Below are 90,406 nucleotides of genomic sequence, written 5' to 3' on the forward strand. Positions count from 1 at the left end.
GAATTCCGTCCATGTAGTCATCACCTTATGTGCGGTCTTCCCGTCGCCGCAGTTCTGTCCCGATGGTATCTTGGGCGTGGTCCAGTTCGATTCGAGCATCGTTGAACTCCTGAAGTGCCAAGTCCAGCTCGCCACGCCCCGCGTGGAATATCACGTCTTCCATCTCTTTGATGATCCGATGCGCTCTGTGTTTCACCTTCCACTGCAACTGATCAATGTCTTCTATGTCGCTCACAGCATCCCACCTCTGATGTGTTTTACCGGCTCAGTATCGAATGTCTGCACTGCGTTACACTTCTCAATCTGCTGTTTCACGTTCAGGTGCTTCTCGGGGCGTACCGCTAGTTCCACGACTGGGTGTCCGTCTTCTGTACGGAACTCATGGTCTTCGATTCCGTCTATCTTGATTAGTAGATCTGTTAATTCGTCCTGCTGTCGATCGTCGTAGTTAATAAGGATTCGACTAGATTCAGCCATTCTACCCACCGTTCTCCTGAGATTCTTGAAGAAGTTCTACGCGGAACGTTTCTCCGCGGAATCGTTTTGGAACCAAGATGTGGGCGCTGTTGCCGCATTCCTTGGCTTCCCGTGTTTCATGCCACACCTCATTTCCGTCTACCAGTTCTGTCTGGAACTGTTTGCCGCGGAAGCGTTTCGGCACCCGGATGTGAGCGCTGTTCCCGCATCGGTCTGCGTCCCGGGTCTCCACCCACTGCTCCGTCGCCATGAGTACATACTATGTAATAACATTTAAATAAATGGTCCAGCCACTAATACCTTCGAACTTTCGAAGAAACGTCTCCAAATTTCGGGACTGACTTCCGACCTCCTATTTCAGTAGGGCGGATCATCGCGATCCCCCTCCCAGTCAAGAGGGAAACAGTCAATGGTTTCAAAATCTGCCACATCTCCTGAATCACCTACGCTTACGAAATGAAGACGCAGTGATTCTCCTTCCCACTGATTTTCCTCTTCACCATCTTCGTCCGCAGCTTCATCTGGTGTATCCATGAATACCGGGATGCACTGGTCATACTCTTCATGATCCGCAAGTGCTCTTTTCAGCGCACGAGAGAGATTAAATCGGATCTGCTTAGAGAGATTCCGCCTAACACGGACCTCATCTGATTCCGAAATTGCACCCTCAAAAATACTCCGTGAAAGAGACACTAGATCTTCCAATTCAAATTCCTCTCGAGTAAGCACTTCTTCCACAGAAATTTCCTCTATATCTGGATAACACACAGTTTGATCACGGAAGTCCGCAATAAGCTGTGACTCATCAACCTCGTCCTCAAGCACTGACAGTAGATATGAGCGAATGGCGTCTCGATAACTTTCAGTCGTGAAGTTTCGATTGCTCCCGATAATCGCCACTTCACCCTCTCGGTACCGAAGATCACGGTGACCATTCCCTTCTGGGCAAAGAAACCCAAGCCAATCTACGTCAAGCAGATATGCATAACTAAATATCTGCTCCCGGTCCGGCCGAATCATACTCGGATCACGGGTTTCCGGGTAGTACTTGCTATCTAACACAGCAACCGGCTCATCCCCCTTGTAGAGCACATGATCCGGCTGATGCCACGCCTGATTTGTATCTACATACGGCCGCAGCTGTGGCTCCCCCTCAACCCGTGCATCGTCAAACCCATCATACAGCGGATTCGATTCGAGTTTGCTTAGTTCCTCATCAAGGACAATCTGCGAGAACTCCTCAAACAGATTCGCCATATTAAACAGATAGTCCATTGTCAATTCTTCATCCCCTGATTCAAGCGACTGACCAGTCGTCGAGGAGAGAATCATCTTCGACACCTCAATCGCCCGCTTATAGTATCCACGATGGCGCGGTAGCTGTCCACTTGTCACCTGCTGATAGGTTGACAGATTGTACCCATCTCCATTGATTCCCATCGATTCAAGCTCATGGACAGCATCGTTGAGGTCAGAGAAGATTCGGAAGTATTCCTCGTGGTTATGCCGGCGGGCACTCTTCTGAAATAGCTGGAGGAGACTCTTTCCGGCGCAGTGGATCAAGGCGTTGATCGGCGTATTATAATCGACTACCTTCTGAACGTAGTGTTGTTTTGGAATACCTGTCTCAAGGTTCAATAGGCTACGTTCAACATCAATTCGGCCTCGAGCATCAACGGCATCAGTTCGCTGTGTCTCAAACTGGCGGATGAACCCATGTCGGTGAAGTGGATCTAAGCTATTCAGAAAGTTGACTGCAATTACGATAAAAACATCCTCTATCTGAACATCTTCTGAGAGAAAATCCCGGATCGGAATCCCCTGATAGTCAAGCGAACGATTGTAGCGACTGACCGTCAAAAACATATCCAAGATCTCACTCCACCCGATTCTTGGCCTGATTTGAAGTCGGGAAGTCGGAGTAAGATCGACAATACCTACAATATCCTCAGCCGAGATCGTGAGTTCGTCGCCATCAAGCCGTGCCTCTACAACTTTGTATTCGCTCTCTCCGTCCCATGACCGCCGTCGTTTGACGAAGACGTTGGTCTCTACTTGCTCGAAGGCTGCCTGCTTAAGCTGCTCTTCGATGCCCTGCGGACACTGTATGACACGCTCTTCGCGCTCCGTGATGGAAACCTCGGTCGGGAGCTGGGCTGTACTCATCGCGGATTAGTTCTGCATTCCCATACGCTGTTGTTGCGCACGCTTCTCGCTCTTTGCTAGTTCAATTGCTGGCGATAAGTCGAACTCGTCGTACATTTCGTCAAGTTCTGTATAGTGATTGACGAGCTCATCCATCTGCGAATACGTGGCTGAATTCAACAGGCGAGGGAGAATGTAGGTGCGGAACGCCTCTCCAACGGCTCGATCACCCTCATCGTGATACACTCCGTCTGGTGACGTGGTCGACTCAAGGAAGACAGCAACGTCCCGGTAGTGCATCGGTCCGAACTCCATGATACCACTATCATCTGCATCTTTCCCTGAGTTGAGTCGGCGATAGTCTTCTTGGAAGAGATCTTTCAGCGCCCCGCCGTTGATAACTGTATTAGCGAGTTGGTCGCTGGTCCAACGAGAGAATAAGTTGTCAAGGCTACCATCGTCATAATCGCTGACCTTGATCATCGCGAACCGACGTGTGATAGCGTTGTCAAGCTGATTTACTGTACGGTCAGACATATTCATCGTACAGATGATATTTACGTCGGGAATGAGTTCAATAGTCTCGTCATCGTCAGTCCGGAAAATGGTCTGATGAGGGTTTTCGATTGCCGTATAGAGCTGGCCAAAGATTTGCGAAATATCTGCTCGAGTAAGTTCGTCGATGATCACTGCGTACTTTTCGCCGTACTCTCGGGCTCGCACAACAGCTTTTGAGACACAACCGAGTTCCTTCTGATAGCTGACAGAGTCTTTCGAATAGTCCGGGGCAACACGTCCAACAATATCTTGACTAGTCCACGAGGGAGAGGCAGTATCTAGTGTATACCCTACACAGGTCTCTAGGGCTAATTGTTTCGCGAACGTCGTTTTCCCGGTACCAGTTGGGCCGTAAAGTACCACTGGTTTTCCGGCGTCAAGAGCACCTAGCGCTGACTTTTTAACCGACTCTGGAACGAGTACATCAAGATCAGTAGTGTAGTCGCCGCGCGTTGCAACCCGTTTCTTCAAATCGAAAGATGCGTGGTCAGAACCAAGGATGGCTTGACGGACTTCCCCTAACCCCTGTTTCCCTTCATGATGGACATCAATAGAAAGATCGTCTACGAGGTAGTTCAGAACTTCCGGCCCTGCGGCTTTCTCGATGACCCGCTGGGCAAATTCGGCGTCGTCCTTAATCGTATCAGTTAGTCCTTCAACACGGTCAAGAGAATACTCCTGCTCCGAGGAACTCATTACTCCGAAAGAATCACTGTAGAACAATAAGGTTTGTTCTAGCTATGCTTTCTAACACGGGGAAGACGGCGACTTTTCACTAAGCCATCTTAGGAACGGTACCGTTCAGGCCAGCCCTACGGGGGATTACCACACTGTCGGACAGAACCCAAGGGAGACAGCATGCCCCTCTGCCTTACAGCTATGGTGCTGGGAGCAGATCTGATCCAATAAGAGGGTGAAGAGATTTAGGACCAGTTCTGTTCAATGTATTGGACAGCCTCTGGCGTATCAAGCGGGACAGACGAACTCCCATTTCTCACGTATAGAGTCTCGTCACAGTAGACCGGCTCAGGAGCGCGGTCAACGCGGACAACACAAACTTCCTCCTCATCAATTTCTTTAAACTGAATACGGGTGAATAAGGAGGCGAACGGGCTGCCGATCTGACTGGAGATCTCCTGATTGATTTGCCGTTCTAACTCGTCTTTTCCCTCTGGCATCAATTTTAAGTCTCGCTCTAACCCCGTGATTTCCTTGCTATCATCTTCAACACCAATTACTAAAAATCCGCCTTCCGTATTCGCAAAAGCACATACCTCTTGGACAGCCTCTTCTTTTAATTCAGCATTCGGTTGGTCCTGATAAACATCATATAAGAATGTCTCTTTGTACTCCAGTTTGATGTCTTCTTCTTGGCCGATCAACTCCTCAATATCGATTTGTTCCCCTGTTTTAGAATCACTCTCATCCCCCGACGCTGACTCCGCAGTTGCCTGTTGTGGCTCCGACTGCGTTTTGTATCGATCTAACTCCTGACGCCCCAACGGTTCTATTTGTAATGCGGTATATGGCGGTGACCCCATCACCAACGATGCATCCACCCATTCCTTCTTTATCATATACCACATATTCAGGTCGACGACATCATCATTGAGATCAAGCTTATCCCGGAAGTCTTCACCATCAAACCGCGCTCCGGGATTGTCTCGTTCCAGATCCTCCAATTCAGCTAAGATATAATATCGATCATCATCCTCCAAGAAGGTGCCACCAGTCGCCCGTTGCAACTCGTCGACACCCCGTGGAGTGAGACTAATCGAACCCCGTGAATTCAACGCAGGACTGTAATTAACCAGATACTCCTCATCCAATCGATTAAGCGCATAATCCAGATCCGACTCCTCTACATCAAAAGCAACCGTATCAACCACTTCTTCCACAACCGAATCAGTCACATTCGACGTAAAGGGGCTCTCAGCCTGTATATCGTACAAAGTGGCTAATATTTCCCTCTTGATATCTTCCGTATTAGTCTCGGGCATTACCCTCTATTAGCTACCATCCGACAAAAAACACTCAGTCCTTCCCAAAACTAGCCCGTGAAATATCAGTTACGTAACTATGCTTGATCAGGCGTGAACAATCTGTCTGAAATGCGCCGAAAACTGGCCTATGACCTGCTGCACAAGTGAAATCGTGCCGTTTGGGCCTGCAAGCCTGCAGCGCCCATACATTTGATACGCGATAATCGCCCGATAGCGCAACGCTAATCGGTCGAACGGGCACAATTTTGCTTTCGTTCGATGGCTGACCAATCGAGTGACTATCACCGGGATTCGCGTACATCAAAACCAGTCCGTAGAGAGAAAATCAATCGCCGATTGCCTCCCAGTCATCGCTTCTGCCAGCGAAACTGCTTTGATCCAGTTTCGCAGTCAGCGCTCACTCACCTGGAATGGACGCTCAAGTGTCAGCGTCTGCTGTTGCATCGTCACCGCCTAATTCTGCGACAAGGACGCCCACCTGATCGTGCACACGCTCAACCGCCGTCAGCACGAATCCGGCGTCGGTGAGTGCGTCCACGAGCATGCCGACGGTTGCTGCGTCAACCCCGTGGCCGAACAATGGTTCCTCGGGGTCAGACGAGTTGAAGAACATCGCGTCGCCAAGTCGAAATCTTTCTTGGACAGTTCCATATTCACGGTCGTGCCGACTGCGTATCCATCGGCGAAGGCCGGTTCGGTTAGGAGGAGTCGAGCTGTTCGGTGAGTTCGACGATCAGACCCTCTGGACCGCGGACATAGCAGAGTCGGTAGATGTCCTCGTAATCACGAACCTCGCCGACTGGGTCAAAGCCTTTGCCTCGTAGTCTATCAACGATCGTATCGAGGCCATTGACCTCAATGGCGATGTGCCGGAAGCCCATTCGGTTCGCAGGAAAGTGGTGTGCGCCCTCATCGTCGATTGGCGCGTGGTACTTGACGAGTTCGAGCTTGCCACTGCCGTCCGGCGCTCGTACCATCACCACCTCCGCCCGGACGCCGTCGAGTCCGTTGATCTTATCGACCGTCTCGCCCTCGACCGACGCCCCGCCCTCGCGCTCGAATCCGAGGTCGAGGAAGAACGCGGCCACGGCGTCGAGGTCATCGACGACAACACCCACATGATCGAAACGTAGCGTCTCCATCTCATGCACTCTAGACGTTCGACTCTATTGAACCAACCTGCTACTGAAACGCTGAAGTTGCGAGGACGACCGGGTCGGGAGTAATCCGTTTCCGGCGGTTGATTGGAGGAAACCCCAACGATATCTATACGTCCTATATCTTGCACAGGTGGGTGAAAGTATCAATCCTCTGTCTGAAATAACGGTTTTGAGACGGTCAAATTCGGATGTCTTACGCCTGAAAGGTCGATTCGTTCGACAGTCGAACCGGAACCTGCAGCGCCCATAGATTCTAAATCGCAATACAGCGTTGCGATTCGTTGTTCTCTCAAACCACTAATCGTTCGATAGTCGAACGACCACTTCGTCGTCTCCGAATTCAGATTCAGGAGCAGTTCAGAGGCCCGCGTCCTGAAGACGGAAAAACGCGCGACGCAGCCCCCAATTTCTTTCGTGAATCACTGAGCGAACTAGCTGATAGGAAGATTTGCATATCTACCGAGCGCTGACTCCAAACGGTGGGAGTACGAGGGCGGATCACCCACGTACAGATGAAGACCACATTTAACCGTGCCACCCAACTACCGGTTGCTAATGAGTCAGCAGGGCGAACGCAGTGACCAACCGGGGACGCCGGATCTTGAAAGCGGCCTCGAGGCATTGCGTCAGAGTCCTGAGTTTCGCGGCCCCGGCGAATCCCTCGATGGCCACGACCACGCCACCGACCATTTCGCACTCATATATACGAACCGAGACGAGCAGTTCGCGGCCGCCATCCCGTTCATCCGCCAAGGGCTCGAGCAGGGCGAGCGATGCCTGTACGTCGCGGATGACAACTCGAAAGCAGAAGTACTGGAAGCGATGCGGGCCCGCGGCGTCGACGTGGACGGTGCCCTCGACTCGGGTGCGCTCTCCATCCACACGGAGGCTGACACGTATCGCAGGACCAGCACGTTCGATCAGGATGCGATACTGGAGTTCTGGGAGGACTCCCTAACGGAGGCAACAGACGAGGACGGCTACACGGGAATCAGGGCAGCCACCGAGATGACGTGGGCGCTGGATGAGGATACGAGCCCCGATCAACTGGTCGAGTACGAAGCGGCCCTCAACTCTCTGTTCCAGAACGAGGACTACACCGTCATGTGTCAGTACAATCGCGAGCGGTTCCCACCCGAGGTGCTCGAAGACGTCATCGAGACCCACCCGCACCTCATCCACGACAACGTAGTCTCTCACAACGTCTACTACACCCCACCCGAGGAGTTCTTCGGCCCCGAGCAGCCAGCCGACAGGGTTGATCGGATGATGGGGACGTTGCGCGAGCAGACCGAGGCGAAGACGGAACTCCAGCAATCGAAAGAACACTTCGAGCAAGTCTTTGAGAGCAGCCACGACGCTGTCCTCATCGTTGACCCCGACGCGGACGAAATCCTCGACGCAAATCCGGCCGCATCTAAGACGCTTGGATACGGACGAGACGAGTTGCTGTCGCGCGGCCCCTCCGACTTGTATCACGGCGAACTCGACAGATTCAGTACGTTCGTCGACGAGGTGTTCGAAGATGGTTTCGGTTGGACAGACGAACTTACCTGCCGCAGCAGGGATCGGGGCCGGATTCCGACTGAGATCTCGGCGTCCCAAATCGAGGTCGATGACCGCCCGGTCATGCTCGCGACGATCCGCGACATCACCGAGCGCAAGGAACACGAGCAAGCCCAACAGAGATTGTACGAGATCGTGGCCGATTCCGACAGGCCATTCGACGACAAACTCCAAGCGGTACTCGAACTCGGCTGCGAGCGGTTCGACCTCGAATACGGCGGGATCGCCCGCGTCGATCCGACGGCCGATCTGTTCGAGGTGGAGACCATACGTGGGGACCACGACCACCTCGTCCCGGGCGAGCAGTATCCGCTCTCCGAAACCTACTGCCGATCGGTGGCGGACGACGGAGAAACCACGGCCATCACTGACCCTGTAAGCGAGGGGTTCGAGGGGAAATTGTGCTACGAGCGCTTCGGCGTTCAGGCATACCTCGGAACCCAACTCGAAGTCGATGGTGACGTCGATCGGACGTTCTTCTTCGTCTCGAACGAACCACGGAAGGAGGAGTTCTCGGGGGCCGAACACACGTTCCTCCACCTGATGGGGCAGTGGGTGGAGTATGAACTCGAACGCAGGCAGGCCGCGGAGGCGCTGCGCGAACAAACCCACACCCTCGAAACGATCAACCAGGTGGGCAACTCATTGGCCGCCGAACTCGACCTCGAGAATCTGGTGCAGGAGGTTACAGACGCCGGGACGGAAATAACCGGCGCGGAGTTTGGTGCTTTCTTCTATAACGTCATCGATGACCAGGGCGAATCCTACACGCTCTATACCCTCTCAGGGGTTCCCGATGAGGAATTCGAAGACTTCCCGATGCCGCGCAATACGGAGGTCTTCGGCCCGACCTTTCACGGCGAGGGGGTCGTCCGTTCGGACGACATCACCAAAGATCCGCGCTACGGTAACAACGCGCCCTACGATGGGATGCCCGAAGGCCATCTGCCCGTATGCAGTTACCTGGCGGTTCCTGTAATCTCGAACTCCGGTGAAGTACACGGCGGCCTTTTCTTCGGCCATTCGGAGCGGGGCATCTTCACCGAGAAGGATGAGAACATCATCACCGGGATTGCTGCCCAAGCGGCCGTAGCCATTGATAACGCTCGTCTGTATGAAACGGCGCGCGAAAGCGAGGAGCGATTCCGAGCGTTGGTCACCGCGAGTTCGGAAGCCGTGTTTCGCATGAGCTCCGATTGGAACGAAATGCGACACCTCGAAGCCCAGGGCTTCCTCTCCGACACAAACGAACCGACCAGCGACTGGCTCGACAAATACATTCACCCGGACGACCAGGGGCGCGTCATGGAGGCCGTCAACGAAGCCGTCCGGGCCAAGAGCACGTTCGAACTCGAACACCGGGTGGAGCAGGTCGATGGCAGCCTGGGCTGGTCATTCACGCGGGCGGTACCAATGCTGAATGAGGACGGTGACATCGACGAATGGATTGGTATGGCGAGCGACATCACCGAGCGCAAGCATCGCCAGCAGGAACTCGAACAAACTAACGCACAACTGGAACGCTCGAACGCCGAATTGAAGCGGTTCGCCTACGCCGCCTCCCACGACCTCCAGGAGCCGTTACGGATGGTGTCGAGTTATGTCCAACTGCTCGAACAACGATACGCCGACGATCTCGATGCCGACGCACGGGAGTACATCGAGTTCGCCGTCGATGGTGCCGACCGGATGCGCGAGATGATCGATGCGTTGCTGCAGTATTCACGGCTCAACACGAGTGACAACAAGTTCGAACCCGTGGACTGTAATGACGTGCTCGCCCAGGCGACGGATAATCTTCAAATCGCCATCGAAGAGAGCAGCGCCGAGATTACCTCGGATTCACTGCCCACGGTCATGGGCGACGAGCAGCAACTGGTGCAGCTGTTCCAAAATCTGCTCGATAACGCTATTACGTACGCTGGTGACGAGCCACCGCGTATTCACGTCACCGCTGAGAAGCGAAACGATGAATGGGTGCTGTCGGTCCAGGATAACGGAATCGGGATCGATTCGGAAAAGGCTGAGGAGATCTTTGAGGTATTCAACCGCCTCCACACCACTGACGAGTACGCCGGCACTGGTATCGGCCTCGCACTCTGCCAACGGATCGTTGATATTCACAATGGCCGCATTTGGGTTGAGTCAGAACTCGGTGAGGGGTCGACGTTCTCATTCACAGTTCCCGAGAAGAAAGCGAGCAAATCCGCATAGGGAGTGGTTCGTAGATGAGTGACCAGAAATAATAGTGGAATCAATCGCCAGTCGTTAGGTCTCTTCACGGATGAATGCAAGTATCTCTTCGATGAAGCGGTCCGGTCCGGTGAGCATCGCTTCGTGTGCGTGGCCATCGAAGGTAACGATCCGGCTGTTCGGGAGCGCGTCGTTGACTGGGGCCGTCGCATCTTTCAAGAATTGAGGGCTCTCGCTGCCGGACAACAGTAACGTCGGTGTCGTCATATCGGCGAACCGGGCTGAATCGAACTCGTACTCGCCGACCGCAGATAAGCTGCGGGGCCAGACGTGTGCCGCATCCACGAGGTCTCGCCAGTCCGGGGCTGAGCGTTGCGCGTCGATTTCTTCCGGCGTGGATTGGGCGATTTCTCGGAGGAACAGGACAAGCACCTGCTCGTTTTCACCGTCGTCGAGCAGCCGTTTCATTTCCGCGAGCACCTCGTCGGAGTAGAGGTCTTGATCGTCGAACGCAATGGGTGGCTCGTACAGGATGAGTTTGTGTAGGGTATCGGTTCGTAGGGCCGCCTCGAGCGATAAGAGTGCTCCCGATGAGTGCCCGAGGAGGGTTACAGGCTCGTCGATCGTCTCGACGACCGCAGCCACGTCCTCGAACTCCCGTTCCAAGTTGTACTCGTCGGCATCGCCACTCTCACCGACACCACGGCAATCGATCGCGTAGACCGTGAAATGGTCCGCGAAGGTGGTGCGAACATCGGATAACTCCCAGAACCTGTGGTCACAGACGCCTCCGTGGACGAGCACGAGCGGTGGCCCGCTTCCCGTCCGTTCGAAGGCGATCTCGGTCCCGTCTGCAGACGGGACTGTTTCCATGTCTCCACTCGTGTCTGGTGGTGTTGCTTCTGCCATGGGTGGTTCACCCCCGTCCTCTATGCGACGAAATCACATAGAGTCATCTCGTGAAAAATATCCACGGCCTGAACGGGAAGCACGACCCGCCTCGAGTCGAGCAGCTGGAGAACCCTATGCGCCCTAAATACAGGAATTAGCCATAGAACGGTAGTCACGTTATCTACCTCGCATATATGCATCAAATCACGTCTCTGGGTGTAGGAATTTCAGAGCGGTCGCGGTGATGTGACGGAGATGTTCGTCAAGTGTTTTCGTCACATCGAATGCGTATCACCGACGTAGATCAGGCTTCGCGTTGAGTGGGGTGGAGTCGGCTCTCACTGACGCGTAGACGCGCTCGGCCCACTCACACGCGATCGGGGCGTCCGTATCGACGAACACCTGCATCAGGCCCGTCTGATCGTCGTAGCCGCCGATTCCGACGCGGTCGTCGAAGAGCGCGAGACCGTAGGGGAGTTCGTCGCGTGTCCGGAGGGTTAAGTGCCCGCGATCGATCGCTTCCCGGGCACGTTCGGGGTACGTCTCGAAGAATTTCTCGACGATGTGTGGCAGGTAGATGATCTCGGTATCGGTTTCCTCGAACACCTGCTGGTGGAACTCGCCGAGGACCAGCGGCGCCATGTGAGTCGTGTTAAATCCCCGGAACGAGTCGGATTCACTGACGAGTTCGATGAACCGCTCGACCGGTTTGTAGGGATCGTCCGGTTGGGCGACGGTGATCGTCGCGTCCACGAACGGTTCGAGGATGAAGTCTCGATGATCCTCACAGACCGCATCCAGCAGCGGCGTCATTCTGTGTGCGGTCCGCACGTTCGCCTCGAACCGGAGGACCTCCTCGGCGATGACCGCGCCGCGCCAGGTCAACTGGAATCGACCATCGACCTTCTCGACGAAGTCCTGTTCGTCGAGCCACTGCGTGTAGCGGTGGCTCGTCGCCCGCGAAACCTCGAGGCGCGCTTCGATCTCTCGGCGATCGAGCGGTTCTTCCAGCAGGACTTCGAGGACCGGGCCGTGTCTGACGATGTCGCCGAGCAGGTCCGTATCGACGCGGTCGCCAGCGTCGTCCAGACGCTGGCCCAGATAGCGACGGTTCCGTTCGTTTTCCAGGATCGCCTCGAGGATCGGCGACCCCGGTGGCGGACGGCCATCCTCCTCCGGTCGTTCGTCTCGATCAGGACCCATGTTATCCACTCACTAGACAAAGGCTATCACTGGTAGTAACTCTATCCCGTGCACGCTCCGGAACTCGTCTCACCGTCTGAAACGGTGCGCTCGAGGCCGAATCCTGTTCGATAGGTGAGGCCAACACCCGCGCTGTCGTCCACTTCTGTATGGCACAACAAACTATTCCCACTGAACAGATCGAACGGTTCGAGGCGGAATTCCACGGCGATCTGATTCGCGTCGATGATGCTGACTACGACGACGCGCGCTCGGTGTGGAACGGGATGATCGACAAGCGTCCGTCCCTGATCGCTCGCTGTCGAGGCGTCGGTGACGTCATCAGCGCGGTGACCTTCGCCCGCGACCACGACCTGTTGGTGGCGGTCCGTGGCGGCGGGCACAACGTCGCCGGGACCGCCGTTTGCGACGACGGGCTCGTTATCGATCTCTCCGAGATGAGGGGCGTGTGGGTAGACCCCGATACGCGGACGGCACGGGTCCAGGCCGGTGCCACGTGGGCGGACGTGGACCACGAAACCCAGGCCTTCGGGCTGGCGACGCCCGGTGGGGCCGTCTCGGAGACGGGCGTCGCGGGGCTGACGCTCGGTGGCGGCATCGGTCATCTCCGCTGCAAGCACGGCTTGACCTGTGACAACCTCGTATCCGCGAATCTGGTCACGGCGGACGGCGAGTACCTGACCGCCAGCGAGGACGAGAACCCGGACCTCTTCTGGGGACTCCGCGGCGGCGGCGGCAACTTCGGGGTGGTCACCGGCTTCGAGTTCGACCTCCACCCTGTCGGCCCAGACGTGGCGATCTGTCTCGTGTTCTATTCGGGTGACCGGACGGTCGAGGTACTGAAAGCCTACCGCGACTACGTCGCGGATGCGCCCCCGGAAGTCAGCTTGCTCACCTTGTCTGGTGTGATGCCCGACGAGGACCTCTTCCCGGCGGACGCGGTGTACGAATCCAAAATAGCAATCGCGGGCTGTTACGCGGGCTCTGTCGCGGACGGCGAACGCGCGCTGGCACCCTTGCGAGAGATCGACGAGCCGATCGCCGACTTCAGCGGGCCGATGCCGTACGTCGAGCTTCAGCAACTCTTCGATGAGGACTACCCCGACGGGATGCGCTACTACTGGAAGTCGCTGTACCTCGACGGGCTGCCGGAGTCCGCCGTCGATCGAATCGCCTACTGGTCCGACGTGGCACCGTCACCGCTCTCGACGGTCGACGTCTGGCAGTTAGGAGGCGCGATCACCCAAGTTGGCGTCGAGGACAGCGCGTTCGCGGGGCGACACGCTCCCTTCCTGCTGGGCGTCGAAGCGAACTGGGAGCGTCCGGCGGACGACGACGCGAACGTCGAGTGGGTGCGCGACTGTCTCGAGGACATGCGCCAGTTCTCGGACGGGTCGGTGTACCTGAACTTCCCGGGGTTCCTCGAAGAGGGCGACGAGATGATGCGGACCACGTTCGGGCCGACGTACGAGCGGCTGGTCGCGCTAAAGGACGAGTACGATCCGACGAACCTGTTCAGCCTCAACCAGAACGTCGCGCCGTCCGAAAGCGCTCGAGCCGACGGTGGAGGGTGCCATGAGTGACCGGGACGCCGAATTCCCGGCCTTCGCGCGGCGGTCAGTGACAGACCGGATCGTACTGGTGAGCATACTGGTGGGAGTGCTGAGCGTTCTGCTCGTCGCTCCAGCAGTCGGTGAGTCCGGCGAGGCCGCTGCCACGGTCGGGTACATTCTGGCAGAAGCGCTCGTGCTCTACGTCGGATACGGGGTACTGATGCGCGTTGCTAGTCCGACCGCCCGCGAAATACTCGAGAGTGCCTGACCGTGGTGCTCCTCGGCCTCGATCTCGTGCTGATCGGTTTCTTCGTCGGGTTCGGCCTGCTCATCGGCGTTCTCTTCGGGTTCTTCGGGATGGGCGGGTCGTTCCTCGTGACGCCGGCGCTGTTGGTGGTCGGGTATCCGGCACCGGTGGCCGTCGGGAGCGGGCTCGCGTTCGTCTTCGGCACCAGCGTCATCGGTGCGCTCAGACACCGCGATCACGGCCAGGTCAGCTACACGCTGGCGACGGTGATGAGTCTCGGACTGCTGTTCGGTATCGAGATCGGCACTCGGATCGTGTTCCTACTCGCGGGTCTCGGCAGCGCTGACGTCGTCATCAGCGCGGTGTACGTCGGACTTCTCGGTGCGGTCGGGCTCTTCGTCCTTCGAGACGCTCGCACTGCCGATTCGGATGTGGAAACGGGCCGCGTCGCTACCGGTGTTCTGGCCATCGACCTCCCACCGATGATGTCGCTGTCGGGCGGTGGGACCGTTTCGGTGTGGGTTATCTTCGTCGTCGGGTCGGGCATCGGCGTTCTCTCCGGCTGTCTCGGCGTCGGTGGGGGGTTCCTCCTGCTCCCCGTCATGGTCTACGGATTCGGCGTTCCCACTGCGGTCGCTGCTGGGACCAGCATCCTTCAGATTCTGGTTTCGGGCGCGTTCGGGACGTTCGTCTACGCCCAGTCGAACGCGGTCGAGGTCCCCGTCGTCGCCGCGTTGCTCGTCGGGAGCGCGTTCGGTGCCCGCATCGGTGTAAGTGCCACGCGTCTCGTAAACGAAGCGGATATGAAAGGATACTTCGCCGGGATGCTGCTCGCCGGGGGCGTCGCCACCGCGTGTAAGCTGGTGAGCGACGTATACGGGGTCGAGCCGCTCGAGACGGGGAGTGTCGTCCTCATCTTCGGCACTGCAGTGCTGGTCAGTGGTGCGATCGTCCGGACGTCGATCGCTGCGCTCAGGACGAATCAGCAGTCCGGGTCGCCACGGACCCACTAGCTACTCGCGTGGCTTCGACTGGGACGATCAGGGAGTCCGAGCGGTGGGCCGGCCGCTGGCCCGCTGTGATTTCTGGGGGCATCGCTGGGTGCGTTCAGCCGAACTGTCACAACTACGCCCTTCACGGTAACAGATAACACGGCTCGCGTCGTACTCGGCGAATAGCGTCTGCTCCGACGACCCTGGACCGAAGAGGAATCCGTCGTGCTGGGCGCAACGACCAGAGGGGGTACGATGGCAACACCAGTAGCGATCGAGACGGGAGCGGTACAGCGCGATTACAGCGTCGAATACGGGGGACGAGATGGCTGACTTCATCGTGTACATCGACCGATCTACCGTCCGCGACGGGAAGTTGGACGTACTCGAACGGGCGATGACGGAGCTAGTGGACTTCGTCGAGGCCAACGAGCCGCAGATACTGGCCTACGACGTCTACTTCGATACCGACGAGGATCGAATGACTGTGATGCACATGCACGCTGATCAGGCGTCGTTGGAATTCCACATGGAGGTCGCGGGCCCGAAGTTCCCGCCGATCGGCGAGTTCATCGACCTCGAGTCCATCGACGTGTACGGCCACCTGAGCGAGGATCTCGTCCGGCGGCTGAGGGACAAAGCGACGGAGTTGGGAAGCGGACGTGTCTCAGTTCACGATCATCACCGAGGCATCGGCCGCGTTCCGGACAGTTGAGTCGAAGGGGAGTAGACGGTCGGTGAGAGACGGCCGAACGGGCGGGGGAGTGATCGGTGCGACCCTCACAGGCCGTTCAGCGCGAACCCCCTATTGTCACCGCTATTTTGAGACAGTCGAATTCGGACACATCACGCCCCAACGGTCGATTCGTCCGACGGGACGGAGTCGTCATCACGGCCTGGCCTCGAGCACGAGGTTGAACGGCGTCTCAGCCGCTCGACGGACCCGCGTGAACCCACCCTCGGTGATTACCTCGCGGAGACGCGCTTCGCCGGCCTGGGCTCCCAGTACGGGGTCGCCGCCCTGGGCGAGCGAGTTCGGGACGCAGGCCAGCGTCGAGGCGCAGTAGAACGCCCTACCAATCGGGTTCAGGTTGTCCTCGACTCGATCGTTGGCGAACGGCTCGACCAACATCCACGCTCCGTCGTCGGCGAGCGTCTCCCGAACGTGTGACGCCACGCCGACCGGATCGCCCATGTCGTGATACGCGTCGAACATCATCACGAGGTCGTAGTCGGTCCCATCGAACTCCGTCGCGGTCGCCACCTCGAAGTCGATACGGTCCGCGACGCCGGCGTCTTCGGCTCGCTCGCGGGCCACTTCGATCGAGCGGTCGTGGTAATCGACGGCGACGAACGCCGAATCGGGGTAGGCCTCGGCCATGATAATCGTCGACGCACCGTGACCGCAGCCCACGTCGGCGACGCGCGCTCCGTCCCTGAGCCTCGCGCTCATTCCATCGAGCGCGGGAATCCACTCGTCGACGAGATTCGTCTCGTAGCCGGGGCGGTAGAAGCGTTCGGTGCCGTGACACACGTCCGCGTCGTGCTCGTGCCAGCCAACGCCCGCGCCGGTTCGGAAGTCGGCTTCGAGCTCCGAGAGGCTCCGCTGGTACCCCATCAGCCCCTGGAACCCGCCGGCGAGGAACGCGGGGCTGTCCTCGTCGGCCAGCAGCGCCGCCTGTTCGGGTGTGAGGCCGTAGCGCCCCGTCTCGGAATCGTAGGTGACGTAGCCGCCGGCCGCTCCCGCGGCGAGCCACTCGGCGACGTACGGCTCCACGGTGTCGGTCCGTTCGGCCAGTTCGGCGGGCGTGAACGGTCCGCCGTCGGCCAACGCCTCGTAGAGGCCGAGCCTGTCGCCGATGACGATCAGCGGCGCGTAGTAGGCAGCCCCTAGTTCGTTGACGGCCATTCCGAGGAGTTCGTTCAACTGTGCTTCGTCGACCGGTTCGTCGGCGGTAGTCGGTAGTGCCATACCCGGACGATGGACGGCGAACCTGTTGGCCTCATTCACGGAGGTTCCGTTCCACGGAGTGAATCGCGTTTCAGCACGTGAGAGGGGTTCTCGCGTCGTGTGCGGGATAGAACTACTACTCGTGCCATCCTATCTCTAGCTAGTGACTAACATGGACGTTCCCGAAGACGACCGACTCACGTTCACTCCACCGGCATCGCCGATCGTGGAGGCGGTCATGCAGAACGCGCGGAACCAGCAATACCTCGGCAAGCGCCTCGACGCGGCGGGCACCCGCGCCGACCCGGACCATCTCGGCGACATCGTCCGGCACGGGCCGGTTCTCGAAGCGCTCCGAGCGGAGCCCCTGGACCGCCGCGAGATCGAGGATCGCCTCGAGGTTTCGCGGGCGACGAGCCACCGCCTGACGAGGTGGCTCGACGAACAGGGGTTCGTCGAGAAGACGGACGGTCGGTTCCGGTTGACCGGCCGCGGCGAGGCGGTCACCGACGAAGTCCTCCGGTTCGAGGCGAACGTGAGCACCGTCCACCGGATGGGACCGCTGTTGGACGTAATCTGTCCGCACCACGCGGAGTTCGCCATCGAACCGATGATCGATTCGACCGTGACGATCGCTGAACCGACTGTTCCGGACCGGCCCGCCGAGCGGTTTATCGAACTCGTCGGCGAGTCGGAGACGTTCCGCGGGTTCAACACGACGCATCTGGCACCGCTGATGATCGGCGAGTTCTACCAGCGAGTGTTCGACGGCACCGAAACCGAACTCATTTACCCGCCGGACATCACCGAGCGGCTGCGTGAAACGTATCCGACCCGCGTAACCGAGGCAATCGATCGCGGACGGTTGACCCTCCGGACTCGCGAGAAACTTCCGTACGGACTCGCGCTCTTCGACGAGCGCGTCGGCCTCGGCGGCTACGACGACGACACGGGGCTGATGCAGGTGCTCGTCGACACGGACTCGCCCATGGCCCGCGAGTGGGCCGAACGGGTCTACGCGTCGATTGCGGCGGACGCTATGCGACTCGATAGTCAAACAGAACAGTGACATCCTGCCCGCAAGAGCGGACGGATCCCGGTACAATCTATCACGCATCTTCCACCCAACCCTCTAAATTCGGGCGTTTTACGCCCGAAATGTCGATTCGTTCGTCCGTCGAACGAGAGCCTGTCGCGCCCCTTGTCAGAGCGAGCAAGACCGAACGCTCGAGCACGCTCGAGAGCGAGCGGCGACCGTCTTGCTCTCCGCCAATACCGGTGAAGAGAGTGACACGAACCCGCGGTTAACGACGGCTTGACGAGCCCCACCGTGCAGACGCACGCCCCGAGCATTTACCCGCTAATCCGGTACCCGGCGGTGATGGTCCGAACCGACGCTAACAGAAACCGCTGGTTGATCGCGCTCTCGGCGATCGCGATCCACCTCTCCATCGGATCGATTTACGCGTACAGCGTCTATCAGAATCCGCTTCGCGACGAGCTAGGGTGGGCAATATCAGACGTCTCGCTGGCCTTTACCGTCGCGATCGTCTTCCTCGCGCTCTCGGCGGCGTTCCTCGGGGGGTTCGTCGAAAACCGCGGCCCGCGGACCTCGGGATTGATCGCCGCCGGAACGTTCGGCCTCGGAATCATCGGCGCCGGCGTGAGCGTTCAAATAGAGAGCTACGCCGCGTTCGTCCTGACGTTCGGCGTGATCAGCGGGATCGGTATCGGACTCGGATACATCACGCCGATTTCGACGCTCGTCCAGTGGTTCCCCGACCGCCGGGGGATGGCCACCGGGATGGCCGTGATGGGCTTCGGCGCCGGCGCGCTCGTGACCGGCCCGGTCGCGAACTACGTCATGGAGACTGCCAGTATCCCCGTCACCTTCTACGGCCTCGGCGTGGCCTACTTCCTCCTGATGGCCGCCGGCGCGAGCTATCTGAAGAAGCCGCCGGTCGACTGGGTTCCGGACGGAATCGACGAAAGTGAACTCGACACTGCCAACAACGAGAAGGGCGTCTCCGTCAACACCGACCTCGCGGAACTCACCGGCAGCGAGGCCCTGCGGACGCCGCGGTTCTACCTCGTCTGGCTGGTCATGTTCATCAACATCTCGGCCGGGATCATGCTGCTGTCGGTCGCGTCGCCGATGACGCAGGTCATCGCGCAGGTCGACGCGGCGACCGCGGCCTCGGTCGTCGGCCTCATCGGCATCTTCAACGGCGGCGGCCGGATCTTCTGGGCGACCGCCTCCGACTACATCGGCCGGACGAGCACGTACGGCGTGTTCTTCGGCCTCCAGATCGCCGCGTTCCTGTTGATGCCCCAGATCACCCACATCTGGCTGTTCGCGGGACTGCTGTTCCTCATCATCAGCGCGTACGGCGGCGGGTTCGCCTGTCTGCCGGCGTATCTGGGCGACCTGTTCGGGACGAAGGAACTCAGTGCTATCCACGGCTACACCCTGACGGCGTGGGGAGCCGCGGGCGTCGCGGGTCCGATGCTCATCTCCGAGATCGTCGAACGGACCGGTAGCTACGTCATGGCCTTCTACATCATCACCGGCGCGCTGGTCGTCGGGCTGACCGCCGTGGGCGTCCTGTACTACCGGATCGAGGACGTCCGGGAGTCATCCCCCAGAGCCGACCCGCAGGCGACCTGATCGCCTCGAGTCGCGCCGGCGCGACTACTCGAGCGACTTCGCTCCGAGACCGGACGAACGCTCGCGTCGGTGCGCAACCGCACTACTGCGAAACCTGTCGGCTCCCACTGCGGGACCTGTCGATTCCCGTGACAGTGAGAAACGCTATCCGTGCCGTCCGCAAACGGTGGGGTATGTTCGGCGATCGAACGCCGTCGGAAGCGACCGAAACGGAACGCGAAAGCGGGCGACGCGTCGGGGCAGTGGCGCTGTTGCTCGTCGCGATACTCGGAGCCCTCGCGGTAGCGCTCGGAGCGCGCCGCAGGGAGCGAGCGACGCTGGAACCCCCGTTCTGATCCGACACCACGTACGGATCCCCGGACTGATCGCTGCAAGCCAGTAGCGCGATTGACACGCCGGAGATCTGCGCGTCCCGTTCAGGGTGTGCTTTTTCGTATCCCGGGACCGGAGACGGAGGCGATGGATGAACGGACCGAGTCGACGGACGAAGCGGCCATCGTTCGCGTCGCCGGCGGGTCGGAGAGCGAACGACGAAAACAGCGCGCGCTGGACGAGCTCCGCTCGGCGGCCGAGGAAACCCGCGTCCTCGAGACCGGGCCGACCGGCGTTCGGGAGCTAGAGCCGCTCGTTTGTCTCACCGACGGCGGTCGGACGGCCTTCTATTCCGCGCCGGTCGTCGGCCGGCTCGAATCGCTCGTCGAGACGGTAGAGCGCGGCGAACTCCCGACCGACGACCCCGTGACGGTCGTCGACCACGAGCCGGCGCCGTCGTCGCTTCCGACGCCCGAGGACGGGCCGCTCGCGGTGGGTCGGCGCCGCGTCCTCGGCCGCTGCGGCTGGGTCGATCCCGCGTCGGTTCCCGACGAGTCGGCGGCCGAACTGGCCGGCGACGACCCCGACGAAGCGCTCTCGCGGGTCCGCGACGTGGGACTGCTCGGCCGCGGTCGCGGCGACTGGAGCGTCGACGATCCCGTCACCGAGGAGTGGGAGCTAGCCCGCGAGGCGGCCGCGGATGGGTCTGACGAGCCCGACTCCGAGGCCGACGAACCGGTCGTCGTCGTCAACGCCAACGAGAGCGACGACCGCAACGCGACCGACCGGACGCTGCTCGAGGCCGCGCCGGGCGAGGTGCTCGACGGGGCCCTCGCGGTCGCCGAACTGGTCGGCGCCGACGACGTCGTCGTCTACTGCAACGAGAACGACGATCGAGCCCGCGAGCGCGTCCACGAGGCCGCCCGCAACGCCGAGGAGCGGTTCGCCGAACGCCTCGATCGAGAGAGCGGGCCAGAGGTCGTCGTCGGGCCGGATCGGTTCATCGCCGGCGAGCCGACGATGGCCCTCGAGGCCATGGAGGGCAACGACCGCCTCGAGGCGCGCCTCCGACCGCCGTCGCCGGCCGAACACGGGCTCTACGGGCGGCCGACCGTCGTCCACACGCCGCGGACGATGGCACAGGTCCGCCGCGCGATGCTCCACCCCGAGGAGTTCGACGCGGACGACGCGGATCCCGGCACCCGGCTGGTCACCGTGACGGGCGACGTCGACGCGGCGGCGACCGTGGAGCTCCCGACCGGCGGGAACCTGGCCGACGCTCGAGAGGCCGTCTCCCTCGAGGGACAGTTCAAGATGGCCTGCGTCGGCGGCCAGTTCGGCGGGCTCACGCGGTCGCTCTCGCAGTCGCCGTCGGCGCCCGCCCTTGCCGGCGCGGGGCTCGGAACTGAGGGCGTGGTCGAACTATTAAACGAGGACAACTGCGTGCTCGCGACGGCCGGGCGGCGAGCGAACTTCGCGATGGAGTCGAACTGCGGGCGCTGCGTCACCTGTCGCGAGGGGAGTCAGGAACTCACCAACATGCTTCGAGACATCTACGACGGCCATTACCGAGACGCGAAGATACGCGAACTGACCCGCGTGATGGGCGAGACGAGTATTTGCCACTTCGGCCGCACGGCGATCCGCCCGGCCGTCACGGGGATGCGCGAGTTCGAGCGGGAGGTGGCCGCTCACACCGAGGGCCGCTGTCCCAGCGGCGAGTGCGAGGGCGCGATGACGCAGACCGCCGGACACCAGATGGAGGGGAACCGATGAGCAGCGAGGACCCGGCGAGCCACGTCGACGACGTGGAAACCGAACGGCGACCGACCGCCGTCGAGAAGCTCCCTTCGGTGCCGAACGTCGCCGATCCGCGGCCGAGTACGCCGCTGACCGAACAGTTCGAGACCGGGACCGCCAACGACCCGGACGTCCGCTCTGGAGACGGCGAGGACGGAATGACCCACCTCACGGTCGACGGGACGCCCGTCTCGGTGCCGCCGGGCTCGACGATCATCGACGCGGTCGAGTCCGTCGAACCGGCCGACGAGCTGGCCGCGCTCTGTTACTACGACCGCGACACCGAACAGGCCGACGCGATCGGGCCGCGCGGCGAGTGTCGGACCTGCACCGTCCACACGGAAGAACACGGACTCGTGACGTCCTGCTCGCATCCCGTCGAGGAGGGGATGACGGTCCGAACCGACGAGGACGACGCGGCCGAGGCGCGCGAGGTCAACCTCGACCTCCAGCTCTCCGACCACAACCTCCGCTGTACGACCTGCGGCCAGAACGGCCGCTGCGAACTGCAGGACACCTCCATCGAGCAGGGCGTCGAGGAACCGCGGTGGGGCGTCTTCGAGGACCGGGACCAGTACGAACCGCTCGACGACACCTCGCCGGCCATCCAGATCGACCGCAACAAGTGCATCCTCTGTAACCGCTGCGTCGAGGCCTGCAACGACGTGCAGGTCGAGGGGGTCCTCCGGATGGAGGGTTCGGGTCAGGACACCCGCATTGCCTTCCAGAACGGCGAGGAGACCTTCGACGAGTCCACCTGCGTCTCCTGTGGCCACTGCGCGACCGTCTGCCCGACCGGCGCCCTGGTCGAGCAGGGGCTGACCGACGCCGCGACGATCCCACTGCCCGGCTTCACCCAAGAGAACTCGATCGGCAAGGTCTTAGAGAGCCCGAAGGCCGAAACGGCCGACCAGACGGAGGCGCCGAACCGCGATCTCCCATACGACGTCGAGGGCCGAGCGAAGCCCGAGGAGGAACTCTCCGGCGTCGCCCGCTTCATGTCGATCGCGAGAGCGCGCGCCGGGGACTCGAAGCGGCAGATGAGCCACACCTTGAAGGAGGTCGGCGACCGCGCCCTCAAGGAGTTCGAACACGTCTCCGAGGGGATCGCCAGCGAGGCGATGCCGGCCGGCCAGCTGTTCAACGTCGCGACGACCATCGGCGACGCGCGCCTCTCGCGGATCGAGAAGGCCGAGACCACCTGTAACTACTGCGCCGTCGGCTGTCGGTTCGAACTCTACGGCAAGGACGGCGAAGTGCTCGGCGTCCGACCAGCGGATCCGGACTCGACGCCGGCGAACGACTTCTCGACCTGCGTGAAGGGGAAGTTCGGCTACGACTACGTCGACGCCGACGACCGACTCGAGAAACCCCTCGTTCGTAAAGAAAACGCGCCGGACGGCCCGGTCGGCCGCGAGGGCTTCCGCGAGGCGTCCTGGAAGGAAGCCCTCGAGCGCGTCTACGAGGGGCTCTCGGGGATCCGCGACGAGCACGGCAGCGAGAGCCTCTCGGTCATCTCCTCGTCGAAGACGACCAACGAGGAGAACTTCTTGAACCAGAAGTTCGCCCGGCAGGTCCTGGGGACGCCCCACGTCGACAACTGCGCGCGGCTCTGTCACTCCTCGACCGTCGCCGCACTGCAGCAGACGGTCGGCTACGGCGCGATGACCAACCGGATCAACGAGGACATCGGGGAGACCGACTGCTATCTCATCACCGGCTCGAACACGACCGAGTCCCACCCCGTCCTCGCGACGCGGATCAAACAGAACGTCCGCGACGGAGCGGATCTCATCGTCATCGATCCCCGGGAGATGGGGCTGGCCGAGCACGCCGACCAGTACATCCGGACGACCCCCGGCGAGGACGTGGCCTGGATGAACGGGATGATCCGGTACATCATCGAGAACGACCTCCACGACGAGGAATTCATCGAGGAGCGGACCAAACACTTCGACGAACTAAAGGAGAAGGTCGATCCGTTCACGCCCGAGCAGGTCGAGGAGCTCACGGCCGTTCCCGCCGAGGAACTGAAGAAGGCCGCCGAGACGATCGCCACCGCCGACACCTGCATCTTCGGCTGGGCGATGGGGTTGACCCAGCACACGACCGGGACGCGCAACGTCCTGGCCATCGCCGACCTCGCGCTGGTGACGGGCAACCTCGGCAAGCCCCGCGCCGGGCTCTCGGCGTTTCGCGGGCAGAACAACGTCCAGGGCGGCGGGGGTGACATGGGACCGGCTCCGCACACGCTTCCGGGGTATCAGGACCTCGGCGACGAGGCGGTCCTCCAGAAGTTCGAGGACGAGTGGGGCGAGCGCCCGCCGAACGACGTCGGGCTCCGCCTGCCGGAGCAGTTCCACGCCGTCAACGACGGCGACCTCCGGGGCATGTTCATCATGGGCGAAAACCCCGTCCTCTCGGAGCCGGACCTCGACAACGCCGAGCAAGCGTTGACGAAGCTCGACTTCCTCGCCGTCCAGGACATCTTCCTGACCGAGTCGGCCGAGTACGCCGACGTGGTGCTCCCGGCCGCTTCCGCCGCCGAGAAGAGTGGGACGTTCACGAACACCGAGCGGCGCATCCAGCGAGTCCGACCGGCCGTCGACTCGCCGGGGAAGGCGAAACCGGACCAGGAGATCCTCATCCAACTCGCGCGGCGGTTCGGCTACGACTGGGACTACGATGGCCCGGCCGACGTGATGGACGAGATCAACGACCTCGTCCCGATCTACGGCGGCGTCACCTACGATCGACTCGAGGAAGAGACCAAGGGCATCCAGTGGCCCTGCTTCGACGAGGACGATCCCGGCACGCCGTACCTCTACGAGGACGAGTTCAACTTCGAGGACGGGAAGGCCCGCTTCGTCCCCGCCGACTACGCCAAGCCGCCGGACATGCCCGACGAGGAGTACCCGATCACGCTCTCCTCGGGGCGGGTCCTGTACCACTGGCACACCGGCACGATGACCCGCCGAGTCGGGACGCTCATGAACCACGTCCCGGAGAGCTTCGTGACGATCCACCCAGAGATGGCCGACCAGTTGGGCATCGACGACCAGGAGTACGTCCGCGTCCAGTCCCGGCAGGGCGAGATCGTCGTGAAGGCCAACGTCGAGGACACCTCCGATCCAGGCGTCGTCTTCATCCCGATGCACTTCCCGCAGGGGGCGATCAACAAGCTCACCCAGCACGAACTCGACCCGACGTCGTTCATCCCGCAGTACAAGGTGACGAGCGTCCGGATCACGCCACTCGACGTTCCCCCCGAGGAGGCGGCCAACGTCGTCTCACCGACGCCCGGCCAACTCGAGGGGCAGGGCGGCGATCCAGAGGACGTCGGCGGTCGTAGCGCGGACGACTGACGCCGACGACGTCGCGTGCGCTCTCGAACTCGCCTTTGCTCTTCCTCCCGCGCTCAGTTCGAGTCGGCCAGTCCCAGCCGTTCGTCGCCCATCCGTCGCCCGCGGGCGACGAGCCGATCCCCGTACTCGGTGCGGGAGTCGTTCCACGTCGACAGCGCCGCATCAAGCGCGTCGTGTCGCTCGAGGGCTCGCTCGAGCGCGACGGCGTCGCCGGCGGCCTTCGCCGTGCCCGCTGCGGTGTGGGTCCGAGCGACGAACGCGGCGTCGCCGAGCAGGCAGACGCGGTCGACGACCATCTCGGGGATCGTCAGGTCGTAAATCGCCTGCACGAACGGGGTCGGGGTCTCGGCGACGATTCTCGAGAAGACGGGCGGCAGCACGTCGCTCGCGCGCTCGAGTTGCCGAGTTCGGACCGGCTCGCGGAGCGCGCCGGGCGGGACGGTGATCTCTCGCTCGGCGTCCGTCGCGTCGGTGAAGACGGCGGACCGATCACGGTTCTCGAGCGTGTCGTACCAGACCCAGTTGAGCCGTCGCTCGCCCGGTGCAGTCCCGCCGTCGTCGCCGGGAATGAAGTACGCCAGGACGAGTAGATCCTGTCCCTGGTAGAAGACGAAGGCATCGTCGAAACGGTCGGCGACCGCCGGAGCCAGGTCGGACTCGTCGACGACGCCGCGCCAAGCGACGTAGTCGGCGAACTCGGGACCGACCGCGGGGAAGAGCTGGCGGCGCGTCGACGACTGGCCGCCCTCGGCCGCGATCACCAGGTCGGCCTCGCGTTCGTCGCCGGCCGCGAATTCGGCGGTCGCCGTCGCGGGATCGACGCCGACTATCTCGCGTCCCGTTCGATAGCGGTCGTCCGGGAACGCCTCGCGCAGTCGTCGGTAGACGGCGTCCCACGACGTGAACGCCATCGAATCGGGACGCGACATTTCGACGTCGCCGTCCCGCGCGAGAAAGCGGCGCTCGCTCGAGGTCGTCGCGATCGCGTCGGGGTCGACGACGTCGCGACGCTCGAGGAACCGGCGCACGTTCTCCTGGGCGACGATTCCGGCTCCGCGACCGTGGAGGTCGCCCGTCGACTGCTCGTAGATCGTCGGCTCGTGGCCCGCGTCCTCGAGGGCGAGCCCGGCGAAGAGGCCGCCCATCGAGCCGCCGGAGACGGTCACCGACAGCGCGTCCGTCGATCGCCGGCTGCGTCGCCGAGACACGCCGGTGTCTCGCGGACCGACGGCTGAAAGGGCTTCGGCTGCGACGGACGGGGCCGGGACGGACGGTACTCTCGACGCGTGCTCGACACCTGAGCCGTCGACTCAGAAAATCAGTCGCTACGGACGATCCGCTGTCTTCGCGAGCCATTCACGGCGCCGCCGACCGTCTCAGTCCGACGGCGGAGCCGCCGTCGGCGCGGTGTCTTCCGACGGAGCGATCCGGCGGAAGTCGCCGTCACCGCAGGTGCACTCCTCCGAGACACCGATCGGTCTGATCGTGCCGTCCGGTTGCTGTTCGGAGACGAACACCGATTCACAGGAGCGACACACTGCGACGATCCTCGTCCCGGATTCTGACCTGCTCATCGAGTACGAAAACGGGCCGACGGGGCATCATCATTGCTCCAAGCTATTTTGGCTCGTTTCGACATCGAAGACGCGAGACGATCGAAACCAGGGTCAGGACGACCTCTCGAGGGAGGGTTGGAAAATCAGCTGCGTGGGAGGACGGCGGATCGATCTCGGCCGACTGCTCGAGGGCTGTCGTCCCTGTCGCTGCTAATTAGAAGCGTCACTACTAGTACTAGTAGCAAGTGTCGCTACCGGAGTCTCGAACGAGCGCCAGCGTCGGGCCGCGCGGCGCCGTCGTTCCCGCAGCGATTCCGTGGGACGGACGAGTCGAACGGGAGAACGGCTCAGGAGTCGGGCTGTTCGTCGATGACCACGACCGCCTCGCCGTCGATGACTGTCGTTCCGTCGGCGTTCTCGACGGTCGTGTGCAGGCGGTAGCGGGTGTCGCCCAGTCCCTCGACGATCTCGCAGGCGGCGGTGACGGTCTCGCCGATCTCGACGGGCGCCTGAAACTCGAGGTCCTGCGAGAGGTAGATCGTCAGTCCGGGGAACCGGGCCAGGGCGGCGCTGATCGTTCCGGCGACGAGCGTGCCATGGGCGATCCGGCCGCCGAACTGGGTGTCGGTGGCGAACTCGTCGGACAGGTGCAGGCGGTTCGTGTCTCCCGAGACCTGCGCGAACGCGGAGACGTCGGTCTCCTCGATCGGTTTCGTGAATCGGACGTAGTCGCCGACGCCGAGGTCGTCGTAGCTGTCGGTCGAACGCTCCATGATCCACGCCTCGTCGCTGTACGCGACTTCGACGACCGGTGTCTCGACGGTCTCCGGCTCGCCGTCCGCCGTCGGGCCCTCGGCGCCCGACGACGTGGTCAGGCCCATCGCGGCGAGGACGGCGTTGTTCGCTTCCACGTAGCTGTTGACGACGTGTTTCGAAACGCTCGACCACTGCTGGTTCGGCGTCATCGTGCTGTCGGTGGCGTCGGAGTCCGGACAGTTACTGCTCATAGGTTCTCGAGTGTGTGTGTGTGTGTGTGGGTCCAGTCGGCGTCTCGGCTCGGCCCGGGCCGTTTTTCGGACGGCTAACTCTTTGTAGCATCGCCAAAACACGTTGGTAGTGTCGAGCGCACTGTAATCGGGTGCTGACAGTCGCGGGTCAAGTCGGGTCCGCGGCCGACCGCCGACCTCGCAGCCGGGTGCGGGTCCGTGGGTGGTCGACTCGGATTCGCACATCGGAGATGGATCTTCGTCACCGCGCGGATAGAAAAACTTAGGACTGTGCTGTGAAGTGACTGATCACATGAAATCCCGTCGAGCCGCGGTCGTTCTCGCTGTGCTCGTGGTCGTCCTCACGAGCGGCTGCGTCGCCGTCGCACCGCCCACGAACGAACCCGAGCCGGAGTCGCTCTTCGAGTCGGCGTTCGTCCACAGCGACGACCTCGAGGACGTCTCCGGCGAGGTAACGGTAACAGTCAACGGCAGCAACGGCACGAGTACCGAGACGCTTCGCGTCGCCGAACGACCCTACGTCGACTACCGAGACGAGGTACTCGAGTCGACGGCCCCCGGCCGAGTGGGCGACCAGTACGTCTCGAACGCGTCGGAGACGTGGTGGTACTATCCCCAGTCGGGGATGGCACAGCGGTTCGAACCGGACGAGCCCTTCGACAACGACGCGGTGCGGGCCGACCGCGCCGAGCAGGCCGCCGAGTACAGCCAGTGGTACGACCTCGAGTACGAGGGAACGGAGGAGATCGTCGACCGCGAGGCCCACGTGCTCGACGTCGAGGCGAAGGAGGAAGCCGTCGAGCGCGGTATCTCGGTGCTCGTCGGCGATACAGAGTACGTCTACGCGGTCGAGACGGTCGAGGCACCCGAGGATCTCACCATCGTCGAACAGCAGCTCTGGATCGACGCCGAGTACGACTATCCGCTGAAGGAACGGCTGGTCTACGAGGGGCCGAACGGCGAGCGCCACGAGCTGGTCCACGAGTTCGAGACGGTCTCGTTCAACGAGGGGCTCGACGACGAGACGTTCGCGTTCGAGCCGCCCGAAGACGCCGTCGTCCAGGAACTCCCGTCGGAGTAGTGTCCGTCCGAGCCGGTTCCCGACCGCCGATCGCGGTTATTCGGCCGGCTGGCCGATGTGTCGCCCTTCCTCGAGTTGGAATCCGCCCTCGAGCGTGCGGACCGGGTAGGGGATGTCGATCCCCTCCTCATCGAAGCGCCGTTTGACCGCGGTGACGTACTCGCCGCGCGTTCGGACGAAGTCGGCTCGAGACGGGTTCGCGATCCAGAACCGCGACTGGAGGCCGACGTCGGAGTCCCCGAGTTCCGTCAGTCGGACGGAGGGCGCGGGGTCGTCCATGATGTCGGGGTGGCGCTCGGCTTCGTCGACGATGATCTCGGTGGCCCGTTCGATGTCGTCGTCGTAGCCGATCCCGAAGACGAACTTCAGTCGGAGTTTGTCGGCGTCGACCGGGTTCTTGAGTACGTTGTCGGTGAGCGCCGAGTTCGGCACCGTGAGCAACTCGTTGTCGAACGTCCGGACGCGAGTCACGCGGAGGCTGATGTCCTCGACGACGCCGGCGTAGTCGCCGTTGTCCCACTCGATCCAGTCGCCGATCCGGAACGGCTTGTCGGTGTAGATGAACACGCCCGCGACGAAGTTCGAGATCACGTTCTGCATGGCGAGACCGATCGCCAGCGCTCCGGCCGCCGCGATGCCGGCCATCGACACGAGGAAGTTTCCGAAGCCGGCGAAGCCGAAGGCGACGGCGATGCCGAAAAAGAGCACGCCGAACCGCGACAACATCAACAGCGGGTTCTTGGCGTGTTCGTCGAGGCCCCGTCTGTCGAGCGCCCGTCGGATCAGCGGCAAGACGACCGTCCGACCGACGAACCAGACAGCGACGACGGCGACCGCGAACCGGAGCACGCTCGCGGCGCTCGCGGCCAGCGCGCCGTCAGCGATTCCCGCCTCCTCGAGCGTGTGACCGATCGGGCCCAGTCCGTTCGCCTGTGCGAGAACGCGGGCGGGATCGGCCGCGGGGCTCATCGATAGAAGACGGCAGTGTGTCCGCGCGTCTCGATCAGTTCGGCGTCGACGCGGTCGGCGAGATCGGCCGCCTTCTCCTCGGTCGAACCGCCGGCCCGCGCCGCGCGCAGGAGTTTGACCTTCACGAGATCGCGGTCGTCGAGCTGGTCGTCGAGTTCGTCGACGACCGCGTCGATACCGCTCTTGCCTACCCAGACGGTGACGTCGAGGTCGTGTGCCTGCTGTTTGAGGGCTTGCGTATCCATAGCCACCTCTACCCGTCCGAGCCGTTTGAATCTTCTCGAATCGGAACGGCAGGGAAACGGACACTCTCGAGGCCCTGACCGGGCCCCGCGCGTCGGCGTTTCGAACCCTACTGATCTCCGTACGGATACCGCGTGTGGGCCCCGCAGTCGCAGGTGATCACGACGTGGCCGTCCTGCAGTCGAACGCGGGCGTTTCGTCCGGGCCGAAGGTACGCGTCGCAGCGGTCGCAGATGAAGCGTCGAAACGTCCGCGGCAGCGTGAGCCGGTTTCGCTCCGCCACGCGGCGCGCGAGGCGAACGTAGTAGCGGGCCCGATCGTGCTCGTCGTCGGCAGCCGCCGCTCGAGCCAGGTCGTGGAGGCGCTCGATCCGTTCGGCGGCGACGTCCATACCCTCCCTTTCGGCGGTTCGCCTATTGATGTTGTGTTCTCGCAGTCGACGATCGAGTCCGATCGCCGACGAACGCGGTCGCGGCGTCGTCGAGATCCGGCCGTCCGTTCTGCCCTGCGTCATCGATTGCCATACATTGCATCGTTCAGCCGGAAATACGGCCGATTGGAAAAGTTTTTGAGCGTGCCCCATAGCCGATTGTAGTACGCAATATTGTTATATATCAACAGCAAAGAGGTGTAATAGACTGAATGAATTGTAACCCAACCGATCCTGTTGATGGCGTCGATCGACGCTCCGTCCTGGCTGCGGGCGCAGCCGGGCTCTCGCTCTCTCTGAGCGGCTGCGTCGATACGGTCAGACGCGTCGTCGATCAGGACGGTACCGACCAATTGTCGCTCTCCATCGTGACGGTCCCCGCGGACGCCGACCGAGAAAGCATCCGGATCGCCTATCACCTCGAGTCCCACCTCGAGTCGATCGGCGTAGACGTGACCCTCAAGGCGCGCTCTCGTACCGACTTCCTCAAGGCGGTGCTGATCGACCACGACTTCGATATCTACGTCGGTCAGCATCCCGCCGATTACGATCCGGACTTCCTCTATGAAGCCCTCCACTCCACGTACGCCAACGAGGCCGGCTGGCAGAACCCCTTCGGGTTCGACAGCATGGCCTTCGACACCCTCCTGGAGGACCAACGCCGGGCCGACGGTGAGCAACGGAAGCAACGCTTAGCCAACGTACTCCGCGGCGTCGCGGACGAGAAACCGTTCGATCCGATCTGTCGCCCTGACGAGATCCGGGTCGCCAACACCACCCGCTTCGACGGCTGGGGCCAAGGCCATCTCGCGACGCGACGCGGCTATCTCGGCCTCAAGCCGGACGCCGGCGTCGACCGGTTGAACGCGCTCGTGACCGACGCCCGACCGTCGGTCAACGTCAACCCGATCTCGGCGACGGTCCGGGAGCGGGGGACGGTCGTCGACCTGCTGTACGACTCGCTCGGCACCGTCGTCGACGGCGAGGTCCTGCCGTGGCTCGCCGACTCCTGGGAGTGGGTCACGGGCTCCGAGGCGAACGAGGCTGACGCCGAGGAGACGACCGAGCCGACCCGACCGACGACGACCGCGCGGGTTTCGCTCCGCGAGGATTGTCGGTTCCACGACGGCAAACCGGTTACCGCGGCGGACGTCGAGTTCACCTACCAGTTCTTCCAGGATACCGTGCTCGGCCGCGCGTCGCCGTCGCCGCCGCCCCGCTATCGCGGTCACGCGAGCGCGATCGACGATATCGAGATCGAGGACGAGTACACGCTGCGGATCACCGCTGCCGCCGGCACGGACGTCTGTAAACGCGCGTTCACCGTCCCGATCCTCCCGAAACACGTCTGGCAATCGGAACTCGAGGACCGGCTCGGCAACTCTCAGGAGTTTTCGGCGCCGCAAGGATCCTGGAGTCTAGTCACCAGCGACTCGATTGATCCGACCGGGAGCGGTCCCTTCCAGTTCAAGAACAACGCCGAACGGGACCACCTCACGCTCGAGCGGTTCGACGATCACTTCACGCTGCGCGAGGACGTCGAGGGCGACCACCTTCTCGCGCCGCTCGTCGACGAGCTCCGATTTACCGTCGATCCCGGCAGCCCGTCTTCCATCTCGCGGGTCGCCAGCGGCAACGCCGACGTCACGTCGTCGATGCTCGCGGCGTACTCGCTCGGCGACATTCCCGAGGACGACCCCGACGTCGAACGGCTCGAGTCGCCCTCGTGGACGTTCTACCACATCGGGTTCAACGCGCGGACGCCGCCGTGTAGCAACCTCCACTTCCGACGCGCGATCTGTCGGCTGATCGACAAGGAGTGGATCGCGAGCGAAGTCTTCGGCGGTCACGCGGAGCCGCTCGCAGCGCCGGTGACTGAGGAGTGGACTCCTGATGACCTCGCGTGGGACGGCGCGGACCCCGAGACGCCGTTCGCCGGCACCGACGGGACGCTCAACGTCAACGCGGCGCACGACGCGTTTCAGGCGGCCGGCTACTACACCGACGACGAGAATCGACTGCAGGGGCGATACTGATGTTAGCCGAGGTACTGACGCAAGTGGCGATCGTCATCGGGTTCGTCCTCCCGGTTGCGGCCGGAGTGTTCATCGGCCGCGAGCGACTGTCGCAGACGGTTTCGGAGCTTCGTCCGCGGCTACGGACGTCCGCACCGGCGCTCCTTCTTCTGGGCTGCGTACTGGTTCTCAACCGGTATATGCGCCAAAATGAGCCGAACGTCGGGTTCTACATGACCGAGACGATCCGCTCGATCGAGGGCGAGTTCGTCCTGATCTTCCAGGACATCGCGACCCCGCTGCTCACCGAATACTTCACGGCGAGCTACATCTACGGCTACACGTTCCTGTTGCTCTTTACGCCGCTAGCGTACTTCGCGCTCTCGGATACCACGATGTTCCGCCGTCTGCTGACGGCCTACTCGTTGAACTACGCGCTCGGCGTCGTCCTGTACGTGCTGGTCATCGCGTACGGGCCGCGGAACATCCTCCCCGAGTTCGTCGCCGAGACGATGCTGTATGACAACAATCCGAAGTACCAGTACCTCACTGGGGAGGTCAACCGCAACACCAACGTCTTCCCGTCGCTTCACACCTCGCTCTCCGCGACGGTCGGCATCTTCGCCTACTACACGCGCGATGAGTATCCGAAGTGGTTCCCCGTCGCCGTCTTCATCGCGATCAGCGTCATCATCTCGACGATGTATCTGGCGATCCATTGGGGGACGGACGTCTTCTTCGGGTTAATCCTCGCGAGCGTCTGCGTCGCCCTCTCCAACATGCTCGTCGGCCGCTGGTCGCTTACCGACCTCTTCGATCGGCTGGACGACGACTCGCTCGACGCCGTCCGCGACCGGCTGGGACGCTAATTTTGGGGCCGACCACGGTCGCGGGCCGGCACTCGTTCCGATTCGTCGCCGACGGCTGTACTTCGAGAGACCGCCCCGAAAGCTGCTGTAGCCGCTGATATCGGACTCGTGGCCGCGAGCGGACGCGTCGCTGGCCGGTGCAGAACGGAGCGATCGGCGCCGGCGCCGATCGACGGCAGAAACGACGTCGTTCGTTGTAGTTGCAGTCGACAGTCGGCAGTCGGCTCAGTTGTCCTCGAGCGCGTCGGCGATCCGCTTGAGTGCGCGGGTCTGGTCGCGCATCTCGTCGCGGAGCTGGCGGACTTCGCGGACGAGTTCCTCGTTGCCGACGCTCTCCTCCTCGCGACCACCAGGGCCGCCGCCCATGCCGCCGGGGCCGCCCGGGCCGCCGCCCATCATTCCGCCCATCATCTGCGCGAAGGGGTTGCCGCCGCCGCCCATGCCGCCGGGGCCACCGCCGCCGAACGGGCTCTCGGGCGCCTCGCCCTCACCTTCGCCCTCTTCGGCGCGTTTCTCGCGGATTTCCTCGACTCGCTCCCGGAAGGACTTCTCCTCGCCCTCGTCGCCGTTGGCGTCGGATTCGTTTTCGTCGGACATACCCTCGGATTCAGGGCCGTCGCGGAAAAGGATTGCCATGTTTTCGACTTCGAGCGCCGCCGGCCGATCGACCGCGTTCGGCCGGTGCGCGCACAAGAGGGAACTGATAGCGCGTGGTACGGTCCCCATGGCTCCGGACGACGCCACCGCCGACCGGGATCCGATCGTCAGCGAGGGACGGTACGCGGTCGTCGCCGCCAACGACACCGAGTCGGTCGACTACTGGTTCGTCACCGACGACGGCGGCCACGCCGTTCCGCTCGAGGACGCGACGCTCCATGACGCCGCGACCGTCCTCTCGCGGGTTCGAAACATGCGGACCGATCCCGAGGGAACGGGGACGGAAACGGCGTCGGGCGACGGCACGGAACTGACCTGCCACGACTGCGGCGAGACGTGGACCTACACCGGGGACGACGAGCACGCGGCCTGTCCGAACTGCGAGACGGAGGTGGCGGTGGAGGGGATCGGTCCCTGACCACGAGCACCAAGGCCGAACGCTTGTAGCGGGTGTGGCCCAACGGACCGTCGTGAGTTCGAAACCGCTGGACGGAATCGCGGTCGTCGACGCCGCCACCGTCGGTGACCGACCGTGACGCCGGAACTGACCAGACGCGAAGCGATCGCCGGACTCGGAAGCGCGGTCGCCGTCGGGAGCGCGGCCGGCCCCGCGAGCGCGTCTGATTCTCCCGCCGACGCGGTCGTCGATCTCGAGCGCGACGGCGAGACCGACTACCCGCGCTGTCTCTACAAGCCCGACAGCGACGACGAGTGGAACCCCGTGTTGCCGATCAACATCCACGCGCGGGACTCGAGCGGCGGGGCGGCGCTGTCGACGGTCGAAGACGGCTTTACCGGACTCGGGAACCTCGAGTGGACGCGGGTCTTCCCCGACGCGACCGCACGGGCGTGGGACGGCGAGCGAGAGGAACTCGTCCCGCCGGATCACTCGTTTCGGCGGCCGCGACTGGGCGACGAGTGGAACCACGTCCACGTCTGGGCGGTCGACGAGGATCGGGTCGCGATCCACGCCCATCTAGACGTCATCGATCTCACGTCCTCACACTTCCACCGCGGCGACCGGTACGGCGACGCGGCCGCGGAAGCCGCCGCTCACCTCGCCGACGAGGGCTGGGAGACAGAGACACCCTACAGCATCGAGTACGGCGTCGAGGACGATCGACTCGAGCGCTGGGGCGACACCGGCGACGTGAAACTCGTCTACTGACCGGGGCATGACCGCGCTGTCGCCGAATCCAAACACCTACGGCGGAGCCATCGGAACGCTCTCCAAGATCGATGTCCCTTCCGGAACGGGAGTACACCACTGGCATAGACGTTCTCGACCGATTCATCGGCGGCGGCCTCAAGGCGGGTGTACTCGCGGCGTTACGCGCGCCGGCGAGTTCCCAGAGCGAACGACTCCTCGCGGAACTCGTGGCCCAGCACCGGACGGTGTTCGTCTCGATCACGCGATCCGAACGCGAAGTCCGCGACTGGATCGAACGGACGGTCGATATGCACCACGAACTGACGGTTCGGACGCCGACCGTCGACGACGTGCTGGCCGATCCCGACGACGCGATCGGCCCGATCCCGCCGGAGTCGATCCTCGTCGTCGACCCGATGGACCTCCTCGAGAGCGAACCCCGGGACCGGTACCTCGCGGTGCTCGACGCGATCAAAGAACAGTTGCGAACGGCCGACAGCGTCGGACTCGTCCACTGTCTCGAGGCCGATCGGTCGCCCGCGAACCGGGAACTGACGCTGAAGCGGGCGGATCAGGTCTGGCGGCTCGAGACGACGGTCCGGTCTCAGGAGATTCGGACCCGACTCCTGATCACGAAGGCCCGCCGCGGGCGCACGTTCGACAAGCCGATTCCGCTCGTGTTGTCCGATCGGGTCCGGATCGATCACAGTCGGAACATCTAGGCATAGCCGCACGCGTCCGCGGGCCGACGGACTCAGTCAGCCGAACGAGCCGAGCGAGGACTGCAGGTTCCGGTTCGTCTCGCCGACGGTCACGTCGTAACCCACCAGATCCCGCATGTCGACGGCGTAGGTCGTCCCGCCGGTCTCGAGCACCAGCAGTCGTCCCTTCACGCCGACGACGGTCCCCGACGCGATGGTCTCGGGCACCGGCTGGGCCTCGAGACCCAGCCCGTAGTCGAAGTCGAACCGGTCGATGACGTCGAACTCGGCCAGCACGTCGTCCCACGCGCTTTCGTCGACCGTCGCGGCAAGCGATGCCACCTTCGTCGGCGTTCGGACGCGGTCGACCAGCCAGGAGGCGATGTCGGCCTCGAGTTCGCGGGCGATCCGGCCGTTCGAGACGGTGTGGACGTGGGCCGCCCGATCGGCGCCCTGCTCGCGCAGGCGGGTCTCGAGGCGGCGGGACTTGGTGACGCCGACCTTGAACGTGTCCGGGGCGAAGGCGGCGATATAGACGGCGTGCTCCTCGTAGCAGTCAATCTCGTCTTTCAGACAGGAGCCAGTACAGCGGGCGCAGACCCACGTGCTCGTGTGGAACTCGCAGTAGGGCGCTGACGGTCGGTCGCAGGCGACGTGGTCGCCGTCCTCGTCGATCGTCCCGGCGCAGTGGCGCTCGCCGAGCGCGTAGGAGAGTTCGGCACCGGCCTCGAGCGGCCGCCCCTCGACCGCGTCGCCGTCGCTGACCAGCAGCATCGATCCGCGGCCGCTCGGTTCGTAGCCGACCAGTTGCACGCCCGCGGGTTCGGGCCGGGCGCAAATAGGCGTAGCGCTCCCGGGCCTCGAGAGCGCGCCGGATCGAACGCAGCCGCAACTGACCGCGGTTGCGGCCGCTGTTACTCTGTGCGCGTTCGTGGGTCACGCTCGGGCTACGTACGGGTACGGCCCGGATTCCAGACGTTCACAGCCGACGTACCTTACAGTATACAAATTATATAAGCTATTGTTGGAATCCGATGCGGAAAGTATCGCAGTCATGACGGACACACACGCTGACGAGCGAACCGAAGCGGGGACGGACAATCGACGGGCGTTTCTGCAGACGATCGGGCTGGCGACGACGGCCGGTTTGATGGGGACCGCGGCCGGAGAATCGGATTCGGAGGAGGCAACGACTGCGAGCGGCGACGCCGACCTCGTGTCGCTCTCTCACGGTGTCGCGGTCGGCGACGTCACCGCCACGACGGCGGTCGTCTGGGCGCGAGCGGCCGAGGCGGCGACGATCCACGTCGCCTACAGCCCCGATGAGTCGTTCGACCGCGTCGGCTACGATCGGACGACCGTCGACGCCGAGACCGACACCACGGGCCAGCTCCGACTCGAGGGACTCGAGTCGAACACGCGCTACCGGTACCACGTCTGGGCGACGGCGGGGGAGACCGCTTACCGGCCGCTGAGCGGTCGAACGGGCGGACCGAAGGGACGCGGTCCCGGAGGGTCGAAAGGGAAAGGGAAAGAGAAAGGAAAGGGGAACGACGACCATCCCGGGAAGGGCCGCGGGCCGGAGAAGCGACCGGACGAGGACGGTCGCGGCGACGGCGATCGGATCGCCGACGCGATCCCCGAAGCGGTCGAAAGCGGGACGTTCGTCACGGCACCGGCGCCCGACGACGAGGCGGCCGTCTCTTTCGCCTGGAGCGGCGACACGTGGGGGTATGGCGACGACCCCGTCGAACCGCCGTTTCCGGGGCTGCGGACGATCGCCGAGCGCGACCCGGACTTCTTCCTCTACCACGGCGACACGATCTACGCCGACGCGCTGACGCCGGCCGGCAAGGTCACCGAGGACACCCCGATCGACGAGGCCCTCGAGATCTACCGCGGGAAGTACAAGGAGATGCGCGATCCGCCGGCCGAGATCGCCGAGCGGACCAATTTGCTGGAACTGCTCGAGACCACGTCGGTGTACACCGTCTGGGACGACCACGAGGTCATCAACAACTTCGCGGGGCCGATCGAGCCGCTGATGCCCGAGGGCCGGCGGGCCTTCCGCGAGTACTGGCCGCTGGACCGCGACGACGACGCCGACCCCGGCGAATCGAACCGGTTCTACGACTCCTTCCGCTGGGGGAAACACGTCGAACTGTTCCTGCTCGACACGCGCCAGTACCGCGATCCGAACGTCGATCTGGACTCGAAGACGCTGCTCGGCCAAGAACAGCTCGAGTGGCTGAAGGGAGCGCTCGCCGACTCCGACGCGACGTGGAAGCTCCTCGCCTCGCCGGCCCCGCTTGGCTACCCCTCCGACTCGTGGGCGACCGAGGCGGACCGGACCGGATACGAGGCGGAACTGCTCGAGGTCGTCGAACACGTCCAGACGGAGCCGGTTTCGAACCTGGTCGTCGTCGCGGGCGACGTCCACAAGTCGGTCGTGAGCGCGTACGACCCGGACGACGACGGCGAGTTCGAGTTCTTCGAGGCCGTCGCCGGACCGCTGGGCGCACCCGCGGGCGAGCCCGACGACCTCTATCCGGCGCTCAACCCGACGGAGTTCTTCGCGAAGGGCGAGTACCGGAACTTCGCCACCGTCGACGTCGCCGAGTCGGGCGAGACGCTCACGATCGGTATCTACGACGAGCACGGGACCGAGCAGTTCACGAAGACGGTCAGCGCGTCCGATATCGACGCCGCGGCCGATCCCGAGAACCCGGACCGCATCGAGAGCGCCTTCGACGAGGACGCCGAGGGCTGGCTCGTCTCCCAGAACGGCGGGAGCAACCGGCCGGTCTACCACGGGACCGGCGGCAACCCCGGCGGCCACATCGGCGACGCGGAGAACAAGGGCGGCGTCGCCTGGTACTACCAGGTGCCGTTCGAGTATCTCGGCGACCGCGAGGCGTTCTACGGCGGGACCCTCTCGTTCGATCTCCGGCAGGAGCCGGCCGACCAGCAGTTCGACGCCGAGCCCGTCGAGGGCGGCGACGTGCTGTTGCAAAGCGGCGACCGCAAACTCGTCTACGAGTTCCGCGGCGCCGACGACAACCCCGGCGAAGAGTGGACGTCCTACGAGGTGGCGCTCTCGGCCGACGAGACCTGGATCGATCTGACGAGCCGGGAGCCACTCGCCACCGAGGAACGGTTCCGCGAGGTCCTCGCCGACCTCGAGGTACTGCGCATCCGCGGCGAGTACCGCTCCGGCGACGACACCAGCTACCTCGATAACGTCGTCCTGACGAAGTAGGGAACTCGGCCGGCCTCGAGTCGGCCGACCAGCCGCGTTCCGAGCGAAGAGCTATCCCGTTCACCCGCGAACCCACGTCCATGACGCTCGAGGGGACGCTCGAGGCGGACGTATCGACGGCCGACGGCGGATCGCGACCAGGCAACGTCGCGTTCGCGTTTACCGTAACTAACGCCGGCTCCGAGCCCGTCGAACTGCAGTTCTCGGACATGTGCAAGGCGGAGTTCGTCGTCCGCGACGGCGACCGGGAGGTCTGGCGCTTCACCGAGGGGCGGCTGTTCGCCCAGATGCTCAGCCGAGAGGCGCTCGCACCCGGGGAGTCGTCGACCTACGAGGCCGAGTGGGAGCGACCGCGGCCGGGCGCGTACACCGCGACCGCCGAGTTGCGGGCCCAGGAGGCGTCCTGCGAGGCCCACACGTCGCTCGCCGTTCCGGAGTGATCGGCCGCGTCCGTCCGGACGAGGTTCTCATTTCTGAAATCAGTTTTCCCAACTATGCAACGCTCGTTCGCGTTTCGGAGCAGAACTATTGGGCTTCTCCATAGGGTATAAATTGGCTCCGTCCGAACGGTCGCCCATGCAAGCGCTGGTCATCGCGGCGCACGGCTCGCACCTGAATCCCGACGCCTCGGACCCCACCTACGCCCACGCGGACACCGTCCGCGAGACGGGCGCGTTCGACGAGGTCCGCGAGGCCTTCTGGAAGGAGGAACCGCACTTCCGCGAGGTGATCCGCACCCTCGAGTCCGACGAGGTGTTCGTCGTCCCCCTCTTCATCAGCGAGGGCTACTTCACCGAACAGGTCATCCCCCGCGAACTCCGGCTGGAGGAGTGGGACCCCGAGAAGTGGGACTCCGACGGCACGAGCGCCTCGCAGGTCACCCTCGAGGCCGAGGACGTCGGCAAGACGATCCACTACTGCGGTCCAGTCGGGACCCACGACGCGATGACGGACGTGATCGTCCAGCGCGCCGAGTCCGTCACGGAGGACCCCGACGTCGGCGAGGTCTCCGCGTCGGGAGACGCGGAGGCTCGTCGGAGCATCTCCGACGGTGGGTTCGGGCTGACGGTCGTCGGCCACGGCACCGAGCGCAACGAGAACTCCGCGAAGGCCATCGAGTACCACACCGAGCGCATCCGCGAGACGGACCGGTTCGACGAGGCCAAGGCGCTGTTCATGGACGAGGAACCCGAGGTCGACGACGTGACCGACTATTTCGACACCGACGACGTCGTCGTCGTGCCCCTCTTCATCGCCGACGGCTACCACACGCAGGAGGACATCCCCGAGGACATGGGGCTGACCGAGGACTACCGCCTCGGCTGGGACGTGCCCAGCGAGGTCGACGGCCACCGGATCTGGTACGCTGGCGCCGTCGGCACCGAGGGGCTGATGGCCGACGTCATCCTGGAGCGCGCGGCCGACGCCGGCGCGGATATCGGCGACGCGGTCGAGTCCGTCCGCGAGGCGACCGGCCTCGAGGCCGGCGCCGAGCCCGAACCGAACGCGGAACCGGGTGACTGATCGTGACGGCGACACCGGCCAGCGTCGAGGCGCTGCTCGAGGCGGTCGACGACGACGGTGCGGTCGCCTTCGACGGCTTCCGGGTCGAGCGCGCCGCGGACGGCTACGCGCTCGAGACCCCCGACGAGGAGTGGACCGGCCTCGCGGCCGACGACCTCGCGGACGCCCTCGAGCCGCTCTCCGACTACGTCACGAACTGGCGCTACTGGCAGCGATCCGTTAGCGGCGAGGGAACCGCGCGCCGGGCGTTCCTCCGGTGGTGCGAGCGCGCGCCGCTCGAGGTCGAGACGGACAGGAAGACGACGGCCGACGAGACGACTGACGAACCGGTCGCAACCCATCCGTCGATCGACGCCCCCCTCTCCGTCCCCGAGCGCTACGACGCGCTCCGGGACGGCCTCGACCGCGAGTGGGGCCAGCTGTGTCTCACCGCGCGGCTCGTCGACGACGCCGACGACGACCCCGTCGGCGAGCGCGTCTACGACCTGTGGCACGTCGACGACGCCGACAGCGACCTCGCCGACCTCGAGGTCTACGACGATCCGCGCGACGCCCGCGAGATCGCGACCTACGACGAGGACGGCCGTTACCGGCCGCTGAAGACGGCGCCGACGCTTCCCTCGGGGTGGGCCTTCACCGGTCTCTCCGGCGGGGAGCTCGTCGAGACCGTCGAGTTCTTCTACCCTGCGACGGTCGCCAACTGGCATCGCGAACTGCAGGGAACGCTGGACGTCGATCACTGGACCGAGACCGCCGAGCGCCAGACCGGCATCTACGACGTCTTAGACGAGCTGCCCCGCGAGGGCGTCGAGTGGATGGCCGAGGCTTGCTGCGTCGACTCGCAGTGCCTGCGCCGGCGCGAGTGGGAGTTCGACGAGGACGACGAGCTCGACGTCGACGGCGGCGACGGCCCCTTCCCCTGCCGGGAGCCGTGTTCGCTGGTCGTCGCCGCCGCTCGCAAGTGGACCATCCTCGAGTCCGAGCAGGAACGCACCTACGAACTCGAGTTGACCGCCAGCGAGTATAACCAGCTCGCGGCGCTGATCGACGCCGTCGCCGAGGGCCGAACCGACGAGATCCGCGAGGCCGACGTCAACGACGGCGCGAACCGCTACCGGGCGCGCTATCTGCGGGCCAAGCGGTTCGACGAAGAGGGGAACCTCGAGGCGCGGCGGGTCGACGACTGACCGGTCGGTGGCCACAATCTTGGTGTACCGATAGTCGAACAGTATCGGGTGTGAATCGTCGCGAGATTCTCGTTACGGCCGGCTCTGTGCTCGTCCCTCTCTCTAGCGGCTGTTCCGCGCTCAAGGATGACACCGGCTATACGTATACGCTAACGATCTCCGGGCCGCTATCGGAGCCGACCGATCGGGTGTTGGACTACACGACCGCGGGACTGACGCGGAGTCAGGAGGAGATCGTCGAGGAGGCGATCCGAACGGACTCGTACAGCGAAGAAAACGTCAACTGGGACACCCTCCCGGGTCGGACGGGGATCACGATGGAGTTCCGTATGGTGATCCAGCTGATCGCCCGCCACGTCGGCCACGACCCGACGGTCGATCACGAGACCTCGTTCGAGACGCCGAGTCGGTACGACGAACGGCTCTCTCGGTCGACCGTCACCGTCGAGTAACTCGGTTCCCGTACTCCTGAGTAATCGTTTTTCACCGTCGAGTGACCACTGCTCGCAACGGTGAGAATCGCGCCCTACCGAACCAACAGCAACAGCGCCGCGACGACGCCGGCGACGACGACCACGGCGCCGGCGGTGGCGACGGGACCGCCGATCGAAGCCGCGGTCAGCGTCCCGATCGCGGCCACGACGAGGCCGAGGACGGCGATCGCGAGCGTCCCCGGATCGAGCCCGTTCGAGGAGAGCAGCCGGTCGAGACCCGTCGGTGACGGGCCCGAGTCCGGGCGTCTGGGTTCGGCGAACGACTCGTCCACGTCGACCCCGTCCGGCACGGGACCGACGGTGACGGGAACGACGACTGATTCGGCGCCGTAGCCGGTCAGCACCTCGAGCGCGCCGTCGATCGGCTCGTCGATCGCCTCTGCGGAGACGTGGACGGGAACGATCGTCTCGCCGTCGCCCTCGACGTAGTAGTTTGGCGTCTCGAGCGCGGCGATTCGCTCGAGGCCGCCGTCAAGCCGGCAGTGGACGTGCGCGGGGGCGCCGTGGCTCTTCAGGCGCAGGTCGAAGGAGCCGCGGGTCTCGACGCTGTCGACGCTCGGTTCGAGCGAGTCGGACGAGCCGCGGTTGACGTGGACGGTGACCTCGGTTGACACGAATGACGTTCCCCGGTTAGGCCGGCGTCTCTTCGCGCATGTCCGGCGGCAGCAGGTTCGGAATGCCGTCTTCGATCGGGTAGCGCTCGCCGCACTCGGTACAGACGAGGTCGCCGCCGATGATTTCGTCCGCATCGTCGCGGTCGGCGTCCTCGAGTTCCAGCTCGTGTTTGTCCAGCGGACAACAGAGGATCTCCAGCAACGACTCTTGCATAGTACGAACGGTGGCCGCATCCAGCAAAAGGTTTCGGGAACGCGGGCGCGACCCGGTGGCCGAGTCCCCGAATCGCCGCGTTACTCGTAGGGGTTCTCGACGACGACGGTCTCCTCGCGACCGGGGCCGACGCCGACGGCGTAGATGGGGACGTCGAGTTCGTCGCTGATGAACTCGAGGTAGGTGCGGGCGTTCTCGGGGATGGCGTCGTACCCCTCGTCGGCGACCTCGCTCCAGTCGACCTCGGGCCAGCCCTCGAAGCTCCGGAGGTTCGCCTCGCACCGACCCCACTCCTCGGTCGTCGAGGGGATCGTTCGGACCTCCTCGCCGTCGAGTTCGTAGGTGTAACCCACCTGTACCTCGTCGAGCCCCGCGAGCACGTCGATGTGGTTGACCGCGAGACCGGTGAAGCCGTTCGCGCGGGTGGCGTGGCGAAGCATTGGCAGGTCGAGCCAGCCGACGCGGCGGGGACGGCCGGTGACGGTACCGTACTCGCCGCCCTCGTCGCGGATGTACGTCGCGAGGTCCTCGTTTCGCCCTTCAGTTTCCTCGTCGTAGCCTGGCGTGTCACCGACGACGCCGCCGAGTTCGGTCGGAAGCGGACCGCTCCCGACGCGCGTGAGGTAGGCCTTGACGATCCCGATGATCTCCCCGTCGCCGACGACGCCGGGGCCGAGCCCCGTCCCCGTCGCGGCGCCGCCCGCCGTCGGGTTCGACGACGTGACGTACGGGTAGTTGCCGTGGTCGATGTCGATGAGCGTCCCCTGTGCGCCCTCGAACATGACGTTCTGTCCGTCGGCGATGGCGTCCGAGAGGAACGCGCCGGCGTTGACGGTCATGTTCTCCTCCTCGAGGCGCTCGCCGAACTCGCGGAACTCCTCGTAGAGGGCATCCACGTCGAACGCGTCGGGGTCGTCGAGGTCGTCGACGTCGATGTCGTAGACCTCCTCGACGAGCGCGCGCTTCTGCGGGACGACGTACTCGAGTCGCTCGCGGAGGACGTCGGGGTCCAGTAGGTCCCCGATGCGAACGCCGCGGCGCCCGGCCTTGTCCTCGTAGGTCGGCCCGATGCCGCGACCGGTCGTCCCGACCTCCTGGTCGGATTCGCTCTTTACGTCCTCCTCGATGCCGTCGAGGACGCGGTGGAAGGGTAGGATGGCGTGGGCGCGCTCCGCGATCCGGACGTCCGGATCGAGTCCCTTCTCTCGAAGCGTGTTCAGTTCGTCGAACAGCGTTCGCAGATTGACGACGCAGCCGTTACCGAGGATGCCGACCTTCCCCCGGACGGCGCCGGACGGGACGAGCGATAGTTTGTACTCCTCACCGTCGTGAACGACGGTGTGGCCTGCGTTGTCGCCGCCCTGATACCGGGCGACGACGTCAGCGGGGTCGCCGTAGACGTCGACGACTCCGCCCTTGCCTTCGTCGCCGAGTTGCGACCCGACGATAGTGACGGTCATAACAGCGGCGGGTTCTTGCCGTGCCGATAAACAGATTACGGTATTGACGGGCCCCCGGAACGGGGTGTACACCGTCGCGAGTAGGGCCGCGAGACGACCCGGGTTCGAACGATACGCTCTTATCGGTGGCCGCGAGACCACACCTCGTGGTCGATCGCGACCGGTCGGCGGATCCGAATTCGATTTCGAATCCGGACGCGTTGCGAACAGTCATTAACGATTTCGGGGTTTCGGGCGCGAGCCACTCACCGGAACCCGAAGCGTTAACTACTGACAGGAATGATCGTTCAGTTGAGAGTGGCCTGACAGTCGCCGAGAGTAACTTTTAAAAGGTCCAAAGACAAGTTAACAAATGCCATGATAGACCGACTTGAGAAGGAAGTTGATATGCTGGAACGACATCTTCAGGTCCTGAAGATGGTCATCGAGAACGAACCGATCGGGATCGTAAAGATGTCCAACGAGACGGGTTACCCCCACCACAAGGTCCGCTACTCCCTGCGCGTCCTCGAGGAGGAGAACCTCATCGAGCCCTCCAGTCAGGGTGCGATCAAGACCGAGCGCACCGCGGAGTTCGTCGACGAGCTCGACGACAAACTCGACGACATCATGGACAAGCTCGACGGCATGAAGATCGAAGACGTCGCCGAAATCGAAGGCTAGTCTCTCTCCCCACGCTCTCGATACGCGCCGCCCGAACGGTTCGAGTCGCTTCGAGGCTCGGGGAAGCGTTTTGCCGTGCGAGCCGCCCGTCCGAACGCCACGACACGCCGACCGCGACGGATCGACCGGACCGGTCGACTACCTCCGGTTTTCGCACAGCTACGCACCGCTAACAGTCGCGACGCTATTCGGCAGCACTACTACGAGAGGGTCGTCAATACAGCTCGACAACGAGTGAAAACGACGTTCTGAAACGGTGAACGGTGCCGGCGGCCCGCCTACAACTCGGGGACGTTCATGTGAAACCCTTCGGAGCGGGACTCGACCAGACAGAGGTGATAGCCCGTCTTCCGGGAGAGGTTGACGTAACTCATCTTCGAGCCGCGGCTCAACAGCCCCCCGCTGGTCGCCTGCTCGGCCACCTCGAGCGCGCCGGGTTCGAAGTAACTCGAGGTGACGACGACCGCCGCCGCCAGGTCCGGATAGTTGGCCTTGACCGCCGAGGCGGCCTCCTCCATCTCCTCGAGCATCCCCTGTGTCGCGGGCTCGCGAGAGTCGTTCAGGTTCGCGACCAGCAGCGGATTCCCCATCTTGTCGAAGGCGACGACGTCGAAGCGGACCTGCTCGGGGACGTCCTCGGTCTCGTCGTCCTGCAGCGAGATCGTCGCGTCCAGTTCGGCCCGATCGATCTGCGGGATCGCGTCGTAGAGATCGCCCAGCCCGTCGGCGTTGCCGGTGTCGCGAATCTCGAACAGAACGGTGCTGGTGAGCCAATCGACGAACCGGTGTTCCATCGTCCCGGCGAGGAACTCCTCGTAAGGCTGCCCGTCGACGGCCACGTCGGCCGCGTCGAACCCGGTGTGGTGCTCGAGTCGCAGGTTCGCGGCGACGTTCGAACGGTCGCTCTCGCCGCCGTGGGCCGACTCGAGGGTCGGCTGGCTCTTCGAGGCGTACCGCACGAAGAGGTTCGTGTCGGCCAGCGCTCGGTCGGCCGAGAGCTGCGTGCTGGCGGCCGGCGTCGCCTCGGTGCCGGCGTCGGCCTCGCGGGCCCGCTCCAGTTCGGTCTCGAGCTCCTCGATCCGGGACCGAAGGCGGTCGATCGTCGAGGAGAACTCCTCGTTTTCCGACTGTAACTGATCGCGTTCGGCCTCGAGTTCCTCGGCCGCGGCGACGAGTTCGTCGCGTTGCTCCTCGAGCGTCTCGACGCGCTCCTCGAGTTCGGCCACGCGGTCGGCCTCGGCGCCGCTGGCCTCAGCGGCCGCCGGGCCGGCGTCGGCGCTGGACCCGCCGCTGGGGGCGTCGGCCCGCTCCGCCTCCTGCGACCGGCGCTGCCGGGCTGCGTTGGTCTCCTGTGGCTGCCGACTCGACTGCTGTCGCGTCGACTCCCCGGCCGTCTGTCGGCGCTGTGCGTTCCGCCCCGTCTCGGCCTCGCGGCGCGTGCGGCTCCGCTGGCTCGTCTCGGAGCGATCGGCCGCCCGACTCGAGTCGTCGGACTGGCTGTTGTCCGGATCGATCGACGGAATACTGCGCGTCTCGCGCCACTGCGCTTCCTGATCGAACCGTTCGTCGGTCTCCTCGGCGTCCTCGGCGTCCGGCTCCGGAGCCGCCGTCACCGCCGCACCCGCTGGCTCCGACTCCGCCGTTGTGGCTGCGGTCGGGTCCGGTTCGGACGTCGCGGCGTCCGTCGTCGCCCCGGCGTCGGCCGCTCCGGCGTCGTCGTCCGACGGCGACTCCGCGACGTCGTCTTCGGTCCAGGAGATGTCGTTTTGCTCGAGTTGCTCTGCGGCGGCTTCGACCTCGGCGAGGTCCGGACTGGTACCGGCGGTGGCCCCCGTCTCGGAGTCGGGCTCGGAATCGGCGTCGGCGTCGGACGCCGAACGGGCTCGAGCGCCCTCGTCGACGGTCTCGGTCCGTGCTTCGGTCGCCGTCTCCGCCGGCTGGGTGCGGTCGTCCGCCGACGACCGGTCGCGTTCGTCGACCGGCTCGGCTGCGTCGGCCGACTCCACGTCGGTGATCCCGCTCGAGGCGGGGTCCGAGTCGAGCGGCTCCGCGTCGGTCCCGGTGATCCCCGACGACGGGTCGCTGTCGGGCGCGTCCGCCGCGGCGTCGTCGGTCGTCGCGTCGCCGATCGTGACGTCCTCGAGCGGCGCGCTCGCGGCTCCGTCGGCCCCGGTCTCGGCGGGGTCGGGCTCCGGTTCCGAGCCAGAGATGTCGATCGAGTCGAGGGCCGACTCGGTCGGATCGGCGCTCGGTTCGGCCCGCGCGTCGGCAGCGGAGTTCGCTCCCGTCGCGGGACTCGAGTCGTCAACGCTTCCGCTGGTCGCGTCGGTCGCGCCCGCGGCGTCGCTCGCGCTCGAGTCCGGTTGCGTTCCCGGAACGTCGGTGACCTCGATCTCGACGTCGCGAACCTCGTAGATTCCGACCTCGTCTGCGGCCCGTTCGAACGCCTCGTCGCCGGTGAAGAGGCGGTCGGCGTTCCCAACGTAGGCGGCTGCCATTCGGCGACCGCCGTAGTAGACGGCGTAGTAATCGCCGCTGAGGACGTTCTCGCTCAGTTCGACGTAGCCCGTAAACGAGCCGCTCTGGAGGGTCTCGTCGACCTCCCGGAGCGGCGTCTCGTTAGTGTAGTACTTCGCTCGCGTCTCGCCGCCGTGCTCTTCCATCGTACAGAGCAGCGGGAGCGCGGGATCCGGTGCCTCGTAGCGGGTTCCCGACGCGGCCTCGAAGTCCTCGATGGCGCCATCGACGACCCCGACGATGCGGCCGTTTAACATGAACAGCCACGTGCCGGCGGCGGAGACGGCGCCGGAGAAATCGGCGTCAGCGAGATCGGAAAGACCGTCGTAGCCGCCGCTGAACGGGCGGGAATCCCATTGTTCGACGCGCTCTTGCGTGCGCGGTTCCATACCACAACAAGCGGGAACCGCACCAAATACGTTTCGCCTAGATACAGTCTGCTTTTAGATACTGTCTCCGTTACTTCGAAGAGATCGGTGCCGGTCGCGACGGAGCGTCGATCAGATCTTCGACTCGGCGTCCTCGGCGAGTTCCTTCATCCGCTTGCCGATCCGACCGGCGCTCGAGAACTCGTCCTCGCTCATGCCCTTCGCCAAGGCGTTGCCGAGCACGAAGACGGCGTGTTTGTGCTCGCTTTTCGATTTGTGGACGTGGGAGGGATCGACGTCCAGCTGGCGGTACGGCTCGAACAGCTCCTCATCGACGTCCTCCCGCTGGGCGAAGTACTCCATAATGACGACGAGTTCTTCGTGTAGCTCGAGGAGTTCGTCTTTATGCATGGTCGCGTATACGAAGGGTTCGGGCTTAAGCGTTGTGTGCGAGACAGGTACAATACCCGAACGGAACGCTCAGTCCGCCGATTTCTCCCGATTGGCGGAATCCCGTCGATACCGCTCCGCGGCCAGCGCGAACACCCAGCTTCCGAAGGCGACGGCCGCGACGAATTCTGGGACGGCGAACCACGCCGACGGCTCCCCGGCGCCGGCGCGGCTCGCGAGCCACCCGAGCCAACAGAGCGGATGGACGATGCCGAGCCAGACGGAGACGAGACCGAGTCGGACGTCGCCGGCGAGCACGAGTCCGCTTCCGTACACCCACTGTGCAAACGGCGCGAGCCCGAAGAACAGCAGGGCGACCGGCATGTGGAATTCGGCGTCGAGGTAGAACGCGTCGTGACCGAGGAAGAAGACGCCGATTCCGACCAAGGCGGCCGTCGCCGCCCACAGCATGGCGGCGCCGAGGCGCTCGAGGCCGTTCCGTGCCGCCAGCCAGAGCCGACAGCCGAAGGGGACGCCCAGCAGGCCGCCGAGGATCAGTCCGCCGTTGAACAGCGGAAAGGTTCGGGTCTCGTAGCGTCCCATCTCCGAGAGCGCTCGAGCGCGCCAGGAGAACGTCTCCGGGGCGGCCACCAGCGTCGCGAGCACGATCGCGCCGAGGGCGACGACGGGGGCGGCGAGCCCGCACGCCGTCGCGACGCGTCGCCGGGAGGGCGCGTCCATGCGTTCGAAATTACGCGAGGCGGACATCAAGCTGTCCCCGCCGGAGACCGAGACGGAACGAGGGATTCGGGCGACGGCGGAACTCAGTCCGCGGGGAACCAGGCGAGGTCGTGGTCGGCGGTGACGCGGACGGCGACGCGCTCGCCGACGTCGATCCGGTCGACGTGGTTGTGCATACACTCGAGGGTCTCGCCCGACTCGAGTTCGACGCGGTAGAGCGCGGTCGGCCCGAGATACCGCCGGTAGACGACGCGACCGTCGGCCGCTTCGCCGTCGGCCGGCGCGGCCGTCACGTCGTCGGGACGGACGAGCAGATCGACGGTCGCACCGTCGTGCCGGCCGGTCAGGTCAGTAATGGCGTCGCGGCGGACGCGACCGACGGCGGTGTCGACGCCGTCGCCGCGGACCTCGCCCGCGAGGAAGTTGGCGTGACCGAGAAAACCGGCGACGAAGCGGGAGTCCGGCCGCTGGAAAACCGCCTGAGGTCGATCGATCTGTTCGATATCGCCGTCGCACAGCACGGCGACGCGGTCCGAGATCGACAGCGCCTCCTCCTGGTCGTGGGTCACGGAGACCGCGGTGACGCCGGTCTCCGTGATGATCCGGCGGACCTCCTCGCGCATCTCCACGCGGAGGTCGGCGTCCAGATTCGAGAACGGCTCGTCGAGCAACAGCAGCTCCGGTTCGGGCGCGAGCGCGCGTGCCAGCGCGATCCGCTGTTGCTGGCCGCCGGAGAGTTCGTCCGGATAGGCGCCGCCCCGGGTCTCGAGGCCGACGAGGTCGAGCAGTTCGTCGACGCGCGCGTCGCGTTCCCGCTCGTCCCGGTCCCGGAGGCCGAAAGCGACGTTCTCGCGGGCGGTCAGATGGGGAAACAGCGCGAACTCCTGGAAGACGACGCCGACGTCGCGTTCTTCCGGCGGAACGAACCGATCGGCCCCCGCGACGCGCTCGCCCCGGAGATCGATCCGGCCGGCGTCGGGTCGCTCGAGGCCGGCGATGAGACGGAGCGTCGTCGTCTTGCCACAGCCCGACGGACCCAGCAGCGTCAGGATCTCGCCCTCGCGGACCGACAGCGAGAGCTCCGAGATGACCGTCTCGGCGCCGTAGCGCTTGGCGACGCTCTCGAGTTCGAGCACCGTGTCGCCGCTCTCGAGAGCCGGTCGTCGGTCGCCGGTCGCCGTCGTGTGTAGTTGTCCGTTCGCCATCGATCGCTCCCCCGGCATCCGTCGGTCTCTACTCGATTGGAACGTCGATAAAACCCGTATAGCTGCCGGTCAGTTCCGAGCGGGTGGGAATTCTAGAGTTCGACGCCGCTGGGGATCAGGCTGTGTTGGCGAAGCAGGTTGCCTTCGTCGTCGTAGACGAGAAAGGTTCGTTTGTCGTAGGTGACGAAGCTGTCGCCGTCGAGCGTGATTTCGACCTCGTAGCGGCCGTCGTCCTCGGTCGCGTCCTCCCCGTAGCCCCGGGCCGCCTGAATGAACTGGAGGACGTCGTCGGCGTCCTCGTTGAGTTCGAGAATGAACTCGCCGGTGACCCGGTTGGTCACGCTGACGACGCCCGCGGTGTCGGTATCCAGTGGTTCCTGTAGTCGGAGTGCGACGTCGGTCTCCGCCGCCTCGAGAACGTCGCCGTCGGGGCCGGTAAGGCGCTCGCGAAGCATCGTCTCCGGGCCGGTAAAGTCGATCGATACCGAGGGTTTGCTCGGTTCGCCGTCGGTTTCGACCCAGTCGATATTGCTGACGTTTAATGTGAAATGCTCGCGCCTCATTCCGTACCCCTCGCTTCGCACTCACACCGTATCAACGTAACGCACGACCGGTTGCCGATTCGGCCGATCGAGTCCCCGACGTCGGCGGGGCGCGCGCCGCCGACTCGCTCGAGCGCCGATCGAACGGCCGTCTCACTTATGCCCCTCGCCGCGCGACATGCCACGAGAACGACCCCGCTCGCGAGCCGCGTCGACGCCGCGGTCTCCGTCTGCACGCTCGCGAGCCGACTTCATCATGTCCGACCAGCGCGATACCGACCCGGTCGATTCGATCGCAGCCGACGGGAGCGACGGCGACGGCAACGGCGTCGGCGGCGGCCGCCTCGAGTCGACGCTCGCGAGCGCCCGCCGAACGCTCCGCCGACTCCGCGAGACGCTGCAGGGTTCGGAGATTCGGGTTCCGAACTACGATCCGTCGGCGCACGGCCCGCTGGTGACGGTCGACGGGATCGACGGCCTCGAGGAGGTCGACCGCTACTGGGTCGACGCGCCGTTTTCGTTCGTCACGATCGGCCGCGACCGGTCCGCGAACGAGCACCGCTACCGCGCCGTCGAGCCGACGCTGCGGGACGACGAGGCGCGCCTGCTCGAGACGCTGTTCGAGGACGTCCGCGATCCCCTGCTCTACCGCGAGGACGACCGAGGCGACGCCGCGGAGCCGCGAGCCGCGAGCCGCGGGGACGGGATCGAGGCGCTCCTGCGCGAGACGATCCGCGAGTACCTAGAACGCTACGGCGCGGACGTCGACGCGGCGACCTTCTACCGGCTCTTCTACTATGTCCACCGGAACTTCCGGGGCTACGGGCGACTCGAGCCGATCATGCACGACCCCCGCGTCGAGGACATCTCGTGTGACGGCTACGACCTCCCGATCTTCGTCTACCACGACGAGTATACCGACATCGAGACGAACGTTTCCTTCGGCGCGGACGAACTCGACGGCTTCGTTGTGCGCCTCGCCCAGCATTCAGGGCGACACATCTCCATCGGCGACCCGATGGTCGAGACGACGCTGCCCGACGGTTCGCGCGCGGAACTGGCGCTGGGTCAGGAGGTGACCCCGCGCGGCTCGGCCTTCACCGTTCGGAAGTACGCCGACGAGCCGTTCACGCCAATCGACCTGCTCGAGTACGGCACCTTCAGCGTCGAGCAACTGGCCTACCTCTGGCTGGCGATCGAACACAACAAGAGCCTCATCTTCGCCGGCGGGACGGCCTCGGGGAAGACGACGAGCATGAACGCCGTCTCGATGTTCATCCCGCCGCGCGCGAAGGTGTTGACGATCGAGGACACCCGCGAACTCCAGCTCTCCCACGACAACTGGCTCTCCTCGGTCACCCGCGAGCGCATCCACGAGGGGAACGACGTCACGATGTACGACCTCCTGCGGTCGGCGCTGCGCCACCGCCCGGAGTACATCGTCGTCGGCGAGGTCCGCGGCGAGGAGGCGATCACCCTCTTTCAGGCGATGAACACCGGCCACACCACCTACTCGACGATGCACGCCGACTCCGTCCAGACGGCGATCAATCGCTTAGAGAACGAGCCGATCGACGTTCCCCGCGCGATGGTCGGCAGCCTCGACATCCTCTCGGTCCAGACGCTGACCCGCCTCGACGACGGCCGCGTCCGCCGGAACAAGGTCCTGGCCGAAATCGACGGGATCGACCAGCGGACGGGCGAACTCGACTACTCGACGGCGTTCACCTGGGAGGGCGACACCGACACGTTCCGATCGTCGGGTAGCGCCGTTCTCGAGGAGATCCGGAACGACCGCGGCTGGAGCCAGCGGGAGTTGCTCGCCGAACTCGAGCGCCGCGAACGCTTCCTCGAGTACCTGCAGGCGAACGGGATCACCGACTACCGGCGCTTTACCGCGCTGGTCAACGAGTACTACGCCGATCGCGAAGGCGTCCTCGAGCGGATCGACGCGGCGGCGTCCGATACCAACGACGACTCGGCGTCAGATGCCGAACTCGAGTTCGGATCCGACGCTGGAACCGAGGCCGAGACCGAGACCGGGATCGGACGGACCGACATCGACCGACGGCTCGAGAGCGACGGGTCCTGATCCGCCATGTCGGTATCGACCTTCCTGCCGCTCGCGCTCGCCGCGCTCTGCTGTGCGCCCGTCCTCGCGGCCAGATATCACGACGGCGTCGACCGGCGGCTGACGCGGGCCGCGATCGGGCTCTTCGGCGGGTACGTCGACGAGTTTCGCGACGAACATCCCAACAGGCAGGCGGCGCTGCGAGCCGCCCACGTGCCGGTGACTTACCGCGAGTACGGCGCGACGACGGTGCTGTACGCCGGCCTCTTCGCGATCCTCGGCTCGGTGCTCGGCATCTACGTCATCTGGGGCCTGTTGCTCGCGCTCTCGGTCGATCCCGAGACGCTCCGGGCGGCGTTGCCGAGCGCCCTCGCGTTCCTCGCGAACCTCGGTGGCGTGCCCTCGCTGTCGCTCGTCGAACTGTTCGGACTGTTGCTCGCCTCCTGTCTCACGCTCGGCGCGGTCGCCGGCGGCGGCGCGTACTGGCTCCGCTGGTGGTACCCGCGCTACGTCGCCGACGAGCGCGCCCGCCGGATCGAGACGGCGCTGCCCTCGACCGTCGCCTTCCTCTACGCCCTCTCGCGAAGCGGGATGGCGTTTCCGAAGGCGATCCGCATCGTCGCCGCCCACGAGGCGACCTACGGCGAGGCCGCCGCGGAGTTCGACGTCGCGGTCCGCAACGTGGACACCTTCGGGGTCGACGTGGTCACCGCCCTCCAGACGATGGGTCGGCGCTCGCCGAGCCCCCAGTTCCGCGAGTTCAGCGAGAACCTGGTCAGCGTCCTCCAGAGCGGCCACAGCCTCTCTGATTTCCTCGAGCGCCAGTACCACGACTACCAGGAGGAAGCCGAGTCCCAGCAGGAACGGACCCTCGGACTGCTCTCGACGCTCGCCGAAGCCTACGTGACGGTGCTGGTCGCGGGTCCGCTCTTTCTCATCACGATCCTCGTCGTCATCGGGATCGCCGTCGGCGACACGCTCGAGCCGCTGCGAGCGCTGATCTACCTCATCCTGCCCGTCGGCAACCTCGCGTTCGTGATCTACCTGAGCGTCGTCACCGACAAACTGACGCCCGGTGCGGCGGCGAGCGACGCGGGCGAGGCACCGTCGTCGGACCTCCCAAGAGATATCGCGCGTGAGGCGCGGCCCGACGGCGGCGCCGTCGGTGCCGACGCCCACCCGAACGTCGAACGCCTCCGGTACTACCGGCGGCTCCGCGACCTGCGCGAGCGATTCGGGGATCCGATTCGGACGCTGCTCAAGCGCCCGGCGCTCTCGCTCGCGATCACCGTTCCGGTCGCCCTCGCGGGCGTACTGTGGCGATTCCCGGCGGCGCTCGAGGGCGGGTTCGACGTCGCGGCGATCGACGACGCGATCGCGGCTGGGCTGCTGGTCGTCCTGACCGGCTTCGCGATCTGTTACGAGGCCCATCGCCGCCGGATCGACGCGGTCGAGGCGGCCGTCCCGGATCTGCTCGACCGACTCGCGAGCGTCAACGAGGCCGGCATGTCGCTGGTCTCGGCGGTCGACCACGTCCGCGGCTCGGAGTTGGGACCGCTCGGCGCCGAACTCGACCGCGTCTGGGCGGACGTCCAGTGGGGCGCCGACCTCCAGACCGCGTTCGCCCGACTCGAGCGGCGGGTGCGGACCCGGACGACCGCCCGCGTCGTGACCCTGCTCACCGAGGCGATGAACGCCAGCGGGAACCTCGCGACGGTCCTCCGGATCGCCGCCCGGCAGGCCGCGGCCGACCGGCGCCTCGAGCGCGAGCGAAAGCAGGCGATGGTCGAGTACACCATCGTCGTCTACGTCTCGTACCTGGTCTTCCTGTTTATCATCGCGGTGCTCGCGGCGTCTCTGCTGCCGAACCTGCCCGCGGCGGGAGCCGATACCGCGACCGCCACCGGACCCACCGCGGTCGACGGACTCGGCGGCTTCTCGGACTCCGACCGGGCGACCTACGACACGCTGTTCTACCACGCGACGCTCGTTCAAGGACTGCTCTCGGGGCTGATCGCCGGCCAGTTGAGCACGGGCGATATCCGCGGCGGCGCGAAACACGCCGCGATCATGGTCGGCCTCTCCATCCTCCTCTTCGCCGTCGTGGTCTGAAATTGTGTTTTACCGTATTGTGGCTGGCAGAGTACAGCTGATCGCGAACTGGTTGAGAACGACCACGAAAGCCCCTGACGCAGTCGACCCTCCGGGGCTCACTGCGCGTCTCACTACGTTCGGTGCTTACGTCGCCCGGGAGGGATCGAGTGCGTCAGCCCCTTTCAGTCCCGCCCGTGTCGGCTGGTCAGTTTAGCCACCGTGGGTGGGACTGAAAGGGGCTGCTGGCTTCGGGAAGACGGACGACGTAAGCACTGGAGCGAACGAAGTGAGGAAGTGCGTGGTTCGAGAGAGCGTTGCTCTCTCGTCATCAAGCGAAACCTCCGGTCTTCCGAACGACAGCGAGTCCATCGACTGGTGCCAGCAGGGGCTTTCGTAGTGTTATCGGAGTCCCGTACGCAAGTACATCGAATCGCAGTCATTGCAAACAGTTTTTGCGCGCTCCCCGACGAACACCGACGATGGCCGAGGAGCAGGAGTCCGACCGCGAGGACGACGCCGACGCACAGCGACGGGCCGCCGTCCGCGACACCTACGACCGCATCGCCGACCACTTCGCGTCTACGCGAGAGTACGCCTGGCCCGAAGTGGAGACGTTCGTCGAGGACGTGGCCGACGACCTCGAGACCGACGGGAGCGAGTCCGCGGTCGGCCTCGACCTCGGTTGTGGCAACTGTCGGCACGCCGAACTGCTGGCCGACCACTGCGGGACCGTCGTCGGCCTCGACGCCAGTCGGGGCCTCCTCGCGACTGGGCGCGAACGCGCCCTCGAGTGCGGGTTTGAGGTCGCGCTCTGCCAGGGCGACGCCGGACGACTGCCGCTGGCCGACGACAGCGTCGACGTCGCGGTCTACGTCGCGACGCTGCATCACCTGCCGACCCGACGTGCTCGACGCGACAGCCTCGACGAACTCGCGCGAGTCCTCGCGCCGGGGGGCCGCGCCCTCGTCAGCGCGTGGTCGACCGCCCACGATCGCTTCGACGCCGACGAGGGATTCGACACCACGGTCGAGTGGACCCTCCCCGGCGGCGAGACCGTCGATCGGTTCTACCACATCTACGCCCCCGACGAGTTCGAGGCCGCCGTCGAGGCCAGCGCGCTCGAGGTCGTCGAGTGGGAACTCTCGAGCGGGAACTGTTACGCGACGGTGACCGCAGCAGGCGGCGAACCGCAGTAACCCGAACACAATCGGCCGAGAGCGGCCGGTTCGGTCGTCTATCGTCCGTTTATGACCGATGGATAAACTTTCTCCGGCGACGTTTCGACGGGACAACTAGTAGTTATCGTCGCCCGAAATGGATTTGAAAGAATTCCGAGATACCGTTAGAAACGCCGTCCTTCGACCATAATGCGGCAAATTTCTTCCCCTATTCTACTAATTTTCGCCCTGTCTTCAGAGTATGGATGTGTGAGGCGGCTCTTACTTCCGTAAATGGGCGACGGGTTTTATGGTACCCTCGTCCACCAGCGCCGAATGCGCTATGACGCAACTCACGCGACGCTCGACGCTGCAGTTCGCAGGCGCATCGCTTGTCGCAGCTACCGTCCCCGCAGCCGCATCCGCATCCGAAGACGGCTGGACGGCCGTCGAAACCCCGATCGATAGCACCCTTCACGACGTCACATACACGGCGACGAACGCTCACGCGGTCGCCGAGGGCGGCACCGTCCTCGAGCGGACCGCCGCCGGCTGGGAGGTCGTCTTGCAGGGCGGTCCGACCGGCAACGGGAACGATCTCTATGGCGTCGACGTCACCGACGGTGGCGAGCGGCTCTGGATCGTCGGCGCCAGCGGTGCGATTGGCGAATATGACGTCACCACCGGCAACCTCGTCGATCGCTCCGCGCCGAACGACTACACGGCCAACTTCAACGACATCGCCGTCACTGGCCCCGCAGGTGACGCGGACGTCTACGTCGCCGACGACTCCGGATCGATCCACTACAGCTTCCAGAACGGCGAGGAGGGCACCTGGGAGTACGTGGTTCCCGGCAGCGGCTCCGGTCTGAAGGCGATCGAGTTCTTCGACGACCGCGCGGGCCACGCCATCGACACCAACGGCCGCGTCTACGCTACCGACGACGGCGTCACGTGGAACCCGATCGGCATCGAGGACGCCGACTCCACGTTCTACGGCCTCGACAGCGACGCCGCCGACGACGTCACCGTCAGCGGCGGTAACGCCTCGATCTTCGAGTACGACGGCTCGCAGTGGGTTCCCGAGAGCCTCGGCGACGCCGACCTCTTCGACGTCGAGACCGGCGGCGACGAGGGGTACACCGTCGGCTCCGGCGGCGTCATCTTCGAACTCGACGGCGGCGAGTGGACGCTGAACCAGACGCCGGTCGGCGAGAACCTGACCGCCGTCGCCGACGGCCCCACCGCGATCGCCGTCGGCTCCGGCGGCACCGTCCTCGAGCGATAATACGGTCCGTTCGCCTCCGCTCCGCCGTTCCCAGCCCCAGTTCTGCTAGCGGCCCTCCTCACGCGCTCACGCCGTCCCGTCGGGAACTCGCTCGAACGACTGCGCTCGCCTCCTTGGTGTTGTATGATAACCACAATATAATCTCTCATTGGAAAGTTAATCCACGACTATTGTTAGTCATATTGTTCAATTTCGATAAAGGCCGAATTTGTCGGAATTAGGGCCTCTCGAGTACAATCTGCCACAGAATATAAGTAATGTGGACTGAATTTCAAGACGATAACGACTGTCATATGAATTTACCAGAACGAATATTCTCAGTCGGGGGTGCAGGAAAGCAGATCGCGTTGGAGCTACTCGAATCGGAGTGGGTCCTTCGCGAGATTCTGCAGCCACGACGGAATCCGCAGTCCGTGCGCGTAACAATCCTCGACACGGCCGAAGAAGAGGAGAACTCGGATCGAGAGCGAATCGCCGAGATTCGCGAACGGGTCGCGACGCTGAAATCGGAGCTTCGGGAGACCGGAACCGGTCGTCCCGGCGATGTCTCGATCGAGTACAAGATGATCACCCGGAACATCCAACTCAACGACCAGAACGATCTGATCGGTGAGACAGCGGTGCCGCGGATCGCGGCCGGGAACGGGATGGACGAAAACGACTGGTGGGTCGAGGAACAGCACATCAACGAGAACCTCGACTTCGCGACCGGCGTCGTCCGGAAACGAGGGCTCGGGAAGGCCATGTACTACAAGGCCTACGCGGAGGACGACGAACTGTCGACCTACATCGATCTCCCGGACAAGGGGAAGGTCGCCGTTCTCGCCGGACTCGGCGGCGGCACCGGTTCCGGGATCGTCATCGATCTGGCGCGCCACCTCCAGAAGAAACAGCGAACCGCAGAGATCACGCTGTTCGGCATTCTCCCGAACCACACCGAGGGGATCCGAGAGAACGCCAACGCCTTCGCCGCCCTCTCGGAACTCGAGTATCTCAACCTGATCGACGAACCCGCGTTCAAGGATCGCGTCCTCCTGCCGATCGATCCGACGGGCTTCGACGGCAAGGGCGGGAACAAGATCCAGAACGGGCAACTGTTACAGGAGTTCGACGAAGCGATCGTTTACTTGATTTCCGCCTACTACAACACCGTCGGCACCGAGGACCCGTTTGCAGACTCGCCGACGTACGCGCCGTTCACGATCGGGATCCCCCAGATCCTCCGGTACAACGTCGAAGCGATCAACGAAGGACGGACCGCCCTTCGCGAGATCCTCTCGGCCAAGGAGGAAGCCGTGCAGGCCGAACGAGACATCTACACGCAGATCGAACGGTTCCTCGACAACCACTACGACGGACCCAGCGGCGAGGGGCTCCGGGACCTCGACCGCGCGGACCTGAACGAGCGGTTCGACGAACTCCGTTCGCTGCTCGACTTCGAACTGTTCAACGAACTCGAGTACGAGTCGGTCTCGATCTTCTCGGAGATCATCTCGGACGCCGAAAAGGAGAGCGAGGATATCTCCGAGCGGATCGACATCATCTCGGGGTCGCTCCGCGCCGTCGATACCGCCGGCCAGCAGGCCGGGCGGTTCGTCGACAACATCGACGAGAACCTCGCCGAAGCGCTCGAAGCGGACCTGAAGGCGATCGTCCAGCGACACCGACTGCTCGTCCAGAAACAGTCGATCGACGACAGCCGCGTCAGAGACGCCGTCGAGTACCTCATCAACAACGACGACGGCAGCGGTAACCCCGGCGTGAAACTCAACCGCCTCGAGACGCAGCTCTCCGATATCTCCGACCAGCGAGCGCGACTCGAGGACGAACTCGAGGAGACCGTCGAGGAACTCGAGCGACTCGAAGCGGAGCAGGCCGAGGAGATCGACCGGAAGGTCCGCGACTGGGAACGCGACGTGACCCAGACGCTCGAGCAGTACCAGGCGGTCGACGTCGAGGCCATCCGCAGCGACCTCTCGGCGCTGACGCGCGAACTCGAGCAGTTCGTCGCGGAGACCGTCAACGCTCGAAACGACACCGACGTCGACCAGGTTTCGACCCAGGAGATCACCCAGCAACTCGACGGTATCGAGACCGAACTCGACCGCGTCGGGATCGACTTCCACGAACAGCGCAGCGACATCGAAACGTCGATAGCGGCCCTCAAGGAGACGCGGAAGGCGGCCTTAACGATGAACACCGAGGCGGGAACCATCGAAAAGCTCACGCCGTGGTCCGGAAAGACCGAGCAGGCGAAGGAGGAGGCCCACCGCAACTTCCGCGTCCAGAAGAACAAGCTCGACGAGCGAGGCGTGTTCAGCGTCGGTCCGCCGGGTTCGTCGTTCAGCGCGGAGGTCGAGTACGACGACGGCGCGCTCCTCGACGAACTGCAGGCGCGAACGCGCGAACTCGAGGACGAAATCGTCGACGAACTCGCCCACCGGCTCGAGTCGTTCGGCGCGGACCGCCGTCGCGAGATCGAATCGGAACTCGATCACGGCGCCGACTTCGGTCGCCTCCGGGAGATTGCTCGCGAGGCGTTCAAAGCCGAAATCAGCGGCACCGACGACGTCCGAGAACGCAAGGCGGACCTCGAGGACGAGCTCGAGGACCTCGAGCAGGGGTACGAGACCTACGAGGCGACGGTCGACCTCTTCGAGGAACTCAACCAGCGCCGCGAGGCGTACGCGAACCGCCTCTCCGAGTTCAACCGGAAGCGCAACGAGTACGACGCGGAAACGTCGACCCGCTCGGTCGCGACCGAGCGCGACGAGTCGGTGTACGTCAAGAACATCAAGCCCAACGACGTCTTCCGGGCGACCGGCGACGAGGGGATCGGCGACAGCGACCTGTTCAACAGCCGCGAGGAGAACCAGCGGGTCCACAGCTCCCTCGAGGATCTCGTCGAGAACGTCTTCAACGAACAGTACTCCGGGATCAAGAAGCGGAGCTTCAGCAAGGGCCGACAGCGGTACAACGATATCAAGGTCCGCGTCGGCGTGTTGAGTCAGGCGGTCCATCAGATCGATCCGGACGCCCTCGACTTCGAGAACCAGTTCAACAGTGCGTTCGATCTCGGTGCGAGCGGCAACCGCGTCGAGAACCCGTACACGACCTGGCAGCACGATATCGGCGACAGCTGGGACATCGGCGTGAGCGCGTTCATCGACGGCATCTTCCTCGACAACCTGCGGAAGATGGTTCAGGCCGACGGCTACCGCTCCGGCTACGAGAAGCGCTGGTCCGAACTGGGTGACGACATCCTCATCCACCACAACCACGGGCTCGAGGAGGGCTACTACGTCCGACGGAACGAGATGCTCAACATGGAGAGCGACGACGACGTCGGCTTCTATCTCCAGGACGAACCCGACATCGTTCAGGGGCTGTTAGACGAGTACGTCGACGTCGTGTCCGTGGCTGGTGAGGAGGACGGCGACGACGGCACCGATACCGATACCGACGAACGGTCGACTGCAGACGATCAGACTTACGAGTTCAGCGGTGGAGTGCAATGATCACGACCGCCGTCACCACACTCAACCGACACCGGGAGAAGGTCTCGCTGGTCGGCTACTTCGTCGTCATGCTCGGGCTGACGCTCCCGCTGGCGACGATGCTGGGGTCGGCCTACGAGGATGGCAAGCTCACGCGGTCGCTGCTCGATCTCCACCTCCTCGTCGACGCGATCGATCTCGAGGGGGTGAGCGTCTTCCTCCTGGGAATCTTCATCGGGTTACTGATCCTGTTAACGATCGATCCGAAGAAGCGCTGGCAGGGGTATCTGCTCTGGATCGGCCTGGTTATTTCGTTGCTCGGCCTGTGGACGATCGGACTGTTCATTCCGAACATCGAATTCACATCGACGACGAACCTCGGCTGGCTCGCGGTCGGAGTCCTGCTCGGACTCGTTCTCGGCGGGGGTCGGAAGTTGCTTCGGACCCAGACCGCACAGGCCCTCGAATTCCGCAGCGCTGCGAAGGGGATCTATCTGATAGTCGCCCTGCTCATCGTCAGCGCGTTGATCGAAACGCACCTCGTGTATCCGACGATCTTCGAAATCACGGCCGACGGCGTCTCGATCGTCTCTTCCGAGACGTCGGGCGTCTCGGTCGAGACCGACGGGCTCGCCCGGAACGCGGTGCTGAGCGGGATCTTTATCATCACGGTCAGACGGTTCATCCAGTACGACTCCGAAGAGGACTTCTTCGTTCTCGGTCCGCGCGGCTCCGGGAAGAGCCTCTTCCTCATCGGCGCGTACCTCGAGGCTCTGAACCGCGGCCGGAACGACGAAGCGACCAAGCAGACGCCGCTGCAGCCGAGCCAGGAACTCATGAAGATGGTCGAGAACCTCGACCAGCGGTCCGAGGGCTGGCTCATCGAGGCGACGGGTCGCGGCGAGATCAAGGACCTCGCGTTCCAGTACGTTCACGGCTCGACGTTCCCGAAGAACGTGAAGGTCTCGAGCATCGACTACGCGGGCGAGTACCTGAGCCGACTCCCCGACGCGCTGTCCGGCGCCGTCACCGAGGACGACGCCGACAACACGCTGTTACGGCTCTCGGACGGCGTCGAAGACGCGGACACGCTGATCCTGCTGGTCGACCTCGAGCGGTACGCCAACGGCGAGTCGCTCGACATCTCGGAGTACTTCAGCATTCTCCAGGCGGCCGACGACAAGGGCATCTTCGTCGTGGCGACGAAGGCCGACGTCTTCATCGAGGACTTCCAGAAGGAACAGGGGATCGAACCCCACCTCGCGTTCGACGAGTTCAAGGACTTCGTCAATCAGCGGCTCCGCCAGAGCGAACAGATCGATAGCCTCATTCGTCAGACCGCCGGCGCCGAGATTCACCCCGTCTACTATCAGACGACGGAGAACGAGAACGGCGATCGCGTTCCGATGCGCGACGAGACCGGCTCGGTCATGACGATCGGATTCGACCGCCTGCTCAACGAACTCGGACGGTGAAACACATGTCAGAACTAACGATATACGATTCACACGGAAACCCCTACGGAGACGGCGGGAGAGGGCGTTCGAACGACCGGATCGAGGAGTTCTTCTTCGGCGGCGTCAAGCTGTACCTCGATGCCGGCTCCCGGACGGAACTGATCGTCTTCTTCCGCGCTCGAGAATCGAACGTCGGTCGCGCCGAACAGTTCTACGCCGTGTACACCACGCGAAACACGCGCAACCTGTTCGAGAACTTCACGTCGGAGCTCCGCCAGCGGGTCGAGACCGAGTACGGAATGTCGATCGAGACGTCGTCCGACGACGTCAGGGTGTACGAGTCGCTCGGCGGCCGGAACGACTCCGTCCCCGGCTCGGAGTTCGACCACTCCGTCGTCTCGAACCTGCTGCAGTCGGGGAAACGGCTGCGGTTCGGCGTGTCGTCCGCGAGCGGTGCACTGGCCCTCTGCTCGAAGTACCTTCAGGGGTCGGCAAACCGGGTCGCGATCGCGGACAACACGTCGATCGACGCCCTCGAGAGCTGCGATCTGGCGGTCGAAGTCGGAACCCATCGGGGCCTCGAGGCGCTGGGTGAGACGAGCCGCCTGATGGATGAGCAGCGCCGGAGCATGGAGGGCCAGTTGATCAACGAGAAGGTCACGACGATCAAACAGGAGGTCGACGACCTCCGGACGAAGACCAGTAAGAGCGACGAGCAGATCCGAAACCGGCTCAAACGACAGCTATCGATCTTCGAGACGCCACCGCCGCCGTCCAGTACCGGCGGTCGGTTCGACGCGTTGCCGAATCTGAGCCGTCCCCAGAAGCTCGCCGGGGGCGTGATCGTTCTCGTAGTTCTGATCGCGCTCGTTTCGGTCGCGACCGCAGGACTACTGGGAGAACCCACCGCGCTCGCGGATGCGCTCGGCTTTAGCGACGACGCGAACGAATCGGAGACCGCTCTCGAGAACGTCACTGTGGAGGGGATCGAGATAGCGAACTTCGACGAGCAACAGAACATCACACTCTCCGGAGGTGAATTGAACGTCGCCGGCGAGACGGATCGGGACGCGGTACGGATTACGTTCTCTCCCGACGGAGATAGCGGAGATGTGAACACCACGTCCGACGTCGGAGACGACAATTCGTTCGACGAGACGCTCTCCGGACTCGAGCCCGGCAGCGGCAAACTGCTCGTCGAAGTAGAGACGGACGACGGCGAGTTCGAGTCGGAGATCGACAAATCGGTGACGCTCGAATCCGAGAGCGAGACGGACGCTCCGACTCTCGAGACCGAGTCGGTCAGCGACGAGTCGTTCGACGACCTCGAAGAGGCTGAAAACGCAGCAGTGGCGCTATCGGACGGCGAACTGACCGTCAGCGGAACGACGAATCAGGAGACCGTCACGGTCTGGTTCGAGCCCGAGAATGGCGATACCCAAAGCAACGGCCCAGTTGCTGTCGAGAACGGCTCGTTCGCCGTCACGCTGACCGACCTCGAGTCCGGCAGCGGCGTCCTCCGCGTCGAGGCAGGGTCGGACGACGGCGAGTTCGAGTCGGAACTCAACGAATCGGTGACAGTCGAACTCGAGCCCGAACCGACTCTCGAGACCGATTCGGTCGGCGACGAGTCGTTCGAAGAGCTCCAAGCGGCTGAAAACGCGACGGTGACGCTGTCGGGCGGCGAGTTGACGATTGAGGGGACGACGAATCAGGAGACCATCGAGGTCTCGTTCGAGTCCGAGACTGGGGACGACCACACTCCCGACCCGATCGACGTCGAAGACGGCTCGTTCGACGTGACGCTGTCCGATCTCGAACCCGGCAGCGGCGAACTCCACGTCAAAGCGGGGTCGGACGACGGCGAGTTCGAGTCGGCAATCGACGAGTCGGTAACGGTCGAACTCGAGCCCGAACCGACCCTCGAGAACGTTACGGTCGGCGACAAGCAGTTAGACGAACTCGAGGAGAACGAGTCCGAGGACCAGAACGTCACGATCTCGGACGGCGAGTTGACCATCGAGGGATCGACGAATCAGGAGACCGTCGAGGTCTCGTTCGAACCCGGGACTGGGGACGACCCAACCATCAACTCGACCGATGTCGATGACGGCTCGTTCACCGTCACGCTCTCCGGACTCGAGTCCGGCAGCGGCGAACTCCTCGTCAAGACCGGACTCGACGACGAAACTGACGAAGCCGAAGTGGAACGTCGCGCGGCGATTCGGCTCGAGTCGAACGGCTCGAACTGATCGATTACCGACGGCGGCTATTTTTTCACGCAGGATTAGATGAGGTCAGAAGAGTCGGTTCGTGTCTGTCCCACTCACGCCGACGCGAAGAAAAAGGAAGAGTCATAAATCCCGGGCGAAAACAGAGGACTGCGCGCGGATGGTCTAGTGGTAGGACCTGAGCCTTCCAAGCTCATGGCCCGGGTTCAAATCCCGGTCCGCGCATTTCTACTGCAACAACTTCGCGAGCAGCAGAGATCGTATCGGGAGCGCCGACTCAAAATATCCACGCCAATGTTAACTAATATCGAACGCTCGGATTGGTTCCCACGGCGTGACTACCCACCATCGTACCGTACCCGGACGACCGTTCACCGGAACCGTACCAGTTCGAAAATTCGAATGAGTATTCCGTCGGGTGTCAAGGTCTTTGGTAACGTGTATCAAACGGCGGCGTATGAGTACTGATGCCCCGGCAACGACGCCTAACTACCGCGACCTCCCGGACGAGGAGTTCGAGGACCGCATCACCGACCTGTGGGAGCGGTACGCCGACTGCGATCTCTGTGCCTACGAGTGTGCCGTCGATCGGACCACCGGTCAGGAGGGAACCTGCCGGGTCGACGACACCGCGTACGTCTCGACGCACTTCCCTCATTTCGGCGAGGAGGACTGTCTGAAGGGCCGCAACGGGAGCGGAACGATCTTCCTTGCGAACTGTAACATGAAGTGCGTCTTCTGCCAGAACTTCGAAACCAGCCACGAGGCCGAGGGCAATCCCGCGACATCCGAGGAAATCGCCGAGATGGCCCTCGAGCTCGAGTCCCGCGGCTGTCACAACATCAATTTCGTCTCGCCGACCCACCACTCACCGCATCTGGTCGAAGCCGTCAAGATCGCGAAAGAGCGGGGGCTGGACCTGCCGATCGTCTGGAACTGCGGCGGCTACGAGCGCGCAGAGATACTCGAGCGACTCGAGGGGATCGTCGACATCTACATGCCCGACGTGAAGTGGTCGGACGACGCGGCCGCGGCGAAATACTCGAAGGCGCCGAACTACTGGGAAAACGTCACCGAGTCGCTACGGGAGATGCACCGACAGGTCGGCGATCTGGAACTCGACGACACCGGCCTCGCGACGGGCGGGCTGCTCGTTCGTCACCTCGTGATGCCCAACCACGTCGAAAACGCCGAGCGCGTGCTGGAGTTCATCGCCGCGGAGGTCTCCCCGGAGACGTTCGTCGATATCATGGCCCAGTACCGCCCTCACTACAAGGCCGACGGGGAGGAGTTCTACGAGGAGATCGGCCGGTCGATCACCGGAGACGAGTACGAGGCCGTGATCGACCACGCCCGCGACGTCGGTCTCGAGCGGCTCTACCTCGACCGATCGATGCTCGAGAACCGGCCCGGCCTCCTCGATCGCCTGGCTCGACGCTGACTGCTCGCAAGCGACTCGGTGACGTCGACGACGCCCTCGAGAATCAGGCGTCTCCGGCGACGACCGGAGAACTGGTCGACGCCTACAGCGACCGCGAGGTCGAGACGCAGTGGTGGATTCGACGGGGCTGAGGCCGTCTGCGTCCTTGCGAATACTCGCACTGACTCGACCCGCTTTCCGATCGACCCGTCGCCCATGAGCGAGTCCGCGACCAGATATTCGGCGGGCGACGAGGTAGCGACGCCCGACGGCCGCGGCGTCGTGGCGGCCGTCCTGACCGACGACATCGAGTTCCCGCAGGGCGGCGGCGAGGACGACTACGCGGCTGTCGAGGCCGGCGACGACTGACCGGCGTACGTCGTCGGCCTCGAGCGGGTCGGCTCCGCGGTCTACCGCGCCTCGAACCTCGAGCAAAGCGACCTCGAGGCCGACGGCGCCACTGAATCGACCGATGGCGACGCGGTGACCGACGTCGTCGACGAGGACGTCAACGGATTGGACTATCTGCCGGAAGGAAAGGATCGGGACAGCGTCCTCGAGTACTGGTCGTCGATCGGCGGCTCCGAGGATGAGTGCGCCCAAGATCTGACCGACAAGTTCGACGCGGAGCGAGCGAAACAGCTCTGCTCGGCGATGAAAGACGAAATCCTGCGGACCCGGCGGTGGCGAACTAGATTCTAGTGCACTTCGTGCTCTGTTCTCCTCCTCCTCTCGTTCCCTCGTCGTCCCCCTGTCGCCCCTCGTTGTCGCTCTATCGTCCCACCTCGGGCCATCCACCGACGGACTCGACCCCTCAGTCCACGCTGTCCCGGAGCGCGTCTTCTAGCTCCGCGACGAGGGTTGCGTCGTCGGTCCAGTACCCTTCGAACGTTCCGTCCGCTCGTTCCCGAGCGATCAGGCCCCCGGTCCGGAGTTCGTCGCCGCCGCCGTCGAAAGCGAGCACCCAGAACGTCCCGATCTCCGGGCCGGCGTCGGCGTGGATCGTCACGCCGGGGATCGCCGGCCGATCCCACTCGTCGGCGACGTAGGCGTGGACGTCCAGCGTCGACTCGCCGGCGAGGCGAACGTACACCGGTGCCATCGCCTCGAGGGCGGCCGCTCGCTGGAAGCTGACCCGCAGGGTGCCGCTGCCGACGCGCCAGGCGCGGGTCTCGATCTCGCGGCTGATCGCGAGCAGCTGTCGCCGATCGAGCGCCTGCCAGACCGTCGCCTCGAAGACCTCGATCACGCGGCGATAAGCGCCGTCGTCCGTCTCGGCCCAGGGGGCGACGATCGGCGGCTCGAGAAACTCCCGAGCGGCCTCGAGTCCGATCGCGGCGACGAACTCGCCGTCTTCGGCGCTCGCGGGTTCATCGCTCCTTTTCTCGGCGCCTTCGCGGACGACGAGAAACCCCTCTTCGGTCGCGGCTGCAGCCGGCAGCGAGCGGTAGTCGACGGTGTCGACTCCCGTCTCCGTCTCGATCCGGTCGGCGATCGCGGGGCGAGGCTGGGGTGCGTAGACGGTGACCGTTCGCGCGGGCGCCTCGAGTCGGTCGAAGTAGTCGGAGAGCGTCATCGGTGATGGTCGAGCGGCAGCGTCGTGCGTCCCCGCGCCTCGATTCCGAGTCGCCCCCTCACGGACCGGCCTCCGCCGCGCAGGCTCGCGCCGCCAGCTCCCGGATCGGCTCGGGACAGGACGCGAGGGAGACCCGACCGGTTTCCTCGTCGTGGGTCACGATGTCGGCGTCGACCAGCTTCGGGATGTGGACCTGCCGCAGCCGCAGATACCGCTGGTTCCGACACCGAGGCTCGATGACCCGACTGTCGTCCGCGTGGCTCCAGGCGGTGACCACGTCGGCGAGCTCCGACAGCGACGCCGTCTCGTGCTCGAGCAGAAAGTAGAGGACGAGTCGGCGATCCCGCTCGCGAAGCGCCAGAAAGGCGTCGTCGAGCAGATCCGGACTCGCGGTCGGCTCGGCCGGCGACTGTTCGGGATCCATGCTCGTGAATGCTACTCGGGATTGCCATGTTATCTCTTTCCCCTGTTTGTATCGGTGATATCTGACACACTCAATTCGGGTGTGATGAACGCGGACTCGGGCGACGAAGAGCCGAACGCTGCACCGTCAATCGTTGCCTCGAGTCGTCGGCTGCGATAGAAGAAGAGGATTAATCGCCGAGGCGACGGTCGATCGAGACCCCGCGCAGGTCGACGGCTGCGGTGAAGACGAGTCCGAGGACGGTCCCGAACACGAGGTGTCTCAGGAGGCTCTCGATGTCGACTATCGGGAACTCGCCGGCGCCGCCGACGAGCCAGCCGATGCTGCCGCTCAGTCCGGCCGTCGTGATCGTATTCGTGTTTGACTCGGCACTCGTGGCCGGGCTAGGCGGATCGACGTCAAAAGGGTTCGACTGGCAACGGCGCCGTGCTCCGCGCCGCGCGTTCGTCGGGACGCTCGAGGGACTCCCCTTCGACCGGTCTCGAGGACCGCGCTCCGACTGGTGGTACGGGCAACCCGACGACGGAAGCCGTTGTCCGGCCCGACCGTCGATCCGGGAGCAGTCGCCGGACCCTTAGTGGTCGGCGCGCGAACTAGCGGACGTGGAGTACGACCTCCTGGGCTGGCCGCCCGACGGCCCCAAGCTCCGGCTCGACTACGAGCGGTTCAGCTACGCCGGCAAGTTCGTCATGACCAACACGGGGAAGGCGGTGGCCCGAACCGACGAGAACGAGATCATCGCCGCCGTCGCGTTCAACGAGGACCGCACCGACGCGTCGACGCTGTGGCTGCGCTACGTGACCGTCGCCCGCGATCGGCGCGGCGAGGGGATCGGTCCCGAACTGCTCGCCCGCGTCCGCGACCGCGCCCTCGAACGGGGCTACGACCGGCTCCGGATCGCCGTCAACAACCCCTTCGCCTACGAGGCGCTGTACCGAACGGGCTTCGCCTACACCGGGGAGACGACCGGGATCGCCGAACTGGTCCTCGAGCATCCGGCGCCGGTCGACAACGAAGGCAATTTCGACGGCGAACCGGACGCGAAAGCGCGCTATCAGGCCGGCCTCGAGGAGTTCCGCGAACGGGAGCTCTCCGACGCGGAAACGGAGTTCCTCGAGTCTCGAGAGGGATCAGAACCACCGGAACTCGAGCCGTAACGCGCGGTTCGGCGGCGGGCGCCGCCACGGCGAGCGGTGTGCGACGCGGTCTACCTCTCACTCGCGAACAGCGGGGAGCGTAAACGAGAACGTCGAGCCATCGCCGGGTTCGGCGTCGACCCAGATGTCGCCGCCGTGGCGCTCGACGATCCGCTGACAGAGCGCCAGTCCGATGCCCGTGCCGTCGTACTCCTCGCGGCTGTGGAGCCGATCGAAAACGGTGAACACGCGGTCCTGATCGTCCGGGTCGATCCCGATCCCGTCGTCTTCGACCGAGATCACCCACTCCCGTCCGCGGCGGGTCGCGTCGATCCGAACGCGCGGCGGGGTGTCGTCGCTGTACTGGATCGCGTTCTCGAGCAAGTTCTGCAGGACCTGCCGTAACTGGCTGGCGTCGCCCGACACGCGGGGGAGCCCGTCGGTCGCGATCGTCGCGTCGGTCTCCTCGATCTGGATCTGTAAGTCCTCGCGCACGTCCTCGAGCAGGGCGTCCAGGTCAACGGGTTCGAACGGGTCGCCCTGCGTTTCGACGCGGGAGTACGCGAGCAGACCGTCGATCATCTCGCGCATGCGGTCGGCGCCGTCGACCGCGAAGTCGAGGAACTCCTCGCCGTCCTCGTCGAAGGCGTCGCCGTAGCGGTTCTCGAGCAACTGGAGGTAGCTGGTGACCATCCGCAGGGGCTCCTGGAGGTCGTGGGAGGCGGCGTAGGCGAACTGCTCCAAGCGCTCGTTGGACTCCTCGAGGGCCCGTTCCCGCTGGGTTCGCTCGAGCTCGTACGCGATCCACTGGGACATGAGGTGGAGGAACGTCCGCTCGACCTGCGTGAACTCCCGGTCGCGGGCGTCCGTCGAGACGAAGAAGAACGTCCGATCGGGCTCGTTCTCGAGTTCGATCCGCGTGCCGAGGTACGTCTCGACGCCGAACTCCTCGTACGCGATGCTGTCGCCGAACCCGGTCCGCTCGGGATCGGTGATGTCGGCGACCGCCCCGTGGTCGACCGTCTCCCGACAGTACGTTTCCGACAGCGGCGCCTCCGCGCCGGGCTGTAGCTGGTCGTGATCGCCGCGTATCGCCTGGACCTTGAACGAGTCGGACGCCGGGTCGATCTCGGCGATTCCTCCGATTTCGAGGTCGAACCGTTCACAGCCCAGTTCGAACAGATCTCCCAACTTCGCCTCGAAGGATCGACTGGGATCGGCGGCGATCCGACTCAGCGTCTGCTGGTGGTGTTCGCGCTGTTCGCGCTCGAGTTCGTAGCTGATCCACTGGCCCAGTAACTCGATGAACGTCCGCTCGGTCTCGGAGAACGGCCGGTCGCGGGGTTCCGTACTCCCGAACCAGAACGTCCCGTACGGCGTCGATCCGTCGGTCACTCGCGTCCCGAGGTAGCTCGTCAGCCCGAACTCCCGGTGGATCGCGTCGTCCTGCCAGTCGGTGCCGTGGACGTCCGTCATCGCGACGGGGTCGTCGGATTCGATCGTCCGCCGGCAGAAGCATCCGTACCCCGGATCGGACCACAGCTCGTCGTCGTCGTCGACGCCGAGGCCGACCCCCTTCTCCAGGCGGAACTCGCCGCCTCGTGACGGGAGGTGGTTCAATCCGCCCATCTCGAGGCCGAACCACTCCCGACCCAGTTCGAGCAGTTCCTCGAGCTTCTCGTCGAAGTCGCGGTCGGGGTCGGCCGTGATCCGGTAGCTCTCCTGGAGGAACGCCTCCCGCTGCCGGCGCTGGAGTTCGTACTTCACCCACTGCCCGAGCAACCGCTGGAAGGTCCGCTCGTCGTCGGAGAACTCGCCGTCGTGGGGCTCCTCGGAGACGAAGAAGAACGTTCGGTCGACGTCGCCCTCGACTTCGATGTACGTCCCGAGGTAGGTCTTCATGTCGAGCTCCCGGTAGACGTAGAGATCGTCGTAGCCGGCCTCAACGGGATCGTCCACGCTTCCGACGGTGTCGCATCCGGCGACCGTGGCGCAGTAGGTTTCGGACAGGGGGAGCTCGAGCCCGGGTTCGAAGCCGTCGTACGTATCGCTCACGTACTCGACCTCGAACCGGTCGTCGTCGGAATCGACCGTGGCCATCACCCCGAGTTCGAGGCCGAACTGCTCGCAGCCCAGTTCGAACAGCGCCTGTAGCTTCTCCTCGAAGTCGAGGTTCGGATCGGACGTGATCTGGGAGCTCTCCCGGAGGAACCGCTCGCGGCGCTGTCGCTCGAGTTCGTACTCAATTAACTGCCCCATCAGATCGAGGAACGTCCGTTCGGCGTCCGTGTACGGCACCTCACGGGTCGTCTCGGAGCCGAAACATAACGTCCCGTACGTCTCGCCGCCGACGTGGATCGTCGTACCGAAGTAGGCGTCCAGTCCGAACCGCTCGTAGGCGGGATCGTCAGTCCAGCCCGCCTCGGCCGCGTCCCGCACGGCGATGCGTCCGGGCGACGCGAGGAGCTTCTCGCAGTACGTCTCGCAGAGCGAATCGGTGACTCCCGGACGGATGTTCTCGTGCGCGCCGACCGCGTCCACGATCTCGAACGTGTTCTCGTCTATGGTCTCCGTGAAGTAGCCGATCTCGAGGCCGAGTCGCTCGCGGCCCAGTTCCAGCAGTCCCGCGATCTTCTCGTCGAAGGACGCGTGGGGCGTGGCGATGATCTCGTACAGTTCCCGCTGGTAGCGCTCGTGGGTCTCGATCGTCGTCCGCGCGTCGGTCCGATCGACCAGCGTCGCCAGCTTTCGGTCGAGTTCTCGAGACGGGTTATCGGGACCGAAGTACTCCTCGGGCGGCGTGTAGTAGAAGTTCTGACAGACGGTGGTGTCGTCGTGGACGAGAAACGGATGGGTCCTGAGGACGTTGTGGAGGATCTCTGCGGGGAATCGGTTGCGGTTGTACTGACAGAGGACGGCGTAGTCGTCGTCGTTGTAGAGCGGGTTGAGCAGCTCCTCGTACTCGCAGAGGTCGTCGAACCCCGTGTCGTCGGCCTCGAGCGCCCACGTCATTTCCGCGGCGGCTCTGAGCCCCGCGAACTCGTCGTCGGTCGCGTCGGCGAGCGTCTCCTCCCAGAACGAACGCATCGCATCGCGATCGAACTCGCCGGTCCGTCGATAGGTCTCCGCTTCCGTGTGCACCGACAGCGCCCCCGACTCGAGCGCCGTGTCGACGTCGACGCCGCGGGATCGCATCGCCGCGAGCACCTCGTCGACGGTGTTGTCGTCGGCGACGTAGATGCACCGCTCACCGCGCTCGAGTCCCTCTTCGATGAACGGGACGGCCGCGTCGAACTGCTCGGCGCGGTCCTCGTAGATGAGTGCGAAGTGATCGGTGTGTTCGTGGTCCTCGTTCGGGTCGATGGGACCGCGGATATCGAACGTCGACCGCGAGGTGTCGAACCTGCCCTCGAAATCAGATGACGGCCGCTGGATGGTGTGGTCTGATAGCTGTTTACTCATGGATTACCCCTGAGCATCCGGTCCGATAAACGGAATCCCCCGGCTTCGGACCGGATGTCGTCGAGATCCGGAACTCGGTATGTCGACCGAAGAAATGAGGGCGAGGGTGAAAAGATTATCGCGGATCGTAATCGATTCGGGACGGGGTACGCGGACCGCGATCCCCACAGCGCGACGCTGTAATCCGAAGCGCCGCGAGCGGACCGACGCCCGCCGGTCGAAACCGAACGGCGGAGTCGCTCGGAAGCCAATGATACAAATCCCAGTCCTCCCAAGGGACCGGTAATGGGAAACGCAGCACTCCGCGACATCGCCGTCATCGAGGAGCTCCCCTTCTCCGAGATCGAGGGCATCGTCGCCGTCGACGCCCACAACTGGCTCTACCGCTATCTGACGACGACGGTCAAGTGGACGGACAGCGACGTGTATACGACCGCCGACGGCACCGAGGTCGCCAACCTCGTCGGCATCGTCCAGGGGCTGCCCAAGTTCTTCGAGAACGACATCACGCCGGTGATGGTCTTCGACGGCGGTCCCTCCGAACTCAAGGAAGACGAGATCGAGTCCCGCCGCGACCAGCGTCGCACCTACGAGGAGCAACTCGAGGTCGCCCGCGAGGAAGGCGATCAGGTCGCCGTCGCGCAACTCGAGTCCCGAACCCAGCGGCTGACGCCGACGATCCAGGAGACCAGCCGCGAACTGCTCCGACGGCTCGACGTGCCGATCGTCGAGGCGCCCGCGGAGGGGGAGGCTCAGGCGGCCCACATGGTCCGCCGCGGCGACGCCGACTACGTGGGGTCGGAGGACTACGACGCCCTCCTCTTCGGCTCGCCCCGGACGCTGCGCCAGCTGACGAGCAAGGGCGATCCCGAACTGATGGATCTCGAGGCGACCCTCGAGCACCACGGCCTCACCCTAGAGCAACTGATCGACGCGGCGATCCTCATCGGGACGGACTTCAACGAGGGCGTCTCGGGGATCGGCCCGAAGACGGCAATCTCGGCGATCACANCTCAGAGATGTGTATAAGAGACAGGGTCAGACAGCTGTTCCGCGACCCCGACGTGACCGACGAGTACGAGTTCGACACGGACCTCGATCCGGATCTCGAGGCCGCCCGCGAGTTCGTCTGCGAGGAGTGGGCCGTCGCCGAGAGCGAGGTCGACCGCGGCTTCGAGCGCATCGAGGAGAGCGTCACGCAGACGGGGCTGGACCGCTGGACCTGACGCCGGTCGATCCCTCACCCGTATCGTGGTATGCGCCGGATAATAAATGCCGACGCCGGGCGACGACGAAACGGGTGATACTCCATGTCACGACAGCCCGATGGCGACCGATCCCGAGGTGGCAATCGAGCGGCGCAACCGGGTGAGACCGCACCCCCACCAGGGCGATGGCTGCTGTCGACCGTACTGCAGACCGTCGTCGCCGTCGTCGGTCTCGCCGTTGTCCTGTACGCGCTGAGTCGAGCGTTCGGCATCGACCTCCTTGGCATGACCGCTGCCGCGCTCGCGACCCAGACCGGCCAGTGGATCGCGATCGCCGTGGCCGCGCTCATAGCGATGAGCGCGGCGATGCGAGCGGTCCGCTCCGTTCGAGCGCCGTGACGTGTCGCGGGACGAGTCGCTCGTCGCGTTCGTCCCCTGAACCCCGATTTCACCTGTTTCGCCGACCGATCGGCGTCGATTCACTCGAGGTTTCGTTTCGGAAGCGTGATGTAGAACGTCGACCCCGAGCCGGGTTCGGACTCGACGCGAATATCGCCGCCGTGATTCTCGGCGATCTCCTGGCACAGCGAGAGGCCGATCCCGGTGCCCGGATACTCGTCGTCGTGGTGGAGGCGCTTGAACACCTCGAAGATGCGATCGGTCTTCTCCGGCTCGATGCCGATCCCGTTGTCGGCGACCGCGAACTCCCAGCGGTCGTCCCGGTCCGCGGCGCTCACCTCGACCCGGGGCACCGCGCTCTCGTTGTACTTGATCCCGTTCGAAACGAGGTTGCTGAACAGTTGCTCGAGTTGGTCGACGTCGGCGCGGACCGTCGGCAGCGAGTCGACGAGGATCTCGACGTCGTTCTCCGCGATCCGTAACTGCAGGTCGTCCTGGACGCGATCTAGCACTTCCGTACAGTCGACGGGCTCGAACTCGCCGTCGGCGTGTTCGACCCGCGAGAAGGCCAGCAGATCGTCGATCATCTCGCGCATGCGGTCGGCGCCGTCGACCGCGAACTCGATGAACTCCCGGGCCTCGCCGTCGAGGTCGTTCTTATACCGGTTCTCGAGCAGTTGCAGGTAGCTCGAGATCATCCGCAGGGGTTCCTGGAGGTCGTGGGAGGCGGCGTAGGCGAACTGCTTGAGCCGGTCGTTGGACTGCTGGAGTCGGTCGACCGTCTCCTCGAGGTCTCGTTCGTACTGCTGGCGATCGAGTTCGTACTTCACCCACTGGCCCATCAGGTGGTGTAACGTGCGTTCGGCCTCCGAGAACTCCTCGCGGGGCTCGGTCGAGACGAACCAGAAGGTCCGGTCGGGGCTCCCCTCGATCTCGAGGTGGGTGCCGAGATACGCCCGGATGCCGAAGCGCTCGTAGCACAGTTTGCCGTCGAATCCCGTCTCGACGGGATCGGTAATCGTACGGGTTCCCTCCTCGTCGATGGGCGCCTCGCAGTACGTCTGGGAGAGGGGATACGGCTCGCCCGGCGTGAGGTACTCGTGGTCGCCGTTCGTGGTCTCGACCTCGAACCGATCGGCCGCCGGATCGACCGTCGCGACCCCGCCCAGTTCCATGTCGAATCGCTCGCAGCCCAGGTCCAGGACCGCCTGGAGTTGCTGGTCGAACGATCGGTCCGGATCGGCGGTGATCTCGTACAGTTCCCGCTGAGTTCGCTCGTCCCGCCGGCGCTCGAGTTCGGTACTGACCCACTGGCTGATGAGGTCGATGAACGTGTACTCCGTCTCGGTGAACGGCCCCTCTCGGGGCGTTTCCGAACCGAAACACAGCGTTCCGTACTGTTCGCCGTCGACCTCCAGCGTCGTCCCGAGGAAGGCGTCGAGCCCGTACGTGTCGTAGGCGCGGCCGCCCTCCCAGCCCGCGTCGACGGCGTCGTGGACGCCCACCGACTCGCCCGCGTCGACGACCTTCTTGCAGTACGTTCCCGACAGCGAACCGCCGCCGCCCGTCCGGATCCGGTCGTGGGAGCCGACCGCCTCGACGATCTCGAAGCGATCGGTCTCGGCGTCGACGGCGGTGAAGTAGCCGACGTCGCAGCCGAACCACTCGCGGCCGTGCTCGAGCAGTCGCTCGATCTTCTCCGCGAAGGCGAGGTCGGGATCCGACGTGATCTCGTAGCTCGTGCGGAGAAACTCCTCGCGCCGGCGGCGCTCGAGTTCGGTGCTGATCCACTGGCCCATCAACTCGAGGAACGTCCGCTCGGCGTCGGTAAACGGCCGGTCGCGCGGCTCCGTATCGTAGAACCAGAACGTGCCGTAGGGTTCGGTGCCGGCGGTGACGCGGATGCCGAAGTAGGTCGCCAAGCCGAACTCCTCGAAGACGGGGTCGTCGTCCCAGCCGGCGGCGACGACATCGGGGACGGCGGTCGGCTCGTCCCAGTCGATGGCCTTCCGGCAGAAGTTCCCGTCGGCGGGCTGGATCGGTAACTCCCCCTCGAGGTCGCCCATGTCGGGGCCGACCGTCACTTCCGCCCGGAAGTTGTCGTCCCAGGTCGGGAGGTGAGCCAGCGCGCCGCCCCTGAGGTCGAATCGCTCGCAGCCCAGTTCCAGCAGTCGCTCGACCCGTTCCTCGAAGGAGAGATCGGCGTCGGCCGTCGTCTCGTAGAGTTCGCGGAGGTAGTTCCGGTGTTCGCGGACCGCCGTCTTCGCGTCGGTGCGCTCGTGTACGGTCCGGATCATCCGGTCGACCGTCGCCGCCGGCTTCTCGCCGTCGAAGAACGTCGCGGGGGGCGTGTAGTAGAAATTCTCCGAAACTTTCCCGTCGGAGACGAGCCGGGGATGCGTCTTGATGACGTCCTCAAGGACGGGCGCGGGGAACCGCTCGCGGTCGTACTGACAGAGAAGGGTACAGTTCTCGCCGCGGAGACGGTCGTTCACCCGCGCTTCCAGCGCCACGAACTCGTCGGCGTCCTCGATCGCTCGCAACAGCCACGTCTCCTCGGCGGTCACCCGGGCCCCCTCGAAATCGACGGTCGACTCCGCGACGAACGTCTCGAGCAGCTCCAGCGACGCCTCGAGATCGAACGAGCCGTCCCGCAGATAGGCGTCTTCGATGTCGGTGATCACCAGCGCGCTGGATTCCAGCGCCTCGTCGACGTCGACGCCGGCGTCGCGAAGCGCGTCGCAGATCTCGTCCCGGCCGGTCTCGTCGGCGAGGTACAGACACCGCTCGCCGTCCTCCAGTCCACGCCGGACGAACGGAATCACGGCGTCGAACTGCTCGTCGCGACTCTCGTAGAGCAGCGCGAGGTGATCGTGCGAGCGGGCGCAACCGTCAGTCAACCCGACCGGCCCGCGAAACGCGGACCCCAGATTCGGCGCCTCGAGTCTCGGTTCCCGATCCGAAGCGCGTCGCCAGTCGGTTCGTTCGACCTCGTCGCTCATCGCTCCTCCCTACTTGGCCGACGACTAAAAGGTCTGGACCGCCGAGCGGCTCCCGCCGACGGCCGGCGATCACCCGTTTCGATTGCCGGTAGCACCCAGTTGCGGTAACACGGTCGCCGGGCGCAGGACCGAAGTCTCGAGAGCGCCTCGGCTCGAGCGATGCGAGCCTACGAAGTTCAGGAGGCCACGAGCGACTACGAAGGCGTCGTACAGATCGACCGCGAGCGCCCCGAACCGGACGCCGACGAGGCGCTCGTTCGGATTCGCGCGGCGTCGCTGAACTACCGCGACCTGGCGATCGCCCACGAGGACCTCACATACCCCGGCGCCGCCCTGCCGGTCGTCCCGCTTTGCGACGGCGCCGGCGAGGTCGTCGCGGTCGGCGACGAGGTCGAGCGGCTCTCGGAGGGCGACCGCGTCGCGACGCCGTTCGCCCCCGACTGGGTCGACGGCCCGGTCGCGCCCGAGAAGGTCGCCCGGACGACGGGCGGCAATATCGACGGCACGCTGGCCGAGTACGCCACCTTCCCCGCCGACTCGCTCGCCGAACTCCCGGAGAACCTCTCCTACGAGCAGGGCGCGACGCTCACCTGTGCCGGGCTGACCGCGTGGCGCGAACTGATGGAGGTCGGCGATCTCACCGCCGACGAGACCGTGCTAGCGCTTGGTACCGGCGGCGTCTCGACGTTCGCGCTCCAGTTCGCGACGACGCGGGGCGCCGACGTCTTCGTCACTTCCTCGAGCGACGAGAAGCTCGAACGCTCCCGTGAACTGGGCGCAACGTGGACGCTGAACTACGAGGAGACCCCCGAGTGGGGCGAGGCCGTTCAGGAGGAGGTCGGCGTCGTCGACCACGTCATCGAGGTCGGCGGCCCGGGCACGCTCCAGCAGTCGATCGAAGCCGCGGCGTTCGACGGCCACGTCCACCTGATCGGCGTCCTCTCGGGTCCCGACGGGCAGGTCCATCCCGGCCCGATCCTCCAGAAGGCGCTGACCGTCGAGGGCTCGATGGGCGTCGGCAGCCGCGCGATGTTCGACCGGATGAACAGCGCGATCGAGGCCGCCGAGATCGATCCGGTGATCGACCGCACCTTCGGCTTCTCGGAAGACGAGGTTCGCGAGGCCTACCGGTACGTCGACGCCGGCGAGCACCAGGGGAAGGTCGTGATCTCGATCGACTGACGGGTCGGACCGACGGGTATCGGTATTTTCACTACTGGCCGCGGAACCGCTCGGGAAGCAACTCCCGATAGGCGAACCGGCCCGCGCTGCCGGCGCCGCCGACGCCGGAGAGGTAGCCGACGCCGACGCTCGCCTTCAGCGCCTTCGCCGCCCGTCCCGTGAGGACCCGCGAGCCGACCGTCGCGACGGCGTCGTCGCCGACGCTGACGACCCAGCCCGGCGATTCGAACCGGAACGACTCGAGGTCGGGGCCGAACGTCTCGACGCCGTCGCGACGGGCCGCGACGAGCCGTTCGATATTCTCGGCCGCCGTCCGAGCCTCGCGGACGGCCGCTTGCGCGCTCGCCGGCACCGCCTCCCCGTCGGCGTCGACGACCCGCGCGGCGTCGCCGAGCGCGACCGTCCGCTCGTCGAGTCGCAGGTCCGCTTCGACGGTCGGCCGCTCGCCCTCGAGGGCGTCCGCGCCGCGAATGCCGCCGGTCCAGACGAACAGATCGAACGAAACTCGTTTGTCCGACTCGAGCCGAACGCCGTCCGCGTCGGCTCCGGTGACGGCCGTCCCCGTTCGGATCTCGATTCCGTCGTCCTCGAGCGCGCGTGCGACTGCATCCCCGAAGTCGGCAGGGAAGCCCGGCGCGATCCGCGCTCGCTGCTCGAGGAGCGTGATCGACGCCGAGCCGTACTCCTCGCGGGCCAGCGCGGCGAGTTCGCCCGCGACCTGTACGCCGGAGAGGCCGGCTCCGCCGACGACGATTCGGCCCCCGTCGTCCGCCCGCAGCGCTTCGCGGGCTCGCTTTCGGATCCGGCGCGCGTGCGAGAGACGCTTTAGCGGAATCCCGTGTTCAGAGACTCCTTCGAGCCCGTAGTACGCCGTCCGCGCGCCGAGACAGATCGCCGCGATATCGTACTCGAGGCGACCGTCCGAGAGCGACACGACGCGTTCGTCCCGGTCGATCGCCTCGACGCGCGCGACGCGAACCGTCGTCCGCTCTACGGCGCCGGGAAGCGAGAGCCGGATCTCGTTGGCCACGCCGGGCCGGCGGATCACTCGGTGGAGTTCGTGCTGGACGAGGTGGTCCGGCGACTCGTCGACCAGCGTGAGGTCGACGTCGGACGGGAGCGACGACTCGAGTCGCTTCGTCAGGGTCAGCCCTGCGTAGCCCGCGCCGCAGACGACGACGTGCATGGCGGCGGCTACGGCTTCGAGCGGGATAGGTGCACGGCGGGTGCTCGCGAGAACTGCGTCACTCGTCGAAAACGATCCACTCGCTCGAGGGAGCGTCCTCGCTCGGCGCCGAGACGTCGACGCGGCCGTTTCCGGTGATGAGGACGGAGTGGCCGCCGTATCGGAATCGGATCCGGAGCTCGTCCGATCCGGATCGAACGAGCGAATCGAGCGCCTCGGGGTCGACTGCGTCGTAGAGCGTCGGTTCGAAATCCAGCGGCGACGTCCCGGACGCGGTCGCGACCGCTTCGACGACTCTCTCGCTCGGCGGACGACGGTCGTCGGGAGAACCAACTTGATCAGACATCGCGTCGAGCTATCGGTCACCGACCCTAAAGCGCGTTGCAGATCGGACGGTTTTCCGCGGCATCTTCAACCCCGCGCGACATTCGTCGGGAAACAGTCCCGTTTCGGAACGAACGTACCGAAATTCAGCCGTCGGTCGTATACTTCTTCCCGAACTGGTCGAACGGCCGCGTACGCTCCTCGACGATAACGTTCGTCCGCACGATTTCGACACCGAGTTCGTGGAGTTCATCGGTGGCCGCCTCCACCCGCTGCTGGGTGTCGGTCAGGAGTTCGACGTGGAGGTCGGTCTCGTCGGCCAGCAACCGTCTGACGCTGACGACGTTCTCCACCTCGCTTACGTCCGCGACGATCGCCGCCTCGTCGACTTCGTCGGAGATCGTGCCGACGAGCAGCGTTCGCTGTTCGAATCCGGCTTTCTCGTAATCGATCGCGGGCCGATACCCCGTGATGACGCCGCGGTCCTCGAGATCGTTGATCCGCGACGCGACGGTGCTCGCCGCGAGGCCGACGTCCGCGCCGATCTCTTCGGTCGTCGCGTTCCGGGCGTCGTCTTGCAGGACGTGAAGGATCGCCAGATCGTCTCTGTCGAGGTCGACCATAGGAGCCACTACCGACGTACTACCTCGACGCAGTATATGACTCTTTCAACGCCGTTCGATCGAGGAAACGCTCGATCACCCGGCACCACACAAATCGCGGGCGCCGCTGCGGATCGCCGCGTCTAGAACAGGTGCTTTTCCTCGTCCAGCAGCTTCGCGGGGCCGCCGACATCCCAGACGGTAGTGGAGACGCCGCAGTCCGAGACGGCTTCCTCGACTTCGTCGACGTGTTCTTCGGTGGTGTTGACGTAGACGCTGGCGCCGGTGTCAGTCGAGAAGTAGACGGGGATGTCCTCCTCCTCGCGGAGCTCCCGCACTGTATTGAAAATCTTCAGGGTGGCGGGCTGCCAGTAGACCCACCCGGAGGGGCCGGTCATCGTCGTCGCGGCCAGCGAGAGGGAGTCCTGTTCGGCGAGTTCGAAGGTCCGATCGAACTCGTTGTTCCGCAGGGCGTCGCGCATCTCGGCGATCTGGCCGTGGATGTGGGCGTTGCGAGCCTGGAACATGTGGCTGTCGGCGGCCTCCTCGTGGGCGTCCTCGGTCTCCTTGTGGTAGGGGACGAGGCCGACGACGATCTTCAGGTCCTCGTGGAGGTCGCTCGGAATGCGCCGCGAGCGACAGTCCTCGTCGTTCAGACCCGTGTGCAACTGCGAGAACGCGCCGGTGACCGCGCGGGCGGCCGACGCGGAGCCGACGCGGGCGATCGTCGAAACCTCCTGGCGCGAGGCGTCGAGTTCGGCGGCCTCGGCCAGCGCCATCGCGGCGGCGGCGAAGCCCGAGGAAGAGGATCCCAGACCGACGTTAGAGGGGAAGCTGTTCTCGCTCTCGAGGCGAACCGGGTAGACGGTGTGGGCCGCATCGGACTTCGAGCGGGCCTTCTCGACGACGGCCTCGACGCGCTCGTAGGCCCGTCCGTCGAGTTCCTCGCCGTCGACGACGAAGGTGTCCTCCTCGTAGTCCATCGAGAACTCGACGGTCGTGCGGGTGTGACTGGGCGCCGTACAGAGGCTGATGCTGTCGTGATACGGGAGCCGTTCGATTTCGTCTCGCATCCCGTGATACTTGACCAACCCCTGAATCGGGTGGGCCATGGCGGTGGCTTTCATACCCGGATAGGCGGATGAAGACCGCTTAAAGGTCACGGCATCCGATCGGAGACGCGCGACGAGCCGACGTCGGCGGGGTACCGACAGGTCGCCGATATCCGGACGAACGCCTCACTGAGACGTCTCTTGCATCGACCGGCGCCACGCCCGGAGGGCCTCGAGGTCCTGCTCGAGGGCCTCCAGTTGTGTCTCGAGCGCGTCGACGTCGGTCGACAGCGCCTCCACGTCGTCGTCGACGCGGTCGAGCTCCTGCGAGAGCCGCGAGCGGAGCAGAACGGTCTCGCGGTCGAGACGGGCTACGAGACCGTCGATTCGCTCCTCTAGCGCCGCGGCCCGGTCGTCGAGACTCGTCTCGACGGTCTCGAGGCGCGCCTCCACGTCGGTCAGTCGATCGTCCGTGCGCTCGAGGCGCGCGTCGTTGTCGTCGACGCGCGTCTCGACCGAGTTGCGCATCGAGTGGAACTCGCTTCGAACCCCCTCCGTCTCGGTCCGCTGTTCGGCCAGTCGCTCGTCGAGGTCCGTGAGCCGGCGGGAGAGTTCCTCGAGGCGGGGCTCGATAGTGTTCTCGAGGCGGGCCCGCAGGTCCGCCGTCGACTCGACGGCGTCGAGCTCCGTCCGCAACGTGTCGACCTCCGCGGCGGTCTCCGCGATGTCGGTCCGCAGCTCCGACAGCGCGGTCTCCGCGGCCGGTGGCGCGTCGGGAACGGCATCCGGATCGACGTCGAGGTCGCCCTCCTCGAGCGCGAGCGCCTCGCGGAGCGCCGCCGTCCGCGGCCGGACTCGTCGGCCCAGAGGTCGAGCAACAGCGCTTCGAGGACGTCGGTTTCGGCTTCGTCCGTCGACTCGACGGTATTGGTGGAATCGTTTTGCGATGGCATTGTGAGCCTGTGGTGCGGTTCCGGACGACTGCGAGCGCCCTCCGTCGGCGTAGCGCGTCGGCCGCAGTTCGATCGTCCGCGTCCGAGGTTGGTCTGCCCTCGGATAGGTGTACGAATAACAGTTTCGTTCTGCGAAATAAAGCGGCTGTCCGGCGTCGGTTCGCCGTCGTCGGTCGTCGATCCGCGGGCTCGATCGGCGCGAACCGAACACCTCAAATGGACGCTCTCGCAACGAACGCTCGATGGGAACCCCACTCGAGAGCCGCGAGGCGCAGGCCGAAGAGGTCGTCGACCGCCTCGAGGAGGCGTATCCGGACTCGACGATCTCGCTGCGGTACTCGAACCGACTGGAGTTGCTGATCGCGGTGATCCTCTCGGCGCAGTGTACCGACGAGCGCGTCAACAAGGAAACGAAACATCTCTTCGAAAAGTACGACGGCGCCGAGGACTACGCCGACGCGCCGGAGGACGAACTCGCGGAGGACCTGAACTCGATCACCTACTACAACAGCAAGGCGGGCTACATCAAGAGTTCCTGCCGGACGATCCTCGAGGAGCACGACGGCAAGGTGCCGGACACGATGGACGAGCTGACGGAGCTGTCGGGCGTCGGCCGGAAGACGGCCAACGTCGTCCTCCAGCACGGCCACGACGTGGTCGAGGGGATCGTCGTCGACACGCACGTCCAGCGGCTCTCGCGCCGACTCGGGCTGACCGAGGAGCAGCGTCCCGAAGCGATCGAACAGGACCTGATGGGGATCGTCCCCGAGGGCTACTGGCAGCAGTTCACCCACCTCTGTATCGACCACGGCCGCGCGACCTGCACCGCCCGCAACCCCGACTGCAGCGACTGCGTGCTGGCCGATATCTGTCCCTCCGAGAAGGGCGACAGCGAGATCGACCTCGCTTCCGGCGAGCCGTGGTAGGATCTCGAGTTGGATTGCGATCTGAGCCGACTTCTCGCCATACGGTGGCGCGCGCTGGCGGCTAGTCGAGTGCTCACGAGACTGGCCGATAACTCCGTGCGAGGTCTTCGTGAACAAAGTGAACGAAGGCTTGTCAGAGCTTGCTCTGACAGTGGATGAGTGAACGACCGGAGGGAGTGAGCGTTAGCGCGGAACCGGAGGTTCCGCGAACCATGCGAATAGTGCGAGACCAGAGGTCTCGAATACCATGCGAACGGCCGGAGGCCGTGAGCAGAGGGCACGTAGCGCCCGTGAGCAGAAATCGGTTGGGGAGGGTGTGGGAATCCCTGTTGCCACGGTAGCAGGCCGGTTGGTACTCCTGAAATTGGTCTACTCGAGCGACCAGTGCTACCTCGAGTCGCCCCGCCCAGAGGGTGAACGGTCATCGAGACGAGTGCAGACCAACTGAATGATTCGTTCTAGCCGACCTTCGCAAGCCCAACGCCTTTTCTCGGTTCGACGGTAGCCTCAGTCGGGATCAATATGTCCGACAACACTGACGAGACCGGCAAAGACGAGCACGGACGGGACGTCGAACTGGCTCACGAGGACACGGAGGACGAAGACGAGGAAGCGGAACTCACCGAAGAGGAAAAGGAGGCCCGCGAACGCCAGGACGAAGAGCAGCGACGCCAGGACATCGAACACAAGTCCGACGACCGGGTCGACGACGCCCTCGAGCAGGAGAACCCGGACAACCACCGGGACGAAGAGCCGTACAACAGCTAGGCTCGACCGGTCGCGAGCGCACCGCGCCGTTTCCGATCGCTCGAGACGAGACAGCGCAGGACGACCCGCCGTCACCGCCGGTACTCGCACGTTTTTCGCTCGCGTCGCTGAGACCCGTCCTCGAACGCCCTCGAGTGGCATCTCGGCCGTGCTGAACCGGCGTCTCCGGGACGTCTCGATCGAGGACTGGTCGGTATCCGTGATTACCGACAACCGCAGGCACGGCCGCTTTGCACGGGTACCGGCTACCTCCGATGGAGACATGAGCGACACACCAACCGATACGAACCGAGACAGTACCGCGGCCGAGCGAGCGGACCACCGAAACACCCTCAACACGGACACGATGCAGTGGCTGAGTGCCCTCGTCGCGATCATCGGGCTCTACGTCGTCGCCTCGCCGTTCATTTTCGAGGCGACGGACCAGGCGATCTGGAACGACACGCTCGTCGGGACGGGGATCTTCCTGCTGGCGGGCTATAACTTCGTCCGCCTCTCTCGGAATCGGCTGGCGAGCGTCGGCGTCGCGTCGCTGGCCGTCCTGCTCGGCCTCTGGCTGCTCGTCTCGCCCGCCGTAATCGACATGGGGAGCAGTACGCTGGCGACCGGGACCGCGGCCTCCGGGCTGGCTACTGCCGTCCTCTCGGCGTACAACGCGTACGCGAACAACAAGGCTGACGCACCCGACCGAGTCGGCGCGCGTGCCTGAAACCGGCCGCTTTTTCTCGACCCGTTTATCGACATCACCCCTCGAGTGCCCCGTCGGGGACGGAGAGGGTCTCGAGCGAGTCCTCGACCGAGACGGCGATCCGCGCGTCGACGCCGACCGACGTCACGCGCCGGCCGTCGGCGACGAGCGCGATCGGGCCTTCGTCGCGTTCGACCGTGAGCTCGAGTCGATCGTCGGGAAGCACCCAGCGGCGCGTGTCGGTGACGAAGGGCGCGACGGGCGCGACGGCGACCGCGTCGACGGCGGTCGAGAGGGAGGGCGCGTCGACGGCGCCGGCGTAGCCGTCGCTACCGGCCGCCGTCGCGACCACGACGCCGTCGGCCCGGAACCTCGCGACGGAGTCGCCGCGGCTCGCGACGCCGTACTCGGAGATCCGCGCCGGTTCGTCGGTCACGAGCGTGACGTCGAACAGCGCGCGGTCGCGGATTGCGTCGGCTCCGGCGTCCCCGCTATTCGCGTCCGTCCCAGCGCCGTTGCCGTCAGTATCGGCGCCGCTGGCGTCGAACTCGGCGCCGTCGGAATCGCTGTCGACGTCGACGTCCACGCCATCGTATCCGACGGCGTCGCCGCGACGGCCGCGATCGGCGACCTCGAGTTCCAAAATCGCGTGTCGACGGACGGTCGCCTCGCCGTCGAGGACGGCCTCGAGCGCCGCCGGCGCCCGCGCCCGGTCGACGGCGTCGATACCGGTGACGTCGCCGACCGGCAGGACGGGAGCGTCGGCGCCGGCGCGACCGATCGCCGAAAGGTCGTCGTCGCCGGCCGCCACGAGAACCGAGGGCGCCGCTGCGAGAACGTCGTCTACGTCGCCGCTGACGGTCGTCGCGTCGCGATCCGCGACGGTCGGTCGGAGCGCGTCTGCGAGCGAGTCGTCGGCGGCGTCGGCTCTCGATCCCGTGTCGGCGTTCGCGTCGACGATACCGACGACCGGCTCCTCGTCAACGAACCACGCGGCGTCCATGTCGGGCCGTTGGCGCGGGTGCGAAAAAAGACGTGGGGTTCTCTCGTCGCCGCCGACCGTTACTGCCGTCCCCGTCGACCGACACTGCGCGTCCGGTCGAACCGTCGTGGACCGGGGCGTCGGCGCGAATCGGTCAGTCGGAACGCTCGCCGTAGGGCCAGTCGCCTGTGATCCGCATTCCGTCCGCGAGGTCCTGGGCCTCGAGGTCGGCGGCGATCGCCTCGGGGTCGCGGTGCTCGACGGTCGCGTCCTCGCGAGCGAGTTCGACGACGAGGTCGGTCAGCAGGATCGCCTGCTCGCGGAGCGTTCGCGGCTCGAGTTTCTCGATCGTGTCGGCGAACGTGTGGCCCCAGCCGCGGCCGACCTCGTCCGACGTCGATTTGACGTGATAGCCGGGGACCCCCCACTGCACGAACGGCCAGTGGTCGCTGTGGGGGCCGAGCTTCGGCACCGTCTCGACCGGGTGATCGTAGCGGTCGGCGACCTCGTCGGCGGCCGCCTCGAGGCCGTCGAAGCCGTGGGTCGTCAGTGACAGCGTCCGATCGCTGACGACGCCGTCGTTGTTGACGATGGCCGTAATCTCGTCGTGGTCCGCCCGCTCGGCGTGGTAATTCGAACCGACCAGCCCCACCTCCTCGGCGCCGTAGGCGACGAACTCGACGCGGGTCTCGAGGTCGTCTTCCCGTTTTGCGAGCGCGTTCGCGAGTTCGACGACCATCGCGGTCCCGGCGCCGTTGTCGACGGCGCCCTCCGCGATGTCGTGGGCGTCGACGTGGCTCGTCACCAGCACGCGCTCGTCGGTGTCGGGCCCCAGTTCGGCGTGGACGTTCTGGCTCGTCGCCGGGCCGATGTCGGCCTCGACGGTCAGTTCGATCTCCTCGCCGTCGAACCGGCGGGCCAGTCGCACGCCGACCTCGCTCGAGACGCCGACGGCCGGAATTTCGCCGATGGGGTCATCGTCGGTTCCGACGCTCCCCGTCGGCGGCAGACAGCCCTCGACGTGGTTCCGGTAGACGAACCCCACCGCGCCGTTCTCGACGGCGTGGTAGTACTTTTCCCGGCGGTGGAGGTAGCGATCGTAGTAGTCCGGGATGTCGCTGCGGACCATCGCGATCTTCCCCTCGAGGTCGGTTTCCTCGAAGTCCGCGGGGAGCCCATAGCCGAGGTCGACCAGCGGCGCCGTCGCGCGGTCGGCAGGGCTGCGCGGCAGGGCGATGCAGTTCTGACTCGTCTCGCCCGCGGTGATCTCGCTCCCCTCGCGCGTCCAGCCCTGAATGTCGAAGGACTCGAGGCGGGCGTTCCGGGCGCCGGCGTCGGCCAGCGCGTCGCGAGTCAGTTCGGCGGCCTCGCGCTCGCCGTCGCTGCCGGCCATCCGCGTTCCGATATCGACGAGGCGCTCGAGGTGGGTCCACCCGACGTCGCTCGTGAAGACGTTGCCGATCCAGTCGGTCATACCTCCGCTGTGGACTGCCGGCCAGGAAACTGTACCGCTCGAGTCCCGACCCGTGCAGAGAGCGAACGAGAGCGGTTCATCCTTTCGAAGTTGACAAGACAAACTGCGAATCTTTTTCACGCCCCTCCCTCTCGGAACGAGTATGCGGGAGACGCTTGCCGAGTGGCGGCCGGCCATCGACGAGGCGATCGCCGATCTGGTCCCACGCGAAATCGACGCCGACTACCTCGCATCGTTCTTCGGCGATCCGACCTACGAGTACGATCCCGACGCCATCCAGCGGGCGCTGTCGACGCCGCTGTGGGACCTCCTCGACCGCGGCGGGAAACGGTGGCGCGCGGTGCTCTTTCTCGTCTTCGTCGAGGGGTTCGGCGAGGATCCGGCGGCGTACGTCGACTACGCCTGCATCCCGGAGATCCTCCACAACGGGACGATCATCGTCGACGACGTCGAAGACGAGGCGACGATCCGCCGCGGCGAACGCGCGCTCCACCGCGTCTACGGGCGGGATATCGCGCTTAACGTCGGCAACGCGATGTACTTCCTGCCGCTGAAGATCCTGACCGAGAACCCCGCCGACCTCCCGGCGGAGCGACGGCTCGCCGCCTACGAGATGCTGGTGGCGGAACTCAACCGCACGCACCTCGGTCAGGGGATGGACATCCGCTGGCACAACGAGGACGACGTGCGGGTTACCACCGACGAGTACCTCGAGATGTGCGCGTGTAAGACCGGCTGTCTCGCCCGGATCGTGGCCCGACTCGCGGCGATCATCACCGACCAACCCGACGACGTCGAGGCGGCCGTCGCGCGGTACGCGGAGCTGACCGCCGTCGCCTTCCAGATCGGCGACGACATCTTGGACGTCGAGCACTCGCTGGGCCGGGCCGGCGACTTCGGCAAGGCGTTCGGTAACGACATTCGCGAGGGCAAGCAGACGCTGCTGGTCATCCACGCGATCCAGGAGAGCGACCCCGAGCGGGCCCGACGACTGCAGAAGCTCCTCGCCGCGGAGTCCAACACCGACGCGGAGATCGCCGAGGCCCTCGCGATCATCGAGGACGCCGGCAGCCTCGAGTACGCCCGCGAGCGCGCCCTCGAGCTGGCCGCCCGGGCCCGGGTGGAGGTCGATCGCCTCGAGTTCGACGCGGAGACGACCCAGAAACTCCACGCGTTCACTGAGTTCGTCATCGAGCGCGAGGAGTGAGCGGCGAGGGCAGCGCGGATCGACGGCGTCTCGCTCCGACACGTCTCAATCGCAGCGTCGTCTCGAGCGTCTCGTTCTATCGGTTTCGGTGACTGTCTTCGGTTCCGACGGGCGACCCTAGCTACTACTAGCGGGACGTGGTAGCCGTTCGTCGATGGTCGATCACTCGAGTGCGAACGACCGCGGCGAGCGCNGGTTTCGGTGACTGTCTTCGGTTCCGACGGGCGACCCTAGCTACTACTAGCGGGACGTGGTAGCCGTTCGTCGATGGTCGATCACTCGAGTGCGAACGACCGCGGCGAGCGCGATCGCGAGCGGCCGACGGCGAGCCCGTGGCCCGTGCTGGTCGCGATCGGACTCGCTGGGTCGGAGGTCGGCATCGTCGTCGACCTCCTCCCGGTCGCGGTCGGCGGACTCGTGCTGTTCGCCGCCAGCGTCGCGGGGATCCTCGCCGAGTCGGACCACGTCGCCGACCCGTTGCCGGTCGCGATGGGCTTCGGCGCGGTCTTCGCGCTCGGCGGCGGCACGCTGTACGCGCTCGGAACCGACACCGTCGCCCCCGCAGCGACCGACGGACTGACCGGGCTCACCACCCGCGGCCTCGCGATCGCGATCGCCGGGATCGTGACGGTTGTCGGAACGGTGATCGTCCACTACCGACGCCGCTAACGCCGCTAACAGATATCCATGAGCCGACGCGCATTCGACGCCGAAATCACGCTCGATCTCGCGGTCAACCTGATTCCCCTCGCGATCATGGTGTTCTTCGTCGCGCTCTTCGCGGTGTTCAACCCGTGGGGGATCGAACCGCTCCAGTCGACGATCCAGTTCGCGATCCTGCTGTCGATGATCGCGACGCTGGGCTTCGTCACCTACTACGCGGCGCGCGTGATCGAACGGGACGACCGCACGTATCACGATACGACGACGATAGACCAGAAGAAGGACTGACCCCGACGGCCGATATCGGCCCGCGGCCGCCGTTCTCGACGCGAGCCTCAGGTGACGATGAGCATGAACCCCAGTAGCGCCATCAGGAGGGCGATACCGACGAGTAGCAACAGGAACAGTTCCTTCTCGGCGAGCCGTCGGTGCGACTCGTCGGTGTCGGCAGTGGCGTCGGGACCGGTAGCGTCGGTTGGTTCGGAGTCCACGGCTACGTTGCTTCGAGCGTACGACGACGCCGGGTAAAAAACGAGTGGTGGCACGCGAACGCGCCGATGTCATTCGCGCGGATCGGTGGTGTCGCGCCGGCAGCGGTCGGCGCGACACAGGCAGTGGGATGGGGATGGGATGGGAGTGGGAATGCGACGGCAGGGCGCGGCACGGGGAGTCCGGTGTCGCCGACCCTGCCGTGCTCGTTCGTACGACGACATCGTCGAAACAAGTGCGGCCAAATAATTTTGGGGCTCGCGAGACCGACGGGTCCGAGGTAACGATCGAACGCGCTCGCGCTGCTCGAGACGAAGCGCAAGGACCTCGGGGACGCGCCGCGAACGGGCGACCGTGACTGCCGATCGACGACTGGGCGGTCGCCGCGTGGTCGGCGGCCTCTGTCTCGTACTGATCGCCGCCACCGCCACCTTCGGCGCCATCCTCGGCTACGCCCTGCCGGTTATGACGGACCTCGAGGAGATCACCGTCCTCGAGGTGGCCGTTCCCGTCACGCCGGCCACGTTCGCCCTCTACGGCGGCGTGAC

The 90,406-nt window shown here is 64.7% G+C and carries 81 protein-coding genes, 1 tRNA gene and 2 pseudogenes (1 of these 84 running past the window's edge); 44 read left to right on the forward strand and 40 right to left on the reverse strand.

What is annotated here, in order from left to right; all coding sequences use genetic code 11:
- The 9 genes and pseudogenes from C477_RS01440 to C477_RS01475 form a co-directional block, all read right to left on the reverse strand.
- Positions 1–13, reverse strand: partial view of a hypothetical protein gene (locus C477_RS01440; protein WP_152423244.1) — the beginning only. The gene continues 287 nt to the left of window position 1, outside the view; 13 of the gene's 300 nt are visible here — the first part of the coding sequence; it begins with the start codon at positions 11–13; the stop codon falls past the left edge of the window.
- A 12-nt stretch (positions 14–25) separates the two neighbouring features.
- Positions 26–235: a hypothetical protein gene (locus C477_RS01445; RefSeq protein WP_008892645.1), complete on the reverse strand. Its 210-nt coding sequence runs from the start codon at positions 233–235 to the stop codon at positions 26–28.
- Complete coding sequence (locus C477_RS01450; protein ID WP_008892646.1) at positions 232–477, reverse strand: hypothetical protein; 246 nt, start codon at positions 475–477, stop codon at positions 232–234. Before C477_RS01450 ends, C477_RS01445 begins: the two co-directional genes overlap by 4 nt.
- 1 nt (position 478) lies before the next feature.
- Complete coding sequence (locus C477_RS23340; protein ID WP_152423245.1) at positions 479–727, reverse strand: DUF2080 family transposase-associated protein; 249 nt, start codon at positions 725–727, stop codon at positions 479–481.
- Between the two features lie 107 nt (positions 728–834).
- Positions 835–2,643 (reverse strand): 5-methylcytosine restriction system specificity protein McrC, encoded by a 1,809-nt coding sequence (locus C477_RS01455; RefSeq protein WP_008892647.1) that lies wholly within the window; start codon positions 2,641–2,643, stop codon positions 835–837.
- Positions 2,644–2,649: 6 nt separating this feature from the next.
- Positions 2,650–3,876, reverse strand: coding sequence for an AAA family ATPase (locus C477_RS01460; protein ID WP_049914106.1), 1,227 nt, complete (start codon positions 3,874–3,876; stop codon positions 2,650–2,652).
- Positions 3,877–4,103: 227 nt separating this feature from the next.
- Positions 4,104–5,180, reverse strand: a complete 1,077-nt coding sequence (locus C477_RS01465; RefSeq protein ID WP_008892649.1) for an AlbA family DNA-binding domain-containing protein — start codon at positions 5,178–5,180, stop codon at positions 4,104–4,106.
- A 421-nt stretch (positions 5,181–5,601) separates the two neighbouring features.
- Positions 5,602–5,817, reverse strand: a pseudogene (locus tag C477_RS24430) (SAM-dependent methyltransferase); the annotation flags it as partial.
- A 64-nt stretch (positions 5,818–5,881) separates the two neighbouring features.
- Positions 5,882–6,325: a VOC family protein gene (locus tag C477_RS01475; RefSeq protein ID WP_049914107.1), complete on the reverse strand. Its 444-nt coding sequence runs from the start codon at positions 6,323–6,325 to the stop codon at positions 5,882–5,884.
- Positions 6,326–6,898: 573 nt separating this feature from the next.
- On the opposite strand from C477_RS01475, the gene C477_RS01480 reads away from it, so the two are divergent.
- Complete coding sequence (locus C477_RS01480; RefSeq protein ID WP_008892652.1) at positions 6,899–10,123, forward strand: MEDS domain-containing protein; 3,225 nt, start codon at positions 6,899–6,901, stop codon at positions 10,121–10,123.
- Between the two features lie 54 nt (positions 10,124–10,177).
- Here C477_RS01480 and C477_RS01485 read toward each other — a convergent pair whose 3' ends face one another.
- Both C477_RS01485 and C477_RS01490 read right to left on the reverse strand, forming a co-directional pair.
- Positions 10,178–11,011: an alpha/beta fold hydrolase gene (locus C477_RS01485; protein WP_049914109.1), complete on the reverse strand. Its 834-nt coding sequence runs from the start codon at positions 11,009–11,011 to the stop codon at positions 10,178–10,180.
- 273 nt (positions 11,012–11,284) lie between these two features.
- Positions 11,285–12,196, reverse strand: coding sequence for a helix-turn-helix transcriptional regulator (locus tag C477_RS01490; RefSeq protein ID WP_008892654.1), 912 nt, complete (start codon positions 12,194–12,196; stop codon positions 11,285–11,287).
- A 149-nt stretch (positions 12,197–12,345) separates the two neighbouring features.
- On the opposite strand from C477_RS01490, the gene C477_RS01495 reads away from it, so the two are divergent.
- The 4 genes from C477_RS01495 (at position 12,346) to C477_RS01510 (ending at position 15,703) form a co-directional block, all read left to right on the forward strand.
- On the forward strand, positions 12,346–13,779 hold the full coding sequence (locus C477_RS01495) for an FAD-binding oxidoreductase (protein WP_008892655.1): 1,434 nt from the start codon (positions 12,346–12,348) through the stop codon (positions 13,777–13,779).
- A complete protein-coding gene (locus C477_RS01500) occupies positions 13,772–14,017 on the forward strand; it encodes a DUF7512 family protein (RefSeq protein ID WP_008892656.1) in 246 nt (81 codons plus the stop codon). Before C477_RS01495 ends, C477_RS01500 begins: the two co-directional genes overlap by 8 nt.
- Positions 14,018–14,019: 2 nt before the next feature.
- The gene (locus C477_RS01505) at positions 14,020–15,009 is read left to right on the forward strand and encodes a sulfite exporter TauE/SafE family protein (protein WP_008892657.1); all 990 of its coding nucleotides are present in this window, start codon (positions 14,020–14,022) and stop codon (positions 15,007–15,009) included.
- A 304-nt stretch (positions 15,010–15,313) separates the two neighbouring features.
- Positions 15,314–15,703 carry a putative quinol monooxygenase gene (locus C477_RS01510; protein WP_008892658.1) on the forward strand — a complete coding sequence of 130 codons (390 nt, stop codon included), beginning with the start codon at positions 15,314–15,316 and terminating at the stop codon, positions 15,701–15,703.
- 174 nt (positions 15,704–15,877) lie between these two features.
- Here the strand turns inward: C477_RS01510 and C477_RS01515 are convergent, their stop codons facing one another.
- On the reverse strand, positions 15,878–16,960 hold the full coding sequence (locus C477_RS01515; RefSeq protein WP_008892659.1) for a class I SAM-dependent methyltransferase: 1,083 nt from the start codon (positions 16,958–16,960) through the stop codon (positions 15,878–15,880).
- A 151-nt stretch (positions 16,961–17,111) separates the two neighbouring features.
- Here C477_RS01515 and C477_RS01520 point away from each other — a divergent pair, with 151 nt between their 5' ends.
- The 5 genes from C477_RS01520 (at position 17,112) to fdhF (ending at position 25,084) form a co-directional block, all read left to right on the forward strand.
- Positions 17,112–18,008 (forward strand): helix-turn-helix transcriptional regulator, encoded by an 897-nt coding sequence (locus C477_RS01520; protein WP_008892660.1) that lies wholly within the window; start codon positions 17,112–17,114, stop codon positions 18,006–18,008.
- A 312-nt stretch (positions 18,009–18,320) separates the two neighbouring features.
- Complete coding sequence (locus C477_RS01525; protein ID WP_008892661.1) at positions 18,321–19,607, forward strand: L-lactate MFS transporter; 1,287 nt, start codon at positions 18,321–18,323, stop codon at positions 19,605–19,607.
- 173 nt (positions 19,608–19,780) lie between these two features.
- Positions 19,781–19,942 carry a hypothetical protein gene (locus C477_RS23770; RefSeq protein WP_160168003.1) on the forward strand — a complete coding sequence of 54 codons (162 nt, stop codon included), beginning with the start codon at positions 19,781–19,783 and terminating at the stop codon, positions 19,940–19,942.
- Positions 19,943–20,066: 124 nt separating this feature from the next.
- Entirely contained in the window at positions 20,067–21,695 is a 1,629-nt protein-coding gene (locus C477_RS01530; RefSeq protein ID WP_008892662.1) for an NADH-ubiquinone oxidoreductase-F iron-sulfur binding region domain-containing protein, read from the forward strand.
- A complete protein-coding gene (fdhF, locus tag C477_RS01535; RefSeq protein ID WP_008892663.1) occupies positions 21,692–25,084 on the forward strand; it encodes a formate dehydrogenase subunit alpha in 3,393 nt (1,130 codons plus the stop codon). The genes C477_RS01530 and fdhF overlap by 4 nt, the downstream gene beginning before the upstream one ends.
- Before the next feature lie 53 nt (positions 25,085–25,137).
- Here fdhF and C477_RS01540 read toward each other — a convergent pair whose 3' ends face one another.
- The 3 genes from C477_RS01540 to C477_RS01550 all read right to left on the reverse strand — a co-directional run bounded on the left by C477_RS01540 (position 25,138) and on the right by C477_RS01550 (position 27,647).
- Positions 25,138–26,292: an FAD binding domain-containing protein gene (locus tag C477_RS01540; RefSeq protein ID WP_083870228.1), complete on the reverse strand. Its 1,155-nt coding sequence runs from the start codon at positions 26,290–26,292 to the stop codon at positions 25,138–25,140.
- 168 nt (positions 26,293–26,460) lie between these two features.
- Positions 26,461–26,658 carry a hypothetical protein gene (locus C477_RS01545; protein WP_049914111.1) on the reverse strand — a complete coding sequence of 66 codons (198 nt, stop codon included), beginning with the start codon at positions 26,656–26,658 and terminating at the stop codon, positions 26,461–26,463.
- A 329-nt stretch (positions 26,659–26,987) separates the two neighbouring features.
- A complete protein-coding gene (locus C477_RS01550; protein ID WP_008892666.1) occupies positions 26,988–27,647 on the reverse strand; it encodes a MaoC family dehydratase in 660 nt (219 codons plus the stop codon).
- A 292-nt stretch (positions 27,648–27,939) separates the two neighbouring features.
- On the opposite strand from C477_RS01550, the gene C477_RS01555 reads away from it, so the two are divergent.
- A complete protein-coding gene (locus C477_RS01555; RefSeq protein WP_049914113.1) occupies positions 27,940–28,728 on the forward strand; it encodes a LolA family protein in 789 nt (262 codons plus the stop codon).
- A gap of 36 nt (positions 28,729–28,764) precedes the next feature.
- Here the strand turns inward: C477_RS01555 and C477_RS01560 are convergent, their stop codons facing one another.
- From C477_RS01560 to C477_RS01570, 3 genes are all read right to left on the reverse strand, one after another.
- Positions 28,765–29,697, reverse strand: coding sequence for a mechanosensitive ion channel family protein (locus C477_RS01560; protein WP_008892668.1), 933 nt, complete (start codon positions 29,695–29,697; stop codon positions 28,765–28,767).
- Positions 29,694–29,942 (reverse strand): YhbY family RNA-binding protein, encoded by a 249-nt coding sequence (locus C477_RS01565; protein WP_008892669.1) that lies wholly within the window; start codon positions 29,940–29,942, stop codon positions 29,694–29,696. Before C477_RS01565 ends, C477_RS01560 begins: the two co-directional genes overlap by 4 nt.
- Before the next feature lie 107 nt (positions 29,943–30,049).
- Entirely contained in the window at positions 30,050–30,331 is a 282-nt protein-coding gene (locus C477_RS01570; protein WP_008892670.1) for a ribonuclease P protein component 4, read from the reverse strand.
- Positions 30,332–30,582: 251 nt separating this feature from the next.
- Between C477_RS01570 and C477_RS01575 the strand changes: the two genes are divergently transcribed.
- Both C477_RS01575 and C477_RS01580 read left to right on the forward strand, forming a co-directional pair.
- Complete coding sequence (locus C477_RS01575) at positions 30,583–32,406, forward strand: ABC transporter substrate-binding protein (protein ID WP_049914115.1); 1,824 nt, start codon at positions 30,583–30,585, stop codon at positions 32,404–32,406.
- A complete protein-coding gene (locus tag C477_RS01580; protein ID WP_008892673.1) occupies positions 32,406–33,254 on the forward strand; it encodes a phosphatase PAP2 family protein in 849 nt (282 codons plus the stop codon). Before C477_RS01575 ends, C477_RS01580 begins: the two co-directional genes overlap by 1 nt.
- A gap of 225 nt (positions 33,255–33,479) precedes the next feature.
- Here the strand turns inward: C477_RS01580 and C477_RS01585 are convergent, their stop codons facing one another.
- Positions 33,480–33,890, reverse strand: a complete 411-nt coding sequence (locus C477_RS01585) for a hypothetical protein (RefSeq protein WP_049914130.1) — start codon at positions 33,888–33,890, stop codon at positions 33,480–33,482.
- A gap of 88 nt (positions 33,891–33,978) precedes the next feature.
- On the opposite strand from C477_RS01585, the gene C477_RS01590 reads away from it, so the two are divergent.
- The 3 genes from C477_RS01590 to C477_RS01600 all read left to right on the forward strand — a co-directional run bounded on the left by C477_RS01590 (position 33,979) and on the right by C477_RS01600 (position 35,783).
- Positions 33,979–34,329, forward strand: coding sequence for a hypothetical protein (locus C477_RS01590; RefSeq protein ID WP_008892675.1), 351 nt, complete (start codon positions 33,979–33,981; stop codon positions 34,327–34,329).
- A gap of 114 nt (positions 34,330–34,443) precedes the next feature.
- Positions 34,444–35,079 (forward strand): hypothetical protein, encoded by a 636-nt coding sequence (locus C477_RS01595; RefSeq protein WP_008892676.1) that lies wholly within the window; start codon positions 34,444–34,446, stop codon positions 35,077–35,079.
- A 71-nt stretch (positions 35,080–35,150) separates the two neighbouring features.
- Positions 35,151–35,783, forward strand: coding sequence for a DUF7125 family protein (locus C477_RS01600; RefSeq protein ID WP_008892677.1), 633 nt, complete (start codon positions 35,151–35,153; stop codon positions 35,781–35,783).
- 36 nt (positions 35,784–35,819) lie between these two features.
- Here C477_RS01600 and C477_RS01605 read toward each other — a convergent pair whose 3' ends face one another.
- A complete protein-coding gene (locus C477_RS01605) occupies positions 35,820–36,575 on the reverse strand; it encodes a DUF2797 domain-containing protein (protein ID WP_008892678.1) in 756 nt (251 codons plus the stop codon).
- Positions 36,576–36,816: 241 nt separating this feature from the next.
- On the opposite strand from C477_RS01605, the gene C477_RS01610 reads away from it, so the two are divergent.
- From C477_RS01610 to C477_RS01630, 5 genes are all read left to right on the forward strand, one after another.
- On the forward strand, positions 36,817–39,021 hold the full coding sequence (locus C477_RS01610) for an alkaline phosphatase D family protein (RefSeq protein WP_008892679.1): 2,205 nt from the start codon (positions 36,817–36,819) through the stop codon (positions 39,019–39,021).
- Positions 39,022–39,101: 80 nt separating this feature from the next.
- Entirely contained in the window at positions 39,102–39,461 is a 360-nt protein-coding gene (locus C477_RS01615) for a BsuPI-related putative proteinase inhibitor (RefSeq protein ID WP_008892680.1), read from the forward strand.
- A 136-nt stretch (positions 39,462–39,597) separates the two neighbouring features.
- On the forward strand, positions 39,598–40,545 hold the full coding sequence (locus tag C477_RS01620; protein WP_008892681.1) for a CbiX/SirB N-terminal domain-containing protein: 948 nt from the start codon (positions 39,598–39,600) through the stop codon (positions 40,543–40,545).
- A 2-nt stretch (positions 40,546–40,547) separates the two neighbouring features.
- Positions 40,548–41,732 (forward strand): DR2241 family protein, encoded by a 1,185-nt coding sequence (locus tag C477_RS01625; RefSeq protein WP_008892682.1) that lies wholly within the window; start codon positions 40,548–40,550, stop codon positions 41,730–41,732.
- A gap of 50 nt (positions 41,733–41,782) precedes the next feature.
- Positions 41,783–42,184 carry a hypothetical protein gene (locus C477_RS01630; protein WP_008892683.1) on the forward strand — a complete coding sequence of 134 codons (402 nt, stop codon included), beginning with the start codon at positions 41,783–41,785 and terminating at the stop codon, positions 42,182–42,184.
- A gap of 74 nt (positions 42,185–42,258) precedes the next feature.
- Here the strand turns inward: C477_RS01630 and C477_RS01635 are convergent, their stop codons facing one another.
- The 3 genes from C477_RS01635 to C477_RS01645 all read right to left on the reverse strand — a co-directional run bounded on the left by C477_RS01635 (position 42,259) and on the right by C477_RS01645 (position 44,514).
- The gene (locus C477_RS01635; RefSeq protein WP_008892684.1) at positions 42,259–42,840 is read right to left on the reverse strand and encodes a DUF7524 family protein; all 582 of its coding nucleotides are present in this window, start codon (positions 42,838–42,840) and stop codon (positions 42,259–42,261) included.
- 16 nt (positions 42,841–42,856) lie between these two features.
- Positions 42,857–43,054, reverse strand: a complete 198-nt coding sequence (locus tag C477_RS01640; protein WP_008892685.1) for a methytransferase partner Trm112 — start codon at positions 43,052–43,054, stop codon at positions 42,857–42,859.
- Between the two features lie 80 nt (positions 43,055–43,134).
- Positions 43,135–44,514: an adenylosuccinate synthase gene (locus C477_RS01645; RefSeq protein WP_008892686.1), complete on the reverse strand. Its 1,380-nt coding sequence runs from the start codon at positions 44,512–44,514 to the stop codon at positions 43,135–43,137.
- 357 nt (positions 44,515–44,871) lie between these two features.
- Between C477_RS01645 and C477_RS01650 the strand changes: the two genes are divergently transcribed.
- Positions 44,872–45,177 (forward strand): hypothetical protein, encoded by a 306-nt coding sequence (locus tag C477_RS01650; RefSeq protein ID WP_008892687.1) that lies wholly within the window; start codon positions 44,872–44,874, stop codon positions 45,175–45,177.
- Positions 45,178–45,455: 278 nt separating this feature from the next.
- Here the strand turns inward: C477_RS01650 and C477_RS01655 are convergent, their stop codons facing one another.
- The 5 genes from C477_RS01655 to C477_RS01675 form a co-directional block, all read right to left on the reverse strand.
- Positions 45,456–48,083, reverse strand: a complete 2,628-nt coding sequence (locus tag C477_RS01655) for a DUF7527 domain-containing protein (protein WP_008892688.1) — start codon at positions 48,081–48,083, stop codon at positions 45,456–45,458.
- A 111-nt stretch (positions 48,084–48,194) separates the two neighbouring features.
- The gene (locus tag C477_RS01660; protein WP_008892689.1) at positions 48,195–48,473 is read right to left on the reverse strand and encodes a UPF0058 family protein; all 279 of its coding nucleotides are present in this window, start codon (positions 48,471–48,473) and stop codon (positions 48,195–48,197) included.
- Between the two features lie 69 nt (positions 48,474–48,542).
- A complete protein-coding gene (locus tag C477_RS01665; protein ID WP_008892690.1) occupies positions 48,543–49,193 on the reverse strand; it encodes a DUF998 domain-containing protein in 651 nt (216 codons plus the stop codon).
- 83 nt (positions 49,194–49,276) lie between these two features.
- Positions 49,277–50,398: an ABC transporter ATP-binding protein gene (locus C477_RS01670; protein ID WP_049914132.1), complete on the reverse strand. Its 1,122-nt coding sequence runs from the start codon at positions 50,396–50,398 to the stop codon at positions 49,277–49,279.
- A 92-nt stretch (positions 50,399–50,490) separates the two neighbouring features.
- On the reverse strand, positions 50,491–50,961 hold the full coding sequence (locus tag C477_RS01675) for a DUF5793 family protein (protein WP_008892692.1): 471 nt from the start codon (positions 50,959–50,961) through the stop codon (positions 50,491–50,493).
- A 235-nt stretch (positions 50,962–51,196) separates the two neighbouring features.
- Here C477_RS01675 and C477_RS01680 point away from each other — a divergent pair, with 235 nt between their 5' ends.
- The 11 genes from C477_RS01680 to C477_RS24440 all read left to right on the forward strand — a co-directional run bounded on the left by C477_RS01680 (position 51,197) and on the right by C477_RS24440 (position 66,857).
- On the forward strand, positions 51,197–53,032 hold the full coding sequence (locus tag C477_RS01680; protein WP_008892694.1) for a type II/IV secretion system ATPase subunit: 1,836 nt from the start codon (positions 51,197–51,199) through the stop codon (positions 53,030–53,032).
- Positions 53,033–53,038: 6 nt separating this feature from the next.
- Entirely contained in the window at positions 53,039–55,123 is a 2,085-nt protein-coding gene (locus C477_RS01685) for a type II secretion system F family protein (protein WP_008892695.1), read from the forward strand.
- Positions 55,124–55,584: 461 nt separating this feature from the next.
- Positions 55,585–56,301 (forward strand): class I SAM-dependent methyltransferase, encoded by a 717-nt coding sequence (locus tag C477_RS01690; protein WP_008892696.1) that lies wholly within the window; start codon positions 55,585–55,587, stop codon positions 56,299–56,301.
- Between the two features lie 304 nt (positions 56,302–56,605).
- Positions 56,606–57,550 (forward strand): beta propeller repeat protein, encoded by a 945-nt coding sequence (locus tag C477_RS01695; RefSeq protein WP_008892697.1) that lies wholly within the window; start codon positions 56,606–56,608, stop codon positions 57,548–57,550.
- A gap of 293 nt (positions 57,551–57,843) precedes the next feature.
- Positions 57,844–61,068 (forward strand): tubulin-like doman-containing protein, encoded by a 3,225-nt coding sequence (locus C477_RS01700; RefSeq protein ID WP_049914119.1) that lies wholly within the window; start codon positions 57,844–57,846, stop codon positions 61,066–61,068.
- A complete protein-coding gene (locus tag C477_RS01705; RefSeq protein WP_008892699.1) occupies positions 61,065–62,522 on the forward strand; it encodes a hypothetical protein in 1,458 nt (485 codons plus the stop codon). The genes C477_RS01700 and C477_RS01705 overlap by 4 nt, the downstream gene beginning before the upstream one ends.
- A 5-nt stretch (positions 62,523–62,527) precedes the next feature.
- Entirely contained in the window at positions 62,528–64,756 is a 2,229-nt protein-coding gene (locus C477_RS01710) for a hypothetical protein (RefSeq protein ID WP_008892700.1), read from the forward strand.
- A 133-nt stretch (positions 64,757–64,889) separates the two neighbouring features.
- Positions 64,890–64,960 (forward strand) — tRNA-Gly (locus C477_RS01715).
- A 232-nt stretch (positions 64,961–65,192) separates the two neighbouring features.
- Positions 65,193–66,176, forward strand: coding sequence for a radical SAM protein (locus tag C477_RS01720; RefSeq protein WP_008892701.1), 984 nt, complete (start codon positions 65,193–65,195; stop codon positions 66,174–66,176).
- A 195-nt stretch (positions 66,177–66,371) separates the two neighbouring features.
- Complete coding sequence (locus C477_RS24435; RefSeq protein ID WP_008892702.1) at positions 66,372–66,524, forward strand: hypothetical protein; 153 nt, start codon at positions 66,372–66,374, stop codon at positions 66,522–66,524.
- A 114-nt stretch (positions 66,525–66,638) separates the two neighbouring features.
- Positions 66,639–66,857: a hypothetical protein gene (locus tag C477_RS24440; RefSeq protein WP_008892703.1), complete on the forward strand. Its 219-nt coding sequence runs from the start codon at positions 66,639–66,641 to the stop codon at positions 66,855–66,857.
- A gap of 112 nt (positions 66,858–66,969) precedes the next feature.
- Here the strand turns inward: C477_RS24440 and C477_RS01730 are convergent, their stop codons facing one another.
- Positions 66,970–67,731, reverse strand: coding sequence for a DICT sensory domain-containing protein (locus C477_RS01730; protein WP_008892704.1), 762 nt, complete (start codon positions 67,729–67,731; stop codon positions 66,970–66,972).
- Between the two features lie 58 nt (positions 67,732–67,789).
- Positions 67,790–68,155 (reverse strand): DUF7344 domain-containing protein, encoded by a 366-nt coding sequence (locus C477_RS01735; RefSeq protein ID WP_008892705.1) that lies wholly within the window; start codon positions 68,153–68,155, stop codon positions 67,790–67,792.
- Positions 68,156–68,757: 602 nt separating this feature from the next.
- Between C477_RS01735 and C477_RS01740 the strand changes: the two genes are divergently transcribed.
- Positions 68,758–69,312 (forward strand): GNAT family N-acetyltransferase, encoded by a 555-nt coding sequence (locus C477_RS01740; protein WP_008892707.1) that lies wholly within the window; start codon positions 68,758–68,760, stop codon positions 69,310–69,312.
- 57 nt (positions 69,313–69,369) lie between these two features.
- On the opposite strand, the gene C477_RS01745 is transcribed toward C477_RS01740, so the two are convergent.
- Positions 69,370–72,753, reverse strand: coding sequence for an MEDS domain-containing protein (locus C477_RS01745; protein WP_008892708.1), 3,384 nt, complete (start codon positions 72,751–72,753; stop codon positions 69,370–69,372).
- Positions 72,754–73,038: 285 nt separating this feature from the next.
- On the opposite strand from C477_RS01745, the pseudogene fen reads away from it, so the two are divergent.
- Together fen and C477_RS01755 are read left to right on the forward strand one after the other, a co-directional pair.
- Positions 73,039–73,979: pseudogene (fen, locus tag C477_RS01750) on the forward strand (flap endonuclease-1).
- Between the two features lie 84 nt (positions 73,980–74,063).
- Entirely contained in the window at positions 74,064–74,360 is a 297-nt protein-coding gene (locus tag C477_RS01755; protein WP_008892709.1) for a hypothetical protein, read from the forward strand.
- Positions 74,361–74,440: 80 nt separating this feature from the next.
- Here the strand turns inward: C477_RS01755 and C477_RS01760 are convergent, their stop codons facing one another.
- The gene (locus C477_RS01760) at positions 74,441–77,362 is read right to left on the reverse strand and encodes an MEDS domain-containing protein (RefSeq protein ID WP_008892710.1); all 2,922 of its coding nucleotides are present in this window, start codon (positions 77,360–77,362) and stop codon (positions 74,441–74,443) included.
- A gap of 159 nt (positions 77,363–77,521) precedes the next feature.
- On the opposite strand from C477_RS01760, the gene C477_RS01765 reads away from it, so the two are divergent.
- Positions 77,522–78,544 (forward strand): zinc-dependent alcohol dehydrogenase family protein, encoded by a 1,023-nt coding sequence (locus tag C477_RS01765; RefSeq protein WP_008892711.1) that lies wholly within the window; start codon positions 77,522–77,524, stop codon positions 78,542–78,544.
- 31 nt (positions 78,545–78,575) lie between these two features.
- Here the strand turns inward: C477_RS01765 and C477_RS01770 are convergent, their stop codons facing one another.
- The 5 genes from C477_RS01770 to C477_RS23345 all read right to left on the reverse strand — a co-directional run bounded on the left by C477_RS01770 (position 78,576) and on the right by C477_RS23345 (position 82,404).
- Positions 78,576–79,730 (reverse strand): NAD(P)/FAD-dependent oxidoreductase, encoded by a 1,155-nt coding sequence (locus C477_RS01770; protein ID WP_008892712.1) that lies wholly within the window; start codon positions 79,728–79,730, stop codon positions 78,576–78,578.
- Positions 79,731–79,788: 58 nt separating this feature from the next.
- Positions 79,789–80,076 (reverse strand): HalOD1 output domain-containing protein, encoded by a 288-nt coding sequence (locus C477_RS01775; protein WP_008892713.1) that lies wholly within the window; start codon positions 80,074–80,076, stop codon positions 79,789–79,791.
- Positions 80,077–80,200: 124 nt separating this feature from the next.
- Complete coding sequence (locus C477_RS01780; protein WP_008892714.1) at positions 80,201–80,677, reverse strand: Lrp/AsnC family transcriptional regulator; 477 nt, start codon at positions 80,675–80,677, stop codon at positions 80,201–80,203.
- Between the two features lie 122 nt (positions 80,678–80,799).
- A complete protein-coding gene (gene mvaD / locus C477_RS01785; RefSeq protein WP_049914121.1) occupies positions 80,800–81,783 on the reverse strand; it encodes a phosphomevalonate decarboxylase MvaD in 984 nt (327 codons plus the stop codon).
- Between the two features lie 111 nt (positions 81,784–81,894).
- Positions 81,895–82,404: a hypothetical protein gene (locus C477_RS23345; RefSeq protein ID WP_152423246.1), complete on the reverse strand. Its 510-nt coding sequence runs from the start codon at positions 82,402–82,404 to the stop codon at positions 81,895–81,897.
- Positions 82,405–82,903: 499 nt separating this feature from the next.
- On the opposite strand from C477_RS23345, the gene nth reads away from it, so the two are divergent.
- The 3 genes from nth to C477_RS01805 all read left to right on the forward strand — a co-directional run bounded on the left by nth (position 82,904) and on the right by C477_RS01805 (position 85,064).
- On the forward strand, positions 82,904–83,587 hold the full coding sequence (gene nth / locus C477_RS01795) for an endonuclease III (protein WP_008892717.1): 684 nt from the start codon (positions 82,904–82,906) through the stop codon (positions 83,585–83,587).
- Positions 83,588–84,109: 522 nt separating this feature from the next.
- A complete protein-coding gene (locus C477_RS01800; RefSeq protein WP_008892718.1) occupies positions 84,110–84,355 on the forward strand; it encodes a hypothetical protein in 246 nt (81 codons plus the stop codon).
- A 262-nt stretch (positions 84,356–84,617) separates the two neighbouring features.
- Complete coding sequence (locus C477_RS01805; protein ID WP_008892719.1) at positions 84,618–85,064, forward strand: SPW repeat domain-containing protein; 447 nt, start codon at positions 84,618–84,620, stop codon at positions 85,062–85,064.
- A gap of 34 nt (positions 85,065–85,098) precedes the next feature.
- Here C477_RS01805 and C477_RS01810 read toward each other — a convergent pair whose 3' ends face one another.
- Entirely contained in the window at positions 85,099–86,046 is a 948-nt protein-coding gene (locus C477_RS01810; protein WP_008892720.1) for an NAD(+)/NADH kinase, read from the reverse strand.
- A 133-nt stretch (positions 86,047–86,179) separates the two neighbouring features.
- Positions 86,180–87,499, reverse strand: coding sequence for a M28 family peptidase (locus tag C477_RS01815; RefSeq protein WP_008892721.1), 1,320 nt, complete (start codon positions 87,497–87,499; stop codon positions 86,180–86,182).
- Between the two features lie 142 nt (positions 87,500–87,641).
- On the opposite strand from C477_RS01815, the gene C477_RS01820 reads away from it, so the two are divergent.
- The 3 genes from C477_RS01820 (at position 87,642) to C477_RS01830 (ending at position 89,657) form a co-directional block, all read left to right on the forward strand.
- On the forward strand, positions 87,642–88,706 hold the full coding sequence (locus C477_RS01820; RefSeq protein ID WP_008892722.1) for a polyprenyl synthetase family protein: 1,065 nt from the start codon (positions 87,642–87,644) through the stop codon (positions 88,704–88,706).
- Positions 88,707–88,973: 267 nt separating this feature from the next.
- Entirely contained in the window at positions 88,974–89,375 is a 402-nt protein-coding gene (locus tag C477_RS01825; protein WP_008892723.1) for a DUF7541 family protein, read from the forward strand.
- 18 nt (positions 89,376–89,393) lie between these two features.
- A complete protein-coding gene (locus C477_RS01830; protein ID WP_008892724.1) occupies positions 89,394–89,657 on the forward strand; it encodes a DUF6684 family protein in 264 nt (87 codons plus the stop codon).
- Between the two features lie 47 nt (positions 89,658–89,704).
- On the opposite strand, the gene C477_RS23930 is transcribed toward C477_RS01830, so the two are convergent.
- Complete coding sequence (locus C477_RS23930) at positions 89,705–89,860, reverse strand: hypothetical protein (protein ID WP_008892725.1); 156 nt, start codon at positions 89,858–89,860, stop codon at positions 89,705–89,707.
- Positions 89,861–90,212: 352 nt separating this feature from the next.
- Between C477_RS23930 and C477_RS01835 the strand changes: the two genes are divergently transcribed.
- On the forward strand, positions 90,213–90,406 hold a 194-nt coding region (locus tag C477_RS01835; RefSeq protein ID WP_449404390.1), incomplete at its 3' end, for a DUF7520 family protein.

The organism is Haloterrigena salina JCM 13891, from assembly GCF_000337495.1.
In the GTDB taxonomy this organism is placed as follows: Archaea; Halobacteriota; Halobacteria; order Halobacteriales; family Natrialbaceae; genus Haloterrigena; species Haloterrigena salina.

Coding starts and splice junctions, on each gene's coding strand:
- C477_RS01450 (WP_008892646.1), bottom strand. CDS start 477: ATGGCTGAATCTAGTCGAATCCTTATTAACTACGACGATCGACAGCAG.
- C477_RS23340 (WP_152423245.1), bottom strand. CDS start 727: ATGGCGACGGAGCAGTGGGTGGAGACCCGGGACGCAGACCGATGCGGG.
- C477_RS01455 (WP_008892647.1), bottom strand. CDS start 2,643: ATGAGTACAGCCCAGCTCCCGACCGAGGTTTCCATCACGGAGCGCGAA.
- C477_RS01460 (WP_049914106.1), bottom strand. CDS start 3,876: ATGAGTTCCTCGGAGCAGGAGTATTCTCTTGACCGTGTTGAAGGACTA.
- C477_RS01465 (WP_008892649.1), bottom strand. CDS start 5,180: ATGCCCGAGACTAATACGGAAGATATCAAGAGGGAAATATTAGCCACT.
- C477_RS01475 (WP_049914107.1), bottom strand. CDS start 6,325: ATGGAGACGCTACGTTTCGATCATGTGGGTGTTGTCGTCGATGACCTC.
- C477_RS01480 (WP_008892652.1), top strand. CDS start 6,899: ATGAGTCAGCAGGGCGAACGCAGTGACCAACCGGGGACGCCGGATCTT.
- C477_RS01485 (WP_049914109.1), bottom strand. CDS start 11,011: ATGGCAGAAGCAACACCACCAGACACGAGTGGAGACATGGAAACAGTC.
- C477_RS01490 (WP_008892654.1), bottom strand. CDS start 12,196: ATGGGTCCTGATCGAGACGAACGACCGGAGGAGGATGGCCGTCCGCCA.
- C477_RS01495 (WP_008892655.1), top strand. CDS start 12,346: ATGGCACAACAAACTATTCCCACTGAACAGATCGAACGGTTCGAGGCG.
- C477_RS01500 (WP_008892656.1), top strand. CDS start 13,772: ATGAGTGACCGGGACGCCGAATTCCCGGCCTTCGCGCGGCGGTCAGTG.
- C477_RS01510 (WP_008892658.1), top strand. CDS start 15,314: ATGGCTGACTTCATCGTGTACATCGACCGATCTACCGTCCGCGACGGG.
- C477_RS01515 (WP_008892659.1), bottom strand. CDS start 16,960: ATGGCACTACCGACTACCGCCGACGAACCGGTCGACGAAGCACAGTTG.
- C477_RS01520 (WP_008892660.1), top strand. CDS start 17,112: ATGGACGTTCCCGAAGACGACCGACTCACGTTCACTCCACCGGCATCG.
- C477_RS01525 (WP_008892661.1), top strand. CDS start 18,321: ATGGTCCGAACCGACGCTAACAGAAACCGCTGGTTGATCGCGCTCTCG.
- C477_RS23770 (WP_160168003.1), top strand. CDS start 19,781: ATGTTCGGCGATCGAACGCCGTCGGAAGCGACCGAAACGGAACGCGAA.
- C477_RS01530 (WP_008892662.1), top strand. CDS start 20,067: ATGGATGAACGGACCGAGTCGACGGACGAAGCGGCCATCGTTCGCGTC.
- fdhF (WP_008892663.1), top strand. CDS start 21,692: ATGAGCAGCGAGGACCCGGCGAGCCACGTCGACGACGTGGAAACCGAA.
- C477_RS01545 (WP_049914111.1), bottom strand. CDS start 26,658: ATGAGCAGGTCAGAATCCGGGACGAGGATCGTCGCAGTGTGTCGCTCC.
- C477_RS01550 (WP_008892666.1), bottom strand. CDS start 27,647: ATGAGCAGTAACTGTCCGGACTCCGACGCCACCGACAGCACGATGACG.
- C477_RS01555 (WP_049914113.1), top strand. CDS start 27,940: ATGAAATCCCGTCGAGCCGCGGTCGTTCTCGCTGTGCTCGTGGTCGTC.
- C477_RS01560 (WP_008892668.1), bottom strand. CDS start 29,697: ATGAGCCCCGCGGCCGATCCCGCCCGCGTTCTCGCACAGGCGAACGGA.
- C477_RS01565 (WP_008892669.1), bottom strand. CDS start 29,942: ATGGATACGCAAGCCCTCAAACAGCAGGCACACGACCTCGACGTCACC.
- C477_RS01570 (WP_008892670.1), bottom strand. CDS start 30,331: ATGGACGTCGCCGCCGAACGGATCGAGCGCCTCCACGACCTGGCTCGA.
- C477_RS01575 (WP_049914115.1), top strand. CDS start 30,583: ATGAATTGTAACCCAACCGATCCTGTTGATGGCGTCGATCGACGCTCC.
- C477_RS01580 (WP_008892673.1), top strand. CDS start 32,406: ATGTTAGCCGAGGTACTGACGCAAGTGGCGATCGTCATCGGGTTCGTC.
- C477_RS01585 (WP_049914130.1), bottom strand. CDS start 33,890: ATGGCAATCCTTTTCCGCGACGGCCCTGAATCCGAGGGTATGTCCGAC.
- C477_RS01590 (WP_008892675.1), top strand. CDS start 33,979: ATGGCTCCGGACGACGCCACCGCCGACCGGGATCCGATCGTCAGCGAG.
- C477_RS01600 (WP_008892677.1), top strand. CDS start 35,151: ATGTCCCTTCCGGAACGGGAGTACACCACTGGCATAGACGTTCTCGAC.
- C477_RS01610 (WP_008892679.1), top strand. CDS start 36,817: ATGACGGACACACACGCTGACGAGCGAACCGAAGCGGGGACGGACAAT.
- C477_RS01615 (WP_008892680.1), top strand. CDS start 39,102: ATGACGCTCGAGGGGACGCTCGAGGCGGACGTATCGACGGCCGACGGC.
- C477_RS01620 (WP_008892681.1), top strand. CDS start 39,598: ATGCAAGCGCTGGTCATCGCGGCGCACGGCTCGCACCTGAATCCCGAC.
- C477_RS01640 (WP_008892685.1), bottom strand. CDS start 43,054: ATGCAAGAGTCGTTGCTGGAGATCCTCTGTTGTCCGCTGGACAAACAC.
- C477_RS01645 (WP_008892686.1), bottom strand. CDS start 44,514: ATGACCGTCACTATCGTCGGGTCGCAACTCGGCGACGAAGGCAAGGGC.
- C477_RS01650 (WP_008892687.1), top strand. CDS start 44,872: ATGATAGACCGACTTGAGAAGGAAGTTGATATGCTGGAACGACATCTT.
- C477_RS01655 (WP_008892688.1), bottom strand. CDS start 48,083: ATGGAACCGCGCACGCAAGAGCGCGTCGAACAATGGGATTCCCGCCCG.
- C477_RS01660 (WP_008892689.1), bottom strand. CDS start 48,473: ATGCATAAAGACGAACTCCTCGAGCTACACGAAGAACTCGTCGTCATT.
- C477_RS01665 (WP_008892690.1), bottom strand. CDS start 49,193: ATGGACGCGCCCTCCCGGCGACGCGTCGCGACGGCGTGCGGGCTCGCC.
- C477_RS01670 (WP_049914132.1), bottom strand. CDS start 50,398: ATGGCGAACGGACAACTACACACGACGGCGACCGGCGACCGACGACCG.
- C477_RS01675 (WP_008892692.1), bottom strand. CDS start 50,961: ATGAGGCGCGAGCATTTCACATTAAACGTCAGCAATATCGACTGGGTC.
- C477_RS01680 (WP_008892694.1), top strand. CDS start 51,197: ATGTCCGACCAGCGCGATACCGACCCGGTCGATTCGATCGCAGCCGAC.
- C477_RS01685 (WP_008892695.1), top strand. CDS start 53,039: ATGTCGGTATCGACCTTCCTGCCGCTCGCGCTCGCCGCGCTCTGCTGT.
- C477_RS01690 (WP_008892696.1), top strand. CDS start 55,585: ATGGCCGAGGAGCAGGAGTCCGACCGCGAGGACGACGCCGACGCACAG.
- C477_RS01695 (WP_008892697.1), top strand. CDS start 56,606: ATGACGCAACTCACGCGACGCTCGACGCTGCAGTTCGCAGGCGCATCG.
- C477_RS01700 (WP_049914119.1), top strand. CDS start 57,844: ATGAATTTACCAGAACGAATATTCTCAGTCGGGGGTGCAGGAAAGCAG.
- C477_RS01705 (WP_008892699.1), top strand. CDS start 61,065: ATGATCACGACCGCCGTCACCACACTCAACCGACACCGGGAGAAGGTC.
- C477_RS01710 (WP_008892700.1), top strand. CDS start 62,528: ATGTCAGAACTAACGATATACGATTCACACGGAAACCCCTACGGAGAC.
- C477_RS01720 (WP_008892701.1), top strand. CDS start 65,193: ATGAGTACTGATGCCCCGGCAACGACGCCTAACTACCGCGACCTCCCG.
- C477_RS24435 (WP_008892702.1), top strand. CDS start 66,372: ATGAGCGAGTCCGCGACCAGATATTCGGCGGGCGACGAGGTAGCGACG.
- C477_RS01730 (WP_008892704.1), bottom strand. CDS start 67,731: ATGACGCTCTCCGACTACTTCGACCGACTCGAGGCGCCCGCGCGAACG.
- C477_RS01735 (WP_008892705.1), bottom strand. CDS start 68,155: ATGGATCCCGAACAGTCGCCGGCCGAGCCGACCGCGAGTCCGGATCTG.
- C477_RS01745 (WP_008892708.1), bottom strand. CDS start 72,753: ATGAGTAAACAGCTATCAGACCACACCATCCAGCGGCCGTCATCTGAT.
- C477_RS01755 (WP_008892709.1), top strand. CDS start 74,064: ATGTCACGACAGCCCGATGGCGACCGATCCCGAGGTGGCAATCGAGCG.
- C477_RS01760 (WP_008892710.1), bottom strand. CDS start 77,362: ATGAGCGACGAGGTCGAACGAACCGACTGGCGACGCGCTTCGGATCGG.
- C477_RS01765 (WP_008892711.1), top strand. CDS start 77,522: ATGCGAGCCTACGAAGTTCAGGAGGCCACGAGCGACTACGAAGGCGTC.
- C477_RS01770 (WP_008892712.1), bottom strand. CDS start 79,730: ATGCACGTCGTCGTCTGCGGCGCGGGCTACGCAGGGCTGACCCTGACG.
- C477_RS01775 (WP_008892713.1), bottom strand. CDS start 80,076: ATGTCTGATCAAGTTGGTTCTCCCGACGACCGTCGTCCGCCGAGCGAG.
- C477_RS01780 (WP_008892714.1), bottom strand. CDS start 80,677: ATGGTCGACCTCGACAGAGACGATCTGGCGATCCTTCACGTCCTGCAA.
- mvaD (WP_049914121.1), bottom strand. CDS start 81,783: ATGAAAGCCACCGCCATGGCCCACCCGATTCAGGGGTTGGTCAAGTAT.
- nth (WP_008892717.1), top strand. CDS start 82,904: ATGGGAACCCCACTCGAGAGCCGCGAGGCGCAGGCCGAAGAGGTCGTC.
- C477_RS01800 (WP_008892718.1), top strand. CDS start 84,110: ATGTCCGACAACACTGACGAGACCGGCAAAGACGAGCACGGACGGGAC.
- C477_RS01805 (WP_008892719.1), top strand. CDS start 84,618: ATGAGCGACACACCAACCGATACGAACCGAGACAGTACCGCGGCCGAG.
- C477_RS01810 (WP_008892720.1), bottom strand. CDS start 86,046: ATGGACGCCGCGTGGTTCGTTGACGAGGAGCCGGTCGTCGGTATCGTC.
- C477_RS01815 (WP_008892721.1), bottom strand. CDS start 87,499: ATGACCGACTGGATCGGCAACGTCTTCACGAGCGACGTCGGGTGGACC.
- C477_RS01820 (WP_008892722.1), top strand. CDS start 87,642: ATGCGGGAGACGCTTGCCGAGTGGCGGCCGGCCATCGACGAGGCGATC.
- C477_RS01825 (WP_008892723.1), top strand. CDS start 88,974: ATGGTCGATCACTCGAGTGCGAACGACCGCGGCGAGCGCGATCGCGAG.
- C477_RS01830 (WP_008892724.1), top strand. CDS start 89,394: ATGAGCCGACGCGCATTCGACGCCGAAATCACGCTCGATCTCGCGGTC.